Below are 111,350 nucleotides of genomic sequence, written 5' to 3'. Positions count from 1 at the left end.
GAAGACAGATCCGATCGGAGCATTCCGTAGACCACGATGTCCCGGCGCGCCCCGTCCCGCAGCTGGGCCCCGCGCAGCACGCCCTCCCGGCGCAGCCCGGCCTTCTCCAGCGCGCGCTGCTCGGCCCGGTTCTCCACATCGGTGGAGGCTTCCACCCGGTCCAGGTCGGTGCTGGCGAACAGGTGCTCGACCAGCAGCCGCTGGGCCGCCACGCCGAGCCCCCGGCCCCGGGCCGAGGGCAGCAGCGCGATGCCGAAGTTCCACGCCGTGCAGGCGTAGGACGGGCCGTAGGAGACCGGGTGCCAGGAGACGTCGCCGAGGAGTTCGCCGGTGATCTGGTCCACCACCACGGCGTGCCCGGCCTCGAAGCTGATCAGCTGCTCGCGCTGGTCCCGGTCCACGTCGAAGGCGCCGTCGCTGCCGTTGTCCAGCAGCTCCTTGTCCCCCGGCGCGAACTCGGCCAGCGCGACCAGGTCGTTCTCGGCCAGGATGTCCCGGACGGTCACGTGCGCACCGTCAGGCCGACCTTCTGGAACTCCTTCAGGTCGGAGTAGCCGGTCTTGGCCATCGCCCTGCGCAGCGCGCCGAAGAGGTTCAGCGTGCCGAACGGGCTGGTGGCCGGGCCGAACAGGACCGACTCCAGGCTGTGCCCGCTGGTGTAGCCCGCCACGTCGCTGCGCGGCAGCGAGGGGTGCGCGGCGGCCGCGGTCCAGTAGTAGCCCTGGCCGGGCAGGTCCTGGGCTTCGGTGAGCGCCTCGCCCAGCATCACCGCGTCCGCGCCGCAGGCGATGGCCTTGGCGATGTCGCCGGAGTAGACCAGGCCGCCGTCGGCGATCACGTGCACGTACCGGCCGCCGGTCTCGTCCAGGTAGTCCCGGCGGGCGGCCGCGGCCTCGGCGATCGCGGTGGCCATCGGCACCCCGATGCCCAGCACCCGGTTGGTGGTGCTGGCGTGGGACTCGCCGTAGCCGACGATGACCCCGGCCGCGCCGGTGCGCATCAGGTGCATCGCGGTGCGGTAGTCGCCCACCCCGCCTGCGATCACCGGGATGTCCAGGTCGGCGATGAACCGCTTGAGGTTGAGCGGCTCGCCGTCCCTGGAGACGTGCTCGGCGGAGATGATGGTGCCCTGCACGATGAGGATCTCCACGCCCGCGGCCAGCAGGTCGGGGGTCAGCTCCTCGGCGTGCTGCGGGCTGACCCGCACCGCCACCGTGTTGCCGGACTCGCGCACGGTCCGGATGGCCTCGGTGAGCAGGTCCACCCGGATCGGCGCGGCGTGCAGCTCCTGCAGCATGCGCACCGCGGCGGCCGGGTCCTCTTCCTCCTCGGCCGCCTGCACCACGCGGAAGAGCGCGTCCTCGGCGTTGGCGTGCCGGGCCCACACCCCCTCCGCGTTGAGCACGCCGAGCCCGCCCAGCTCACCGAAGCGCACCGCGGTGGCCGGGGAGACCACCGCGTCGGTGGGGTGGGTGATCAGCGGGATGTCGAAGCGATAGGCGTCGATCCGCCAGTCCAGCGACACGTCCTTGGAGGAGCGGGTGCGCCGGGAGGGCACGATCTCGATGTCGTCAAGCCCGTAGGCACGCAACGCGGTGCGCCCGGCACCGATCTCCACCTGGTCCCGCACGTCGATCCTCTTTCACTCATCCGAAATGCACTGTCCACCCACGATCGTCCCGCAAGGGCGGGTCAGCGGGTGGTGTAGTTCGGCGCTTCCACGGTCATCGTGATGTCGTGCGGGTGGCTCTCCTTGAGCCCGGCCGCGGTGATCCGGACCAGCTGGGCCTGCTGGAGCTGGGTGATGGTGGCCGCGCCGGCGTAGCCCATGCCCGAGCGCAGACCGCCGACGAGCTGGTGCACCACGTTGGACAGCGGGCCACGGAAGGGGATCCGGCCCTCGATGCCCTCTGGCACCAGCTTGTCCTCGCTGAGCACGTCGTCCTGGAAGTAGCGGTCCTTGGAGTAGGACTTGGCCTGGCCGCGGGACTGCATCGCGCCCAGCGAGCCCATGCCGCGGTAGGTCTTGTACTGCTTGCCGTTGTGCAGGATCAGCTCGCCCGGCGCCTCGGCGGTGCCCGCGAGCAGGCTGCCCAGCATCACCGTGCTGGCCCCGGCCGCGATGGCCTTGGCGATGTCGCCGGAGTACTGGATGCCGCCGTCGCCGATGACCGGGACCCCGGCCGCGGCGCAGGCCAGGGAGGCCTCGTAGATCGCGGTGATCTGCGGCGCGCCCACGCCCGCGACCACCCGGGTGGTGCAGATGGAGCCGGGGCCGACCCCGACCTTCACGCCGTCCGCGCCCGCCTCGACCAGCGCCTGCGCGCCCGCCCTGGTGGCCACGTTGCCGCCGATGATGTCGGTGGACTCGCCCAGTTCCTGCTTGAGCTTGGCCACCATGTCCAGCACGTTGCGCGAGTGCGCGTGCGCGGAGTCCACCACGATCGCGTCCACGCCCGCGTCCACCAGGGCCATCGCCCGGTTGTAGGCGTCATCGCCGACGCCGACCGCGGCGCCGACCACCAGGCGGCCGTCCGGGTCCTTGGTGGCCAGCGGGTACTGGTCGGTCTTGACGAAGTCCTTGACCGTGATCAGCCCGCGCAGCTTGCCGTCGCCGTCGATGATCGGCAGCTTCTCGACCTTGTGCCTGCGCAGCAGCCCGAGCGCGGCCTCGGCCGACACGCCTACGTGCGCGGTGACCAGCGGCATCTGGGTCATGACCTCGCGCACCGGGCGGGAGTGGTCGACCTCGAAGCGCATGTCCCGGTTGGTGATGATGCCGACCAGGCGGCCCTGCTCGTCGGTGACCGGCAGGCCGGAGATGCGGAAGCGGCGGCACTTCTCGTCCACCTCGGCCAGGGTGTCCTCTGGCGAGCAGGTGACCGGATCGGTGACCATGCCTGCCTCGGAGCGCTTGACCACCTCGGCCTGGGCGGCCTGCTCCTCGACGGAGAGGTTGCGGTGCAACACGCCGACCCCGCCCTGACGGGCCATGGAGATGGCCATCCTGGCCTCGGTGACGGTGTCCATCGCGGAGGAGACCAGCGGCACCCGCAGGGTGATGTTGCGGGAGAGTTTGCTGGAGGTGTTGACCGCGCCGGGCACGACGTCGGACTCGGCGGGCAAGAGCAGGACGTCGTCGAAGGTCAGGCCGAGCATGGCGAACTTCGGCGGGATGCCGTGAGCGGTGAGCTCGCTGGTCATGACTGGTGTCGGCCTTCCTGGTGCGCCGGTCCCACAGTGGTTCCCGCGGGCCCGGTGGAGCCAGCGGAACGGGTGACCACATGCTAACCGGCCGACCGGCGGCAACACCTCCGGCCGCGAGCCAGGTACCGTGCCCACGTGCCGCACAACGCGTTGCCGCCCGATCCCTTCGCCGGGGATCCGGAGGACCCGGCCCTGGTGCTGGGTGAGGCAGAGGAGGAAACGGCCGAGCCACTCGGCGAGGACGAGCGTGCCGACCTGCTCGCCGACCTGGCTGATCTGGCCGTCTACCAGGCACTTCTGGAGCCGCGTGGACTCCGTGGCATCGTCGTGGACTGCGGCGACTGCCGGGAGCCGCACTACCACGACTGGGAGTTGCTGCGCTCCAGCCTGCAGCAGCTCCTCGACGACGGCCGGATGCGCCCGCACGAGCCAGCCTACGACCCCGACCCGGCCAGCTACGTCAGCTGGGAGTACTGCCGGGGTTATGCGGATGGCGTAACTCACACCGAGGGCGAACGGTAATTCAGCTCACGGTGAGCCGGGTGTGCATGAGGTGCACCTGGTACGGCGAGCTGGTCGACATCAGGTAGTGGATGCCCAGCTGCCTGCTCGGCTCATCCCATGTGGTGAACCTGTTCAGCACGAACGCGCCGTAGGCCCAGCCCGGCGTGTCCTGACCGGGCGGCTGCGAGGGCGGGATGTCCGGGTGGATCCGGTCCGCGCCCGGCTTGTGCATGTACCGGGTGTAGGCCCCCGCGGCGACCGGGTCGAACAGCTTCAGCTCCGGACCGAGGTCCCACGGGGTGCGGCCGAGCCTGGCCACCACCGGACCGGTGAAGTTGTCCGTGTCATTGGCCTGGGAGTACAGCAGCAGCCAGCGTTTCGACAGTCGTGTGACTTGGCCGCAAGAGACCGACCGCTTGATCAGGCGGGATCAGCGGAGCCTGCACGGCGCGTGCCTACAACGCCCTGTCATGCCGATGAGCGGTCGCGGCGTGGCGTCCGATATCCGCCAGCCCGCGCCGGTGCCGGCGGGCAGACTGTGTCGCATGACCACCTGTTTTGACGGGATCGTTGATCGGTTCGTCCTGTCCGCCGCCGAGTTCGAGCGGAAGCTGCAGGCAATCCGGCCGGAGCAGTGGATACAGCCCACTCCCTGCACCGAGTGGAACGTGCGCCAGTTGGTCAACCACGTGACTCGGGGAAACCTCAACTACCTGGCTCTGGTGGAAGGCGGCAGCCGTGCTGAATTCCTACGTCTACGCGATGTCGACGCGCTGGGCACGGACGCACTCGACGCTTACGGTCGGTCGGTGCGGTTGTGTGCGGAGGCGTTCGCCCGACCCGGTGCGCTGCACCGCGTCCTGGACTACCCCCTGGGGCAGGTGACCGGGCGACAGGCGCTTGCCGTGAAGACTACGGACATCACCATCCACACCTGGGATCTCGCCAGAGCCATCGGTGTCGATGACACGCTCGCTGCAAGCCTCGTCACCTGGATCAGCGAGCATCTTGACGAGATCTATGCCGGCTTGGCGGAAACTCCCACCGCTGCCGAGACGACCCACCGGTTCTTTGCCGCTGCCGAGGACGTGTCCCTTCGCGACGCTTCGCAGCAGGATCGGCTCCTGCACCGAATGGGCAGGAGGCTCCAATGGAACGAGTGACACCCAACGTCCTCGCATGCCGCGATGCAGGCGCCTTGACCGTCGAGCCGTCGAAGAACAGGCCGTGGCAGCGGCCGCAGAAGCGCCAGTCCAGCTGACCGGCGACTCCGGTGACCTCCCTGGGCAGGACGAACCGGTCGCCGATGCGCTGGTGCCCGCCACGGCGCAGCACCACCCGCTCGTCGGTCCAGGCGATCAGGTCGGCGTTACGCGGGATGCGAGTGGTGTCGTTGGTGGCCACATCGCCGAAGAAGAAGTACAGCCGACCGTCCGAGTGCTCGGCGCAGGCGCCCAGGTCCACGCCGGTGACCGCCCACCGGCCGGTGTCCACCAGCAGCGGCCAGCCCTCGGCGTCCAGCAGGTCCGGCCAGCTCCCCGGCCGGGTGGTCCCGGTGAGCTGGCCGATCCGGACGGTCTCCAGGACCTGGCCCGTGCTCCCGGCGGCCGCGACCGCCCCGGGTAAGCCGACCGCCAGCGAACCGGCGGTGACACCGGCCGCCTTCAGCGCGGTCCGACGGGAGAACGGAACCGAGGTGATCTGGTTCTTTCCCTTTCAGCGCGCGGGATTCAGGGACGTTCGATGCGGCTGTACACCGCGGCGTTGTCGTTGCGTGCCTGCTGCCGGTTGGCCGGGGTCACGCACACGTCGTCACCGGGCCAGGCATCCCGCCAGACGAAGCCCTGCACGCAGGTGTGCGGGCCGTACGGGCCGTTGTACCAACGGGTGCTGGCCAGGTTGTTGTCCGTGGCGTTCTGCTGCCGGACCGCGTGGCTGACGCACACGTAGTCCTGCTGGTCGCCGTCCCGCCACACCCAGCCGCTCTTGCAGGCGTTGGGGCCGTAGGTGTTGCCCTGCACGGTGTTGGTGCTCACCGTGACCGTGGCGGTGTTGCCGCTGACACCGTTGATCCGCACGGACACGCCGTTGGCGTCCAGGGACTGCACCGGGTGCCGGTCGCCGCCGCGGGTGCGCAGCAGGTACGGGGTGCCGTTGCGCACCTCGTTGAGCAGCACGATGTCCGCCGGGATGCCCGCGCTCCAGCCGGTCTTCTTGCGGAATTCCACCGTGTAGTAGCGGTACGGGTCGTTGGCGTCGAAGGGGATGCGCAGCAGCTGGGTGCCCGCGGTGCCCGGGGTCTCCAGCGCGGAGAGGGTGATGGTGCGGGTGCGCACGCCGTCCGCGCCGAGGGTGAACACCCGGTCCCGGCCCAGCCAGCCGAGCTTGTCCCGGAAATAGCCGTTGAGCCCGACCGCGCTGGTGCCGAAGCGTGCGGTCTGGAAGGTGTGGATGTTCATCGCGGACTGGATGTCCCACGGGTTGTCGTACTCGCCGATCTGCGCCCACTCCACGTTGCGGTAGGTCGGGTCGTCGGAGAAGGAGTGGCCCAGGCCGTAGCCGTGCAGCATCTCGTGCGCGGCGAAGCCGACGTTCCAGGCGCCGGGATCGAGCAGCACCCGGTCACCGGCCGCGCCGGAGTCCACCCAGTCGTTGAGGATCGCGATGATCCGGTGCCCGGCCGGCACGTGGTAACCGTTGGTGGCTGCGGTGTTCACGCAGTCCTGGATCTTGTCCCAGCGGCTCTTCGGCCGCTGCTGCTCCAGGGTGAACGGCATGGTGTACCAGCCGCGCACCGTCGAGCCGTGCAGGGTCACCCGGCCGCGGGACTGGTCGGCGAAGTAGTCGGCCAGACCGCCCTGACCCGCGCCGTCCTGGGTCAGGAAATCGCGGAAGAACTGCGGGTTCTGCGGTTCCTGGGCCTTGTCCTTGAACTTGCACAGCAGCACCGACCAGCCGGTCTGCCCGCGTACCGGCACCGCCTGCGCCGGATTGGCCAGCACCAGTCCGATGCCGCCCACCAGCAGGGCCAGCGCCATCGCCGCCCATGTCCGCCGTTGTCTCACGTCACTCCTCCAAAGAAGTTGGCGGAGCGGAAACTAGCCAGCGAAAACGAATAATTCGGGCAGCTGCCCGCGCTGCCGCACCTTGGGGCGGCAGCCCTGCCCTATCGCCCGGTCAACACGCCGATCGCGATGCCCAGCAGGGCGGTGTTGTACAGAAAGGACATCGTGCTGTGCACCAGCACCGCGTAGCGCAGCTCGCGGCGGCGCACGGTGACATCGGAGACGGCGAAGGAGGTGCCGATGGTGAAGGCGAAGTAGGCGAAATCGGCCAGGTTCGGCTCCTCCTCGTCCGGGAAGCCCAGGCCCTGCCCGCCAGCCAGCTCGTAGTGCAGGTGCGCGTACCGCTCGGCGAAGCCGAAGTGCAGCATCAGCCAGGCGAAGATGATGGTCGGCGCGCCGATCAGCTTGATCAGGAAGGTCAGCTCGCCGTCCATGCCGAACCGGTCGTAGAGCACGATCATCAGCCCCGACAGCACGCCGACCACACTGGCCAGCACGGTGGCCACGAAACCCAGCTTCCGCCCGGCGACCGTGTGCAGCCAGGCCGGTGAGCCGTCCGCCCGCTCCTCCTTGCCCAGCCGCGCGCGGCGCACCCGGCGCCAGCGCAGCAGCACGTACCCGAAGGCCACCAGGTTCCACACCGCCAGCAGCAGCACGCTGGACACGCTGACCAGCTCGCCCAGCACCGCGGCCAGGCCGAGCAGGATCAGCACCAGCTCGCCGAGGCGATAGACCAGCCTGCGCGGGCTAACCACGGATCGCCCGCCGGGCCGGGGCGAACACCAGCGCGCAGCCGAGCGCGAGCGCCACCGTGGTCAGCACACTGGCCTCCAGGCCGAAGGCCGCGCCGTTGAGGAGGCTGGGCTCACCGGCGTGCAGGCTCAGCAGCGCGGTCTGCACCGAGGTGCCGGAGACTGAGGCGCCGAAAACGTTGCCCTGCACCCAGTTCCACATCAGGTGGAAGCCGCAGACCCCCCACAGCCCGCCCTCGGCGATCGCCCAGCCCGCGGTGAACAGCCCATACAGCACCAGGTTCAGCACCGCGAGCACCTGCAGCCCGCCCACGTTCCCGGTGTGCAGCGCGGCGAACAACGCGGCCTGCGTCAACACCGCGGCCAGCACGCCCCAGCGCCGGGTGAGCGCCTGCAGCAAGAAGCCGCGGCACAGCAGTTCCTCGGTGGAGGCCTGGATCGCGTACGCGGCCAGCGCGATCAGCACCCCTGGCAGCAGCGACCACCTCGGCTGCCCGCCGAAGGCCATCTGTCCACTCAGGACAGTGACAAGCACGATCGCGGTGAAGGCGAGCAGCGCCGCCAGCATCCCGCCCAGCGCCCGGCGCGGTGGCGTGCCGAAGCCGACGGAGGCGAGCGGGCGGCCTTCCTTGAACCGGATCCACAGCCACAGCGCGAGCGCCACCGGCGCGAACCCGCCGAGCAGCATCGCCACCTGACCACGCAGGGTGCCCTCCGGCGCCGTCGAGCCGGTCAGCAGCAGGTTGGCCGTCAACCCACCCGCGCCGCCGACCAGCAGCATCAGCAGCACCACCACGACCAGGGCGAGCCAGGGACCGGTAGGACGCCGCGCGGTGTCCATACCGGAGAGGAAAGGACTCATCAGGCTCCTCGCTGCTCCAGGGCGAGACGAGCATGCCGCACGTCGTGCCGGGCCCGGTCGACGGAGGGGTCCAGCTCGTGGTCGGTGCTGTTCTCCAGCGCGATGGCCAGGGCCAGCTGCGCGTCCTGGAGCTGATGCATCCGTTGCGCACCAACGCTTCCGTACTGCCGCCGGGCGAGGCGGCGAGCCGTGCGCCTGGCCCGGCCGGTGCGCAGCGCGTACACCTCGTGCGGGGTGATGATCTCCGGATCCTCATCGTGCACAGTGGCGGCGAACCAGGCGAACTCCTTGCGCGCGGTGTACCGGTAGACCAGCGCGAACAACAGCACCAGCACCGCGTACTTGGCCAGCGCGCCGAGCACGCCGAGCTGCCCGAGCAACGGGGAGTTCCACAGCACGTGCAGCCCGTACCCGGTCAGCACCGCCCCGGCCGCGACCAGCGCCCGGTGCCGGTAGGAGCGGTCGAGGGCGGTGCGCGCGTAGCCCAGGCCGAACCCGGCGATGCCGGTGAAGATCACGTGCGCGCCGACCCCGAACAGCAGCCGGGCCACCGAACTGCCCAGCGCGGCGGAGAAGTCGTCGTTGACGTCGGTGAGCGCGGCGTTGACCGCGTAGCCGAAGTTCTCCAGCGCCTCGAAACCCAGCCCGACCATGGCGCCGTAGACCAGCCCGTCCAGCGACCGGTGCAGATGCTCGCGGGCGATCACCAGGATGGCCACCACCCCGAGACCCTTGAGCCATTCCTCGGACAGCGGACCGGCCAGCGCCGCGCCCCAGTCCGCGGCGAAACTCGCGCCGCCGGTCTTGCCCGCCAGGCTGAGCAGCGCGCCGTTGGCCGGGGCGGCCACCGCGGGCGCGATGAAGGCGCCCCACAGGAAGGCCAGCGCGAGCAGCACCGGCGGTTCCTTCTCGAACAGGTCCAGCCGCCGGATCAGCACGGTGAACAGCACCACCAGCAGGCACTGCGCCAGCACCGCGGTGAGCGCGGCGATCGGCGCCCCACCCGCGGCGTAGAGATCGCCCGCGGCGAACGAGCGCAGGCCGAAGAGCAGCAGGATCAGGTAGGCCCAGAACATCGGGCGGCGCAGCAGCACGGTCCAGCCCGAGCGCGGGGCCACCGGCGAGGTGATCGTCACGGCTCGATCACCACCCCGTCCAGCAGCCGCCGCAGCACCGGCGCGCCCAGCCCCTGCGCGGACACGGTCACCGCCGGTCCGGGCCCGCCCAGCAGCACCAGCGTGCCGCCGCCGAACTCACCGGCCAGCCCAGTCAATCCGGTCGCGGTGCGTAGTTCACCCAGCGGGGTGACCGGCCGCCCCTGCAGCTCGTACAGCCGGGCGATCCTGGCGAAGGTCACCGCCGGGTCAACCACCCCGGTCTTCAGCTCCACGGTGACGCTGGACTGGTCCTGACCGGCGGAGAAGCTGTCCGGTGGCGCACTGGCCTGCTGCCGGAACCCGGCCAGCGGACTCAGGTCCAGCCGCGCGTTCCCGGCGCCGTCGGACCGCAGTGCCGCGGTGTCCCCGGCACGCACGGTGACCGTCGGCTCGGCCAGCACGGCATCGGCCAGCAGCGGCAGGACCAGCATGCCGAACACCCCGGCGAGCAGTCCCAGCGCGCCCCACAGACCACGCCACTCGAACCCCGGACCGCGCCATCGTGTCATCCGCACGCTCCCAGCCAGCCGATTCAGACGCTCCACAGTGGACCCGGGACTGCCCGGCGGCAAGAGCGCGAACACCCCCTGTTCGAGTGAGTCGAACAGGGGGTGCGCGAAGCTTTTCTCAGTTGTCCACGGCCGCCGGGGTCTCCTGGACCGTCTGCGGCGCGGTGGCCGGTGGCGGCGGAGGCGGTGGTGGCGGCGGGTTGTTCTCGGTGCTGCGACCGCCACCGCTGCTGCTGTTGCCACCGCTGCCGGTGGGCGCCTCGGACGGCGAGGTGCTCGTCGTGCTCGACGGCGGCGTGGTGCTGGTCGGCACCGTGGTGGTCGACGGCGGGGTGGTCGTGGTCGGGCTCGGCGGCGGCGGTGGCTCCGACTTGGAGGTGGTGGTGGCCACCACCACCGGCGGCGGCTGCACCGGGGTCGGGTTGCCGGTGCCCGGGTTGGGCGGCTCGCCGACCTGCTCCTTGAGCGTGTCGTGCTGCTGGGCCAGGGTGTCCTTGCCGTCCTCGGCCGCGACCGCGGCCAGCGCGGCGGCGGCCCGGTCCAGCGCGGCCTTGGCGATGTCCGGCCTGCCCTGCCGCAATGCGTTGGTGGCGATGTCCAGGTCCGCGCGCACCGAGGCGGCGGCCTCCACCGACCGGGCGTGGTCGGCGTAGAGCACCCTGGTCAGTCCCCAGAGGGTGTCGCCGGGTTCGGCGGAGCGGGCCGCGAGGCCGACCCCGGTGAACCCGATCGCGAGCACCGCCGCGGCCGTGGCCAGCGGAATGAGAAAGCGGTGGCGGCGACGGCTCTGCGTCTTGGCCGCCTCGATGGTGGCCAGTGCGGTGTCCAGGTCAACCAGGTCGCCGATCGGCTCCGCGTCCACATCCCGTCGCCAGGACAGCAGCAGCGCGGAGAGTTCCTGGTCGCCGATGGAGCGGTTCGCGTCCAGGTGCGCGGCGGACAGGCTGTCCAGCAGCATGTCGTCCGCGCGGACCGCCATCAGGTCGACCGGGCCGTCGACCTCGCCGTGGTCGGTGGTCAACGGGTCCTCGGGCGCCAGTGCCCCGGCGCGCCGCCGTGCCAGTTCGACGTCACCTTGGTTGTGCTGCTCGGCCATGTTCAGACCACCTCCTCCGGTGCCAAGGTCTTGCGGAGCCTGGCGAGCGCCCGGTGCTGGGCCACCCGCACTGCTCCCGGGGTCGAGCCGACCGCGTCCGCGGTCTCCTCGGCGGACAGCCCGACGACCACCCGGAGAAGCAGGATCTCCCGTTGCTTCGCGGGCAGCACCCGGAGCAACTGGGCCATCCGTTCGGACAGCTCACCGTGCATGGCCCGCTGTTCCGGACCGGCCTCGGTCTCCGGGGCGTCTGGCACCTCGGGGACCGGTTCCGACCGGTTGCGGGCGGCGCTGCGATGCGCGTCAGCCACCTTGTGCGCGGCAATGCCGTACACAAACGCCAGGAACGGGCGTCCCTGGTCGCGGTAGCTGGGCAACGCCGTCAACACGGCGAGACACACCTCCTGGGCAACATCGTCCGCGGAAGCGTACGAACGTTCCTGCCTGCCTACCCGGGCACGGCAGTACCGCACCACCAAGGGACGGATCGACGCCAGCAGACGGCCGATCGACTCTCGGTCGCCGCCGATCGCGGCGCCTACGACGGCGTCCAGTCCGTCCCCCGTGTTGGTCATCGTGGTGAGTAGCCCTGGTGTTACGCGCTGGCGGACTGACATAAAACGATTCACCGACCGTGGCCCGCCCTCCCGGTCCGCTTCACCGTACCCGCCGGGGTGCGGAGAAGAGAGTGCCGGGGCGCAGACCGTGGGGAAAGCGAGACCAGCGCCCAGGGGGTCTGGCCTCGCGCGAATGGGTCACGGGGCGCGCCCGGCGGCGGACCGCCGAACACACCCCGGCATGGCAGCAGGTAGCCCGGCGAGACGCCGAGCTACCTGCTTCGTCAGCGAGTATGTGGCCGCAGCGGTCAGGAGACCAGACCGCGGCGGAAACCGTGCGCGACCGCCTGAGCGCGGTCCCGGACGCCGAGCTTGCGGAACAGCCGCCGCGCGTGCGTCTTCACCGTGTCCTCGGACAGGTACAGCTCGCGACCGATCTGTCCGTTGCTCTTGCCCTGGCTCATGCCCCGCAGCACCTGGAGTTCACGCTCGGTGAGCTGAACGCCGGGGTCGGAGGGCTGCCGGGGAGCGGGCACCGAGGTGCTCGCCAGGGTGTGCGCCAGCGCGGCGACGAGTTCAGGCCGCGAGGCGTCCCAGCGCAGGTAGCCGCGGGCGCCGCCGGCGATGGCCGCGGCGATGCTGCCCGCGTCGTCCGGAGCGCCGAACACGATCACGTTGGCCTGCGGGTGCGCCGAGACGAGACGCCGAGTGGCCTCCACCCCGGTCGGCACCGCGCGCTGGGTTCCCACCAGGACGACGTCGACCGCCTGCCGGGAGAAGCGCGCGAGCAGCTCGTCGCCGTGACCGACACAGTCGATGCGGCTGACCCCAGGGACGGCCGACATCACGCGAGTGAGACCCTCCCGGACGCTTCGCCGGTCATCACAGATCAAGACCGTCGTCACCGGGGACTCCTTCCTACAGCTGAGTGACGTTCCAACTCCCCTATCGGACGCTGACGGCGGAACCTTGACACGATCTGGTGCTTAATCCGTCAAGAAATTCATCCGGCTGGCCGCATCCCCCGGTTCACTAGAACGGAGCAACCACGAGGGTAACCACGCTGATCGGGCGGCCAACCGCCGTCCGGACGCGTCAGTCCGGCCTAACACCGTGGTCAGAGCCTCGCGAGCGCCATTCCGGTGATATCCGACCCGATCGGGTTCTGCCTCCGAGAGCAGTAACGCAGAGGGCCAGACGAGCGGCAGCAGGCCGTGCCGACCCCCGTTTTTGATCACCCTGCGTAGAAAATCCACTCCGGTGGGTAACCCGAGGACCTGCTGCGTCACGCCCTGGACCAGCTCTGACTTGGTTTGATGCCGCACCGAAGACGCGGTGTGAGCTAGCTCACATGCGCGTTTACTCGCTGGTAGGGCCTGGTGCGGCGCCCCTTGGGCGAGGGCGATCTCGGCCGCCACCCACCCGATCCGGACCCGTGGCCGCCAGCCGGGGTCACTTCCGAGAGTCGAAACCGCTTCGCCGTGCAGCCGGGCCGCCGCGCTCAGCCTGCCGCGGCCGATCGCGTCGGCCGCCAGACCGAGCAGGACGTCCACGACCACCGAGCGCAGCGGCTCGGGTGCGGACGGCGCGATCGTGTCCGGGGTGAGCGGGTAGAGCCCCGCGTGGGCCAGCCTGCGCAGCGCCTCCCCGTCGTGGCCCGCGGCCGCGGTGTGCGCGCCGAGCTGGCGGCGGTGCGAGGCCAGCGCGGTCCAGGCGGCCGCGGCCAGCACCGGGTCCCGGCCCTGTCCCAGCCGGGTGAGGGTGGTCAGCGCGGCGGCGTAGTGGCCCTGACCGCCGAGGGCGACCGCGGCGTACCAGGCGGCCCAGCCCCCGGCCGCGGCCTCGGCGAAGACGTTGTCGGCCGGGCGGTCGCCGAAGGCGGCCGCCCGCACCCGGTCCAGGTTCACCCCAGCGATGCTGCCAGTCGTTGCACCGCGTCACCCGGGCCGCCCACCCGGCGCACCTGCGGCGGCAGCTCGATCTCGGCCCAGCCCGGCCCGGCCGCGAACAGCGGGACCCGGCCCCTGGTCCGGTGGAAGAAACGGGGTTCGGCCTGCTCAGGGCAGCCTGCCCAGAGCAGGATCGCGGCCGGGGACAGCCTGCGCACCAGCGCGGCCAGCGCCTCGGCCGGGAAGGCGGCCAGCAGCACCGTGTGCGGGATGCCGCGCTGGGCCAGCGCGGCGGCCAGCACCCGCGGCGGCAGCGCGCCGGGGTCGGCGCAGAACAGCAGCACCGGGTTGTCGGTGGCCGGCAGCGGGGCGCCCACCTCGGCGGCGGCCAGCGCGGCCCGCACGCACTGCCCGGCCAGGTGGCTCACCGGCGGCAGCCCGCGCTCGGCCAGCGCCGCCAGCACCGGCCCGGCCAGCAGCTCCCAGGTGCGAGTCACCCCGTCCTCGGCGATCGCCTCGGCCAGCACCTCCTGCGCGGCGGCGGCGTCCATGGCCAGCAGCGCCCGGCCCAGCCCCCTGGCCCGGCGACTCGCTCCCGGCAGCCGCAGGCCGCGGCCGATCCGGTGCGCCGAACTCCGCGGCGGCTCGGCGGGTGGCTCGGTGTCCTCGGCGGTGCTGCGGGCGTAGCGGGCGGCCTCGGCCGGGGCGGCCCCGCGCAGCAGCGCGCGGTGCATCCGCTCCAGCCGGGCGATGTCGGCCGGGCCGTAGCGGCGGTGCCGTCCGGTGGTGTGCCCGCCGGGGCCGAGGCCGTAGCGGCGGTCCCAGGTGCGCAGGGTGGCCGGGGCCACGCCGAGCCGGGCGGCCATCGCGGCCACGGTCAGCCGGAGGGAGGACTCCTCGTCGCCAGTTCTCGGGACGAGGTCGGGCGACGTGGCATTTTGCCGCGTCGGCCGGGGTATACCCGGACCTGTCGATCTCGTCACGTGTTCAGTTTCAGGTCGGGGTCACCCGGTCGGCAACCTGAGTCAGGTGGCGCAGGCCGTTGACATGCCGTTTTGATCACCCGGCGTTGAACTAGGTCTGACGAGCCGAGCGATTGAACAAGTATTGGCGCGGTTCTACGGTTGATCAAGGTTAGATCCGGGCACCCCACGGCACGACGACACATCAACTCCGGCAAGAAGGTGGTCGCGATGGCTGACACCCGGCGACTCCCCGGCCCGAACGCGGACCTGTGGGACTGGCAGTTGCGCGGCTCCTGCCGCGGTATGGACAGTGCGTTCTTCTTCCACCCCGACGGTGAGCGGGGACCAGCAAGGGCACGGCGCGAGGCCAAGGCAAAAGCGGTGTGCGAGGCGTGCCCAGTGCTCGCCCAGTGTCGTCGGCACGCCCTCGCCGTCCAGGAGCCGTACGGCATCTGGGGCGGCATGTCGGAGGCCGAACGAGAGTCGATCATCAGCAACCGCCGGCGCAAGCTGGCCCTGACCCCAGCTTCGGCCTGATACCGCCGAAGTCCGCCGCCACAACCAGCGCAGCCACCGCTCAACCCCTCTTGACGACTTAGGGCGACACCCCCGGATCCGGGAGGTGCCGCCCTTGTCGTTTGTCAGCCGTGCTTCGTTACCCCGTGAAGGTCAGTGGCCGTGCCCGTGACCGTGGCCGTGGCCACCGGCGGGCTCGTCGTCCCTCTTCTCCACCACGGACGCCTCGGTGGTGAGCACCATCCGGGCGATGGAGGCGGCGTTGGCCACCGCGGAGCGGGTGACCTTGACCGGGTCGACCACACCGGCGGCGAGCAGGTCGCCGTAGGTGAGGGTGGCCGCGTTGAAGCCCTGGCCCCACTCGCCTTCCTGGACCTTGTTCACCACGACGGAGCCTTCCATCCCGCCGTTGGCCGCGATCCAGTACAGCGGCGCGTTCAGCGCCTCACGCACGATGGCCACACCGGTGGCCTCGTCGCCGGTCAGGCCGAGGTTGCCTGCCAGCTCCTTGGCCGCGTGCACCAGGGCGGAACCGCCGCCGGGCACGATGCCCTCCTCGACCGCGGCCTTGGTGGCGGCGACCGCGTCCTCGATGCGGTGCTTGCGCTCCTTCAGCTCGGTCTCGGTGGCCGCGCCGACCTTGATCACCGCGACGCCACCGGCCAGCTTGGCCAGCCGCTCTTCGAGCTTCTCGCGGTCCCAGTCGGAGTCGGAGGCCTCGATCTCGCGGCGGATCTGCTCGACCCGCGCCTCGAGGTCAGCCTTCTCGCCACCACCGTCGACGATGGTGGTGGTGTCCTTGGTGACCACGACCCGGCGCACCTTGCCGAGCACCTCGAGACCGACCTCGGACAGCTTCAGGCCGACCTCGGGGGCCACGACCTGACCACCGGTGACGGCGGCGAGGTCGTCCAGGAACGCCTTGCGGCGGTCGCCGAAGTACGGCGCCTTGACCGCGGTGACCCGCAGCGTCTTGCGCAGGGAGTTGACCACCAGGGTGGACAGCGCCTCGCCCTCGACGTCCTCGGCCACGATCAGCAGCGGCTTGCCGGCCTCGACGGTCTTCTCCAGCACCGGCAGCAGATCGGCCAGCGCGGAGATCTTGTCGCGGTGCAGCAGGACGAAGGCGTCCTCCAGCACAGCCTCCTGCGCCTCCGCGTCGGTGGCGAAGTAGGCGGAGATGTAGCCCTTGTCGAACTGCACCCCCTCGGTGACCTCAAGCTCGGTGAGCAGGCTGGAGGACTCCTCGACGGTGATCACACCGTCCTCGCCGACCCGCTCGATGGCCTCACCGAGCAGCGCGCCGATGGACTCGTCGCGGGAGGCGACGGTGCCGACCTGGGCGATGTTGTCGCGACCCTTGACCGGGGTGGCGCGCGCCTTGAGCGCCTCCACCACGGCGTCGGAGGCTGCCTGGATGCCGCGGCCCAGCGAGGCCGGGTTCGCGCCGGCGGCCACGTTGCGCAGACCCACCCGGACCATGGCCTGGGCGAGCACGGTGGCGGTGGTGGTGCCGTCGCCTGCCACGTCGTTGGTCTTGGTGGCGACGGTCTTGGCCAGCTGCGCGCCCAGGTTCTCGAACGCGTCCGGCAGGTCGATCTCACGCGCGATGGTCACGCCGTCGTTGGTGACGGTGGGCCCACCGAACTTCTTGTCCAGCACGACGTGCCGGCCACGCGGGCCAAGGGTGACCTTGACCGCGTCGGCCAGCTGGTTCACCCCGCGCTCGAGCGCCCGGCGAGCCTGCTCGTCGAAGCTGATGTGCTTAGCCATCTTCTTCCCATCTCCTTCTCGTGCCCTGCACGTAGAACCGCCCCGTGACCCCGGAAGGGGCCGCCGGGGCGGATCACATGCTCAGCAGCAGGTCGTCACTTCTGGATGACGGCCAGCACGTCGCGGGCGGAGAGGATCAGGTACTCCTCGCCGTTGTACTTGACCTCGGTGCCACCGTACTTGGAGTAGATGACGACATCACCGACCTCCACGTCCACCGGGACGCGGTTGCCCTTGTCGTCCACGCGACCCGGCCCAACGGCCAGGACGGAGCCCTCCTGGGGCTTCTCCTTGGCGGTGTCCGGGATGACGATGCCGGACGCGGTCGTCGTCTCGGCCTCGCTCGCCTGGACGAGGATCTTGTCCTCGAGCGGCTTGATGTTCACGCTCACCGGTTTGACCTCCGTAGGTCTTCGAAAGCGTTGGCAGGTAGTTGAGTTACGGCTCCTACCATCCCGTCGTCGCGGGTGCCGGGGCGGTGAAGCGCCGTTCGATTGGCACTCTACCCCTGAGAGTGCCAACGCTCAACGACGACCCCTGGGAATGAGTGAGCGGTATCTCTCCGCCTCGGCTGCCAGCCCCCTGGCCGTGGCGAGTTCCGCGAGGTCACGATACGCACCCGGCTCACCCGCCGTGACCAGACCCAGCAGTTCGGTCTCGGCCTCGGCCAGCCTGCCGTCGGCCCAGAGCAGGTGCGCCAGGTTGTACCGGGCCAGGTCGTCCCCGCAGGCGATGGCCGTGCGGTAGATCTCCTCGGCCGCGGCGGAGTCGCCGAGGTGCTCGCTGTAGTAGTTGCCGAGGGAGTTGACCGCCTCGCTCTCCCCTGCGGCGATGCCCGCGCGCAGCAGTTCCACCCCGGCTGGCTCGCGGCCGGTGTCGATGAGCTGGTCGGCCAGCTGCACCCGGGCCATGGCCAGGTCGCCGGGGTGGGTCAGCTCGGCCATCGCCCGCCACAGGATCTGCTCGGCCTCGGTGCGCCGGTCGTCCAGCTCGGCGATCTCGGCCGCCTCGAAGAAGGTCTCCGCGTCGCCCAGGCCCATGCCCAGGTCGAGGGCGGCGAACATCTCCCGGCGTTCGCCCAGGTCGCGGTGGGCGCGGGCGAGCTGGGCGTAGGCCTCGGACAGCCCGGCCGTGGCGGCCTCGGTGAAGATCGCGACCGCGTCCCTGGCCCGGTGGTTGCGGCGGAGCAGGCGGCCGAGCTTGAGCAGGGCCTGGCGTTCACCCAGGTCGATGGCCCGGCGGAAGGCGGGCTCGGCCCGGTCCGCGGCGTGCCAGTCCTCGTCCAGCAGCAGCGCGTACTGGTAGGCGGAGTGCCGCTGGCCACGGGCGGCGCCCTCGGCGAGCAGGGTCTCGGCCTCGGCGGCGCGGGTGTCGAAGCGCAGCACGATGCCCAGTTCGGCGCGGGCGCAGTCGGCCAGCACCGGGTCCTCGTCGGTGAGCAGCTCGCGCAGCAGCCGTTCCTGCTCGCCGGGTTCGCCGTCGGCCTCGGCGAGCTGGGCCTGGCCCATCACCGCCCACTTGTCGCCGAGCCGGGCGGCCACGGCGAGCTGCTCGCGGGCCTCCTCGGTGTACTGACCCAGTTCGATCAGCGCCATGCCCAGCGCCTGGTGCGCCTCCAGGCAGCCGGCCACCACGGCCTTGCGGTAGCTGTGCACGGCCGCGCGCAGCAGGTCCCGGTCGCGGCCGGGCAGGTAGCGCTGGCGCAGCACGTTGCCGAGGTTGTAGTGGGCGTGCTCGCCACCGGCGGCGATGGCCCGGCGGAAGCAGTCCTCCGCGGCGGGCCAGCGCTTCTGGTCGGCCAGCGCCATGCCCAGCTCGTTCCACTGCATGGCGGTGGCCCCGTCGCGCTCTGCCCGGCGCAGCCGGTCATCCAGCCAGCTCATGGCTCAACCGTAGGCCCGGAGTTGCCGGAAATTAACCTCGCCGTGCCGATGTGGCTACCGATCGTGGCTGGCGGATGTCATCGGCGCGGGCATGGGATCAGAGGGTTCCCCCTGCTTCACGGGTCGACCCTGACAAGCAGGTCTCCGAAGGAGGTTCCCACCATGCGAGTGAATCGACGCACGGCCCTGCTCGGCGGTGCCGCAACCCTGGCTTTGACCACCGCGCTGCCCGCCGTCGCCGCCCCTGCCCGCAAGCTGATCGACCCGTTCACCCTGGGCATCGCCTCGGGCGACCCGACCCCCGACGGCGTGGTGCTGTGGACCCGGCTGGCGGTGTCCCCGCTCAACGAGGACGGGCTGGGCGGTATGCCGGACCGGGTGGTCCCGGTGCACTGGGAGGTGGCCGAGGACGAGCGGTTCCGCCGGATCGCCCGGCGCGGGGTGGCGCACGCCCGGCCGGAGTCCGGGCACACCGTGCACGTGGAGGTCGGCGGCCTGCGCGCGGGCCGGGAGTACTGGTACCGCTTCCGCACCGGCGGCGAGATCTCCCCGGCCGGCCGGACCCGCACCGCGCCCGGTCCGGAGGTGCTGCGCTCGGAGCTGACCATGTGCTTCGCCTCCTGCTCGCACTACGGCCAGGGCTACTTCACCGCCTACCGCCGCCTGGCCGAGGACCACCCCGACCTGATCCTGCACCTGGGCGACTACCAGTACGAGTACGCCGCCGGGGCCAACGAGGTGCGCAAGGTGCTCGGCCCGGAAACCCGCACCCTGGCCGACTACCGGCTGCGGCACGCCCAGTACAAGACCGACCCGGACCTCCAGCTCGCGCACGCCACCGCACCCTGGGCGGTCGTCTGGGACGACCATGAGACCGAGAACAACTGGGCCGACGAGGTCCCCGAGCAGCCCGACCCGGACTTCCTGGCCCGCCGCGCGGCCGCGTTCCAGGCCTACTACGAGAACATGCCGCTGCGCCGGACCTCGAAGCCCAACGGCATCGACCTCCAGCTCTACCGGCGGATCCGCTGGGGCGGGCTGGTCGACTTCCACCTGCTCGACACCCGCCAGTACCGCAGCGATCAGGCTTGCGGCGACGGGGTGAAGGCGGGCTGCGAGGCCAGGCTGGACCCGACCCGCTCGATCACCGGCGCGGACCAGGAGCGCTGGCTGCTGGACGGCCTGCGCCGGTCCAGGGCCCGCTGGAACGTGCTGGGCCAGCAGGTCTTCTTCGCCCAGATCGACCTCACCCCCGGCACCCCAGAGGGCTTCAACATGGACGCCTGGGACGGGTACAAGGTCAACCGGGACAGGATCGCCGCCGGGCTCGGCCAGACCCGCAACGCGGTGGTGCTCACCGGCGACGTGCACCGGCACTGGGCGGCCGACATCAAGGCCGCCTACGGGGATCCGGCCTCGAAGACGGTGGGCGTGGAGCTGGTCACCACCTCGATCACCAGCGGCCGGGACGGCAACGACGATCCGAACGCGGCGGTGCTCGCGGAGAACCCGCACGTGAAGTTCCACAAGAACCGGCGCGGCTATGTGCGGACCAAGTTCACCGCGGGTGAGCTGCGCGCGGACTACCGGACCCTGCCGTATGTGACCAGGCCGGACGCCCCGGCGGAGACCGCGGCCAGCTTCGTGGTCCAGGACCGGCAGCCGGGACTGCACCGCGCATGACCCGTCACCACCGCCAGCCATCAAGACACTTCGCAGGGCTCAGCGCCCAAATGCCTGCCGAAGGGTGCTGATCTTGACAACCAGTCGCCTTGGGTTGTCCCTGACGGGCTGGAAGTCGTATTTCCGGTAGAACTTGGCTGCTTGATCGTCAATCGCGTCCACCACGACGAGACGACCCGAGGCAAGGTCGGCGGCCGCGAGAATCCGGTCAAGGGCGTCGTGCAGGAGTTCGCCACCTAGCCCCTGACCATGCAGCTCCTGATCAAGAGCCAGCTTGGCCAGCAGGTACGCCGGAATGACACCCACGCCCCCCGACATCCCCCTGGACACCTCGTCCCGGCTCACCTGGTGGGGAGTGATCGCGTAGTACGCGACTACCCGATCACTCCCCGACGGTACCCACACATACGTTCTGGCAGTGCCTGAGCCAGTCGCGCGCAGCGCCTGCCCCGTCAGCCAGTCGTTCAACTCGGGAACACCACAGTCAAACCGCGAAAGCGAATGGTGTTCGGCGAGCGATTCCGAGATCCAGTCGGTCACTTGCGCACATACCTCCGGCCACGCTTCCCCAAGTGGGCCAGCGCAGGCGCTTCGTCAGCTGTTTCGAGAGACGCGAAAAGCTCATCGAACTGCTCGGCGGGCATCATGGTCACGTCTGCCCTTGCCAAGACTCGATCAGCCGCGGCAGTGGCCGCATCCACGACGAACGCGCTCACGGATTCCCTGTTCAGCATGGCCGCACGCTCAATACGAGCCTTGCTCTCGGCATCAAGCCGGAACTCGACCCGCGCTTCCTTGATCGTCATCTCAGTCACCTCCCGCCATCAGTGTACGGCGATTGTACGGAACTGGCGAGCCTGTCCGACGCTGGCCCCACCTGCTGTCTGGTAGCAGTGGGGGCGTGGACTTCTGGGAACGGCTGATCAGCGTGCAACCGGCGCCGCCGCAGTGGGTCGTACTGGTGACGGCGCTGGTGGCGCTGATCGTGGTGCTGGCCAACGGGCCGTGGCTGCTGGCGCGCAACGTGGTGACGATCGTGCACGAGGCCGGGCACGGGCTGATCGCGGTGCTGGTCGGACGGCGGTTGAGTGGCATCCGGCTGCACTCGGACACCTCGGGGGTGACCACCTCCCGGGGCAGGCCGACCGGCCTCGGCATGATCCTCACCGTCCTTGCCGGGTACATCGCGCCGTCCCTGCTCGGGCTTGGCCTGGCCGCGCTGCTCGGCGCGGGCATGATCACGCTGCTGCTGTGGGTGTGCACCGCGTTGCTGCTGCTGGTGCTGATCATGATCCGCAATGTCTACGGCGCACTGTTGCTGCTGGTCACCGGCGGTGCGCTGGTGGCGGTCTCGGTGCTGGCGGACAGTGCGGTGCAGGCCGGGTTCGCCTACCTGGTGACCTGGTTCCTGCTCATCGGCGGGGTGCGGCCGGTGCCGGAACTGCAACGCAAGCGGCGGCGCGGCCGGGCCAGGGACTCCGACGCGGACCAGCTCGCCCGGCTCACCGGCCTGCCCGGGATCCTCTGGGTCACCGTGTTCGGGCTGGTGGCGCTGGGTGCGCTGGCGCTGGGCGGGAACTGGCTGCTGGCCGAGGTGCTCGACGGCTGGTCGCTGCGGCCGTGACCGCCGCGGCGAGCAGGCCGAGTGCCAGCACCGCCAGCGCGGTCAGGGTCAGCGTGTCCGGGCGCAGCAGTGGCTGGCCGCGCAGGGCCTGCCAGGTCACCAGGGCGAGCAGGCCGAGGTAACCGGCCCCGGCGATGATCACCAGCCGGGCCCGCAGCAGCGCGGGCAGGCGCAGTGCGGTGAGCAGCAACAGGAACAGCGGCAGCGCCTGCAGCGCGTGCATGCCGAGGAAGTGCGGGACGCGCAGGTCGCCGCCGGTGCTGCTCCAGCCGGTCAGCGCCAGTCCTGGATCGCTGTCGGGGGCGCCGACGCTGTGCGCGCCGATCACCGGGCCCGGCACCCGCTGGCCCGCCGTGGGCAGCACCATCAGGCCGCCCATGGCCAGGCCGAGCAGGGAGATGCCGGTGCCCAGCCGCAGGGCCCAGCGCCGCGCGGCGTCGGCGATCGGCGTGCGCAGCACCCGCAGGGTCAGCGCGGCCGTGCCCAGCCAGAGCACCACCACCGCGATCCCCATGGCCAGGTAGAGCGCGGTGTCCAGCGGGGTGGCCAGGTTGAAGTGGCTGGGCCGCCCGCGCAGCGCCTGGCCGAGGATGATCGCGAAGTCGAAGATCATGATCACCGCGGCCAGCAGGCACCAGCGCTGCGCACCCCTGCCCAGCAGCGAGGCCAGCCAGGCCCAGGTCACCCCGTAGAGCGCGTTGGACACCGCGAACTTGAACGGTTTGAGCCACAGCGGCGCGCCGAGCACGGTCCGCTCGTCCAGGGCCAGTCCGGCCAGGCAGACCAGCGCCAGCACCGCCATCGCGGCCGAGCAGATCAGTAACGGGCGATGCCAGTCGGTCATATCCCCTCCAAATGGAAAGTCCTACTTTCCGTTTTGGAAAGCTACGCTATCCATATGGCGGTGACAAGTAGGTTGACCGGCATGCGGATGGCGGAGCTGAGCGCCGAATCGGGCGTCCCGGTCGGGACGATCAAGTTCTACCTGCGCGAACAGCTGCTGCCGCCGGGTGAGCGGACCAGCCCGAACCAGGCCCGCTACTCCGCCGACCATGTGCGGCGGCTCAAGCTGGTCCGGGCGCTGATGGAGACCGGTGGTTTCTCGGTGGCCGAGGTGCGCCGGGTGGTCGACTCGCTGGACAACCGCGCCGGGCTGTTCGACACCCTGGCGGTGACCCAGTACGGCCTGACCCACCCGGCCACCGAGGACGCGGACTGGGCTTACGAGCGGCTGCGGGTGGCCGCCGCCGACCGGGGCTGGGTGATCGATCCGGCCGATCCGGCCGGGCGCACCGCGGCCGGGTTGCTGAACACCTTCCGCGAACTCGGCCACGAGCGGTTGCTGGACAAGCTGGAGCGCTACGTCGAGCTGGCCGAGGACGTGGCCAAGGCCGATCTGGACCAGCTGGACGGGCTGGCCAGCCCGGAGGCGGTGGTGGAGACCGCGGTGGTGGGCACCGTGCTCGGCGACGCGCTCTTCGCCGCGCTGCGCCGCCTCGCCCAGCAGCAGGAGGCGGCCAGGCGGTACGGCTCAGGCAAGTCGGCTCAGGAGCCGTAGACCAGCGGCAGCGACGGATCGGCGGACAGCGTCAGCGGCGACGGGTCCGCGCCCGCGGCCACCACGTGCGCGCCGAGCGCGGCGATCATCGCGCCGTTGTCGGTGCACAGCCGGGGCCGGGGCACCCGCAGTTCGATGCCCGCGGCGGCACAGCGTTCGCGGGCCAGTTCGCCAAGGCGGGAGTTGGCCGCGACGCCGCCGGAGATCACCAGCGTGCCCACGCCCAGTTCCTTGGCCGCGCGCACCGCCTTCATGGTGAGCACGTCGGCGACCGCCTCCTGGAAGCTGGCCGCGACATCGGCCACCGGCACCGGCTCGCCCGCGCGCTCGCGCTTCTCCACCCAGCGGGCGACCGAGGTCTTGAGGCCGGAGAAGGAGAACCCGTGCCTGGCATCCCTGGGGCCGGTGAGCCCGCGCGGGAAGTCGATGGCCTTGGGGTTGCCGGTCCTGGCCAGCTTGTCGATGGGCGGACCGCCCGGGTAGGGCAGGTCGAGCAGCCGGGCCACCTTGTCGTAGGCCTCGCCCGCGGCGTCGTCGATGGTGGAGCCGATCTCGGTGATCTTGCGGACCAGGTCGTCCACCAGCAGCAGCTGGCTGTGCCCGCCGGAGACCAGCAGGGCCAGGCAGGAGCTGGGCAGCGGACCGTGGTCCAGGGTGTCCGCGGCCACGTGCCCGGCCAGGTGGTTGACGCCGTAGAGCGGTTTGCCCGCCGCGCTGGCGTAGGCCTTGGCCGCGGACACGCCCACCATCAGCGCCCCGGCCAGGCCCGGCCCTGCGGTGACCGCGATGGCGTCCACATCGGACAGTGACAGCTTCGCGGTGTCCAGGGCCCTGCGCATGGTCGGCACCATGGCCTGCAGGTGCGCGCGGCTGGCGATCTCGGGCACCACGCCGCCGAAACGGGCGTGCTCCTCGACACTGGAGGCGACCTCGTCGGCCAGCAGTTCGAGGTGACCGTCCGGACTCCGGCGGACGATGCCGACGCCGGTCTCGTCGCAGGAGGTCTCGATGCCGAGCACGATCATGCGGTCCTCCCCGCGGTCTCGGCGGGGGCCAGCCGCCGCATGGTGAAGGCGTCCGCGCCGGAGGGCTGGTAGTAGCGCCTGCGCACGCCGAGCTTCTCGAAGCCCTGCCGCTCATACAGTGCGATGGCCGGCTCGTTGTCGGTGCGCACCTCCAGGAACACGGTGGCGCCGACCTGCGCCACGTGCGCCAGCAGATCCAGTAACAACGCCTTGCCGATGCCGTTGCCCTGCCAGTCCGGGTGCACCGCGATGGTGTGCACCTCCGCCTCGGCCTGCGGCGGGCCGACCAGCAGCGCGATGCCCGCGTAGCCGATCAGCTCATCCCCGGCGTAGGCGCCGACGTAGTGGTGCCCGCCGTCGAGTTCGGCGGCGAAGGCGGCTGCCGACCAGGGGTCGTCCCCGGCGAACAGCTCCGCCTCCATTTCCGCGCAGCGCTTGAGGTCCCGCTTGCGCAACGGTCCAATGTGGACTGTCATGCCGGGCTCACCCGCTTGCGCGCGGCGGGTTCCACCGCGTCGGGGCGGCGCAGGTAGAGCGGGATCAGCGGGGCTGGTGCACCGCCGAGCGCGGACTCGGCGGCGCGGAGCAGTCCGAGCGGGGTGGGGTAGTCCGCGTCCAGTGGCTTGAGCCCGAACAGGTCCGCGTGCTGGGCGGCGACATGCCCGGCGACCTGGGTGATGCCCAGTCCGGCCAGTTCCCCGGCGAGCAGTTCGGCGATCACGTCGGGCCGTTCCACCCGGGGGCCGGTGACGTTGCGGCCGTCGGCGTCGTAGGCGGAGAAGTACAGCTCGCGGCGGCGGGCGTCGGTGACCACGAGCAGTCCGGCCTCGGCCCGCGCCCCGGCGGCGATCGCGTCCAGGGTGCTCACCGGGTGCACCGGCTTGTCCAGGGCGTGCCCGAACGCGGCCGCGGTGACCATGCCGGCCCGCAGGCTGGTGAACGGGCCGGGCCCGACCCCGGTGACGATCGCGGACAGCTCGCTCAGCGCGATCCCGGCGGCCTCGGCGGCCTGGTGGATCTGCGGGGTGAGCAGCTCACCGGCGGCCCTCGGGTCGACGGTCACCTGCTCGGCGAGCAGCCGCGGACCGGAGCCGGTCAGCGCGAGCACCCCCGCGGTGATGGCGGGGGTGGCGGTGTCCAGGGCGAGCACGAGCACGCGGCCAAGCCTACGAGACCTGGGATGCCGAGGGTCGTCCGAGGTCTTGACCAGCCGATCGGCCAGCGGCTAAGCACGACCCGACATCCGGACTCTGGGGAGGCACACTCGTGCTGACAAGCCGTAGAAGACACCGTGTGACGGTGTTTGCCGCCGCGGTGCTCACCGCGGGCACCGCCCTTTTGGGCACACCTGCCGTCAACGCCGCCCCCGCCCAGCCGGAGCGGGTGACCAAGGGCGAGGACCCGGCCAACGGGCCGGAGCGCAATGAGATCGCGGCCACCGACACCGCGACCGGGCGCAGCGGGCTGCTGCGGGCCTTCGGCGAGAACAAGGTCACCAAGAAGGACGGGTACCCGCGGCAGACCCAGCTCCGGGTCTATCCAGAGGACCCCAGCGACTCCTCGATCAAGCTGGGCCTGGCCCCGTACCACTCGATCGCGCCCAAGCTGAACGAGATCCAGCAGCGCAGCGACCGGGTGTCGGTGGAGGTGATCGGCCAGTCCGGTCTGGGCCGGGACCTGTACCTGGTCACGCTGACCGCGCCGGAGCGCGCGCACGAGACCCGGCAGCAGGACGCCTGGCGCGAGGAGATCGAGAACAACCCGCGCTCGGCGGCTCGGGACAACCGGCTGCGCCGGGAGTACAAGGCGCCGGTGTGGATCAACGGAAATATTCACGGCGACGAGTACGAGGGCACCGACGGCGCCCTGCGGATGATCGACTACCTGGCCACCACCGGTGATCGCAAGGCCCTGGACCTGCTCAAGCAGCACCGGGTCTACTTCAACGTGACCGCGAACCCGGACGGCAGGGTGACCGGGGTGCGGCCGAACGCGAACAACTTCGACCTCAACCGCGACTTCGTCACCTCCGCCCAGCCCGAGGGCAGGGCGATGCGGGACATCGCGATCCGCACCCAGCCGGTGGCCATGCTGGACGAGCACGGCTACGTCGGCGGCACCCTGATCGAGCCGACCGGCCCGCCGCACGGCCAGAACTACGACTTCGACCTCTACATCAAGCACGGCTACGCCAACGGCCTGAAGATGGAGCAGGGCGTCAAGGCGCTCGGCCACGCCGAGGCGCAGAACGTGCAGATCCCGTTCCGGGACTACCCGGTCGGCGAGTGGGACGGCTGGGCGCCGGTGTTCACCGCGCAGTACGCCATGTTCCACGGCGCGGTCTCCTACACCATCGAGATCCCGTTGCAGGTCAACCGCGGCGCGTACCAGAGCCTGCCGGTGAGCGAGCTGCGCCGCCGGTCCTCGATCAACACCGACGTGGTCGAGTCCACCATCCGCAGCACCCTGGACTACGTCTCGGCCAACCGCGCCGACCTGGTGGCCAACCAGATCGAGATCTTCCGCCGCGGCGCGGCCGGTGAGGCACTGCGGCCGATCCCGGACGGGTTCGTGCCCGGCTTCGGCCCGGAGGACCGCTACAGCACCAAATTCCCGCGCGCCTACGTCATCCCGGCAGGCGGCACCCAGCGCTCCGGCTCGGCCGCGGCCCGGCTGGTGGACCACCTGGTCGCGCACGACGTCAAGGTGACCAGGGCCGAGCGGGCCTTCCAGCTCAACGGCCGCGGCTACCCGGCTGGCTCCTACGTGGTGGACATGCACCAGCCGAAGCGGGCGCTGGCCAACGTGATGCTGGAGCAGGGCGGGGACGTCTCCGAACGCGCGCCGCTGATGTATGACATCTCCGGCTGGAGCCACCGCCTGCTCTGGGGCGCCTCGGTGGACGTGGCGGTCTCCGGCGACCTGCGGGTGCAGGGCAAGCCGGTGGTCGTGGCCGCGCCGACCGGCGGGGTGGACGCCGCGCCGGGCAAGGACCTCACGCTGACCGTGCGGGACGGCAAGGACGCCAGTGCGATCAACGATCTGCTCGGCCGGGGCATCGAACTGCGCCGCCGCGCGGACGGTTCGATCATCGTGCCCGCCGCCGCGCGAGTGGACGCGATCCAGGTGGCCGACCGCCACGGCGTGCGCTTCGGCCTGGCCGCCGCCGGTGAGCCTGGCAGCCCGCTGCGCAGGCTGACCATTGCCGCCGCGGTGGGTCCGGATGAGCTGTTCGCGTTGCGGGACATGGGCTTCGACGTGCGACCGGTGTCCACCACGGTGCTCAACAACGGGTTCGACCTGAGCCGGGTGGACGTGCTGTTCGCCTCCTCCGGCCTGTCCTTCACCGGCCTCAACCCGGCCGCGAAGACCGCGCTGCAGGCGTTCCTGGCCAAGGGCGGCGTGGTCACCCGCGGCGCCACCGGCAGCGCGTTCAACAGCCAGGCCGGCCTGCTGCCGGTCAAGGCGGTGCAGGGCAAGGGCGATGCCAACGGCGTGGTCACGGTGGCCAACAACGCGGCCGGGGTCATCGGCGCCGAGGCGCTGCCCAACTCCTTCATCTACTCGCCGCAGTGGTTCACCGAGATCGGCGCCGGGGTGACCGTGGAACAGCGCTACGGCACCGGGAACCCGCTCGCCTCCGGGCACTGGACGTCCAATGAGGACGGTTCCGGCGGTCCGGCGGCGGCCGGTGGCCAGGCCGCGGTGGTCTCGGGCGCCGACGAGTCCGGCGCACGGGTGGTGCTCTTCGGCACCGAGCCGATGTTCCGGGCGCACCCGAAGGGCCTGTACAGCCAGGTCGCCAACGCCATCTACTGGTCGGCGACCCGCTGAGCGATCCGGGGTCCGGTGGGGTCACGCCCCGCCGGATCCCGGCCGCGGGCCTCAGCCCTGCCGGAGCCCGGCCAGCAGCCGGGGTGTGCCGGAGACGGTGGCCACCCTGGTCTCGTCCTCGCGGCGGTCCAGCCGGATGAGCAGGTGTTGCTCGGCCAGGCCCTCGGCCACGCCCTCGCCCCACTCGACCACGACCGCCGAGGTGCTCAGGTCGGTCTCCAGGTCGAGGTCCTCCAGCTCGTCGAAACCGCTGAGCCGGTAGGCGTCCACGTGCACCAGCGGGATGCCGCGCTCGCCCGGCTTGTGTGCCCTGGCGATCACGAAGGTCGGCGAGCTGACCTGCCCGCGCACCCCGAGTCCGGCACCGATTCCCCTGGTCAGCGCTGTTTTCCCGGCGCCGAGCGGCCCGGCCAGCAACACCAGGTCACCCGCGGTCAGCAGCGCGCCCAGCCGGGCGCCGAACGCCTCGGTGTGTGCCACCTCCGGCAGCTCGATAGTCCACAGTGCACTGTCCACAGTGGTCATGCCCTTCGCCACCAGCGCTTTCCGCCGCCGCTGCTGGCGCAGCGGTGGATGAGTTCGGTCAGTTTCCCGGTCACCAGGTCGGCCTGTTCCAGCATCACCATGTGCCCGGCCCCGGAAGCCCGCACCAGTTCGGCGTCGGGCAGTTCGGCCGCGATGGCCTCGGAGTGCGAGAACGGGGTCAGCCGGTCCGCGTCGCCGCCCAGCACCAGCACCGTGCAGTGCCGCAGCCCGGCCAGTGCCGCGTACCGGTTGTGCGTTTCCAGGGTGGGCAGGAAGTCGGTCATCACCTCGACCGGGGTGTCGTCGATCATCCGGTCCATGAAGTCGACCAGCGAGGGGCTCACCTCGCGGTCGCCGAAGGCCAGTCGCCGCACCACGCTCCAGGTGATCTCGCCGCCCACCCGGCGCACCCACTCGACCACGCCGGGCAGCGTGCCGGCGATCTTGCCGACACCCAGGGTCACCGGGTTGTACCGGGACAGCACCGGGCGGGGCAGGCCGGAGCTGCCCACCTTGCCCGCGGCGGTGCCGATCAGCGCGACCCCGCGCACCCGCTGCACGAACAGCTCGGGCTGCTGCTCGGCCAGCGCCATGATGGTCATGCCGCCCATGGAGTGGCCGACGAGCACCAGCGGGCCGTTCGGCGCGATCGCGCGCAGCACCGCGTCCAGGTCCTTGCCGAGCTGCTCGATGGTGGCCAGGTCCCGGCCGGACCGGCCAGAGTGGCCGTGCGAGCGCTGGTCGTAGAGCACCAGCCGGACCCGCGGATCGACGAGTCCGGGCAGGTCGCGGCGCTGGAAGTGCCAGCAGCGGCGGTCCAGGGTGTAGCCGTGCACCAGCACCACGGTCAGCTCGGCCTTGCCGCCGTCGGCTGGGTCGATCTCCTCGACCACGATCGGCGTGCCGTCGTCGGCGGCCACCGTGGACTGCCGGTCCGGCCGCAGCTCGCCCAGCGGCTCGTCGGCGAACGGGTCGGCCTCGGCGCCGTCCTCGCGCTGGGCCTTGATCCGGCGGGTCTGGGTGGCCGCGCCGACCGCGCCCGCGCCCACGGCCGCGCCGAGCACGCCGCCCGCGATGCCGACGGCGCGCCAGATCCGGTTCATCCGCGACCCCGGTAGCTGCGTTTCACCCGCGGCCGGTACATGCCGGTGACGATCTCGTAGTGGATGGTGCCGATCTTGTCCGCCCACTCCTGCGCGGTGGGTTCGCCCTGGTCGCCGGGACCGAACAGGATGACCTCGTCGCCCTCGGCCACCTCGGCCTCCCCGCAGTCCACCACGATCTGGTCCATGCAGACCCGGCCGACCACCGGCAGCCGCCTGCCGTTGATCTGCACGTCCATCCGCCCGGACAGCGCCCTGGGCACGCCGTCGGCGTAGCCCACCGGCACCAGGGCCAGGCTGGTCTCCACCGGCGCGGTCCAGGTCAGGCCGTAGGACACGCCGGTGCCCGCGGGCACCCGCTTCACCCTGGCCACGCTGGAGCGGAAGGTCATCGCCGGGCGCAGATGCTCGCCGCCGTGGCCGGGCACCGGGTTGAGGCCGTAGCCCGCGATACCCACCCGGACCAGGTCGAAGTGCAGGTCGTCGCGCAGCAGGGTGGCCGCGGAGTTGGCCAGGTGGCACAGCGGGGTCAGGCCCAGCTCGACCGCGAGCCGGTAGGCGTGCAGGAAGATCTGGTACTGCTGGCCGGTGGCCGTGCTGGCCGGTTCGTCCGCGCTGGCCAGGTGCGACCACAGGCCGATCACCTTGAGCACGCCGTCGGCCTGGGCCTTGGCCGCGGCCTCGAACAGGCCCCGCCAGCGGCCGGGCTCGGCCCCGTTGCGGGACAGGCCGGTGTCGACCTTGAGGTGGATCCGGGCGACCCGCCCGGTCGCCCCGGCGCCCGCGAGCACCCTGGTCAGCTCGGCCATCGAGGACACCGACAGGTCGATATCGGCGGCGATGGCCTCGGTGAAGTCCTGCTCGGCCGGGTACAGCCAGCACAGCAGCGGTGCGGTGATCCCGGCGGCCCGCAGTTCCAGGGCCTCCTCGATGGCGGCCGTGCCCAGCCAGGTGACCCCGGCGGTGAGCGCGACCCTGGCCACCTCGACCGCACCGTGCCCGTAGCCGTCGGCCTTGACCACGGCCATGGTGGCCGCCTCGGACTCGGCGGCGAGCGCGGACAGGTAGGCGTAGTTGTGCCGCAGCGCGTCCGTGTCGATCACGGTCTCGGCGCGGGCGGCGCGCGTCTGGTCAGCCATAACACCCTCAATGGTGTCACAAGGAGCGCTCGGGCTTCCCGGCGAAGGCGGCCCGCGCGGCCTGGGTGTCGAGTCCGTCCTCCCATTTGGCGACGACGAAGGTGGCCACGCAGTTGCCGAGCAGGTTGGTCACCACCCGCATGGTGTCCATGATCCGGTCCGCACCGAGTAGCAGCGCGACCGCGCCTGCCGGGATCACCCCGACCGAGGCGGCGGTGGCCGAGAGCGCCAGGAAGGCCGAGCCGGGGATGCCCGCCATGCCCTTGGAGGTCAGCATCAGCACCAGCAGCACGGTGAGCTGCTGCCCGATGGTCAGCTCGATGCCCACCGCCTGGGCCATGAACAGGGTGGCCAGCGAGAGGTAGATGGAGGCGCCGTCGAGGTTGAAGGAGTAGCCGGTGGGCAGCACCAGCCCGACCGCCTCCGGTTTGCAGCCCGCCGCGCGCAGCTTGTCCATCATCCGCGGCATCACCGACTCGCTGGAGGCGGTGCCGATGGCCAGCACGAACTCGGCCCGGGTGTAGCGCACGAAGGCCCACAGGCTCAGCCCGGTGAGCACTCGCAGCAGCAGCGCGAGCAGCACGATGAACAACGCGGCCGCGCCGTAGCTGACCCCGATCAGCTTGCCGTAGGTGACCAGCGAGGACAGCCCGTACTGGCCGATCAGGTAGGCCAGCGAGCCGAACACCGCGATCGGGGCCAGCCGCATCACGTAGCCGACGATCTTGAAGATCACCTCGCCGGCCTGCTCGACGAAGGCGAGCACCAGCGGCGCCCTGGCCGGCCCGAGGTGCACCAGCGCCGCGCCGAAGAGCACCGCGAACAGCAGCACCTGGAGCAGCTGGTTGTCCGCGAAGGCGCCGATCACGCTCTCCGGCACCACGTGCAGCAGGAACCCGCCGACGCCGGGCAGCGCCGCGCCGCCGGTCTTCTTCTCCACCGCCGAGGAGTCCAGGGTGGCCGGGTCCACGTTGAGGCCGTCGCCGGGCCGCACCAGGTTGCCCAGCACCAGGCCGAGCAGCAGGGCCAGGGTGCTGACCACCTCGAAGTAGATCAGCGCCTTGAGCCCGATCCGGCCGACTGAGCGCAGGTCGCCCGCCTTGGCGATGCCGGTGACCACCACGCAGAACACCAGCGGCGCGATGATCATCTTGATCGCCCGGATGAAGGCGTCGCCGAGCAGTTTCAGCGCCGCGCCGAACTCCGGCCACAGCACCCCGACCAGGATGCCCAGCACCGCGGCCAGCAGCACCTGGAGGAATAACGAGGACAGGATCCGACGGGTCCGGGAAACCGCTTCCACGGGGGTGTCTGTGGCCATGGGCGGACCCTGCCTTTCCCACGTTGCGCTCAGGTTTCGACCGCGAGAACCAGCCGGTCGGCCGGAGTGGCTCAGCCCACCCGGCGCCGGGCCAGCGCGTCCAGCTCGGCCCGGTCCGCACCCACCGCCGCGGTCACCTCGGCCGACTCCAGCGCCCCGCAATCCAGGCCGCGGACCAGCGCGATCGCCAGCGCCTGCGCGGTGGCCGGTTCGTCCAGCACGGTCCCGGCGATCCGCTCCCGGTAGCCGCGCAGCCGCGCGGCCGCGGCCGGGAAGGCCTCCCGGTAGAAGGCGTAGGTGGCCAGGAACCGGGTCGGCAGCTGGTGCGGGTGCAGGTCCCAGCCCTGGTAGTAGGCGCTGTCCAGGGAGCGGCGGATCAGCAGGGCGTGCAGCCGCCAGCCCGCGTGCACCTCGGCCGCCCCGCCCACCGGCAGGATGTTGGTGGAACCGTCGGAGAGCCGGACCCCGGTGCCCGCGGCGGCCAGCAGCATCACCATCTTGGCGTGGTCGGCCACCGGGTGCGCCATGCTCTGCAGCGCCGCGGTGACCCCGCAGGCCGCGCTGTAGTCGTAGGTGCCGTAGTGCAGGCCGACGCAGCGGCGTTCGCTGGCGTGCACCATCTCCGCGACGGTGGCCCGCCCGTCCGGCCCGAGGATGGCCTGGGTGGTCTCGATCTGCAGCTCGAACTTCAGCTCGCCCTCGGCCAGCCCGAACTCGCGTTCCAGTCGCTCGCACAGCCACACCGCGGCCGAGACCTGGCTGACCGAGGTGACCTTGGGGAAGGTGATCACGAACCCGGGCAGTCCGGACCCGTCCAGCAGTTCGGTCAGGAACAACGCCAGGCTGCGCAGCCCGCGCCGGCGCAACGCCGGTTCCAGGCCCTTGGGCCGCACGCCGAAGAACGGCGGCGCGGTGCCCGCCGCCAGGTCCGCGCGCAACGCCCGCCCGGCCGAGCGGGCCGCCGCGTCCTCCTCGGCCTCGCCGGGCGCGCCGAAGCCGTCCTCCAGGTCCACCCGCAGGTCCTCGACCGGCTCCGCGCTCAGCTTGGCCAGCACCCGGCCGCGCAGCTCCGCCGCGCCCTGCACGCCGGTCGCCGCCGCCAGCGCGGCCCCGTCCGGCGCGTGCTCGGCCAGCACCGCCCTGGCCTGGGCGCCCCAGGCGGCGGCCAGGCCGGGCCGGACCCGGTCGGCTGGCACGTAGACGGTGTGCACCGGCTGCCGCCCGCCGGGATCGCCCGGGTAGGCCCGTTCCCGCTCGTAGTCCACAGTGGACAGTTGCTGGTCCAGCTCGCTCGCGATCCCGTCCAGATCCACTGTGGACTCTCCCTAGCTGGTCACGATGCGCTGGTAGGCAGGCAGGGTGAGGAAGTCCGGGTAGTCCTTGGCCAGGGTGACCTGCTCGAACAGATCGGCCGCCGCGTCCAGGTTGGGCAGGCGCTCCCCGCGCAGGTGCGCGGTGATCTCGGCGAGCACCCGGCGCACCAGGTCGGCGGTGACCGGCTCGCCGGTGTCAAGGCCGACGTCGTTGTAGATCCACTGCCAGAGCTGGGACCGGGAGATCTCCGCGGTGGCCGCGTCCTCCATCAGGTTGTGGATGGCCGCCGCACCGTTGCCTGCCAGCCAGGAGGCGATGTAGCGCACCCCGACGTCCACCGCGCTGCGCAGCCCGGCCAGCGTGGCCGAGCCGTCCGCCGAGGCCACGTCCAGCAGCTGCTCCGCCTTGACCTGCACGTCGTCCCTGGTCCGGGCGAGCTGGTTGGGCGCCTCGCCCAGCTTGGCGTCGAAGACCTCGCGGCAGACCGGCACCAGGTCCGGATGCGCCACCCAGGACCCGTCGAAGCCGTCCTCGGCCTCGCGCTGCTTGTCCTCGCGCACCTTGGCCAGCGCGGTCGCGGTGACCTCGGGATCGCGCCGGTTCGGGATGAACGCGGCCATCCCGCCCATGGCGAAGGCGCCGCGACGGTGGCAGGTGCGCACCAGCAGTTCGGTGTAGGCACGCATGAACGGCGCGGTCATGGTGACGCTGTTGCGGTCGGGCAGCACGAACTCGGGCCCGGCGTCCCGGAAGGTCTTGATGATGCTGAACAGGTAGTCCCAGCGGCCCGCGTTCAGCCCGGAGGCGTGCTCGCGCAGCTCGTAGAGGATCTCGTCCATCTCGAAGGCGGCCGGGATGGTCTCGATCAGCACGGTGGCCCGCACGGTGCCCAGCGGGATGTCCAGCTCGGCCTGGGCCTGGGTGAACACGTCGTTCCACAGCCGGGCCTCAAGGTGGCTCTCCAGCTTGGGCAGGTAGAAGTAGGGGCCACTGCCGCGGGCGATCAGCTCGGCGGCGTTGTGGAAGAAGTACAGCCCGAAGTCCACCAGCGCGCCGGCCACCGGCTCGTCGTCGACCAGCAGGTGCGCCTCGTCCAGATGCCAGCCGCGCGGCCGCACCACGATCACCGCGTGCCCGCCCTCCGGGCTCAGCGCGTACCGCTTGCCCTCCGGCGTGCTCAGCTCGATCGTCTTACGCACCGCGTCGGCCAGGTTGACCTGCCCGGAGACCACATTGCACCAGTGCGGGGTGTTCGCGTCCTCCAGATCGGCCAGCCACACCTTGGCCCCGGAGTTGAGCGCGTTGATCGCCATCTTCCGCTCGGTCGGCCCGGTGATCTCCACCCGCCGGTCCCGCAGATCAGCGGGCGCCTCGGCGACCCGCCACTCCGACTCGCGGATCTCCCGTGTCTCCGGCAGGAAGTCCAGCCGCCGGTCCCCGGATGCCTGGGCCCGCCGTTCGGCCCGCCGGGCGAGCAACTCGGCCCGCCGCGCCCCGAACGCCCGGTGCAACCCGGCCACGAACTCCAAGGCGGCCGGGGTGAGCACCTCCTCGCCCCGCTCCACCGACTCGCCCAAGACGCGGACCTGACTCATCCACTCACCCCGCTGTGTCCGAAGCCGCACACCTGGGCTCACCCTATGGACATCGGGGGGCTGTCGGCACCCTCAAATGGTCATCGAACTGCCGGTTTTCTACCTGAATCCAGCCGCTACCCGCAGGGTTCCGGGTGGCAATTGCCAATCGCCATCTCCCGGTTGTGGATAAGTGGGCCAAACCCCGAAGAGGGCCTGGCCAGGTCGCTACGGTCGCCTGATGAGGGTGGGGATCTATGTCGACGGGTACAACCTCTACTACGGCGGCCGGAAGCGCTGTGGCCGGGGAACCCCGGGCTGGCGCTGGCTGGACGTGCGTGGGCTGGCCCGCACCACGGTCGCCGAACAAGGGCAGCGGTGGCCAGCGGCGACTGTCACCCGGGTGGTCTACTGCACAGCGCGGATCGACGGCGCCACCAACCCCAGTGGCTCCGCCGACCAGGACGTGTACCTCAAAGCACTGCGTGGGTCCGGCAGCGTCGACCACATCGAGTACGGCAACTACATCAGCAAGGTCATCAAGCGCCCACTGGCAGTCGCGGGCAACCGCAGGCGCCCGATCCTGGTCGAGCCCGACTGGCCGGTGAAGATCCAGCGGCACGGTGTGCCGGTGCCCGACGCGACCTTCATCGCCTCGGTGGCCACCTGGGAGGAGAAGGGTTCCGACGTCAACGTCGCCTCCCACCTGCTGGTCGACGTCCTCTCCCAGGCTGTCGACGCCGCAGTCGTGATCAGCAATGACAGCGATCTACGCCTACCTGTCCGAGAGGCGTGGCATCGAGTGCCGGTCGGCGTCGTCAACCCCGGCAGCGGCTACACCGCGGGCGATCTGTCCGCTGACGCGAACATAGGCGTCGGCCGTCACTGGTGGCGCGCTCTCACCGCGGCCGACTACACCTCGCACCAGCTCCCGGACCCCGTACGCACCTACCACCGGCCACCCGGCTGGTAGTCCAGTTGTCTCTTTCTCCGCCAAGAGGTAAAGTGGCCCCATACCCGCCCGGCCCCTTGTGGGCCGGGTTTTTCTTTGGGCCAGGTCACCTGAATCCAGCCGCTACCCGCAGGGCTCGAATAGCTTGCGGCAGCACCTCGACCAGCACCGAGGCCGAGGTGGGCGCGTCGCGTGCGGCCAGCTGACCGGCCAGCTCGTGCGCGCGCACCGCGCAGCCCGCGGCCAGCCAGGGGTCCAGCCCGCTCGCCAGCAGCGCGCCGATCAGGCCGGAGAGCACGTCACCCGATCCGGCGGTGGCCAGCCAGGCCGAGCGGGCCGGGTTGACCAGCACCCGGCCGTCCGGGGCGGCGACGATGGTGGCGTGGCCCTTGAGCAGTACCACCGCGCCGGTCCGCTCGGCGGCGCGGCGGGCCGCGGCGATCCGGTCCTCGCCGACCGCGCCGGCGAAGCGAGCGAACTCGCGGTCGTGCGGGGTGAGCACCATGGGGGTGTCCGGGTCGCGCTCATCCCACCGGGACTCCTCGGCCGCCAGCAGGGTGATCGCGTCCGCGTCCGCGCACACCGGGACCCCGGCGGCCAGCACCCTGCGCAGCACCTCGGCGCCCGCCTTGCCGGTGCCCAGGCCGGGGCCGACCACCCAGGACTGCACCCGGCCGGCGTCGGTGACCGAGCCGGTGGCCACCACCTCGGGCCAGCGGTCGCGCACCGGGTCGGCCGCCTCGCCCGCGTAGCGGACCATGCCGGAGGTGGCCCGGATGGCCGCGCCCACGGCCAGCACCGCCGCACCCGGGTAGACCGCCGAGCCAGCCGCGATGCCGGTGACGCCCTGGGTGTACTTGTCGTCGGTGGGTCCTGGCACCGGCCAGCGGGCGCCGACCTCCGCGTCGGAGAGCACCACCAGCTCGGGTTCGCCCAGGTCAGAGCCAATGCCGATATCGACAAGGTGGACCTCGCCGCAGTGCCCGGCGGCGAGCACGTGCACCGGCTTGAGACAGCCGAAGGTGACCGTGGCGGCCGCGTGCACCGCCGCGCCGGCCACCACGCCGGTGTCCGGGTCCACGCCGCTGGGCAGGTCCACGGCCAGGATCGGGGCCTCGACCTGCGCGACCAGCTCGGCCGCGGCCGGGCGCAGTGGGCCGCGGGCGGACAGGCCGACGATGCCGTCGAGCACCAGGTCCGCCGAGCGCACCGCGGTCAGGTGATCATCCGCGATCCGGCCGCCGGAGCGGCGCAGCGCGGCCAGGCCGGCCGGGTGCGCGCGGTCCGGGCTGAGCAGCACGGCTTCCACCGCGACCCCGCGCCGCCGCAGGAAGTGCCCGGCCCACAACGCGTCCCCGCCGTTGTTGCCCGCACCGACCAGCAGCGTCACCCGCCGCCCTGCCACCCCGCCGGTCAGCTCGGCCAGCATGGTCATGGCGTAGCCGGCCAGGCCGAAGGCGGCCCGGCGCATCAGCGCGCCCTCGGGGACCCGCTTGAACACCTCGTGCTCGGCCGCCCGGACCCGGTCGGCGCCCCAAACCCCGCTCACTCGACGGTGACCGACTTGGCCAGGTTGCGCGGCTTGTCCACGTCGTAGCCGCGGGCGCGGGCGATCTCGGCCGCCAGCACCTGCAACGGGATGGTGGAGACCAGCGGCTGCAACAGGGTGGGCACCGCGGGCAGTTCGATCAGGTCATTGGCGAAGGGCCGCACCGTCTCATCGCCCTCCTCGGCGATCACGATGGTGCGCGCGCCACGGGCCCTGATCTCCTGGATGTTGGACAGCAGCTTGCTGTGCAGCACCGCCCGGCCCTTCGGCGAGGGCATGACCACCACGACCGGCAGCCCCTCCTCGATCAGCGCGATCGGCCCGTGCTTCAGCTCACCGGCGGCGAAGCCCTCGGCGTGCATGTAAGCCAGCTCCTTGAGCTTGAGCGCGCCCTCCAGCGCCACCGGGTACCCCACGTGGCGACCGAGGAAGAGGACCGCCTTGGAGTCGGCCAGCTCCCTGGCCAGCTCCCGCGTCTTGTGCACAGTGGACAGCACCTGGGCGACCGCGGCCGGCATGGCCTCCAGCTCGTGGAACTCGCGCGCGACCTCATCCGGGTACTTGGTGCCGCGGGCCTGCGCCAGGGCCAGGCCGACCAGGTAGTTGGCCGCGATCTGGGCCAGGAACGCCTTGGTGGAGGCGACCCCGATCTCCGGTCCGGCGTGGGTATAGAGCACCGCGTCGGACTCACGCGGGATCTGCGCGCCGTTGGTGTTGCAGACCGCCAGCACCCTGGCCTTCTGCTCGCGGGCGTGCCGCACCGCCTCCAGGGTGTCCGCGGTCTCGCCGGACTGGGAGACCGCCACCACCAGGGTGGAGCGATCCAGCACCGCGTCCCGGTAGCGGAACTCGCTGGCCAGCTCGACCTCCACCGGCAGCCGGGTCCAGTGCTCGATGGCGTACTTGGCGACCAGCCCGGAGTGGTAGGCCGAACCGCAGGCCACCACGAACACCTTGTCCACGTCCCGCAGGTCCTGATCGGACAGCCGCTGCTCGTCGAGCACGATCCGGCCGTCCTGGAAGTGCCCGCGCAGCGTGTTGGCCAGCGCGTCGGGCTGCTCCTCGATCTCCTTGAGCATGAAGTACTCGTGGCCGCCCTTCTCCGCGGCCGCGAGGTCCCAATCCACGTGGAACGGCGTGCTCGGCGCGTCCTCGCCGTGGAAGTCGGTGACCCAGTACCCGGCCCGGGTCAGCTCGACCACCTGGTCCTGGCCCAGCTCGACCGCGTCCCTGGTGTGCTCGATGAAGGCGGCCACATCGGAGGCGACGAAGTTCTCCCCCTCGCCGACCCCGACCACCAGCGGCGAGGACCGGCGGGCGGCGATGATCAGGTCCGGGTGGTCGGCATGCGTGACGACCAGGGTGAAGGCGCCCTCCAGCCGGCGGCAGACCAGGCGCACCGAGGCGGCCAGGTCACCGGCGGTCGCGCCGTCGAGGTAGGCGGCGGCGATCAGGTGCGCCGCGGTCTCGCTGTCGGTGTCGCTGGCCGGTTCGATCCCGGCGGCCTCCAGCTCGGCACGCAGCGCGATGAAGTTCTCGATGATGCCGTTGTGCACCACGGCGAGCCTGCCGCTGGTGTCCCGGTGCGGGTGCGCGTTGCGGTCGGTCGGCGCGCCGTGCGTGGCCCACCGGGTGTGGCCCATGCCACTGGTTCCGGCGAACCCGTCCCGGCCGACCTCGTCCAGCCTGGTCTCCAGGTTGACCAGCGGCCCGGCCTTGCGCTCCATGGCCAGTCCGCCGTCGCCGTCAAGCACGGCCACGCCCGCCGAGTCATAACCCCGGTACTCCAGCCGCCGCAACCCGTCCAGCACGACGGTCAGGGCCGGCCGATGACCTACGTATCCCACGATCCCACACACTCGGGACAGGGTAGGCGCTGCCGTCGGAGGAGTCGGATTGGTCCAAACCTCGGGCCGACGCCAGCCCGGCTGGCCGGTATCCACTACCGTCCGGGGCATGGCACGCGCGGTCAAGGCCCTGACGGCCAAGCAGGCGCTGGTGACGTTGTCCCGCCCCGGTCCGCACCAGGTGCTACGCGGGGACCTGGGCCTGATCGGCCTGCCCGGCGTGATCGTCACCCCGGCGCGGGGTCTCGGCCTGCCTGCCGTCGCCTTCGGCCACGGCTGGCTGCAACCCACCCGCCGCTACCTCGGCCTGCTCAAACACCTGGCGAGCTGGGGCATCGTGGTCGCCGCCCCCGGCACGCACACCGGCGCGCTGCCCAGTCACCGCCTCTTCGCCGCCGACCTGCGCACCGCGCTGGACGTCTGCACCGGCGTCCGCCTTGGCGAGGGCCAGATCAGCGTGCACCCGGAACGGCTGGCCCTGGCCGGTCACTCGATGGGCGCGGGCGCCGCGGTGCTGGCCGCGGCCGAGGACGAGCGGATCCGCGCCGTGGTCACCCTGGCGCTGGCCGAGACCCGGCCCTCCGCGCTGGACGCCGCGCACCAGTGCGCCATGCCCGGCCTGCACCTGTCCGCGGTGCAGGACCTGGTCGCCCCCACCGTCGGCCACGTGGAGCCGGTCGCCCAGGCCTGGGCCGGACCGGTGCAGCTGCGCGGCATCACCAAGGCCACCCACCTGGCCTTCACCGAGGGCAGGCACTGGAGCGACCTGCTGCTGGACGGTCGCTCCCACCACACCACCCAGCGCCTGACCAAGGCCCTGGCCACCGCGTTCCTGCTGCGCATCCTCACCGGCACCCGCGCCTACAGCGCACTGCTGGAGGAGGAGGTCCGCGGCTGCACCATCGACTACACCCGCGGCCCGCTGCCCACGCCCGCGCGCCGCTGACTCAGCCGGGCGGCGGGTGGCCGCCCGGCGTGAGCCCCTACCGCGGGGCCGGTCCGGTCACCGGTCGCGGAACCCGTCATCCCCGAGCACGGGGTTGACCCACTTCCGCTCGCCTTCCTCGTCAATGGAGAAGTACTGGCCCTGCGTGCGCCAGTTGCTGGCCTGCCGCTCCTGGTCGCCGCCCTGGCCGCCACCGGCGCCCGCGCCACCGCCCATCGGCATGCCGCCACCCATCGGCGCGCCCGCCGGGGGCTGACCGCCCATCTGCTGCTGGTTCCACGCGCCGCCGTCGGGCACCGAGGCCAGCCCGGCGCCACCGGAACCGGTGGCCTGCGGGCTGTTGGTGTCCGACAGACCGGCGCCACCGGACTGCGGATGGTCCGGTCCGCCACCAAAGGCACTGCCCGCGGACGGGCTGCCCGGGTTGCCGCCCGCCGAGGTCGTGGTGTGCCCAAGGTCGTAGCTGCCCGAGGCGGCCGAGGCCGTCCCGGTGCCGTCGATGAAGCCCTGCGGCGGGAACGGCCCGCCGGCGAAGCCGGGCTGCGGCCCGCCCCAGTTCGGCGGCGGCGGGGGCTGCGGCTGCCACCCCGGCGGGGGCGGCGGCGGGCTGCCCTGCGGCGGCCCGCCCTGCCAGCCCTGCTCGTGGCCGAACTGCGGCGGCGGCATGTGCTGCGGTGGGGGCGGCGGCTGCCAGCCGGGCGGCGGAGGCGGCGGACCGCCGTGCTGCATCGGCTCCGGCTGCCAGTGCGGCATCCCTGGCGGCGGCCCCATCGGCGGACCCTGCGGCGGGAACCCGGGCGGCGGACCGCCCTGCCAGCCCTGCGGGGGCCCACCCTGCCAACCGGGCGGCGGACCCTGCGGCGGGCCGCCCTGCCAGCCGGGCGGCGGACCGCCCTGGGCGCCCTGCGGCATCATCGGTTCGCCACCACGCCCGAAGGCGGGCTCCGGCTGCATGTGCTGTCCCGGTGGCAGGTGCTGACCGGGCTCCATCCGCCCGAAGGCGGGTTCGGTCTGGTACGGCCCCTGCTGCTGGAACGGCATCGGCTCGGCCCGCATCGGACCGCCCTGGCGGATGTCGCCGGGCTCGCCGCCGATCAACGGCATCGGCCGCGGCATCCCGCCCTGGCCACCCTGACCGCCAGGACCGCCCTGGCTGCCCGGTCCCTGGCCAGGCCCGCCCTTGGGGCCCTCGTCCTCGAAGTTCACCGTGTACGTGGTCGGCGGCTTGCCGTCCATGTTGTCGATGGTGACCTTCATCTGGTCACTCGACCCCGGCACCAGCTGGGTGGTGATCAGCGAGTTGCCGTCCCGGAAGGAGGCGGTGCCGTCCGGTCCGGGCTTGATCTGGGTCGGCTGCTCGCCGCCGGGCCCACCGGGCTTGCCGGAGACGTCCAGCCGCTCGTGCGGCGCGCCGGGCATACCGCCCTGCTGACCAGGCCCGCCGGGCTGGCCGGGCATTCCCGGCTGGCCGGTCTTCTCACCCGGCAGCTGGAAGTCGATCTCGTACGGCTTGGGCTTGCCGTCCGGCCCGGTGACCATCAGCTTGACCTTGCCGTCATCGGTCGGCTCGGTCACCTGGATCTTGCGCCCGCTGCCGTCGTCGATGGTGACGGTCTGCTGGTCGTTGGGCACCGGCACCTTGGACGGGTCGGTCTGGTCCAGCAGCTTGGACGGGTCCTGCGCGCCAGGGATCTCCGGCTTGGGCAGCTCCGGCATGGACGGCGGCTTGGGCATACCGCCCCCGCCACCACCGCCGGAACCCGTGCCGCCCCCGCCGCCACCACCGGTGCCGGTGCCGCCACCGCCGTTGCCGCCGGTGTCACCGCCACCGCCGGTGCCGTCCTTGGGGAACTTCGGCTCGTAGCCCTTGAGGAAGTTGTTGATCGAGTCCCACTGGGCGTTGACCGTGGTCAGCGCGGCGTTGCAGGAGTTCTCGAACTGGGTGATCTTGCCGCCGAACTCCTTGTCGAAAGGACCGTCGGCCCACTTCTTGCAGGTGTCGCGCACCATCGTCTTGGTGGATTCCTCAAGGTCTCCACAGTCGTCGTCGTCCAGCGCGCGCGAGGTGGCGCTGCCGGTCGTGCGGTCCAGCCAGCTCGCCACCTCCTTGATCTGGTTGCGCTGCGCGTCGTCGTCGCCGGTGAGGCCCTGCATCGCGATGGTGACGATCTTCTTGGCCATCTCCGGCGGCGCGCCGGCGATGGTCAGGGTGAAGGCGTTGGTCAGTTCCTCGCACTTGAGCTTGCAGGCCCGGTAGATCTCGCCGACCGCCTTGGACAGCGTCTCGCCCGCGCCGCCGAGCTGCTTGACCAGCTGGTCCAGCTGCGGGCGCACCGCGCCGCTGTAGTGCTGGCTGGAAGCGCTGGCCGCCTTGCCGTCCCAGGCACCGTAGAGGCTGATCAGCTGGCCGTCGACATCGTCCATGTACTGGTCGACCGCGGCCTTGGCCTTGGTGAACTCATCGGCCTCGGTGAGGAACTTCTGGAAGTCGATGCCCTTCTGCTCTTCCCACCGGAGCTGGATCCCGCTCTGGAAGTCGACGTGCTTGACGCCGCGCATGTTCCAGGCGGGCAGGAAGCGCTTGAACATCTCCAGGTTGCTGACCGCGCCGTCGAACAGCTCGTTGGAGTTCTTGGTGCCGCCACCGCCGAGCGCGGGCGGCTGGGCCTTGCCGATCTTGTCCTTCGCCTGGTTGTTGGCGTCGGTGGCCTTCTTGTCGCTGCCGTCTTTGTTGTCGGCGTCGGAGGCTTCCTGCTTGCCCTTGGCGACGGCCTCGTCGAGTTCCTGTTCCTCGTCCTCGTCGTCATCGTCGCCGTCGAACTCGCCCTCGTCCTCGTCGTCGAGGTCGTGGCCTGGCGAGTAATCCTTGATGTACTTCTTGTGCTCGTCGTCAATCCGGTCGTCCTCGCGCGTGTCGAGGTATTCGTCGAGAATCTCGCGCTTGGTGTCCGGATTGACGTTGGGGTTGTCAAGGATCGCCTTGACTTCGTTCCAGTCAGCCTTGGCCATCACTTGCCCCCGGAGCTACGCACATTGCCCGCGTTGGTCGACTCGGAACCGCGGTAGGTGCCCGCCGACTGCTTGACCTTGTTGGAGAAGGCGGTCATCGACTCGACCATGCCCTTGACCCCGTCGGCCAGCTTCTGCACGCCGTCGCGGTACGGGCCGCCCTTTTCCTGGTGCTTCGTGCCGAAGTCAGCCGGATTGGCCTGGCTGGCCACGAAGTCCTTGACCCCGTCACTGGTCTTGGTCGCGCCGTCTGCGATGGAGCCGGCGACCCTGTTCATCGTCGCCGGATCAGATCCGTAACCTGCCACGGTCCCTTCCTCCCCATTGGAGTGTTCACAACGCAGACGTCGCCGTTCCGCCCGCCGTTCCCGGCCGCGGTCAACGGTTTGCGCGCGCACACCGCACGCGGCGCCTGGCCCGCCTGGGGCCAACGCTCACTGTGGCACACCGGCCTGCCCGGCACACACGGTTCAACGGTTCCGCCGACCGGGCGAGTACTCCGGGTAGGGAGCCGGGGTTCGACTCAGCCCTGCGGCTGACCCCATCCGGGTGGGGGCTGCTGGCCGGGGTGGGCCTGCGGCTGCGGTGGGAAGGGCTGTCCCACCGGTCCGGGCGGCCCAGGCGGCGGCCCGAAGGACATGGGCGGCTGACCTACTCGCCCGGACTTGCCGAGCTTGGCCAGCACCAGGATCGAGATAACCAGCGCGCCCAGCGCGGCGGCCGTGGTCACCATCAGCAGCACGTCCGACACGTCGGTGGGCAGCACCCTGGCCAGCACCTGCGTTGTCCTCGGCATCTCATCCCCACCCCTGTTGACGTCAGCGCGGGCACCCTACCGCGGGAACGCGCGGGTCGTAGTTGAATGGGCCCGGACGTCAGCGCATCGGAGGAAGGCGGCACACCCCGTGGAGGACCAGGTCGAACGCATCCGCGCGGTGATCAGCAGGGTGCTCGGGGTCGAACCGGAGCGAGTCGGGCCGGACACCTCGTTCCTGGCCGAGCTGGGCGCGGACTCGATGATGCTGATCGAACTGCTGACCAACCTGGAGATCGAGTACGACATCGAGGTGGACGAGTCCGAGCTGGCGCACCTGGTCGATCTCCAGTCGGTGCTGGACGTGCTGGCCAGGGCGCGCCAGGCGTGACCGGGCGGCGGGTCGCGATCACCGGGATCGGCGTGGTCTCCAGCATCGGGATCGGCGCCGGGGCCTTCCGGGACGGCTTGCGGGCCGGCCGCAGCGGGGCCAGGCCGATCACCGCCTTCGACACCACCGGCTTCGACCGCACGATGGGCTGCGAGGTCACCGGCTTCGAGGCGGCGGACTGGCTGCGGGTGGTGGATCCGGCCGCGCTGGGCCGGGCCGGGCAGTTCGCCGCGGCCGCCGCCACCATGGCCGTGCGCGAGGCCGGCGCGGACCTCGACCGGCTGCGTGCCGGGCACGGGCTGATCTCGATGGGCACCACCGACGGCGGCGCGCCCACCCTGGAACGGCTGGTGGCCGCGGACCTGGCGGCCGAGCACGGGCACCGGGACCCGCTGCTGGCGGCCCAGGTGCCCGCCGCCCGGCTGGGGCTGGACATCGCCACCGAACTCGGCCTGCGCGAGGTCGAACTGTGCACCCTGGGCACGGCCTGCTCGGCTGGCAACTACGCGATCGGCAACGGCTTCGACGCGATCCGCTCCGGCGAGGCGGACTTCGCGCTGTGCGGCGGCGCGGACGCGATGTGCCGGCTGACCTTCACCAGCTTCTACCGCCTTGGCACCATCTCCCCCGACGTGTGCCGCCCCTTCGACGCCGGCCGCCAGGGCATCCTGACCGGCGAGGGCGCCGCGGTGCTGCTGCTGGAACCGTGGGAGTCCGCGGTGGCCAGGGGCGCCCGGATCCACGCCGAACTGCTCGGCTACGGCCTGAGCTGCGACGCCTACCACCAGGTCGCGCCGGAACGCGCGGGCATCGCCCTCGGCATGACCCGCGCGCTGGCCAACGCGGGCATCACGCCTGCCCAGGTCGACCTGATCTCCGCGCACGGCACCGGCACCAAGGCCAACGACGTCACCGAGACCGCCGCCATCCGCGAGGTCTTCGGCGAGCACCCGCCACGCACCGTCTCGCTCAAGTCGATGCTCGGGCACACCATGGGCGCGGCCACCGCGCTGTCGGTGGCCGCCTGCGCGCTGGCCATCACCGAGGGCTTCATCCCGCCGACGATCAACCACCGGGTCACCGATCCGGAGTGCCCGATCGACTGCGTGCCCAACACCGCGGTGCCCGCCCGGCTGCGGGTGGTGCAGAGCAACGGACTGGCCTTCGGCGGCAACAACGCGATCGTGCTGCTCGGGGCCGCCGGGTGAGCGGCCTCGCGCTCACCGCGCACTCCGCCGCCTCGGCCTACGGCCTGGCCACCGAGTCCCTGCTGGCCGGGCTGCGCAGCGGCCGGGCGCCCGACGGCCGCGCCGTGCCGGAGCTGGACATCCAGGCGTTGCTCGGGCTCAAGGGCACCGCTTCGATGGACCGGGCCGCCGCACTGGCCGTGCTCACCGTCGGCGAACTGCTCGCCGCGCACCCGGACCTGGCCGATCCGGACACCGCGCTGGTGCTGGGCACCACCAGCGGCAGCGCGGGCACCCAGGCCAACGTGGTGCGCGGTTCGCTGACCCGGCGCAGGCCCTACTTCATCGAACCCTCGCTGGTGCCGTTCGCGCTGATGAACGGCCCGGCCTCGATCTGCGCCATCCGGCACGGGCTGCGCGGCCCGAACGCGACCGTGGCCGGTGGCCGGGCCGCGGTGCTCGGCGCGCTGCGCTACGCGAGCAGGCTGATCGGCGGCGGTCAGTGCGCGCGGGCCCTGGTTGGCGGCACCGAGGAGCTGACCCCGGAACGCGAGTGGCTGGAAGGCCAGTACCCGGTGCGGGCCGGGCCGCTGGGCGAGGGCGCCGGGGTGCTGCTGCTGGAGCCGCCAGGCCAGCGGCCGGTCCTGGCCGAGGTGCTCGGCTTCGGCTCCCGGCTGGTGGCCGGGGACCAGGTCCAGGACGCGGTGACCGACTGCGTGCGCGGGCTGCTGACCCGGCACCGGATCAAGCCCGGCGAGGTCGGCATGGTCAGCGCGCCGGTCGAGCTGTCCGGCCTGCTCAGCGCGGCCGACGCGGTCAACCCGGCTGGGCTGCTCGGCGACACCGGCGCGGCGGCCGGACTGTTCCAGCTGATCGGCGTGCTCACCGCCGGGATCGGCGGCGCGGCCGTGGTGGTCTCGGTTGATCAGGGCCACACGGTGGTCGCGGCCCTGCTCCGCCTGCCCTGACCCAGCCCGCCGTGGGTCAGCTCAGCCAGGACTGCTGTTCGTAGTCGTCATCGTCGTCCGCCGGCCGCCGGGCGGGCGCCCGCCTGGTCACCGGCGGCGGCGCCACCGGCGGCGGGGGCGGAGGCGGCGGCGGTACGGGCGCGGAGTAGGCGGGCGCGGGCCGGTAGCCCTCTTCCTCTTCCTCCCCGCCGAAGCGGAACTGACCGTCCCCGCGATCCATCACCGAACTGGTGGCCCAGCCGCCGCCCTTGCGCTGGCGCTTGGCCAGCTCGGTGATGTGCGCGGTGACCCGGTCGGTGACCTTGCCCTGCTGGTCCAGCTCCTCCTTGGCCGAGGCGGTGGCCTTGGCCACCTGCGACTCGCGCATGTCCCGGAGCAGCTCGTTCTCCCGGGTGGCCTCGTACTGCTGTCGCAGCGCGGCGGCCAGCCTGTCCTCAACACTCATCTCACGGCCCCCAGGGTCTTTCCACGTCTGGGAGAGAAATGTACCTGGCCACCGGTTGAGCAGGGGCCGCTACCGAGGTCCGGGGCCGTTGGGCGGGTACTGACCAGGCTGCTGGTAGTAGCCAGGCGGCGGGTACCCGGTCGCCTGGCGCTTCTTCCGGCGCGCGGCCAGCACAGCCACCAGCACCACCGCGCCCATCACCAGCACGAACAGCAGCACCATCAGCTGCGGGACACCGATCATCACACCCGCACCCTAGCGCGGCGGCCGATCAGCGCACCGCGGAAACCACCCCGGCCAGCCGCTGGGCCGCGTCCTGGGCGGCGTCCTGGCTGGGCGCCTCCACCATCACCCGGACCAGCTGCTCGGTACCGGAGGGGCGCAGCAGCACCCGGCCGTTGCCCGCCAGCTCGGCCTCGACCGCGGCCACCGCCTCGGCCACCGAGACAGCGTTGGCGACCGCGGCCTTGTCGGTGACCTTGACGTTGATCAGCACCTGCGGCAGCCGGCGCATCACGCCGGCCAGGTCGGCGAGGGACTTGCCGGTCAGGGCCATCCGGGCCATCAGGCGCAGCGCGGTGAGCAGGCCGTCGCCGGTGGTGGCGTGTCCGGGCAGCACCACGTGGCCGGACTGCTCGCCGCCCAGGGTGTAGCCGTTGGCGCGCAGCTCCTCCAGCACGTACCGGTCGCCGACCGCGGTGGTGCGCAGGTGCACGCCGTGCTCGCGCATGGCCAGGTGCAGGCCCAGGTTGCTCATCACGGTGGCGACCAGGGTGTCCTCGGCCAGCTCACCAGCGTCCTTCATGGCCAGTGCCAGCACGGCCAGGATCTGGTCGCCGTCGACGACGTTGCCGTCGGCGTCCACGGCCAGGCAGCGGTCGGCGTCGCCGTCGTGCGCGATGCCCAGGTCGGCGCCGTGCTCCAGCACGATCTTGCCGAGGCCGTCGATGTGGGTGGAGCCGCAGTTCTCGTTGATGTTGAGGCCGTCCGGGTCCGCGTGCACCGCGATGACCTCGGCGCCCGCCCGGCGGTAGGCGTCCGGGGCGACCGCGGCCGCGGCGCCGTTGGCGCAGTCCACCACGACCTTGATGCCCTCCAGGGGCTGACCGGTGGCCAGCAGCAGGTGGTCCACGTACCGCTGACCGGCGTCGGCGATGTCCCGCACCCGGCCGACCCCGGCGCCGGTGGGCCTGCCGGCCGTGGTGTCGGCGAGCTTGGCCTCGATCTCGTCCTCGACGGTGTCCGGCAGCTTCAGCCCGCCCGCGGCGAACAGCTTGATCCCGTTGTCCGGCATCGCGTTGTGCGAGGCGGAGATCATCACGCCCAGGTCAGCGCCCAGCTCGGCGATCAGGAAGGCCACCGCTGGGGTGGGCAGCACGCCGACCCGCAGCACGTCCGCGCCCGCCGCGGCCAGGCCCGCGGTGACCGCGGCCTCCAGCATCTCGCCGCTGGCCCTCGGATCCCGGCCGACCACCGCGATCGGGCGGTGCGAGCGGTCGTGTTCGGCCAGGACCTGCGCCGCCGCGGCGGCGATGGAGAGCGCTAGCTCCGGGGTCAGGTCAGCGTTGGCGAGTCCGCGAACGCCGTCGGTGCCGAACAGTCGAGCCATGACGGGGGGTCCTCCGGGAACTGGGGGCGGCGGATGACAAAAAAGCGGGAGCAGCTCTCCGTATACGGATAGCTGCTCCCGCTGGTTGCCTTGCGGCGGTAAATCAGCGCTTGCTGTACTGAGGCGCCTTACGGGCCTTCTTCAGACCGTACTTCTTGCGCTCCTTGACCCGAGGGTCACGAGTGAGGAAGCCGGCCTTCTTCAGCGGGGGACGGTCCTCGCTGTCGACCTCGATCAGGGCGCGGGCGATCGCCAGGCGCAGCGCGCCTGCCTGGCCGGAGGGGCCACCGCCACGCAGGTTCCCGAAGATGTCGAAGGCCTCGACCTTCTCCAGGGTCACCAGCGGCTCCTTGATGAGCTGCTGGTGCACCTTGTTCGGGAAGTAGTCCTCAAGGGTCTTGCCGTTGAGGAGGAACTTGCCGCTGCCCGGCACCAGGCGGACCCGGACCACGGCTTCCTTGCGACGGCCGACGGTCTGGACCGGCTTGGACAGCACGGGGATCGTGCGGACCGGAGCGGCGTCCTCGTCGGTGTCGCTCTCCTCGGCGGCAGCCTCGTCGGACTCGGTCACCTCGGCGGCGACCTCCTCCGCGGACTCCTCGACCTCGGGCGCGACGGCGTCCTCGACGACCTCGGCGGCAGCGTCGAATTCCTCGACGGCTGCGGTCTCTTCAGTGCTCACGCTGGCTTCCTCGAAGTTCTCGTCGGCCGCGGTCACTGGGCGACCTTCTTGATCTCAAACGGCTGCGGCTGCTGGGCCGCGTGCGGGTGCTCCGGGCCGGCGTAGACCTTGAGCTTCTTGCCCATCGCGTTGCCGAGCTTGTTCTTCGGCAGCATGCCCTTGATGGTCTTCTCGACCAGCTTGGTGGGGTGCTTGTCGATCATCTCGCCGAACGAGCGCTTGCGCAGACCGCCCGGGTAACCGCTGTGGCGGTACACGAACTCCTGGTCGCGCTTCTGGCCGGTGAGGGCCACCTTGTCCGCGTTGATCACGATGACGAAGTCGCCGGTGTCGATGTGCGGAGCGAAAATGGGCTTGTGCTTGCCGCGCAGCAGAGTCGCGGCGTGGGTGGCGAGCCGGCCGAGCACCAGGTCCTGGGCGTCAATGACGTGCCAGGTGCGCTTCACCTCGCCGGGCTTCGGGCTGTACGTGCGCACGGGTCTACCTCGTCGTCCTCACATCACGGGATGTCACTGCGGTGATGCGTTTGAGCTGGAGGACCAACTCGAAAACGCGCGGCGGACCCTAGTCGCACCGTATACCGCACAACAGCGGATCAGGTTACCCGCTGGCCCTGCGTAGGGTCAAAACGGCCGCTAACGGGCGTCGTGATCCGGACTGCACAGGTGTGACCGGGCCCGACCAGTGTAGATGACGCCGGAGATGATCCTGACGGGTGGGGGCGCTCCGGCCGGTGAGCAGCGTCACCGGCCGTTCACCGCTGGTTCAGACGGTGGCGGGGGCCCGGCGCAGCTCGGTGGCGAGCGCGAGCAGCTCGCGCACGTCGTCGTCCAGCCCGTCCCCGGCGGGCAACGCCAGCGACATCGCCTGCGTGGCCACCTCGGTGCCCTCGGCGTGCGCGCGCAGCCCGGCCCGCAGCGCCTCGGCCAGCGAGAGCGCCTCGGACTCGGCGCGCACGTGCGCGAGGTAGGGGCTGATCCGCACCAGCCCGTCCCGGCATTCGATGACCCGCCGGTAGTAGCGGCGGTGCACCCCGCGCAGGCTCAGCGCGTCCCACACCGGCCGCACCGGGCCGCGGGTCAGCGAGTCCTGCGGGAAGGCCCGGTGCAGGGTGGTCCACAGCGGCCGGAGCTGGTGGTAGACGCGCAGATGCTGCCACCACACCCGGAGCGCGGCCAGCCGCATCAGCACACCCGGGTAGCTCACGCCGATGATGAACATCAGGATGCCGGGGAAGAGGATGAAGGTGGACAGCGTGCGGGTCCAGTCCGGCATCGGCACGCCCGCCCACATCAGCGCGACGGTCAGGCAGGTGCCGCCCGCCGCGGCGATCAGCAGCACCTCGCCGATCGAGGTGATCAGCAACCCGGTGCGCAGCCTGCCGGTGGCGCCGCGGGCGTAGCGGCGGGTCCAGCGCAGCGCCACGGCCACGCCGTAGGCCAGGTAGGCGTCGGCGAAGAGGTAGAACCCGGCCACGGTGGCGATCGAGTAGCCGCCAGGCCCCGGATCGGCCGGCGCGGAGAAGGTGACCGCGGCCAGCCCGGCCAGGCAGACCAGCAGCGGCAACGCCTGCCACCAGGCCCGCACCCTGGCCCGCGCCGGATCCAGCGCGGTGAACATGAAGAACAGCACCAGGGTGTAGATCACCGTCATCAGCAGGCTGTACTGCGCCCAGCTGTAGAAGATGACCGCGATGGTCGGTTCCGCGGTGCTGCCGGCCAGCAGGCCCAGTGGGTAGGCGAACCCGGCGGCGATCAGGCAGACCGTCACGATCCGCAGCGAGCGGTCGTGCGGGGCCCGGCTGAACTGGTAGAGCTTCCAGAACAGGGCGCCGTAGAGCAGCACGCCCTGGAGCACGGTCATGACGATGGTGGTTGGGTTCACAACCAGCCCAGCCGGTCGCCGAGCGCGTTCTCGATCCGCTTGGTGGGCACATCGGCGGAGTCGCCGGGCGCGACCCGGTCCAGCACCGAGGCCCATTCCAGGATGATCGTCGCGACGGTTTCCGCCTCGAGTTCCTGCGAGTCGTCATAGCTGGTGCGGCGCAGCGCCCTGCGCACCGCGTCCGGCTCGATGTCCGGGTAGAGCGCGGTCAGCATCGGGTCGTCATGCCCCTCACCGCTGCGGTGGCCGGCCAGGAGATGGCCGAGTTCGTGCAGGATGATGTGGTTCTGGTGCGATTTGGTGGTGCGTTCCTGGTACAGGATGTAGTCGGCCGTCTCGGTGGCGATCCACACCCCGAAGGGCCCCGGCACCGGGATCGGGTGCGCCACCAGCCGGATCGGTTTGCCGCGCCGCTCACCCACACGACGGCACAGTTCGGTGACGTCCAGCGGTGGGCGGATGTCCAGTTCGTTGAGCAACCGCCGGCACCGACGTCGTAGATCGCGTTCCCGCACGGGACCGCCCCTTTCACCCGCCCGCGTTCTCGCCCCGCTCGGCCTGTTCGAGCCGGTAGACGACGTCGAGCAGGTCCATGACCTGTCGGCGTCCCTGTGGAGAAAGTTCTCCAGCGCGCATGGCCATGAGCTGCGCCTCACTGCTGCCCGCGAGCTGGCGAAGCCTGGTCCGCTCTTCCTTCAGATCGGCCAACTGGCGATCGACCCTATCCGTAACCTCGTCATCAAAGAAGTAGCTGACAGGAACTCCGAAGAAACCTGCCAGCGCTTGCAGATGCTTGAAGGTCGGATTGTCCTTGTTTCCCTTGCGTAGCTGCCAGATGTAACTCTGCGAGATCGTCACACCACTGGCCGTGATGGCAGCAGCTACATGCTCGTTGCTGTACTCCTGCCCCGCCCTCGGCGCCGACACGGCGAAGAGGTGGTTCAGCTTGCCGGCCAGGCTCTGACCTGCCCGCTCAGCCATGGGGCCTCCCCTGGACCACTTCGAATATTTTACTGATAGAAAGGGCCATACGGGTGACGGCTTTTTCCTCAGTTGAAACCCTGGTACACCAACCATAGACTTCGGAAGTGACCAAGCTCAACCGTCATCCAGCAGGTTGACGACCGCAACAGGTGCCCGGCATGCGAGATGAACTCGGTGGGGGTCGATCCGGCGATGTACTCAGGAACCACTGCTGACACAGCCCACGGCCTCAGCTGTCACGCCTGCGGCCAGCCGTACGGTTACTGGGCGACGGATCCGCTCACCGGATTGCTCGACCGCAGGGGCTGGGCCGAGCAGGCGCCCGCCGCGCTGCACCACGCGGGACAACGGGAAAGCGTCCTGCTGGTGGTCGACCTGGACCGGTTCAAACTGGTCAACGACGAACACGGGCACCTGGCCGGGGACTCGGTGCTCCAGGCGGTTGGGCAGGTCTTACGGTCTGTCGCCCACGACAGCGGTATCGCGGCGCGATACGGCGGTCACGGCGGCGATGAGTTCCTGGTCTTGTTCCCGGCGAGCGACCGGCAACGGGCGATAAGGGCAGCGCGCCGGATCCGGGCCAAGATCAGGGAAATGGCCGTCCCGGTGATCTCTACCGACGGGAGGCCGGTAGTGATCACTGGGATGGCCGCCTCAATAGGCGTCGCGGTACACACCCCCGACGCAGGCCACGACCTGATGTCCCTGGTCCGCCGCGCCGACGCCGCGGTCCTACAGGCCAAACGCAGCGGCCGCGACCAGATCGCGCTGGCCGGCGACTGACCCAGGTCACCCGGCACCAACTCTGGTTAGCATCACAGCATCTCGACAGGGGGGCTGTTGATGAGACCTGTATTCGGCGTGCTCGGCCCACTGCTGACACCGGCCGGCACGATCAGCGCGACCAAGCACCGGATCCTGCTGGCCAGCCTGCTGGTCCGCACCGGCGAGGTCGTGTCGGTCGAGGAACTGACCGGTCATCTCTGGGAGTTCAACCCGCCGGACCGGCCGAAGGCGGCGATCCAGACATATGTGAAACGGCTGCGGCAGGCACTCGGCGCGCCGACGATCCGGACCTCGGGGCGAGGGTATCTGGCGGATGTGTCACCTGAGTCGGTGGACGTGTTCCGGTTCCGGGAGTTGGTGCGGGCCGCCGACGGCGCCGGGGTGGCGCGGCGGGCGCGGCTGCTCGAGGAGGCGCTCGGGTTGTGGCGCGGTCAGGCGTTCGCGGACGCGCCGTCGCCCGCCCTGCGGGAGGCCTACGGCGTCCAACTCGCCCAGGAGCGCCTGCACGCGCTGGAATCCCAGTTCACCACGGGCCTGGAACTGGGCAGGGACGGGGATCTGGTCGCCGCGCTGCGCGCCAGCACTGCGGAGCACCCCCTGCACGAGGAGTTCTGGGCCCAGCTGATGCTGGCCCTCTACCGCGCCGGCCGCCAGGCCGAGGCCCTGGATGTCTTCGCTGAGGCAGGCCGGGTCCTGGCCGCCGAACTCGGCGCCACACCAGGTTCCCGGCTGCGGGAATTGCACCAGCGGATCCTGACCGGGGACGGCGCACTCGCACCACCCGCACGATCCCGCTCCGTCGTGGTGCCATCCCAGCTACCCCTGGACGTCCCCGACTTCGTCGGCCGCACCGAGGTGATCAACGAGATCACCGGTCTGCTGGCGGCCCCGGCCCCGGTGGTCATCTCCGGCCCGCCCGGCGTTGGCAAGACTGCCCTGGCGATCCGGCTCGGCCACACCTTGCGCGTGGACTTCCCGGACGGGCAGCTCTACGCCAACCTGCGCGGCTTCGCGGCCGGCCCACCGGCCACCGCGGACCAGGTGATGTCCCAGTTCCTGCGCGGCCTCGGCGTGCCCCAGGACGGCATCCCGGCCGAGCCGTCCGCGCTCGCCGCGCTGTACCGGGAAACACTGGCCGGCCGCCGGATGCTGCTGGTCCTGGACAACGCGGCCACCGCCGCCCAGGTCAGTCCGCTGTTGCCGGGCGGTGACACCGCGGCGACCCTCATCACCAGCCGCAACGAGCTGCCGGAGGTGCCCGCCGCCCAGCACTTCACCCTCGACGTGCTCACCGGCGCGGCAGCCCGCGAACTGCTGGTGCGTTTGCTCGGCCGTCCCGCGTTCGACAGCGCCGCGAACGCCGCGGCGGAACTCGCCGAACTCTGCGGGCACCTGCCACTGGCGATGCGCATCGCCGCGGCCAACATCGCTGATCACAACACCGGAATCGCCCAGTACGTCGACGTGCTGCGCGCAGAGAACCGCGTCGGCGCGCTGTCGGTGACCGGCGATGAGCTGGCCGCGGTGGGAGCGACCTTCGACCTTTCCCACCAGGCCCTGGGCCCGGCCGTTCAGCGGTTGTTCCAGGTGCTGAGCGTGGTGCCCGGTCCCGATTTCACCGTGCACACCGCCGCCGCGCTGATCGGCTCCACCGAACCGGAGGCGGGGGAACTTCTCACCGAACTCACCACCGCGAACCTCATCCAGCAGCACCGCGACCGCTACCAGTTCCACGACCTGATCCGTCTGTACGCGAACACCAAGCTCCAGTCAGCGGACGCGAATTCCGCCCTGGACCGCCTTTACGAGTTCTTCCTGCACACCACCAGCTCGGCCGCGGAAATCCTGTTTCCTGGCACCGTACGACTACCGGTACCTCCAGCGCGATTCGAATCAAAGCTGCCGCCCATCACCACCAAGGAATCGGCCCACGACTGGATGTCGAATGAACGGGTCAACCTGGTCGACGCCGTGCGAACCGTGGCAGAGTCTCCGCGCGCGCACTACACCTGGCTCCTCGCGGACGCGCTGCACGTCTACCTGGATTCCTACCGACACAGCCTCGACCACGCCGCCTGCTTCCAGATCGGCCTGAGCGAGGCGCGCCGACGAGCGGAGATCGAGGCTGAGGCCGCCATGCTCTACGGAATCGGCGAGGAGGCGCTGAACAGCGGAAACTACACCCCTGACAGCACCTACCTGGAACAGGCCCGCGAGATCTACCGCGCGACCGGAAATCTAGAAGGCCAAGCTTCGGCAACCAACAGTCTGGCCACCTACCACCTTCACCACGGAAGTATCCGAAAAGTAGAAGAATGTTTCCGCGAGGCATTGGGAATCTGCATCGAAATTGGCCACAAAGTCGGTCAAGCATTCACCACCGCCAACCTCGCGGTCGCCTGTCACAAAAGCGGACGACTCGCGGAGGCACTGGAGCTGGCCCGCGCCGGAAAAAAGCTCTGCGAGGAACTCGGGCTGGACAACCAACGAATCCTATGCCAGATCAACGCGGCCACCTACTTAATTGAACTCGGCTCCTTCGCTACAGCAAGAGAGCTGCTAGAATCACTCAGAAATTCGAGCGAGGACCGGCAATTTCCAGAATCGAACATTCTCATCCTGGAAAGACTGGCTCAGGTTGAACTTGCCCTGGGCGAGCTGAAATCCGCAAGCGCACACGCAACAGACGCAGCAGCCCTGGCCAGAGAACACAACATCCCTTGGCTGGAGTGCCGCAGTCAACTCGCCATCGCCGCCACCCTGCTCGCCCGGAACAACTTCTCGGAGGCATCGATAGCCTGCCACGAAGCAGCCCGGATCGCCCGGTCACATCACTATCGCGAAGGCACCTTGCTGACCGAGCTGAACCTGGCCCTGGTCGCACACACCCAGAAGCAGGAGGCCGTGGCGCTCGCCCACGCCGACCGCGGCAGACAACAGGCGGCGGAGTGCGGATTCGACCTACTGCTCAGCCAGTTCCAGACGATCACCGCTTCGATCGAGCTGGCCCGGGGAGACCTGGAACGCTCTCGGGCACTCGCCACTGAGGCGCGGGAAAGCCATCAGCGAACCGGGCATCGGCCCGGCGAGGCACAGACTGTGCTGCTGTTGGCCCGGAATGCGGAAACCAGTGCAGGGTGGGCAACCGCGGAGCCGCTCTATCGGGACGCGCTGACTCTGTTCGAGGAGATGGGCACACCTGCGGCAGCCGAGGTCCGTGAACTGCTCGCCGAGCGCGATCTTCGGCGGACATGACTTGGCCCCGAGGCGAGATTCCCTCGGGGCCAGAAGTCAGATCAGAACCAGGGTCACCAGGAGCCGGCGGCCGACTGCTCGTTCTGCTGGTAGGAGTCGCGGGCGGTGCCCAGCGCGATGCCCATGCGGTTCAGGATGGCCTGCAGCTTCTCAGCCGACTGGTCCCATTCCTTCTGGCGGGCCTGGTACGCCTCGGCCGCGGCGCCTTCCCAGGTGGCGACCAGCGGGGCCAGGTTGGCCTTCAGGTCGTCGAGCTTGCTCTGCATGTTGGTGGCGGCCCGCTGGCAGCCGGTCTGACCCTCGCCAATCTGCGCGAAATCGACGGCAATTTCCACTGTAATCCCCTTATGACAAGTCTGGCTGGCGTGCTAAATGCGAAGAGTTCAGCGACGGAAAATCAGAAGTCGAGCCCGGCCGAGATACCCGACATGGACTGGGCGTGCTCTTCTTCCTGCGCGACGTAGTCACCGGCGGACTTCTTGAGCTGCTCGCCGATCGCCTGGAGGGCCGCGTTCAGCTTCTCCGTCTCAGTGCCCCAGTCGGTCAGCAGCTTGTTGAAGGCAACCGCCGCGCCGCCCTTCCACGCGCTCTGCAGCGGCTCGAGGCCGGAGCGCAGCGTGCGCAGCTCGCCCACGACCTCCGCCTGGATCTTCTCGACGTCGACGGCTGCCTTGCCCATCGCTTCGGCATCAAGACCGTACTTGCTAGCCATTGGGGAACCCCCTGGGTTGGGTCGTTCTTGTCGGACATCGTTGTGACGCTGACACTGCCATGGTCGGTTCCATCGCGTTGTCAGGTTTCCGGAAGCCGTTGCGACAGTAAACGTCGCGGGGCGGACCGGGGGTCAGTAGAGGATTTGCTCCTGGGAAAAGTCCTCGTCATCGCCGGTGCGGCGGGGATTTTGCATTCGGGATGGCCAGGCGTTGGCACCCTTTGTTTGCTTTTGCGTTCCCCGTTCGGGGGATGGTTCTGGGGGTGGGGCCAGTAATTGTTCGCCATCGGGAAGGTCTTCGACCGGGAGGCGCTGGGCGGTGCGGAAGTCGGTGGCCTGGGTGCGGGCTCCCGGCTTGGTGAGATCCTCGCGGGCCGGGGTGAGCTGACCCTTGCGGATCTGCTCGGTCAGGTCGCGGGTCTGGCCGCGGAAGGTGTCGCTGTGTTCCCTGGCCTCGGTCGCGGCGCGGCCGCCCCGGTCGACGGCGGCGTTCACCTCGGCCCGGAAACGGGCGATGACCTCGTGCACCGGTACCTGATCCCCCATGACGCTGTTGCCCTTCCGCACCGCTCTCAACCTGTGACCGACAGGGTGGCGACCACCTGTTCGCAGCTCGCGCGCACCCGTTCCCGTCCTCCGGCCGAGGACTGGCAACCGACCGTGACCTGGGCCCTGCCCTGGAAGACCACGTAGAAGTCCACTGTCGCATCACCGGCGGTGCGCCGGTAGTAAACGACGTCCTTTCCCGCGAAGCGGTGACTCTGGTTGAACCCGGAGTAACCGTCGGCCTCGACCTTCTGGTACTCCGACCGGAGTTCGCTCAGGGCGCGGTTACGGTCCGTGGTGCTGTCGTAGGTCAGCGCGCGTTCCTCCACCGCCACCACGTCCGGGCCGGTGGTCTCGCCGTCCGGGCGGAGCTGGACCTTGCGGGTCGGGCCGTCGCCACCTGCCTGGTACCAGCCCTCGGGCAGGCTGAACCGGTAGCTGTACTGGGCGATCTGCTGGCCGGACGGGGTCTGGCTGGTCGGGGTGGGGGTGCCGCTGGTGCTCGCCTGGGGGTTGCCGGTGGTCGTCAGGGCGACGGTGATGGCCACCGCGGCGACCGCCGCGACCACCGCGCCGCCGATCAGCCAGGGGGTCTTGGAGGTCTTGGCCGGGGCGGGGGGCGGCGGTGGGGGTGGGGTGTAGTGCGGTTGTGGGGGCAGGCGTGGGGGTGGGGGTGGCTGGGGTGGGAGGTTGGCGGTGCGGTGGGGGTCGGCGGCCACGGCACGCAGGGCGCCGCGGGCGACCACGGTTTCCGGCTGGTCCAGGGTCGTGGGGACTATTCCGGTGGCTTCGTGCACCAGGCGGGCCACCAGTGGGATCCGGCTGGAGCCGCCGACCAGGAAGACCGCGCTGAGCTGGGCCGCGGTCAGGCCGGCGGTGTGCACTGTGGCCTGGACCAGTTCGGCGGCCCTGGCCAGCGGGGTGTGGATCAGGCGTTCCAGATCCGCCCTGGTGACGTGCGCGTCCGGGAACGGGGGCGGCAGCGGCACGTCGGTGTAGGCGTGCCGGGAGAGGGTTTCCTTGGCGCCGCGGACGTCCTGGCGCAGCACCCGCCTGCGCCGCCGGTCGGCCAGCTCCCTGCCCTCGACCAGCGAGCGCCAGCCGTCCGGGTCGACCGCGCTGACCAGCACGCCGACGTGTTCGAGCAGCAACTGGTCGATGTCCGCGCCGCCAAAACCGGGATCGCCCCTGGTGGCCAGCACCTGGAAGGACTCGCCCTGCCTGCGCACCACGCTGGCGTCCACCGTGCCGCCGCCCAGGTCGAGCACGGCCAGCGCCGCCCCGTCGGAGAGCACGTGGCCCGCCGAGTGGAACACCGCCGCGGCCACCGGTTCCGGCACCAGCACCAGCTCGTTGGCCAGCCGGTTGCCCGCCTGGCGCAGCACCCTGGTGCGGATGGCGCCCCAGTCCGCGGGATGGGTGAGCACCAGCAGGTCCACCGGGGCCCCGCCGGCCAGCCGCCTGGCCTCGGTGACCGCCCTGGCCAGCACCGCGCGCACCACGTCCAGCACCGGCAGCACCGCGCTGCCCAGCAGCAGCTCGCCCTCGTCGATCCGGCGCTTCGGGTTCGGCTCGTAGCGCGAAGGGTCGACCGCGGCCTGCCGTTCGGCCTCGTGACCGACGAACAGGGTGCCGTCCGCGGCGGCGTACACCGCGGACGGCATCACCGAGTCGGCGCCGTCCACCACCACGAGCTGCGGTTCCCGTCCGTCGACGGACACCGCGACACAGGTGCTGGACGTCCCGAAGTCGATCGCGACGCGCAGGCTCAACGAGCCCTCACTCTCAGTCTCCTGGCAGGTAGGCGACCTGAACGAGCGCCTGACCGGCCTTGCGGCTGACCAGGGTGCCGCGTCCCGGCGGCATCTGGGACGGTTTCACGTTGCCCAGCAGCGCGCCCTCGTCCCGGTTGCCGCTCATCACGATGCCCGGACTGGCCTGCTCGCGCATCTTGCCGATGATCGGGTCGAACATCGCCCGGCTGGCGCCGCCGGAGTTGCGCGCCAGGATCACGTGCAGGCCGACGTCCTTGGCCTGCGGCAGGAACTCCGAGAGCGGGGCCAGCGGGTTGTTGCCCTGCGGGGCGACCAGGTCGTAGTCGTCGACGATCAGGAACAGCTCAGGGCCGGTCCACCAGGACCGGTTCTTCAGCTGCTCCTGGGTGACATCCGGTCCGGGCAGTCGCTTGGTCATCGACGCCTTGATGTCGTTGACCATGCCGCCGAGCTGGTTGGACGAGGCCGCGTAGGCCAGCAGCAGCTCGTCGGGGACGAACCCGAGCATGGTGCGCCGGTAGTCGACCATGATGATCCGGGCCTGCTTGGGCGTATACCGGTCGCAGATGCCCTTGGTGATCGCGCGCAGCAGCGCGGTCTTGCCGGTCTCCCGCTCGGCGAAGGCCAGGAAGTGCGGCTCCGCGTCGAAGTCCAGGTACATCGTGGCCAGCTCGTCCTCGTTGATGCCGATCGGCACCATGTGCCGCGGCAGCTCCGGGTTGACCTGGAGTTCCTCGTAGTGGAGCACGTCGGGCAGCATGCGCACCCGCGGTGCGACCGGACCCCGCCAGGCGGCGGTGACCTTCTGCGCCGCGTCCGCGATGCCCGCGCCGACATCCTCGGTGGAGGGCATCGCGTCGATCCGCGGCAGCGCCACCAGGAAGTGCAGCTTCTCCACGGACAGACCGCGGCCGGGCCGGTTCTGCGGGATGTTCACCGCGACCCGGCGGTCCACCTCGGACTCACTCGGGTCACCCAGGCGCAGCTCGAACCGGGTGCCGAGCAGGTCCTTGAGCGCGGGCCGGATCTCCGCCCAGCGGGTCGCGCCGATCACCACGTGCACGCCGAAGGACAGACCCTGGGAGGCGATGCTGACGACCTGCATCTCCAGGTTCTCGAACTCCTGCTTGAAGTTCAGCCAGCCGTCGATGACCAGGAAGACGTCACCGTAGAGGTCGCCGGGGATCTCCCCGCGCCGCTTGCGGTTGCGGAACTCCACCATCGAGTCGATGCCGAGGTCGCGGAAGCGCTGCTCGCGCTCGTTCATCAGCGAGGTGACCTCGGCGATGGTCCGGCGCACCTTGTCCGGGTCCAGTCGCCCGGCCACCCCACCGACGTGCGGCAAGCCCTGCAGCGAACCCATGGTGCCGCCACCGAAGTCGAGGCAGTAGAACTGCACCTCCTGCGGGGTGTGCGTGAGCGCCATGGACATCACCAGGGTGCGCAGCACCATCGACTTGCCCGACTGCGGGCCACCGGCCACCGCCATGTGCCCCGCACCGCCGGACAGGTCGGCCCACAGCAGGTCCCGGCGCTGCTCGTACGGCTTGTCCACCACGCCGATCGGCACCGTCAGCCGCCCGTTGCCGAAGAAGCCGGGCGAGGTGAGCCCTCGGTCCTCGGTCGGGGCCAGCATCGGCAGCAACTGGTCCAGGGTGGGCGGTTCCACCAACGGCGGCAGCCACACCTGGTGCGGTTTGGGGCCCTGGTTCTTGGTGCGCTGCACCACGATGTCCAGCTCGGAGGGCTCCACCGGGGCGTCCGGCTTCTTCTCCTCCTTGGGCTTGTCCATCGTGACCGGCCGCACCGGCTCCTTCGGGATCTCCACGAAGTCCGGCACGAACAGCTTCGGCCTGCGGTCGCCGCCGACCGGCGCGGAGGTCTGCACGGCCTGCATGCCCGGCGGGCGGTACGGGCCGGAGACGTAACAGGCCTTGAACCGGATCATCGGTTCGGTCGCGCCGTACTTGAGGTAGCCCGAGCCCGGGATGGACGGCAGCTCGTAGGCGTCCGGGACGCCGAGCACCGCGCGGGATTCGGAGGCGGAGAAGGTCTTGAGGCCGACCCGGTAGGACAGGTGGGTGTCCAGACCGCGCAGCTTGCCCTCCTCCAGCCGCTGCGAGGCGAGCAGCAGGTGGATCTGCAGCGAGCGGCCCAGCCTGCCGATCGCGACGAACAGGTCGATGAAGTCCGGCTTGGCCGAGAGCAGCTCGGAGAACTCGTCGATGACGATGAACAGCGCGGGCAGCGGGTCGAGGTCGGCGCCCTTCTCGCGCGCGGCCTCGTAGTCCCAGACGTTCTTGAAGTTGCCGCCGTTCTTCAGCGACTCCTGCCGCCGGTTCATCTCACCGGCGATGGCATCGCGCATCCGGTCGACCATGGTGAGGTCGTCCGCCAGGTTGGTGATGACCGCCGCGACGTGCGCCGCGCCGTCCAGCCCGGCGAAGGTCGCGCCACCCTTGAAGTCGATCAGGATCAGGTTGAGCTGCGCCGAGGAGTGCGTGGCCATCAGGCCCAGTACCAGCGTGCGCAGGAACTCCGACTTACCCGAACCGGTCGCGCCGATGCACAGGCCGTGCGGGCCCATGCCGCCGACCGCGGCCTCCTTGATGTCCAGCTCGACCGGCTGACCGAACTCGCCGACGCCGAAGGGCACCTTGAACCGGTCGCTGATCGGCTTGGGCCGCCAGGCCTGGGCGATGTCGAAGGTCATCGGGTCACGCAGGCCGAGCAGCTCGAACAGGCCCACGTTGGAGCTGAGCAACGGCTCGTCCTCGTTGGCCTCGCCACCGCCGGTTGCGGTGCGGTACGGGGACAACCGCCTGGCCAGCGCCTCGGCCTCGGCCACGCTCAGCGCGTCCGGCGCGCCGAACCACTCCACCCCGCTGGCACTGCGCGCGCCGAGCCGGGTGGGCTCGACGACCAGGCGCAGGCCGCGCCGGGAGGCCAGCGAGCCGAGGCTGTCGGAGAGGTCGAGCAGCGTGACGCCGGTGAACCCCTCCGTCATCAGGATGTTCTCTTCCCTGGTGACGTCGCCGTCGTCGATGACGATCACAATGTGCGGCTCGTCGGTGCTCGGCGGCGCGTTGCGGGTGAACCGCTGGCGGTCCCGCAGCGGCTGCTCGAGCTGGTCCAGCCACTCCTCGATCTGGGCCAGCGAGCCCGCCATCATGCGCAGCTGGCCGATGCCGTCGACCAGCTTGGGGTGCTGGGCGTGCGGCAGCCACTTCGCCCATTCCCACTCGGCCTTGGTCTTGCCGGCGGTGACCACCGCGATGAGCAGGTCCTCCGGGGTGTGGAAGGTGGCCAGCTGGGCCAGCATGGCCCTGGCCAGCGGCCGGGTCAGCTCCCGCTCCCCGTGCAGGCTGATCGCGGCGAACCCGCGCATGGTGATCGAGATCGGCAGGTCAGGCACCAGCGAGTGCGCGCGCACGAAGCGGCGCAGGGCCAGCGTGGAGATCGGCTCCAGCTCGTCGACCGGGCCGGTCTGCGGCGGGACCAGGCGGGTGGCCAGCCGCTGAGTGCCGACGCAGATGCGCACGTGCACGAAGTCCGGGTCGTTGGCCCGGCGCTCCCACATCCGGCGGCTCTTCTTGGCCGTGAGCGACCACAGCATCTTCGGGTCCGGGTGCACCCACTCGCGCTCGGCGCGCTGTTCGGCGATGGCCTCCCTGGCCCGCTGCCGCATCTGACCGAGGTAACGCAGGTAGTCCTTGCGGTCCTCGTTCATCTCGGCCTTCTTCTGGCCCTTGCCGCCCCCGCCCATCCCGCCACCGGCCATCATGCCGATGGTCGAGATCAGGAACATGCCGCCGAAGAGCAGCGACTGGGGGTTCTTGCCCCCGGTCTGGAACATGAAGATCATCATGCCGACCGAGGCGACGATCATCACGAACGGCAGCACCTTCATGAAGATGTTGCCGGGGATGACCCTGGGCACCTCGGGCGGCGGCTCCAGGTGAACCTCGCCGCCGGGGGGTCGCGGCGGGCTGAGCCGCGGCGAACGCTTGAACTGAAGCGTGCTCACCGAACGGATACCTCTTAGTCGCTCGTCATCGGCCAAACCGGTGCACCCGCCACCCGGACGGGGGCCCAGGGAGACTTTCCTACCCCATTCCGCCCGAACCCGGGGTGCCGGGAACATCGGTGCGGCCATACTAGGGGCGCTCACCGACCGCTAGGGCCAGTTCGGGCAATGCGCCCCGAACCGGGTACGAATGACGCGGCACGAGCCGAGACCGACCCAAGTACACGAGCAAGGGGGCGCCTGGTGGCGACCGGGACGACGGTGTTCAGCCGAGTGACCGTGGTGGCACCGCGAACGCGCATCGACGTCGCGCTTCCCGCGGATGTCGCGGTGGCCGACCTGCTGCCGATGCTGCTGGAGATGGCCCAGGAGAACAGCCCGGACGGTGGCGTGCGCCACGGCGGCTGGTGCCTGGCCAAGATCGGCCAGGACCCGCTGGAGCCGGGCCGCACGCTGGCCTCGCTGGCCGTGGTCGACGGCGACATCCTGCAGCTGCGCCGGCGGGTGGAGAACCCGCCCAAGGCGCTCTACGACGACGTGGTCGACGCCATCGCCGACGCCGACCCGGACAGCTTCCGGGCCTGGGACGCCGACACCGCGCGCCGCCTCGGCCACTGGGCCGGCGGCCTGGCCTTCATCGCCGCCGCGGCCACCGTGTGGCTGGCCGGCGCCGCCTTCCCGCTGGCCGCCGCGATCACCGCGGGCGTGGCCGCGGTGGTGTCGGTGATCGTCGGCGCGGTGGTCGTGCGCTCCTACTCCGCGCCCACCACCGGCATCATCATCGCCGTCACCGGCGGACTGCCGATGGCCTTCGTGGCCGGGCTCTACGCGGTGCCGGGGGTGCCTGGCGCTGCCAACCTGCTACTGGCCTTCGCGCTGGTCGCGGTGGTCGGCGGCGCGGCGCTGATGGTGATCGGCGCGGGCGTGTCGGTGTTCATCGCCGCGGTCACCGTCGGCGTGATCGGCCTGCTGACCTCCACCGTGGCCATGTTCGTGGACTACCCGCCGCACGGCTTCGGCGCGGGCGCGGCGGCGGCCGCGCTGGTGGTGCTGTCCACGCTGCCGCAGATGACCATCAAGATGGCCAAGATCCCGCTGCCGCACGTGCCGAGCAACGCCGAGGACCTCAAGGAGGACCAGGGGTTCCCGGACTACGAGGTGATCGAGCGGCGCGCGGGCCTCGCCCACGAGTACATGACCGGCATGATCATCGGCTGCGGACTGATCGCGGCCGGTGGCGCGACGCTGGCCAGCACGATGCCGAAGTTCTGGGGCCCGATCTTCGGCGCGGTGGTCACCGCGGTGCTGCTGCTGCGTGCCCGCACCTACGCCAACGGCAGCCAGGCGGTGGCGCTGCTGTCCACCGGCATCCTGTCCGCTGGCGGGCTGCTGGTCGGCTGGATGCTCACCGCCAGCCCGTTCGGCCAGCTGCTGTGGGTCTTCGGCACCCTGGTCGTGCTCGCGGCACTGGGCCTGGTGCTCGGCGTGGTGTTCCCGACGCAGCGATTCTCCCCGCCGATGCGCCGCTCGGTCGACGTCGCCGAGGCGATCTTCATCGCCGCGGTGCTGCCGCTGGCGCTGGCCGTCATGGAGCTGTACTCCGCGATCCGGCACATGTGATGGCGCGGCGGATGCGCTGTGCCGCGGCGCTGACCGGCGTCACGGCCACCTTGCTCGCGCTCAGCCCGTTCTCGGTGGCGCAGGCCCAGCAGCCGACGACCTCGGCCGCGGCCCAGCCGGATGACGTGTTCCCGAAGCCCCCGGCTCCGGGCGCGCCCGCCGGGTTCGCGCCCGCGGTGCGGGACATGCCGTACGAGCAGAAGCAGAACTGCATCGTGCCCGGCAACAACGGGCTGACCGTGGAACCCCGGCCGTGGGGCCAGATGGTGCTGCAGTTCGAGAAGGCCTGGCGTTTCGCCACCGGCAAGAAGCAGAAGGTCGCGGTCATCGACACCGGCGTCAACCCGCACCCGCGGCTCAAGGGGCGGCTGGAGGGCGGCGGCGACTACGTCCAGGAGGGCAAGAACGGCACCGAGGACTGCAACGGCCACGGCACCCTGGTGGCCGGGATCATCGCCGCGGACAACGACGACAGCACCGAGGGCTTCAAGGGCGTCGCGCCGGACGCGAAGATCCTGGCCTTCCGCCAGACCGACCCGTTCTGGAAGGCCAAGGACACCAGGACCGGGCAAGAACGCTCCGCCGGCAGGCTGGACACGCTGGCCCAGGCCATCCGCCGGGCGGCCGACGACCCCGAGGTCACGGTGATCAACATCTCCGAGACCATCTGCGGTCCGGTCGGCTCACTGGCCGACCAGGCCACGCTGCGCGGCACGGTGCGGTACGCGGTGAAGACCAAGAACAAGGTCATCGTGGTCGCGGCCGGGAACACCTCCGAGGGCGACGAGTCCAGCAGCTGCAAGCAGAACAACTCGCCGGGCCGGGCGAACGTGGTGGCCAGCCCCGCCTTCTTCGACGACGACGTGCTCACCGTCGGCGCGGTCACCTTCGAGGGCGAGCGGGCCACCTTCTCCATCGGCGGCCCGTGGGTGGACATCGCCGGGCCGGGCACCAAGATCACCTCGCTGGACCCTGGCAAGGGCGCGACCAAGCTGGCCAACCGGATGCTGGACAACGGCGGCAAGCCCACCGAGATCCAGGGCACCAGCTTCGCCGCGCCGTACGTGGCCGGGGTGGCCGCGCTGGTGCGGGAGCGGTACCCGGACCTCAGCGCCTACCAGGTGATGTCCCGGTTGCAGCAGACCGCGCAGCACCCGGCAGGCAAGGGCGGCCGGGACTTCTACCTCGGCTATGGCATGGTCGACCCGATCGCGGCGCTGACCGCGGTGCTGCCGGAGGAGGCGGGCGTCACGCCCATGCCGCCGGTGCGGGACAGCATGCCGCTGAGCCCGCCGGTGGAGAAGAACTGGACGCCCATCGTGGTCGCGCTCGCGGGCGCGGGCGGCGGGCTCGGGTTGCTGTTGCTGACGCTGTTCATCGTGCGCACGGTGCAGCGGGACAAGAGGGCCGAGGAGGAGTCCGCGCTGCGGCCTCTGCACTAGCCCCGGAAACGACAACGGTGGCCGTCCCCAGGTTCGCGGGGGACGGCCACCGTCGTGTGTGGACTGTGGTGTGTGGACTCAGTCCTCGCCGATGACCGGCGGCGCGGCCTTCTTCGGTTTGCCGAACAGCTCGCTGGAGCTGGCCGTGACCCTGGTCTTGGACTTGTGCTCCTGGTCGCCGCCCTGACCGCCGGCACCGCCGCCCATCATGCCGCCCATCGGCATCATCCCGCCCATGCCACCGGCGGCAGGCGCGCCCGCGCCAGGACCGATCGGACCGGCCGCTGCCGCCGCGGCCATCGGACTGGCCGCCGGGCCCTGCACCGCCGCCGCGGCGCCACCGGGGGCCAGCGGCGCGGCAGGCGCGGCGCCGACTCCACCGCCGACCGAGCCCGCACCACCCAGGCCGCCGCCACCACCACCGAAGCCGCCACCACCTCCGCCGGCACCGCCGCCGCCCTTGGCAGCCTTAGTGCCGTCCTCGGTGCCGGTAGGCGGTTTCGGGGCATCGAAGGACCAGTTGGCGGCAGGCATGGTGTGGGTGAGCTTGAGCGTGGCGAAGGCGTCCGCCTGCTCGAAGCCGTCGCACAGGCCGACCAGGGCGGAGAGCACCTGGCGGGCCGCCTCGAAGAGTTCCTTGGTCGGGCGCTGCTGGTCGTCCAGGTACTTCTTGGCCCTGGCCTCGCCCTGCATCGGCACGATCATCGCGGCCGAGATGTTCTCCGCGCTGTCGGCGAGCACCTCGACCAGGTCGCGCACGATCTGGCGCAGGCCGTCCGCGGTGGCGTCCAGCGCGTCGGCCAGCGCGACCATCGCGTCGGAGACGCCTGCGCCTGCCAGGCCGACCTTGCGCATGTGGTCCAGGAAGGCGTCGGAGTCCGCGCCGTCCCACACCGAGTCCAGCCCGCCCAGCGGCCCGGTCACCCTGGCCGAGACGTCCTCCAGGCCGCGGGCCGCGGTTCGCCAGCGGGCGGCCTCGGCGTGCATGTCGTTCCACTGGCCGACCACCGGGCCGAAATATTCCTCGACCGGGTCGGGCACGCCGAGCTGACGGGCCGTGCTGGACAGGTAGTTCAGGTGGTCGTCCAGGCCACGGGCCACCGCCCGGCCGTCCGGCCCGCTGTTGGGCGCGGAGACGGTGAGCGGCTCGGGGTGCGCGCGCAGCGAGTTGAAGTCCATGGTCACCGCCCGCCCTCGGTGCGGCGCAGGCCCGCGGTGCTGTCGAACTCGCCGCCCTTGTAGTGCGTGACCACCTCGCCCAGTTCCACTCCCGCCGAGCGCAGCACCTCGCCAGCCCGGTTGAGCTGACCGCGCAACAACTCCGCGGCCCTGGCGTAGGACTCCGCGCTGCCCACCTCCCGGCCCAGCTCGCCGAAGGCGGCCGGGCCGAGCGGGCTGGTGTTGAGCGAGCCCGCGGCCCGGCCCAGTTCGTCACCGGCCGCCGCGACCTGCTTGGCGTACCCGTTCAGCCAGTCGGTGTCGACCCTGACCTTGCCGGCCATTCCAGCCCCCATTCCCGGTGCTCGTCCGCACCGGTTCGGACGGCGCGCCCGCGTGCCCGGTTCCCGTCCGGACGAAAGCGGCTCAGCCGCCCGCGACCGGATTGGGCGTGGGAATCACCCGGCGCTTGCCGCCGGTCTCGTCCAGCTCCACCGCGTCGAACATCCGGGCGGCGTCCTTCGGGTCCAGGATGGGCCCGGTCGGCAGCGTGCGCAGGATGACCTCGGGCGCCGGCGCGTAGTTGGCGCCAAGGCCCAGACCCTCCGCGGTCTTCTTGTCCGGGATGCCGAAGCGCACCCCGCGGTCGGAGACCAGGAAGATCGGGCCGGAGTTGAAGTTGTTCTCCGAGGTCGCGCTGCGCACCACCGCGGCCTTGCCCGGCGGCATGAAGAACTTGTCGACCTTGTCCCCGCTGCCGTCGGCCTGGGCCAGTTCGACCGGCTTCAGGTTGGGATCCGAGGTGGGCGTGGCGTTGGCCAGGCCGACCCAGGTGGCCGGCTTGTTGTTCTGCACGCCCCAGTTCAGGCAGGTGGTGGTCTGCTCGGAGATCGGCACGATGGTCGGGACGAGCTTCGGGAAGTCCTTCATCTCGACCGGGTTCTGGGTGTTCGGCGCGAGGTTCACATCGGCCAGCGACACCGTCGGCCAGCCGCCGCTGGCGCTGGAGGCGGTCTGCATGAGGTCGGCCACGGCCTGCTGGATCTGCTGCACGCCGTCCTTGAGCAGCAGGTAGTAGGCGTAGCTGGAGTCCGCGCGCTGGGTGCGCACCACATCGCCGACCTTGCGGCCACCGGTCATGGTGTACGCGCTGATGCTGCTGCCCTTGTCCGGGACCTCCAGCGCCTTCAGCTCGTTCACCTCGGGGATCGAGTTGATCAGCGCGGTGGAGGCCAGTCGCGGCGTCGGGTTGCTGATCCGCAGCGCGCTGGTGATCACCTTGTTGGTCAGGTCGATCTTGGCGCGCACCGCGCCCGCGCCGGGCAGGCCCTTCTCCGGGTCGCTGGCGAAGACCAGGTAGGTGGTCCCGGTGGGGGACTTCAGCAGCAGCCCCTCGCTCTCCTTGAGCTTGCGGCCCAGGTTGGTCACACCGCCGAAGACGGTGGTGTCCACCGCGGGCTTCTCGTCCCCGCGCACCGCGCTCTGGTCCACGGTCAGCTGATCGCAGACTCCCCAATCGGGTGAAACAATCTGCTCGCCGGTGGGCAGCAACTCGGGCGCGCCGGGGATGCCGGTGAAAGCGCCCCTGGAGATTCCGGTCAGCGCGGACTCATCCACCGTGCTGGGCGCGGCGCCCGCTCCGGCGCTGCCGCCCTTGGCCACCAGCAAGAGCTTGGCCGAGGCCAGGTTCGGCGTCGCGACCAGCATCCTCGTCGGGCTGTTCATCACCACATACACGGCGCCCGACTGCTTGCTGATCACGATGCCGTCCTCGCTCGGCAACGTGCCCTTGGGGCTGAGGAGGCTGAATACGTAGAAACCCAGCATGCAGACCACGGCGAGGATCGCCCCGACCACGGTCGCGCGTGTCTGGGTACGGGTGGGTTCGTGCAACATCACCGCGTCCTTGCGGACCAGCGCGGATTCCATCCTGCGAATCACGAACTGGTACGCGTGAACCTGGGACTTGGTGGTAGGTGTTGAGGGCATTCTCGGCCTGCTGCTCTCCCGGTCGCGGTACGGTTCGGCACGATAGCCGGTTCGGCGGGTCGCGTGGGTGCGGTTGGGGGAACCCGACACTCCTTCGGCGGAGCCCGGCGCACGTATATCGTCCACCGGCTGCCACATGCCAGGTCCATCAGGGGAGCGTTTTCGTGCCCACGAGGGGAACTACAGAGGGCGGATGTCCGTGACCACACCTCAGTCAGCCCAGCAGCGTCCGCCCGCGCCGCCGAACCCGGCGGCCATGGCCGGCGCCGTGCGCACCGTGATGCGGGCCCGGCGGCGCGAGGTCGGCGCCACCCTCGGGGCGCTGCCGGTGGCCAACCTCATCGTGCTCGAGGTCGGCGTCGCGCTCGGGCTGGTCGTGCTGGCCGTCAACACCAGCCTGCTGCCGGTGGGCGCGGGCGTGGCCGGGCTGGCGCTCATCCTCGCGCTGACCCGCTGGCGCGGGCGCTGGCTCACCCAGTGGATCAGACTCACCACCAGCTTCCGGTTCCGCTCGCACACCAGGGTCGCGCACCCGGTGCCGCCGGAGCTGGCCGTCTCGGCCGCCGACACCGACGCCAAGGTCACCGGCACCGAGGACGTCCGGGTCGGGCTGCTGCGGCTGGCCTTTCCGGACCTGGTGGTCGCGCACAGCAAGGACCACGAGGACCGGCCGATCGGGCTGGCCTGGCACGAGGGCACCTGGACCGCGCTGCTGCTGGTCGACCCGGCGCCGCAGATGGTCTCGCACGTGGGCGCCACCCCGCCGCTGCCGCTGAGCGCGCTCGCGCCCTGCCTGGAGGACCGGGGCGTGGTGCTGGACTCGATCCAGGTCATCACGCACTGCTACCCGGGCAGCGCGGCGCTGCCGCCGTCCTCGCCCGCGCTGGCCTCCTACCTTGAGGTGCTGGGCCCGCTGCCCGCGGCCGCCCGGCGCACCACCTGGATCGCGGTCCGGCTGGATCCCAAGCGCTGCCCAGCCGCGGTGCGGGAACGCGGTGGCGGCGTGGTCGGCGCGCACCGCGCGCTGATCGGCGCGGTCTCCCGGGTGCGCAACGCGCTGGAGTCGCGGGGCGTGCCGATCCGGCCGCTGGACGCCGACGAGCTGCTGCGCTCGGCGACCTCGGCGGCCGAGCTGAGCAGTGCCACCGGCACCGGCAAGCCGGTCAGCCTGGTCGAGGGCTGGACCGGGGTCACCGCGGCGGGCATCGGGCACGCCAGCTACGCGATCACCAGCTGGTCCAACAAGGGTGTGGCGCAGAGCCTGAACGTGCTCACCGGCATCCGCGCGCTGTCCTCCACGGTGTCCGTGGCGATCGCGCCGAGCGGGGAGAGCGGTCAGGTCGGCCTGCGCGGACTGGTGCGGGTCAGTGCCCGCAACCCCACTGAGCTGGAGACGGCCGACGCGCGGTTGCAGCAGGTCAGCAACCACATCGGCATCACCCTCACCCCGCTGCGGGGCCAGCAGCTGGACGCCTTCGCCGCCTCGTTGCCGCTGGGAGGGAACACATGAGCAGCCGCATGATGGAGAACAAGGCGGCCGACCTCGGGGTCGCGCCGGAGTTTCTGGTCGCCCCCGAGATGCTGGACGCGATCAGCCCTTCCGGCGACCGCGGCGGCATGGTGCTCGGCTCGGGCGTCAAGGGCGAGCCGCTGACCGTCTCGGTGCTGCGCAACCAGCCCACCCGGATCGTCTCGGTTGGCGGGCTCTACCTGGCCCGCCAGGTGGCGCTGCGCGCGATGGCGATCGGCGCCTGGGTGGTCATCGCCACCGGCCGGCCGCAGGCCTGGCAGATGCTCACCAGGGCCGCCGGACAGGGCCCGGAGGCACAGCAGATGCCGCTGGTGCAGATCCGCAGACTGTCCCCGATCGAACTGCCAAGGGCCTCGGAGGACGGGCCGCTGCTGGTGGTGCACGACGGTGGCGCGGTGCCGCAGGAGATGTTCCCGCCCCGCTCGGCCTGGCAGACCACGCTCTACGTGCTGCCGTACCTGCACCCGCAGGCCTCGGCCACCGCGAACAACGCCGACCTGGTGCTCATGCAGCGCCTGCCGGTGGGTCAGGCCCAGCTGGCCGGGCGGATCTGGCGGCTGCCGCCGCCGATGGTGAACCAGCTGACCCAGCTCAAGGACGACGGCGTGGTGGCACTGGGCGCGAACCTGTGGCGTCCGCTGCGACTGGTGACCACCCCGAAGGAACAGCAGATCCTCGGCCCGGTCCGCCGCGGCGACTGACGTGGACCCGGCTGCCGCGGGAACTCAGCGGCAGCCGGGCAGCACGCGCACGTTGCGGGTGATCCCGGCCCTGGCGGCCAGCTCGGCGTCGGCCGGGTAGTCGACCCGGACCAGCACCAGTCCGTGCGCGGGGGCCACCGTGACGCCGTTGGCGCGTTCGGTGGACCGGAGCAGTTCGGCAGGCCAGCCCACCGGCTTGCGGCCCTCGCCGACCGCGAGCAGCGCGCCGACCAGGCTGCGCACCATGGAGTGGCAGAAGGCGTCCGCGGAGACGGCCGCGACCAGCACGTGCTCGCTCTCCACCCGCCATTCCAGCCGTTGCAGCTCCCGGACGGTGGTGGCGCCCTCGCGGCGCTTGCAGAAGGCGGCGAAATCGCGTTCGCCGAGCAGCAGCGCGGCGGCCTCGTTCATCGCGGCCAGGTCCAGCTGCCGCGGCACCGAGACGATCCGGCGGGCATCCAGCGGCGGCACGCCGTAGGGCGCGGTGCCCACTCGGTACTCGTAATGCCGCCGCAGCGCGGAGAACCGCGCGTCGAAGTCCGGGGTGAGCACCCTGGCGGCGAAGACCCGCACATCGGCCGGTAGCAGCCGGGCCAGCCTGCGCGGCAGGCCGGGCACGTCGTACTCGGCGGGCAGGTCGAGGTGGGCCACCTGGCCGGTGGCGTGCACCCCGGCGTCGGTGCGCCCGGCCACGGTCAGCGTGATCTCCCGGCGCAGCACCCGGGAGATGGCCTCCTCCAGCACCCCGCACACGGTGCGGCGGGCGGGCTGCTTGGCCCAGCCGGAGAAGTCGGTGCCGTCGTAGCCCAGGTCGAGGCGGACGCGCACGAGCCCGCCATCCCCAGTGGGAATGGCGGGCTCGGCGGACTGAAGTTCAGTCGTCACTTCTCGGACTTGGCGTCCTTGGCCTCGGTGTCCTCAGCCTTGACCTCTTCGGTCACCTCGGCCTCGGCCTTGGTGTCCTCGGTGGTCTCGGCCTTGGTCTCCGCGGCTTCCTCGGCCGTGGTGTCCACGACCTCGGCGCCGGTGGTGGCGTCGACCTTGGCGGCGTCCTTGGCGAACTTGGTGCCGCGGGCCTTCTCCGCCTCAGCGGTGACGGTCTTCTCCCCGACCAGTTCGATGATCGCCATCTGGGCGTTGTCGCCCTTGCGCGGCATCGACTTGATGATCCGGGTGTAACCACCGGGACGCTCCGCGAAGTGCGGACCGATCTCGGCGAACAGCTTGTGCACAACGTCCTTGTCCCGGACGGTGCGCATGACCTCGCGGCGGTTGTGCAGGTCGCCGCGCTTGGCCTTGGTGATCAGCTTCTCGGCGAGCGGACGCAGCCGCCGCGCCTTGGCCTCGGTGGTGGTGATCCGACCGTGCTGGAACAGCTGGGTGGCCAGGTTGGCCAGCAGCAGCCGCTCGTGGGCCGGGGACCCACCGAGCCGGGCTCCCTTGGTGGGCGTGGGCATCGGTTACTCCTCTAGATCAAGCTCAACGCTGTGACGTGTCAGCGTCCACAGTGGACGGACAGCTCAGAGCTGTTCCGTCTCCGCGTAGTCCTGGCCATCGTCGTGGCCCGTGTCAACGTGCCCACTCGCCCAGCCCTCACCGGTGTACTCCGAGGCCGCCGCGGACGGGTCGAACCCAGGCGGGCTGTCCTTGAGCGCGAGCCCAAGGCCTGCCAGCTTCAGCTTGACCTCGTCGATCGACTTGGCACCGAAGTTGCGGATGTCGAGCAGGTCCGCCTCGCTGCGCGAGACCAGCTCGCCAACGGTGTGGATGCCCTCGCGCTTGAGGCAGTTGTAGGACCGGACGGTGAGGTCCAGGTCCTCGATCGGCATCGCGAAAGCCGCGATGGTGTCCGCCTCGGCTGGCGAGGGGCCGATCTCGATGCCTTCGGCGTCGATGTTGAGCTCACGGGCCAAGCCGAACAGCTCGACGAGGGTCTTACCGGCCGATGCCACCGCGTCGCGGGGGGTGATCGACGGCTTGGTCTCCACGTCCAGGATCAGCTTGTCGAAGTCCGTGCGCTGCTCGACACGGGTGGCCTCGACCTTGTACGTCACCTTCAGCACCGGCGAGTAGATCGAGTCGACCGGAATCCGGCCGATCTCGGCGCCGGCCTGCTTGTTCTGCATGGCCGGGACGTAGCCGCGACCGCGCTCGACAACGAGCTCGATCTCCAGCTTGCCCTTGCCATTCAGGGTGGCGATGTGCAGGTCGGGGTTGTGCACGGTGACACCGGCCGGCGGCACGATGTCGCCAGCGGTGACCTCACCGGGGCCCTGCTTGCGCAGGTACATGGTGACCGGCTCGTCCTCTTCGGAGCTGACGACCAGCTCCTTGAGGTTCAGGATGATGTCGGTGACATCCTCCTTCACGCCGGGCACCGTGGTGAACTCGTGGAGCACGCCGTCGATGCGGATGCTGGTCACGGCCGCCCCCGGAATGGAGGACAGCAGCGTGCGCCGCAGCGAGTTGCCGAGGGTGTAGCCGAAGCCCGGCTCCAGTGGTTCGATGACGAACCGGGAGCGGGTCTCGTTGACCGTGTCCTCGGCCAGCGTGGGCCGCTGGGAGATAAGCACTGTGGAACTCCTTTACCTGTCGGCGCCCGCTATTTGACGCCGTACTGGGCTTGCACCGCGGGCACACCATTCGTGCCAGCGGTCAGACGCAGTACCGGGGCGACCGTCGAAACGGTCGCCCCGGGTCACGTCACTTCGAGTAGAGCTCGACGATGAGCTGCTCCTGGACCGGCGTGTCGATCTGCGCGCGGACCGGGAGCGAGTGCACGAGCACACGCAGCGTCGACGGAACAACCTGGAGCCAGGCCGGCACCCCGCGGTCGCCGAGGGCTTCCTTCGCGGCCAGGAACGGCAGCGTCGGCAGCGACTTCGGCTTCACGTCGATGATGTCGTACTGGGACACCCGGAAGCTCGGGATGTTGACCTTCTTGCCGTTGACCAGGAAGTGGCCGTGGTTCACCAGCTGGCGCGCCTGGCGCCGGGTGCGAGCCAGGCCGGCCCGGTAAACGACGTTGTCCAGCCGCGACTCGAGGATGATCAGCAGGGCCTCACCGGTCTTGCCGGTGACGCGCCGAGCTTCCTCGAAGTAACGACGGAACTGCTTCTCCAGCACGCCGTAGGTGAAGCGAGCCTTCTGCTTCTCCTGCGACTGCAGCAGGTACTCGGACTCCTTGATGCGAGTCCGTCCGTGCTGACCCGGGGGGTACGGACGGCGCTCGAAGGAGCGGTCGCCGCCGATGAGGTCAACCTTGAGTCGACGAGACTTACGAGTCGCGGGACCGGTGTAACGAGCCATCGTGAATTACTCCTTCCCGCGCTTAGACCCGGCGCCGCTTGGGCGGGCGGCAGCCGTTGTGCGGCTGCGGGGTCACGTCCTGGATAGTGCCGACCTCAAGGCCTGCGGCCTGCAGCGAACGGATCGCGGTCTCCCGGCCGGAGCCAGGACCCTTCACGAAGACGTCCACCTTGCGCATGCCGTGCTCGGCGGCCTTGCGGGCGCAGTTCTCCGCGGCCATCTGGGCGGCGAACGGCGTCGACTTGCGGGAGCCCTTGAAGCCGACGTGGCCTGCGGACGCCCAGCTGATCACGTTCCCGGCCGGGTCCGTGATCGACACGATCGTGTTGTTGAACGTGCTCTTGATGTGGGCGAACCCATGAGAGACGTTCTTCTTTTCCTTGCGCCGGATTTTCTTGACCCCGGCGCCCGTACGGGACTTCGGTGGCATATTGCGGTGATCTCCTAGCTAGCGCGAGGTCTTACTTCTTTCCGGCCTTCTTCTTGCCGGCGACCGTCTTCTTCGGGCCCTTGCGGGTGCGCGCGTTGGTCTTGGTGCGCTGGCCTCGCACGGGCAGGTTGCGGCGATGCCGCAGCCCCTCGTAGCAGCCGATCTCGATCTTCCGGCGAATGTCGGCCTGAACCTCGCGGCGGAGGTCACCCTCAACCTTGAAGTGGTTCTCGATGTACTCGCGCAGCTTGACGACGTCGTCGTCAGTCAGTTCGCGAACACGCAGGTCGGCGCTCAGGCCGGTGGCGCCCAGGATCTCCCGGGAGCGGGTCCGGCCAATGCCGAAAATGTAGGTCAGCGCGATCTCCAACCGCTTCTCGCGGGGAAGATCGACGCCAGAGAGTCGTGCCATTCGGCGACTTTCTCCTTCGTCGTATCTCCAGGTCTTCTCCCCGACCGCCCCGCGAGTCGACTCAACTGCTCGCGGGCCCCGGCCTGAAGTCCGGGGGTCAGTCGCGGTACCGCGGTACCGGACAGGTTCGGGAAGGCTTGTGGTTGCTTGTCGTCCGGGATCAGCGAACGAAAGTGCGGGTGATCAGCCCTGACGCTGCTTGTGACGCAGGTTCTCGCAAATCACCATGACCCGCCCGTGACGGCGGATCACCTTGCACTTGTCGCAGATCTTCTTGACGCTCGGCTGGACCTTCACGGTCGTGCACTCCTGCTTGGCCGCGTGTCCTGGGGGCACCAGGACACCGTGGAGGTCACTTGTAGCGGTAGACGATGCGGCCACGGGACAGGTCGTAGGGCGAAAGCTCCACGACTACCCGGTCCTCGGGCAGGATGCGGATGTAGTGCTGCCGCATCTTGCCGCTGATGTGTGCAAGGACCCTGTGGCCGTTCTCCAGCTCGACGCGAAACATCGCGTTGGGGAGCGGCTCGACTACGCGGCCCTCGACTTCAATGGCCCCGTCCTTCTTGCCCATGTCCTCCGCGTTTCGTGACGGTGATGATCTGGCAAACCCGACCAGGGCGGAAAAACCCCTGATCAGGCGGTTCACGGGCACCGGAGGAACCCGCTACCTTCGAGACCCTGGATGACCGCCGGATGCGCACTGAAGTGCGGAAAACCGGTCGCCAGGCGGCTGAAGAACAGCCACGGGCACGTCGGAACGGGCACAACCAGATGCGCCGTCGCTCCAGTGTAGGCGCAGTATGCGCTGGTCTCCAAACCGGGGCCGGTTCAGCCCGGCCGGCGGCCGTCCCGCTTGCTCATCCAGCTGAACAACTCGATGGCCCCCCAGATGCCGATGGGCCAGAGGAACCAGGGGTAGACCGCGGCGGCGGAGAGCAGCGAGGTGCCTGCCCACACCGCGATCATGACCGCGCTGGCGATGAGCCAGACCCGCACTGATTCACTCACGCCGGCCAGCGTGCCAGCGCGATCGGTCCCCGGTCGTCATCCGCGATGCGGATTCGAGGGGGTCCCGTGGGCGTAGCCCGTCCGCGCGTCAACGCCCGTCCGGACGAGGCCGCCCGAGCAGGTGCAGGGTGAGCACCACCACCCCTGGCGGTCCGGCCACCCAGAGGAACCAGGGGTAGGCCAGCTCCAGCTCGGTCACGCTGACCAGGCCCCAGATCACCAGGTTGATCAGCACCGCGAACAGGTAGACCCCGAGCACCGCCCGGAAGAACCGCCGCGGCCGGTGCGCGGGCACGGGCACCGCGGGCACCGGGGACTGGGTGGCCAGGTCCGGCAGGTCGCCGGTGACCGCGGCCAGCTCGCCGTAGGTGCGACTGGCCCAGACCAGCCGGACCCGCTCGTCGAACTCGCCGAGGGTGAGCCTGCCCTCGCCCTGGGCCTGGCGTAGCCGCCCGGCCACCGCCTCCCGGTCGGCGTCGGAGATCCGCATCCGCTCGTACGGCACCGGCTCACTCACACCGGTGATGGTCGCAGATCCGGTGGATCGGGTGTTATGGCCGGGGCCGGTCCGGACACAGACCACGGTGAAAGGGGGTGCGATGAACGAGCCCGAACAACGCTTCACCGCGCTGTACCAGCTGCACTACGAGGACATCGCCCGGTACGTGCGCCGCCGGGCGCCGGAACTGGACTGCCGGGACACGGTGGCCGAGGTCTTCCTGACCGCCTGGCGCCGCTTCACCGAGCTGGAACGCAGTCCGCTGCCGCTGCCCTGGTTGTACGGGGTGGCCCGGCGGGTGCTGGCCAACACCTTCCGCGGCGCCCAGCGGGCGAACGCGCTGGTGGAGCGGGTGGCCGCGCACGCCGGTCCGGGCCAGGAGCCCGACCACGCCGAGCAGACCGAGACCCGGCTGGCCGTGGCCCGGCTGTTCGACCAGCTGCCCGAACCCGACCGCGAAGCGGTGCGGCTGATCGCCTGGGAGGGCCTGACCAGCCGCGAGGCCGCGGCGGTGCTGGGCTGCAACCCAGCCGCGCTGGCCATGCGCCTGGTCCGGCTGCGGCGGCGGCTGCGCGCCCGGCACATCGAACTGATCCCGGCCCTGCCGGGGACTGGAGGAATCCGATGAGGGGCGTCGAGGACGAGCTGCGCCTGCACTACCGGGCGCTGGACCCGGCGGCGGGGGACGGACTCCCCACGCTGGAACAGCGATCGGCGGACCTGCGCCGCATCCTGGCCGAGCCGGCCGGCGTCACCCAGCTGCCCGTGCGGCCCGCGGCTCGCCCCAGGTCGGTGCCCCGGCGGCGGCTGCTGGCGGTGGGGCTGGTGGCGGCGACCGTGGTCGCCGGGACGGCGATCGGGGTGACCCTGCTGGACTCCGGCGTCCAGTCCGCGGGGGGCCAGCAGTTCAGCCCGCTGGTGGTCGAGCCAGTCGGGCCCGGTCAACCACCCGCCGCGGAACTGCTGCGGCGACTCGCCGCGAAGGTCGAGGCCCTGCCGGACCCGGTGGGGCCGGGGTACACCGAGCGGGCGCATTCGGTGACCTGGGTCCTGGACCGCCCTGGCGATCGCACCGCTCCGACCCAGCGGCGCACCATCAACACCGAAGTGGTGACCTTCGCCGACGGCTCCCGCGTGTTCGGCGTCCCCCACGGCAATGGTCCACCCACGTTCGACCACTACCAGCCGGGTGGCAAGGACGACGCCTACCTGGGGGCCATTCCCCAGGACGAGGCTGCCTTCGGCCGGTGGCTGTGGCGGAGCCCGGTACTGCGCGGCCACTCCTTCTACCGGGTGGCCGAACTGGCCGGTACCCGGGCGCTCAACCCTCGGCAACGGGCCTGGGTGCTGCGGCAGCTGGCGACCGTGACCGACCTGAACAAGCCTGGCCGGGTCACCGACCACGCCGGGCGGCGGGGACTGGCGATCAGCATCGACGACGTGGACGCCCCCGGCGGCTACGGCAAACCCGTCCGCATCACCCTGGTGATCGGCGAGCAGGACGGCAGCCTGCTGGCCAGGGAGACGGTGCTGACCAAGGACCCCGGCCACTTCGACGACATGCCGATCCCGGCGGTCTGGGTCTACCAGGAGTTCCAGCCGGGGGAACGCAAGATCAACAAGTGAACGACGAAGGGCGCCCCGGAGCCGAGACTCCGGGGCGCCCTTCGTGCGTGTGTGCTCAGTCCTCCAGGGCGGTGAGCACCCAGGGGCCGTTCTCGGTGACCGCGACGCTGTGCTCCCAGTGCGCGGCCCGGGAACCGTCGTCGGTGATGACGGTCCAGCCGTCCTCGAGTTCGACGGTGTCGTCGCTGCCAAGGGTGACCATCGGTTCGACCGCGATGGCCATGCCCACCTTGAGCTTGGGACCCTTGCCCGGCTTGCCGCGGTTGGGCAGGAAGGGCTCCATGTGCATCTGGCTGCCGATGCCGTGGCCGCCGTAGTCGGCGACGATGGCGTACTCCAGGCCGTCGCGCTTGGCCGCGGCCAGCACGGCGGTCTCGATGGCGTGGCTGATGTCGCTGAGCCGGTTGTCCGGGCGCACCGCGGCGATGCCGGCCAGCATCGACTCGCGGCAGGCGTTGGACAGCTTCACTTCCTGCTCGGTCACCGTGCCGATGGCCAGGGTCACCGCGGAGTCGCCGTGCCAGCCGTCCAGGATGGCGCCGCAGTCCACCGACAGCAGATCGCCGTCGGCCAGCACCTGCTCCCGGTTCGGGATGCCGTGCACGACCTGCTCGTTCACCGAGGCGCAGATCGAGGCCGGGAAGCCGTGGTAGCCCTTGAAGGAGGGCACCGCCCCGGCGTCCCGGATGGTCTGCTCGGCCAGCTCGTCCAGCTCACCGGTGCTCACCCCGGCCTTGGCCGCCGTGGCGACCGCGGCCAGGGTGCGGGCCACCACCAGGCCCGCGGCCCGCATGGCTTCCAGCTCGGTGTGCGTCTTGATCTCGATTCCGCGTCCGCGCCTGAGCACGGGCCCCGCCCTTCTACCTACGGTTGTTGAGCGCGTCCAGCGCGCGGCCGGTGATCTCCTCGACCGTGCCCACCGCGTCCACCTTCAGCAGGATGTCGCCGTAGTAGTCGAGCAGCGGGGCGGTCTCCGAGCGGTACACCTGCTGGCGCCGCCGGATCACATCCTCGTTGTCGTCGGACCGGCCGCGGGCGAGCAGGCGCTCGACCACGACGTCCTCCGGCACCGCGAACTCCAGCACCGCGTCCAGGCCCTCGTCGTTCTCCTTGAGGATCTGGCCCAGCACGTCGGCCTGCGCGGTGTTGCGCGGGAAGCCGTCGAGCAGGAAGCCGTTCACCGCGTCCGCCTCGGCCAGCCGCTCCCGGACCATGGAGTTGGTGACCGAGTCCGGCACCAGCTCACCGGCGTCCAGGTAGCGCTTGGCTTCCTTGCCCAGAGCGGTCTCCTGGCCGACGTTGTACCGGAACAGCTCGCCGGTGGAGATGTGCGGCACGCCGAGCTTCTGGCTGAGCACGGTGGCCTGGGTACCCTTGCCCGCTCCGGGCGGGCCGACAAGAACGAGTCGCACTAGCGGAGGAACCCTTCGTAGTTACGCTGCATGAGCTGGCTCTCGATCTGCTTCACCGTGTCAAGGCCGACACCGACCATGATCAGCACCGCGGTGCCGCCGAACGGGAAGTTCTGGTTCTGCCCATCGCCGGTGACACCGAGGAAGAAGTTCGGCAACACGGCGATGATGCCCAGATAGAGCGAGCCCGGCAGGGTGATCCGGCTCAGTACGAACTGCAGGTACTCCGCCGTCGGACGGCCGGGGCGGATACCGGGGATGAAGCCGCCGAACTTCTTCATCTCGTCCGCGCGCTCGTCCGGGTTGAACGTGATCGCGACGTAGAAGTACGTGAAGAAGATGATCAGCATGAAGTACAGCGCGATGTGCACCCAGCTGCGCTGGTTGACCACCTGGTCGCGCAGGAAGATCTGCCACCAGCTCGGGTCACCGGTGGAGGCGGTGAGGCGGGTGATCAGGTCCGGCAGGTACAGCAGCGAGGAGGCGAAGATGACCGGGATGACACCGGCCTGGTTCACCTTCAGCGGCAGGTAGGTCGAGGTGCCGCCGTACATCCGGCGACCGATCATGCGCTTGGCGTACTGCACCGGGATCCGGCGCTGCGCCTGCTCCACGAAGATGACGCTGGCGATGATCACCAGGCCGAACACGCAGATGATGGTGAAGGTGACACCACCCTGGCGCAGGATGTTGGCGCCCTCGGCCGGGATCCGGGCCGCGATCATGGTGAAGATCAGCAGGGACATGCCGTTGCCGATGCCGCGCTCGGTGATCAGCTCACCCAGCCACATGATCACGGCGGTGCCCGCGGTCATCGTGATCACGATGACGATCAGGCCGAAGATGCCCTTGTCCGGGATGATGTCCAGGGTGCAGTTCTGGAAGAGCTGACCCCGCACGGCGAGCGCGGTGAACGCGGTGGCCTGCAGGATGGCCAGCGCGATGGTGAGGTACCGGGTGTACTGGGTCAGCTTGCCCTGACCGGCCTGACCCTCCTTGCGCAGCTGTTCGAACCGCGGGATGACCACGGTGAGCAGCTGGATGATGATGCTCGCGGTGATGTACGGCATGATGCCCAGCGCGAAGATCGACAACTGCAACAGCGCACCACCGCTGAACAGGTTCAGCAGGGTGTAGATGTTGTTGGCGTTGTCACCCTCTGCCTCGCGGATGCACTGCTGGATGTTCGGGTACGAAACCCCGGGCGAAGGCAGGGTCGCGCCAAGGCGGTATACCGCGATGAGCGCGAGGGTGAAGAGGATCTTGCGGCGTAGGTCAGGCGTCGCAAGAGCCGAGCGGAAGGCGCTGAGCACGCAAGACCTCCTCGGCGTGGCCGGCCCGGTTGGCCGACTACTGACGGACCCGGCCTCGCGGGCCGGCTGTGCACCACCTGGCGAGCGAACTCGCGCAGTCCAGGGACGCATCGCACCACCACAGTACGAAGCGTGCTGACGACTCTAACAGCCGGGATCTCCGTGCCCACCCCTACCGTCGGATTGACCTTGGGAATGGGTGAAACGGAGTATCAACCGTCTATCCGCGAATCCACTTGCCTTGTAAAGCAGGAACGGGCCGGCAGGTCGCCCTGCCGGCCCGTCCACAAGCTAACAGCTCACAGCTCGGTGACCGAGCCGCCAGCAGCGTTGATCTTGTCCATCGCGCTCTGCGAGAACTTGTGCGCGGTGATGTCGAGCTTCACCCCGCCGAGGTCCCCGTTGCCGAGCACCTTGACCAGCTTGCCCTTGCGGACCAGACCGGCGTTGACGATGTCCTCGACCCCGATGCTGCCCCCCTCGGGGAACAGGCGGGCCAGGTCGGTCACGTTGACCGGCTGGTACTCGGTGCGGAAGGGGTTCTTGAAGCCCTTGAGCTTCGGCAGCCGCATGTGGATGGGCATCTGCCCACCCTCCAGGCGCGCGGGGACGTTCTTGCGCGCCTTGGTGCCCTTGGTACCACGACCCGCGGTCTTGCCCTTGGAACCCTCACCACGACCCACGCGGGTCTTCGGGGTGTTGGAGCCAGGAGCCGGACGCAGGTGGTGCAGCTTGATAGTCATCAGTCAGCGACCTCCTCGACCGCCACCAGGTGCCGCACGGTGTGGATGAGTCCACGAACCTGCGGAGAGTCCTCGCGGACCACCGACTGGCGGATCTTGCGCAGACCCAGGGTGCGAATGGTGTCGCGCTGGTTCTGCTTGCAGCCAATGGTGCTGCGCAGCTGGGTGACCTTGAGCTTGGCCATGGGGATCAGGCCCCCTGTCCAGCACGGGCCCGCAGCATGCCGGCCGGAGCAACATCCTCCAGCGGCAGGCCACGACGCGCGGCGACCTCTTCAGGCCGCTGCAGCATCTTCAGCGCGGCGACGGTGGCACGCACGACGTTGATGGCGTTGTCGCTACCCAGCGACTTGCTCAGCACGTCGTGGATACCCACGCACTCCAGCACGGCGCGCACCGGGCCACCGGCGATAACACCGGTACCGGGGCTGGCCGGACGCAGGAGGACGACGCCAGCGGCGTCCTCGCCCTGCACGGGGTGCGGGATGGTGCCGGCGATACGAGGGACGCGGAAGAAGCTCTTCTTCGCCTCCTCGACACCCTTGGCGATGGCGGCCGGAACTTCCTTGGCCTTGCCGTAGCCGACGCCGACCATTCCGTCGCCGTCACCCACGATCACCAGCGCGGTGAAGCTGAAGCGACGACCACCCTTGACCACCTTCGCGACGCGGTTGATCGCAACCACGCGCTCGATGTGCAGGCTCTTCTCCTGGGGAGCTCCGCCACGACCGGAGTCGCGACGGTCGCGGCGGTCACGCCGCTCGCCACGCTCGTTGCCCTGGCCACCCGGACCGCCCTGGCCGCCGCCGAATTGCCGTGTACGTCCCGGCATCAGGCGTTCCTTCCTTCAGTGCTCTGCATGACTCTCAGAACTCCAGCCCGTGCTCGCGCGCGGCGTCGGCCAGCGCGGCGATGCGGCCGTGGTAGTCGTAGCCACCCCGGTCGAAAACGACCTTGGCGACGCCGGCTTCCTTGGCCCTGGCCGCGACCAGCTCGCCCACCTTGGCGGCGCGAGCCTTCTTGTCACCGTCCAGCGCACGGATGTCCGCTTCCAGCGTGGAGGCGGAGGCCAGGGTGTGACCGGCGAGGTCGTCGATGACCTGCGCGACAACGTGCCGCGAGGACCGGGTGACCACCAGACGCGGGCGATCCGGGGTTCCGCTGATCTTCTTGCGGAGCCGGAAATGCCGGCGCGTACGGGCCACGCGACGCAGGGTGGAGACGTCCTTGCCTGCGCGCTTGCGCTTGACGGTTGCTGTCTCGCTCATGCTCACTTACCCGTCTTTCCGACCTTGCGGCGGATGATCTCGCCCGCGTAGCGCACGCCCTTACCCTTGTACGGGTCCGGCTTGCGCAGCTTGCGGATGTTCGCCGCAACCTCGCCGACCTGCTGCTTGTCGATGCCCACGACCGAGAACCGGGTCGGCGACTCGACGACGAAGGTGATGCCCTCGGGCGGAGTCACCTTCACCGAGTGGCTGTAGCCGAGCGCGAACTCCAGCTCGGAGCCCTTGAGCGCCACGCGGTAACCGACGCCGTGGATCTCGAGCTTCTTCTCGTAGCCCGCGGTCACGCCGACGACCATGTTGTGCACCAGGGTGCGCGACAGACCGTGCAGCGCGCGGCTGCGACGCTCGTCGTTCGGGCGCTTCACCTGGAGCACACCGTCCTCGTCCCGCTCGATCAGGATCGGCTCGACGAGGGTGTGCGCGAGAGTGCCCTTGGGGCCCTTCACGGTGACGCTGGGGCCGTCGATCTTGACGTCCACACCGGCGGGCACGGGGATCGGGAGCTTACCGATACGCGACATGTGTACTCCCCTCCCTTACCAGACGTAGGCGAGGACTTCCCCGCCCACACCCTGCTTGTTGGCCTGCCGGTCGGTCAGCAGACCGGTCGACGTGGAGATGATGGCAACGCCCAGTCCGCCGAGCACCTTCGGCAGGTTGGTGGACTTGGCGTAAACCCGCAGACCGGGCTTGGAGACCCGCCGGAGGCCGGCGATGCTCCGCTCACGGTTGGGGCCGTACTTGAGCTCGACGACGAGATGCTGGCTCTTCTCGCCCTGCTCGGTCCGGTGGCCGGAGATGTAGCCCTCGCGCTGCAGGATGTCGGCGATCGACGCCTTCAGCTTCGAGTGCGGCATCACGGCCTGGTCGTGGTACGCCGAGTTGGCGTTGCGCAGACGGGTGAGCATGTCTGCGATCGGATCGGTCATCGTCATGGTGACCTTGTCAACCTTTCTCGCCGGGGTTCCCGCACGGGCCTACGGCGAAGTGGAAATCAGCGGGGCGTGGGCCAGGCAGCCTGGATCACCAGGAGGACTTGCTCACGCCGGGAAGCTCGCCCCGGTGGGCCATCTCGCGGAGGCACACCCGGCACAAGCCGAACTTACGGAAGACCGAGTGCGGACGGCCGCAGCGCTGGCAGCGGGTGTAACCCCGCACCTTGAACTTCGGCTTGCGCGCGGCCTTCTGGACAAGCGCCTTCTTCGCCATGGATCAGTTCTCCTTGAACGGGAAGCCCAGGAGCTTCAGCAGCGCCCGGCCCTCCTCGTCGGTGCCGGCGGTGGTGACGACGGTGATGTCCATACCACGCGGGCGGTCGATCGAGTCGGGGTCGATCTCGTGGAACATCGACTGCTCGTTCAGACCGAACGTGTAGTTCCCGTTGCCGTCGAACTGCTTCGGGGACAGACCGCGGAAGTCACGGATACGCGGCAGCGCGATGGTCAGCAGCCGGTCCAGGAACTCCCACATGCGGTCGCCGCGCAGGGTGACCTTGGCGCCGATCGGCATGCCCTCGCGGAGCTTGAACTGCGCGATGGACTTGCGTGCCTTGCGCACCTCCGGCTTCTGGCCGGTGATGGTGGCCAGATCGCGGATGGCGCCCTCGATCAGCTTTCCGTCGCGGGCGGCGTCGCCGACACCCATGTTCACGACGATCTTCACCAGACCGGGGATCTGCATCCGGTTGGCGTAGACGAACTGCTCCTGCAGCGCGCCCGTGATCTCCTCGCGGTAGCGGCCCTTGAGCCGCGGAGCGATCTTCTCTGCGGTCGTCATGATCAGATGTCCTTACCGTTCCGCCGCGAGATACGGACGCGACGACCCTCGTCGTTGGTGCGGTAACCAACGCGGGTGGGCTTGCCGTCGGAGTCCACGACCATCACGTTGCTCACGTGGATCGAGGCCTCCTGCGTCACGATGCCGCCGGTCTGGGCGCCACGCTGGGTCTGCGAGACCCGCGTGTGCTTCTTGATCCGGTTGACACCCTCGACCAGGATTCGGTCATTGTCCGGGTAGGACTGAATGACCTTGCCCTTGGCGCCCTTGTCCTTGCCAGCGATGACGACGACCGTGTCGCCCTTCTTGATCTTCATGTCAGAGCACCTCCGGCGCCAGCGAGATGATCTTCATGAACTTCTTGTCCCGCAGCTCTCGGCCGACGGGCCCGAAAATACGGGTCCCGCGGGGCTCGGTCTCGTTCTTGATCAGAACGGCCGCGTTCTCGTCGAACCGGATGTAGGAACCGTCCGGACGGCGGCGCTCCTTGACCGTGCGAACGATGACCGCCTTGACGACGTCACCCTTCTTCACGTTGGCGCCGGGGATCGCGTCCTTGACGGTGGCGACGATGACGTCACCGATACCCGCGTAGCGACGCGCCGAACCACCGAGAACGCGGATGCAGAGGATTTCCTTCGCACCCGTGTTGTCGGCGACGCGCAGTCGCGACTCCTGCTGAATCACTTACCTTCTCCTTGACCCATACTGGCGTGCCAGATTTCCGACCTGACACGCGCGGTCCCGCCCCGCTCGCGCCGGGCGGTGGTGTTACTTGGCCTTCTCGAGGATCTCGACGAGCCGCCAGCGCTTGGTGGCGGACAGCGGCCGGGTCTCCATGAGGAGAACACGGTCGCCCACACCAGCGGTGTTGGCCTCGTCGTGCGCCTTCACCTTGGTGGTGGTGCGCAGGACCTTGCCGTACAGCGGGTGCTTCTTGCGGTCCTCGAGCGCGACCACGATCGTCTTGTCCATCTTGTCCGCGACAACGTAGCCCTCGCGGGTCTTACGGTTGTTGCGGTCTTCCGTGCTCTCGACATTCTCGCTCATGCTGCACCTTCACCTTCAGCGGATGCCGCGACCTCGTCCGGCGAGACGGACAGGCCCAACTCACGTTCCCGCATCACGGTGTAGATACGGGCGATCTCGTGCCGGATGGCACGCAGACGCCGGTTGTTGTCGAGCTGCCCGGTCGCCATCTGGAAGCGGAGGTTGAACAGCTCCTCCTTGGCCTCCCGAAGACGCAGCACGAGCTCCTCGTTGGTGAGCTCACGCAGCTCGGAAGCGGTGTTCGTCGCTGCCATCAGAACTCACCACCCTCACGCGTGACGATGCGGCACTTCATCGGAAGCTTGTGGATCGCGCGGCGGAGCGCCTCGCGGGCCACGGTCTCGTTCGGGAAGCTCATCTCGAAGACGACGCGACCCGGCTTGACGTTGGCCACCCAGTACTCCGGCGAACCCTTACCGGAACCCATGCGGGTCTCGGCAGGCTTCTTGGTGAGCGGGCGGTCCGGGAAGATGTTGATCCAGACCTTGCCGCCACGGCGGATGTGCCGGGTGATGGCGATACGAGCGGACTCGATCTGCCGGTTGGTCACGTAGGCCGGCTCCAGAGCCTGGATGCCGAACTCGCCGAACGTGACCCTGGTGCCACCCTTGGCGGCGCCGGAGCGACCGGGGTGGTGCTGCTTGCGGTGCTTGACCCTGCGCGGGATGAGCACGACTCAGCCCTCCGTCTTCTCAGCCGCGCTGTTGCCAGCCTCGGCCGCGGCGGGGGTGGTGTCGACCGGCTCGGTCGCGGCCTCAGCCGCGGCACGCCCGGCCTCGGTGCTGGTCGGCGTGGTGCCCGACGCGCCGGAGCGACGACGGCTCGGACGCTCGCGCCGCGGGGCGCGGTTGTCCGGTGCCGCGGCGGCGACTGCCTCGCGACGGCCGCCGATGATGTCACCCTTGTAGATCCACACCTTCACGCCGATCCGGCCGAAGGTGGTGCGCGCCTCGTAGAGGCCGTAGTCGATGTCCGCGCGCAGCGTGTGCAGCGGGACGCGACCCTCGCGGTAGAACTCCGAGCGCGACATCTCGGCACCGCCGAGGCGGCCACCGCACTGCACCCGGATGCCCTTGACCTGCGGCGAGCGCATGGCGGACTGGATGCCCTTGCGCATCGCGCGCCGGAAGGACACGCGGTTGGACAGCTGCTCGGCGACCATCTGGGCGACCAGCTGGGCGTCCGACTCGGGGTTCTTGACCTCGAGGATGTTCAGCTGGACCTGCTTCTTGGTGAGCTTCTCCAGCGCACCGCGAATACGGTCGGCCTCAGCGCCACGGCGTCCGATGACGATGCCGGGACGAGCGGTGTGGATGTCGACGCGAACCCGGTCACGGGTGCGCTCGATCTCCACCTTCGAGATACCGGCACGCTCCATGCCGCGGGCGAACATCTTGCGGATCTTGACATCCTCCGCGACGTACTCCGCGTACTGCTTGTCTGCGTACCAGCGGGACTTCCAGTCGGTGGTGATCCCCAGCCGGAAGCCGTGCGGGTTGATTTTCTGGCCCACTACCGGCCACTCCCCTTCACGCTGGACTTACGAGCCTTGCTGACCACCTTCGGACGGGACTCCACCTCGACGGTGATGTGGCTGGACCGCTTGAGGATCCGGAACGTGCGCCCCTGGGCGCGCGGCTGGATCCGCTTCATGGTCGGGCCCTCGTCAACGAACGCCGCGCTCACCCAGAGGGTGTCGGGGTCGAGTTCGAGGTTGTTCTCGGCGTTGGCCATGGCACTGGCGAGCACCTTCGCCACCGGACCGCTTGCGGCCTGCGGCGCGAACTGGAGCACGGCCAGGGCGTCCTGGGCGTTACGGCCCTTGATCAGCTCGACCACGCGACGCACCTTCATGGGCGTCATGCGGACGTAGCGGGCCCGCGCCACTGCGCGCGGAAGCTGCTCCACGCCTGCGGCATCGTTACCCATTGCTGTTACCCCTTGCTCTTTGTTCGTGTCACTGGCCGCGGTCAGCGGCGACGCGACTTCCGGTCATCCTTGATGTGGCCCTTGAAGGTGCGGGTAGGGGCGAATTCGCCCAGCTTGTGCCCGACCATGGACTCGGTGACGAACACCGGGACGTGCTTGCGGCCGTCGTGCACCGCGATGGTGTGACCCAGCATGTCCGGGATGATCGTGCTACGACGGGACCACGTCTTGATCACCGTCTTCTTGTTGCCCTCGTTCTGCGCGTCCACCTTCTTGAGCAGGTGGTCGTCAACGAAGGGGCCCTTCTTCAGGCTGCGAGGCATCCTTCACTCCCTTCCTGCTCAGCGCTTCTTACCGGTGCGACGACGCCGGACGATGAGCTGGTCGCTTGCCTTGCGGCGGCGGGTCCGGCCTTCGGGCTTACCAGCGGGGTTCACCGGGTGGCGACCACCGGAGGTCTTGCCTTCACCACCACCGTGCGGGTGGTCGACCGGGTTCATGGCCACACCACGGACGGTCGGGCGCTTGCCCTTCCAGCGCATGCGGCCTGCCTTGCCCCAGTTGATGTTCTGGTGCTCGGCGTTGCCCACCTCGCCGACGGTGGCGCGGCAGCGCACGTCGACATTGCGGATTTCACCCGAGGGCATCCGCAGCTGGGCGTACGGACCGTCCTTGGCCACCAGCTGAACGCTGGCGCCCGCGGAACGGGCGATCTTGGCGCCGCCACCCGGTCGCAGCTCGATCGCGTGGATCACGGTGCCGACCGGGATGTTGCGCAGCGGCAGGTTGTTGCCCGGCTTGATGTCGGCCTTCGGGCCGTTCTCAATCGGGTCGCCCTGGCGCAGGTTGTTCGGCGCGATGATGTAGCGCTTCTCGCCGTCCAGGTAGTGCAGCAGCGCGATGCGTGCGGTGCGGTTGGGGTCGTACTCGATGTGCGCGACCTTGGCCGGCACGCCGTCCTTGTCCGCCCGGCGGAAGTCGATCAGCCGGTAAGCACGCTTGTGACCGCCGCCCTTGTGCCGCGTGGTGATCTTGCCGTGCGCGTTACGGCCGCCATGGCCGTGCAGCGGGCGGATCAGCGACTTTTCCGGGGTGGAACGAGTGATCTCGGCGAAGTCCGAGACGCTCGAGCCACGACGACCCGGGGTCGTAGGCTTGTATTTGCGGATGCCCATCTCTAACGCGTCCTCAATCCCTTATGCGGCCGGGCCGCCGAAGATCTCGATGGCCTTGCTCTCGGCGGACAGCGTCACAATCGCGCGCTTGGTGTCCTTGCGCTTGCCATACCCGGTGCGGGTCCGCTTGCGCTTGCCCTGGCGGTTGATCGTGTTCACCGACACGACCTTCACACCGAAGACCTTCTCGACAGCAATCTTGATCTCGGTCTTGTTGGCATCGGGCGAGACGATGAAGGTGTACTTACCCTCTTCGAGCAGCCCGTAGCTCTTCTCCGAGATCACCGGAGCGAGCAGGATGTCGCGGTAATCGGGGATCACTTGTCACCCTCCTCTGCGACAACCTCGCTGGCGCGAGCGCTGGCCTTGACCGAGTGGCCCGAGGTCGGACCGGCGATGTAGAGCGCCAGTGCGTCCCTGGTGAACACCACGTCGTCGTTGACGAGCACGTCGTAGGTGTTCAGCTGGTCCTGCACGAGCACGTGCACGTTGTCCAGGTTGCGCAGGCTGATCCAGGTCAGCTCGTCCGCGCGAGTCACCACGACAAGCGTGCGCTTGCCGGTGCTGATGGACTCGATGATGCGGCGAGCGCCCTTGGTCGAGGGGGTGTCACCCTCGACCAGGGAGGTCAGCACGTGCAGCCTGCCGTTGCGCACCCGGTCGGAGAGGGCGCCACGAAGAGCGGCGACCTTCATCTTCTTGGGCGTCCGCTGCGAGTAGTCCCGCGGCTTCGGGCCGTGCGAGACGCCACCACCGGAGAACTGCGGCGACCGGGTCGAACCCTGACGGGCGCGGCCGGTGCCCTTCTGCCGGTACGGCTTCTTGCCACCGCCGGAGACCTCGGCACGCGTCTTGGTGCTGTGCGTGCCCTGCCGCTTGGCGGCCAGCTGCGCGATCACGACCTGGTGCATCAGCGGGATGTTCGCCTGAACGTCGAACAGCTCCGCGGGCAGCTCGATGGTGCCGTCGGTCTTGCCGTCCGGAGTACGGACGTCAACGCTCGTGGTCATCACGCACCACCCTTCGCGGCCGTCTTGACCAGCACCAGTCCACCCTTGGGGCCGGGAACGGCGCCCTTGATGAGCAGCAGGCCTGCCTCGGCCTCGATGCGGTGCACGGTCAGGTTCTGGGTGGTCACGCGAGCGCTGCCCATCCGGCCGGCCATGCGCACGCCCTTGAACACGCGACCCGGGGTGGCGCAGCCACCGATCGAGCCGGGCGAGCGGTGCTTGGCCTGAGTGCCGTGGGAAGCGCCGAGGCCAGCGAAGCCGTGCCGCTTCATGACACCCGCGTAGCCCTTGCCCTTGCTGGTGCCGACCACGTCGACCACGGCGCCGGCCTCGAACAGCTCAGCGGTGATCTCCTGGCCGACCTCGTACTCGGCGGCGTCCTGGGTGCGCACCTCGACCAGGTGGCGGCGCGGAGTCACGCCGGCCTTGCTGAAGTGGCCGCTCTCCGGCTTGTTGACCTTGCGAGGGTCAATCGCGCCGAATGCCAGCTGGACGGCCGAGTAGCCGTCATTCTCCTGAGTACGGACCTGAGTCACCACGCACGGCCCGGCCTTCACGACGGTAACCGGAACGATCCGGTTGTTCTCGTCGAAGACCTGGGTCATACCGAGCTTGGTGCCCAGAATCCCCTTGATCTGCCTGTCAGACATGGGTCTCGTTACTTCCTCGCCCCAAAAATCGAACGGTGCGTCCGGCTATTACTGGATGTTGACGTCGACGCTCGCCGGCAGGTCGATGCGCATGAGCGCGTCCACCGTCTTCGGCGTGGGGTCGAGGATGTCGATCAGACGCTTGTGGGTGCGCATCTCGAAGTGCTCCCGCGAGTCCTTGTACTTGTGCGGGGAGCGGATGACGCAGTAGACGTTTTTCTCCGTGGGCAGCGGCACCGGCCCGACCACGCGAGCGCCGGTGCGCGTCACGGTTTCCACGATCTTGCGTGCGGACGCGTCGATCGCCTCGTGGTCGTAGGCCTTGAGCCGGATGCGGATCTTTTGTCCCGCCATGGTGGCTTGCCGTTCCTCTTCTCGTACCGCTGCGGTGCTGGCCAGCTGTGCCTTGGCCCGCTCTGGGGTCTCGGCCGCGCCAGGCGCCGCCTCTGTTGAGATGTCACGGTTCCCGGTCCACGCGGTCGGGCGTGTCGCGCCGCGAGGCACAGACCGGTCCCACTGACTTGAACCTGTGGGATGGGCCCTGGAGGGCCCGGGTCCTACTGTCCTGGCTACGTACGCAAAGCAGCTAAGCCTCACGAACGCGGGACTACTCGTGGTGGGGCGGCCAGACGATTTACCCTTGCCTGGCCGCCCCAACGAGCAACCCGTACAGAATGCCACACCGAGGTATGGCGATCCAAATCGGGGCCGTGACGGGGAGAGGCAGCTCACGCCACCTCTCCCCCGGACATCACTTGATGATCTTGGTAACCTGGCCGGCGCCGACGGTCCGGCCACCCTCGCGGATGGCGAAGCGCAGGCCCTCCTCCATGGCGATCGGCTGGATCAGCGCGACCGTCATGGAGGTGTTGTCGCCCGGCATGACCATCTCGGTGCCCTCGGGGAGGGTCACCACGCCGGTCACGTCCGTGGTCCGGAAGTAGAACTGCGGACGGTAGTTGTTGAAGAACGGCGTGTGCCGGCCACCCTCGTCCTTGGACAGGATGTAGGAGGTCGCCTCGAACTCGGTGTGCGGGGTGACCGAACCCGGCTTGCAGATGACCTGGCCGCGCTCGACGTCCTCGCGCTTGATGCCACGGACGAGCAGACCGACGTTGTCACCGGCCTGGCCCTGGTCCAGCAGCTTGCGGAACATCTCGACACCGGTGACGGTGGTCTTCGCCGACTTCTCCTTGATGCCGACGATCTCCACCTCCTCGTTGACGTTGACGACGCCACGCTCAACACGACCGGTCACCACGGTGCCGCGGCCGGTGATGGTGAAGACGTCCTCGACGGGCATGAGGAACGGCTTGTCGATCTCGCGCTCCGGCTGCGGGATGGACTCGTCCACCGCGTCCATGAGCCCGATGAGCTTCTCGCCCCACTCCTTGTCGCCCTCCAGCGCCTTCAGCGCGGAGACGCGGACCACGGGGAGGTCGTCGCCCGGGAACTCGTACTCGGAGAGCAGCTCGCGCACCTCGAGCTCAACGAGCTCCAGGATCTCCTCGTCGTCCACCATGTCGGCCTTGTTCAGGGCGACCACGATGTACGGCACACCGACCTGGCGGGCCAGCAGCACGTGCTCCTTGGTCTGCGGCATCGGGCCGTCAGTCGCGGCCACCACCAGGATCGCGCCGTCCATCTGCGCGGCACCGGTGATCATGTTCTTGATGTAGTCCGCGTGACCCGGGCAGTCCACGTGCGCGTAGTGGCGCTTCTCGGTCTGGTACTCGATGTGCGCGATCGAGATGGTGATACCGCGCTGCTTCTCCTCCGGCGCCTTGTCGATCTGGTCGAACGGCGTGAAGGGGTTCAGGTCCGGGTACTTGTCGTGCAGAACCTTCGAGATGGCCGCGGTCAGCGTGGTCTTCCCGTGGTCAATGTGACCGATGGTTCCGATGTTGACGTGCGGCTTCGTCCGCTCGAACTTCGCCTTCGCCACTGGATTGTCCTCCTGGACTTCTTGTCTTGCCGCCGTGCCAACTGATCGTGGTCGGTCCGGCGATATCAGGGCCGGAGTGCGGACCCTGGGGAAGGCTCCCCGTTTTTGGCCCGCACGGGACGTGCGGTTCCGGCTGGAGCCCGCCCGGCCTCATCTCGAGGCCGGGCCGGCTCCCGGGGTCATTCCCCCGTCGCCTTCGCGATGATCTCCTTCGCCACGTTCTGCGGAACCTCGGCGTAGGAGTCGAACTGCATCGAGTAGTTGGCGCGACCCTGCGTCTTGGAACGCAGGTCGCTCACGTACCCGAACATCTCCGACAGCGGCACCAGCGCGTTGACCACGCGGACACCACTGCGCTCGCCCATGGACTGGATCTGCCCACGGCGGGAGTTCAGGTCGCCGATGACCTCACCCATGTAGTCCTCAGGGGTGGTCACCTCGACCGCCATGACCGGCTCAAGCAGCGCGGGGCTGGCCTGACGGGCAGCCTCCTTCAGCGCGATGGAGCCCGCCACCTTGAACGCCATTTCCGAGGAGTCGACCTCGTGGTAGGCGCCGTCCGTCAGGGTCACCTTCACACCGACGAGCGGGTAGCCCGCGAGCACGCCGTACTGCATGGCGTCCTGCGCGCCCTGGTCCACCGACGGGATGTACTCCCGAGGGATGCGACCACCGGTGACCTTGTTGTCGAACTCGTACATCGCGCCCTCGGAGGTGTCCAGGGGTTCGATGTTGATGATGACCTTGGCGAACTGGCCAGAGCCACCGGTCTGCTTCTTGTGCGTGTACGAGTACTTCTCCACCTTGCGGCGGATGGTCTCGCGGTAGGCGACCTGCGGCTTGCCGACGTTCGCCTCGACCTTGAAGTCGCTCTTCATCCGGTTGACCAGCACCTCGAGGTGCAGCTCACCCATGCCGGAGATGGTCGTCTGACCGGTCTCCTCGTCGAGCTTGACCTGGAAGGTCGGGTCTTCCTCGGCGAGCTTCTGGATCGCGATGCCCAGCTTTTCCTGGTCAGCCTTGGTCTTCGGCTCGATGGCGACCTTGATGACCGGGTCCGGGAAGGTCATCGACTCAAGGACGATCGGCTTCTGCGGGTCGGCCAGCGTGTCGCCGGTGGTGGTCTCCTTGAGACCGGTCACGGCGTAGATGTGGCCAACCGCGGCGTCGTCGACCGGGTTTTCCTTGTTCGCGTGCATCTGGAAGAGCTTGCCCAGACGCTCCTTGCGGTCCTTGGTCGCGTTGATGAGCTGCGCGCCCGCTGCGACCTTGCCCGAGTACACCCGGATGTAGGTCAGCTTGCCGAAGAACGGGTGCGTCATGATCTTGAACGCGAGTGCCGCGAACGGCTCGGAGGCGTCCGCGTTGCGGACCGCCTCTGTGACGCCGTCCTGCAGCGTGCCCTTGACCGACGGCACGTCGAGCGGGGTCGGCAGGTAGTCCACCACCGCGTCCAGCATCGGCTGCACGCCCTTGTTCTTGAAGGCGGAGCCACACAGGACCGGGTAGGCCTGGCTGTTGATGGTGATGTGCCGGATGCCGGCCTTGAGCTCCTCCACGGTGAACTCGCCACCGTCGAGGTACTTCTCCATCAACGCGTCATCGGTCTCGGCGACGGCCTCGACCAGCGCGAGGCGGTACTCCGCGGCGCGCTCGACCAGGTCGGCCGGGATCTCCTCGACCGCGTAGTCCTCACCCTTCTTGGTGTCGCCACGCCAGGTGAGGGCCTTCATCTGAACGAGGTCGACGACACCCTCGAACTCGCTCTCGGAGCCGATCGGCAGCTGGATGACCAGCGGCTTGGCGCCGAGACGCTCGATGATGGTCTTGACGGTGAAGTAGAAGTCCGCACCGAGCTTGTCCATCTTGTTGACGAAGCAGACACGGGGCACGTCGTACTTGTCGGCCTGGCGCCACACAGTCTCGGACTGGGGCTCGACGCCTTCCTTGCCGTCGAAGACCGCGACGGCGCCGTCCAGGACGCGCAGCGACCGCTCCACCTCGACGGTGAAGTCGACGTGACCCGGCGTGTCGATGATGTTGATCTGGTGGTCGTTCCAGAAGCAGGTGGTCGCGGCGGAGGTGATCGTGATGCCGCGCTTCTGCTCCTCCTCCATCCAGTCCATCGTCGCCGCACCGTCGTGCACTTCACCGATCTTGTAGTTCTCACCGGTGTAGTACAGGACGCGCTCGGTCGTGGTGGTCTTGCCCGCGTCGATGTGGGCCATGATCCCGATGTTGCGGACCTTGGCCAGGTCAGTCAGCACGTCGCGTGCCACGGGTCTTCCTCGTTTCCTGATTGCGTGAGGCGCGCGTTGTCAAGCGCGGGAAGGCGGATGGCGCCGAGTAGGCCCCATCCGCCACGTCATCACCAGCGGTAGTGCGCGAAGGCCTTGTTGGACTCGGCCATCTTGTGCGTGTCCTCGCGGCGCTTGACGCTCGCCCCGAGACCGTTGCTGGCGTCGAGCAGCTCGTTCATCAGGCGCTCGACCATGGTCTTCTCGCGGCGCTGGCGGGAGAAGCTCACCAGCCAGCGGAGCGCGAGAGTGGTGCTCCGGCCGGGCTTGACCTCGATCGGAACCTGGTAGGTGGCGCCACCCACCCGACGGCTCTTGACCTCGATCGTCGGCTTCACGTTGTCGAGCGCGCGCTTGAGCGTGACAACCGGGTCGGCGCTGTTCTTCTCGCGGGCGCCCTCGAGCGCCTTGTACACGATCTTCTCCGCGACCGACCGCTTGCCGTCGACAAGCACCTTGTTGATCAGCTGGGTGACCAGGGGGGAGCTGTAGACCGGGTCGGAGATCAGCGGCCGCTTGGGGGCAGGACCCTTGCGAGGCATTAGCTCTTCTCCTTCTTCGCGCCGTACCGGCTGCGAGCCTGCTTACGGTTCTTCACGCCCTGCGTGTCGAGCGAACCGCGCACGATCTTGTAGCGAACGCCGGGGAGGTCCTTCACACGACCGCCGCGCACGAGCACCATCGAGTGCTCCTGCAGGTTGTGGCCCTCACCGGGGATGTACGCCGTGACCTCGATCTGGCTGGACAGCTTGACGCGAGCGACCTTGCGCAGCGCCGAGTTCGGCTTCTTCGGGGTAGTGGTGTAGACGCGGGTGCACACACCGCGCCGCTGCGGGCTCCCCTTGAGCGCCGCGGTCTTGGTCTTCGTGACCTTGTCCTGCCGGCCCTTGCGGACCAGTTGCTGGATCGTGGGCATGGACCGTCTTTCTCTGTTCGCCTCTGATGTGTCCGGGGTTCTGCGGGGCTCCTCCGTAACCCGAGGTCGGGCGTGTCGCCCGATACCGCGCCCCATTTCCACCTGAGACGTCCCACTGGGATTGGGAGGATTCCGCGCGTGTCACCTGGAAGTCAGCCCGGCTGCGACACACGGGCTGCGCCTCTCAGGCACGCGGAGCGGCCCGACGCAAGTCGGGCACGAGTAGCAAAGATACCTGGCGTCCACCGGGAGGGTCAAAACGGGGGCCGCCCCGGCTGTGGATACTCCCCGCGCAGGTGGTGACGGGTGTGGATGGGATGGATCAGCGCACACCGTAACCGGCTTCACGGTAGCTTCCCTGTGACCACGCGGCCCACCCGCGCCAGGCCCGACCCCGGGAGCACCCGCATGTTCGACTTCGACGCCGAGAACGCCGAGCTGGAGTCGCGTAACGCCCAGCTGCGCGATCGCGTCGACGACATGATGCGTGACCTGCGGGAGAAGACCGACAACCTGCGTGAGGCGCAGGCCAGGATGGCCGCTGTGGTGGGCGAGGCCAGCTCACCCGATGGTGTGGTGACCGCCACGGTCGGGGCCAACGGCGTGCTGAACAAACTGACCCTCTCCGCGCGGGCGTTCGAGCGGGTCACCCCGGAGAGCCTGGCCCGGACCATCACCGGCGTGGTGCGCGAGGCCGCGGCCAGGGCGCAGGAGCAGATCCAGGAGGAGCTGGCCCCGCTGGCCACCGAGGACGAGCCCATGATCGACCTGCCGGACCTGCTGCCCGGCGCCCCCTCGCTGGCCGACCTGCTCCGGATCCCGCCGGTGGGAGAAGTGACGGAGAACACGAAACCGGCGCACCGCAGGCCGGAGTCCGAGGAGGACGAGGAGGGCTACGGCTCGGTGTTCCGGAAGGACGGTTGGTGATGTCGGGCAAGACGAGGCAGAACGCCGACGGCATCCGTGCCGGGGCGGGCAGGCTCGGCCGGGTCGGCGACGACCTGGCCAAGGCGGCCACCGCGCTGCAGTCCTCGCTCACCGGTGAAGGACCGTGCTGGGGCAACGACGAGTCCGGCCAGGCCTTCAGCAAGGACTACGTGCCCGCCGCGGACGCGGTGAGCAAGGGCATCGCCGATGTCGCCCAGGGCCTGATCAACGTGGCCAAGGGGCTCACCGACCAGGCGACCACCATGGAGCAGGCCGACACCGGCAACGCGGCCGAGCTGAAGGCAAGCGGCAGTTGAGCAGGGGCGCGCGCCGCTAGCGGCGGGATGGGGAGCACAGGCTCGTGGGAATCGAACTGCCCGGCTGGTTGCAGTGGCTGGCGCCGATCGTGGTGGGGTCGGAGTGGCCGGAGGGTGACGAGACCGCGCTGATGCGGCTCAGCCAGAGCTGGGAGAAGGCGTCGGGGGACGTCGAGACCGCGCTGCGCAACGCCGAGAACGCCGTCCGTGAGGCCCGCGCGAACATGGAGGGCGAGGCCGCCCAGAAGTTCGACGAGTTCTGGAAGAAGATCGCCCAGGGCGGCGAGGGCGCCCTGCCCAAGTTGCAGGAGCTGACCAAGACGCTCAGCTCGGCCTGCAAGAACTGCGCGTTGCAAGTCGAGTACGCGAAGTTGTCGATCATCGCGGCGCTGATCCTGCTGGCCGCGCAGATCGCGGCGATGATCGCGGCCGCCTTCGTCAGCTTCGGCGCGAGCACCGCGGGCATCCCGGTCGCCCAGATGGCCACCAGGGTGGTCGTGCAGGGCATCTTCCGCAGGCTGATCCAGACCATCATGCAGCGCTTCGGCACCAACCTGCTGCGCAGGCTGGTGATCAACGTGGGTGTCGAGGTGGCCGCGGGTGTGGCCATCGACGCCGGTGTGCAGCTGATCCAGATGGCCAAGGGCAGCCGGGACTCCTGGGACACCAGCCTGACCATGGACGCGGCCAAGTCCGGCGCCATCTCCGGCCTGGTCGGCGGCGCGGTCAGCGGCGGCATGGGCAAGGCCTTCGGTGACGGCATCGGCGACGGCATCGGCAAGACCATGGGCAAGAACGCCCTGGAGGAGGGCGTCACCGGGGCGGTCTCGGCCGCCGCCGAGGGCGTCATGAGCGGCAACTTCAACCTCAAGGACGTCGCACTCGGCGGCACCTCGGGCGCGGCCTCCGGCGCGGTCGGCGGCGCCAAGGAGAACTTCGACGCCCGCAGCATGGCCAACCTGGCCTCGCTGGACACCAACCTGGGCAACGTCGGCGGCACCGGCGATGGCGGCGGCCGCTCGGCGCCGCCCGCCGCGCCACCGGTCCCGGACCTGTCGAGTGGTTCTTCTCACTCTGGCGGCTCCACCGATTCCGGCAGCGCGCACACCGGCGGCCCAGGCGGCTCGGGCAGCACCGGCGGTCCGGGTGGCTCCGGTGGCGGTTCGGGCGGCTCGCACAGCGGCGGTTCGGGCAGTGGCGGGTCGGGCAGTGGCGGGTCGGGCGGCGGTTCCGGCGACGGACCGGCGCCCCGCGGCAACCAGGACAGCACCGCGACCTCCGGCGTCGCCCCGCCAGAGGCCCCGCCGGTGCGGCCGCAGGCCGATGGCGGTCCGCAGGGCCAGCCTCAGCAGGGACCGGCACAGCAGCAACAGCAACAGCAGTTCGGCCCGTCCGGCCAGCAGCAACAGGGCGCCCCGCCGCCCGGCGGACAGCCACCGGCAGGCGGTGGCGGCGCGCCCGCACCGCGCGCGCCGATGGGTGGCGCGCCGCCGATGGGTGGCGGTGGCGGCCCGGCCGGCGGTGGGCCGAGCCACAGCCCGGCGGGCGGTTCGGCGCCGGCCGGCGCCGGGCCCGCGCACACCCCAGGCGGCAGCTCCACGCCGAACACGGGTGGGCCGACGCCCGGCAGCAGCTCGCCGACCAGCCCCACTCCCAGCAGCCCCGCGCCGGGCGGCCCCACCCCCGGCAGCCCCGCTCCGGGCGGGCCCACGCCGGGCGGCACCGGTCCGGCGCACGGCCCCGCGGGCGGTCCGCCGCCCGCCACTCCCGGCGGCCACCCCGGCACGCCGCCCGGACAGCAGCCGCACGGCGGCCAGCCCGCCGGTCAGCACCAGCAGACACCGGGACAGCAGCCGGGCGGCGGACAGCCGCGCGCCGGGTTCGGCCCTGGTTTCGGGCCCGGCTTCGGCCCCGGCGCCGGTGGCCCGCTGCCGGGCGGTGGTCCCGTGCCGCACCACGGCTCGCCGCCGCCCGCGCCGATGCCGCACCACCAGCAGGCGCCCCCGCCGCCGATGCCGATGCGCGCGGACGGCTCCCCCGCGATGACCCCGGACGTGGCGCTGGTGTCCACGCCCACGCCGGTGGACACCTCCGGCGGTCAGCAGCAGCCGGGGCACCGGCCGGCCGGTCCGCCGCAGCACGGTCCGGTCACCCAGCCCGAGGCGCCGCCCGCGCGGCCGGCCCCGGCCGCGGCCGCACCGCCGCCCGCGCCGCGTCAGCCGGCGCCACTGCCTGAGCACCTGGCCGGGCTGGAGCCCAACATCCGGCGCTCGGACGCGGGCATCGTGCTGGACACCTTCGACCACAAGTTCCCCGCGCAGTCCAGCGCGGGCATGCGGGTCGCGCCCGACCCCGGCCGGTTCACCGTGGACATGCACGGCGCGGCCGACCGGGTGCGGGTCGGCGAGGCGCGCCTCTCCGCCAAGGACCTGGCCGACATCATCCGGGCCAACCCGGACTGGGACGGCGAGCAGCCGATCCGGCTGATCTCCTGCCAGACCGGCCGCAACGACGACGGCTTCGCCGCCCAGCTCGCCCAGGAACTCGGCGTGGACGTGCTCGCGCCGACCAAGGACGCCTGGATCGACGCCGACGGCAACGTCTTCGCCAGCAGCGCCCACCTGGACGGCCGCGGCCAGGACTTCCGGCCGGGCTGGCCGCCCAACGGCGAGTGGGCCACCTTCCGCCCGGACGGCACCAGCACCGCGCACAACCAGTCCCACCCGCCCGGCCACACCCCGACCTGGGGCAGCGATCTGCCCGAGCGCGGACCGCGCGATGTGTGGCGGCGCGGCGAGCACGAGCCGCCGGACTCCTCCATGGATCCGCGGCGATTCCAGCCGCCGCAACCACATTCGGCCGCCCCGCCCGGCACACCGCCCGCGACCCCGGCCCCGCCTGTGCACAGTGGACAATCCGAGTCGCGGCCGCCGCGCACGGGCGAATCGCAGCGTCCGGTGCCGGCCGCCACGCCGCAGCAGCGGGTGCACTCGACAGTGGACCCGCCATCCGCTCGCGATCTGTCCACTTCGGACAGTTCCGCCGAGCAGACCGGCCCGCTGCCAACGGAATCCGGTCCAACTTCCCGGGACACCGAGTCCACTGTGGACTTCCCGCGGGATCCGGACTACCTCGGCAACCCGGACCAGCGGGCGACCGAGGCCGATCTCGCGCACCTGCGGAACTCGCCCTACGGCCAGTCGGGCGCCTTCGCCGAGGACCTCGCGACGCTGGAGGATGTGCTCCGCAACCGGCCCGAGGTCGCGGCGGCGCTGGCGGGTGTGCCGAGGGAGCACCTGGCCGCGCTGGTCGGCTACGCGATGTCGCAGTCCGCGGACATCAACACCGCCCTGCGCACCAGCGATCCGGCCGGGCTCGCCGAGCGGGACGGGCAGATCCGCCTGATCGCCTCGGTGCTCAACGAGTTCCCCCGGCACGAGGGCACGGTCAACCGGGCGATCTACCTGCCGGACGCCGTCGACCTCGATGCCGCGCTGGACCGCTACACCCCCGGTGAGACGGTCACCGAACGCAGCTTCACCTCCTCCGCCGCGGTAGAGGGGCGCAAGCTCAAGGGCAACCTGAAGTTCGTCATCGAGTCGGTGTCCGGCCGGGACATCTCCTCGATCGCGCCGCGCAACGAGTCCGAGGTGCTGTTCCCGCCGGGGACCAGCTTCGAGATCACCGGCAGGCACCAGGACGCCAGCGGCACCTGGGTGATCGAGATGCGCGAGGTGCCGACACCGCGCCTGCCCGACGGCAACCTCGCCGACCCGCCGCTGAGCACGACCGAGCGGCCTGCCCGCGCGCTCAGCACCGACCTGGGCGGCGGCGACCCGGTACCGGCGCCGGTGTCCCGGCTGGACGCCATGTCCAGGCTGGACAACCCGCCACCGCCGCCAGCCCCGCCAGTGCGTCAGGACCCGCCGCCACCACCGCAGGCCCCGCCCGCGCAGGGTCTGCCGGACCGCGACCGCGGGCCCGACCAGCAGCAGGTGGACCCGAACGCGGCGACCCCGCCGCGCGGCCTGCCCCGGCAGGGCGAGCCGGGCCCGGTCCACCCGCCCGAAACTCCGGCCCGGCCAGTGGACCCGAACGCGCCCACGCCACCGCAGGGCCTGCCCCGGCAGCAGCCGGGCGGGTTCGCGCCGGTGCGCGGTCCGCAGGACCTGCCGCCCGGACCTGGCGGCAGGCCACTGCCGGATCCGGCGCTGGGCCAGCACCGGCCACTGCCGGATGCGGGTCCTGGTCGGCCGCAGTTCGATCCGGCCACTGGTCAGCCGAACCGGTCGGGGCAGTTCCCGCCGCCCGGCCGAGGGCCGGATCCGGCCGCGGGCACCCAGCCCGGCAGGCCGCCGCTGGACGTGCCGCCCGGCCGGGTTCCGCCGGACCCGAACCAGTTCCCGCCGCAGGGCAGGCCCCCGTTCGATCCGGGGCAGCAGTTCGATCCGTCCCGCGGCCGCACCCAGCCGAACCTGCCCGCCGCCGACTTCCAGGGCAGGCCGCCCCGGGTGGAACCGCCGCCGGGCGGTGGCCGTCCGCCGCAGTTCGGCCAGGGCCAGCCACCGATGGGCGCGCCGGTGCGCCGCCCGACCGGGCCGATGCCGCCACCACCGCCGCGGGGCTTCCCGCCGGGTGGACCGAACCCGATGGGCGGCCGTCCCAGCGGCCCGAACCCGATGCCGCCGCCCGGTGGCCGGCCGATGCGGCCCGCCCCCGGACCGCGCTGGAACGGGCCGCCGCCCGGCGCCCCGCTGCGCCCGGCGCCCGCGCCGGAGCCCGCCACCCCGAGGGACCCGCGGACCACCTGGGGTCAGACCGACGGCGTGCGCTTCGGTCCGACCGGTTCGGCCTTCCCCGAGGCGCAGACCCGGCCCGAACAGGCCAGGCCGGTCGAGTCCACCGCGGACTTCCGCAGGCGGATGGACGACCTGGAACTGCGCTACGACAACGGCGAGGTGCTCGCCACCAGTGAGCAGGTCGAACTCAACCGGCACCGCGCGGAGATGGAACAGCTCAAGGCCGAGCGCATGCGGGCCAACGAGCAGCGCAGGCTGGGCGTCTCGCCGATGCCCGATCCCGGACGTGGCCGCCCGCTGGGCGACCGGCTCGGGCTCGACGACAACGACCCGCGGTCGGGGCTGCGGCCGGGCGACCTCAGCCGGATGTACGCCACCCCGGCGGGCATGTCGGTCTTCCCGGACGCCGAGGGCGCGCACCGGGCCAGTGCCGCGCGGGTGCGGCCGGATCCGCACAGCTTCACCGTCGACCTGCACGGCTCGCCGAACGGGGTGATGTTCGGCGGCCACAACGGCGGCCGGGTCGACCCGCACACGCTGGCCTCGGTTATCCGGGCCAACCCGGACTGGGCGGCCAACCCGCGGCCGGTCCGGCTGCTGGCCTGCCAGACCGATCCGCACTTCGCCGCGCAACTGGCCGCCGCACTCGGCCAGCCGGTGACCGCCAGCCGGTCCGACGTGTGGGTGGACAACAGCGGCAACGTCTTCGCCAGCAACACCACGGTCGACAACGGCATCCGCCGCCCAGGCTGGCCGCCCAACGGCGAGTGGGTCACGATCAACCCGGACGGCTCGCTCGGCAGGGTGCACGGGCCCTACCCGCCCGGCCCCGCGCCCACCTGGGGACCGCACCAGCCGGACTTCGCGCCGGAAGCGCACCAGCGTGGTGCGGAGGGTCCGCCGACCGAGGACAGCCCGGTGCCGCCGGACAGCCCGGCCGATCCGGGCGGGACCGCCGACGATCCGGCGGTGCCCGGTCAGCAGGTCACCTTCGACGACGGGACGCCGTACCAGACCCAGTTCGCGGACAACCAGCTCGACGCCTCGACCGGGTTCCCGGCCAACCTGGACCAGATCCTGGCCAACGCGGGGGTCTCCCGGGCGGACTTCGACCGGATGCGCGCGCAGTCCATCGAGGACTTCGTGGGCAACGACGCCGACATCCAGGCGATGACCCGGATCCGCGAGCAGGTGCAGGCCCAGCCGGGCGAGATGCTGCAGCGGGCGCTGACCGCGGAGGCGGCGGCGAACCTGCTCGGCAACTCCTGGGTGCCGGGACCGCCGTTCACCGACGACGGCGGCCGGTTCGGCAGGCCGGACCAGACCAGGGGCTTCACCGCGCGGTACGCCGACGTGGCACACCTGCAGACGCCGGGCCAGGTCATCGAGGGCCTGCGGCTGGACTACACCGACAACGGCTATATCGACCGCAACGGCAGGCCGCCGTACGACTTCGGCGACGAGTTCGTGGCCACGCTGCGCTTCCCGTTCGATCCTGGCTCGGTCAACCTCGGCCCGAACCACACCGGCGCGGTGACCCCGGACCAGGCGATGCCGATCGCCTACGGCAACCACGACGCGAGTGACCCCTTCCCGATGGGCGGCAACGGTCGCAGCAACCCGGCCCCGTTCGCCGGGCACGGGTTCACCGCGAGCCGGGACAACCCGGTCCCGGAGTTCGAGCTGAACCCGCACCGGTTCGACCAGGCCGAGATCTGGCTGACCGACCGCGCGGGCAACTCGGTGCTGCTGGGGGCCTACGACCCGAACCTGGACAACGGGCCGGGCAATCCGCCGGGCGGCTGGCGGCTGACCGACGACGGCCAGACCTACACGGGCGACCAGCAGCAGCGCGCCGCCGATCACGCGGCGGCCAAAGCCGCGGCCGCGGCGGCCGCCAAGCCGGACAGCGCCGACGGCGACGGGCCGGACACCGACCCGCCTGCGGCCGCGCCGCCGGCCGGACCGCCGCCGAGCGATCCGCCGCCACCGGCGCCCGCGACCACCAGCGGTGAGTGGACCGAGCCTGGTGAGACGGTCCCGGTCGACGTCGTCCCGGACCAGGGCGAGGACGCGGCCGGGCCCAAGGACGAATCCCGCACCCTCGACCTCACCCCACCGGCCGAGGACTCCCCCGAGGACGCGGCCACGCCGCCGGCCGAGGGCCTGCCCGGCGCGGGCGCGGAGTTCCGGATGGACCCGGCCGAGGAGGGGCTCAGCGAGGCCGAGCGGGAACTCCGGTCCCGGCAGGCCATCGGGTACGAGGAGTTCGGCGACACGAACCACGTGAACCCGGCCTTCGAGGTCTACTTCGACAACGACACCTCGGCGATGTACAAGCCGTCCGACGGTGTCCCCGAGGGGCTCCGGGAGGGCATCCCGCACACCGAGCTGGCCGAACGGGAGGTGGCCGCCTCCCGGGTGGACGAGCTGCTCGGGTTCGGGCTGGTGCCGACCACCACGATGGTGACCGGTCCGCTCGGCGACGGCTCGCTCCAGGACTTCGTGGACGCCTTGCCCGGCCGGGCGGCCGGGGACTACCCCCTGGTCCAGCGGGAGCGGCTGGCGCTGCTCGACTACATCGCGGGCAACACCGACCGGCACCGCGGCAACTACCTGACCGACCGCGACGGCAACCTGGTCGCGATCGACAACAGATACTCCTTCCCGGAGTCCCCCGATCCCGACTACGGCATCCGCTCCGACTTCACCGCGGCCCTGTTCCAGCAGCCGCTGAGCCCGGAGGTGCTGACCCAGGTGCGGGCGATCGAACCGGACGCGTTGCGGGCGGTGCTGCGCCGGATGGGCCTGAGCGAGGACAGCGTCGAGGGCGCGGCGGGCAGGCTGGTCGAGGTCCAGGCGCACGGCATGATCAACGGCGAGGCGTGGCCGGGGCGGTTGCAGAACGCCGGGCTGCTGACTGTGCGGGGGTCGAGGCAGTGAGCGGGAACAGGACGCCGAGCCGGATTGCACTGCACATGCGGGTGCCCCGCGGCTGGGCGCGGGTCGCCGAGTACCGACTGCTGACCGACGGCTCGGTCGCGCTGCTGAACCAGCCGAGCCTGAGCTACTACCGCTTCACCGACGAGAGCGACACGCCGGAAGCCTCCGCGCCCTGACCGGGGGAACACGCTGAGGTGGTCCAAGCACGGAGGAGGTGACATGGGCCAGCACACCGCGACACCAGTCCTGCCCGTGGTCATCGACACCGACGCGGGCGGCGACCCGGACGACGCGCTGGCGCTGGTGGCCGCGGCAGGCCTGCCCGAGCTGGCGCTGGTGCTCACCGGCGACGAGCTGCCCGGCGGCTACCGGGCCCGGTTCGTCCGGCTGCTGCTGGACCTGCTCGGCCGTCCCGAGGTGCCGGTGGTGGCCGGTCGCGATCTCGGCAACACCCGGCTGAACTGCGTGCGCGAGCTGGTGCCCGGCACCGTCCCCGCGCAGTCCGGCGAGCTGCTCGCCGCGGTCGAGGCGGTCTGCGCGGGCCCGGTGCGCTGGGTGGGCCTCGGCCCGATGTCCAACCTCGCCGACGTGCTCACCGCCCGCCCTGAACTCGCCGAACGGATCCGGCTGACCCAGATGGGCGGCGCGCTGCACTACCGCGATCCGAGCCGGGCCGAGCACAATATCCGGGTGGATCCGGCCGCCGCGCACACCGTGCTGGCCAGGGCGCACCGGCCGCGGCTGGTGCTCTCGGACACCACGTTCACCCCCGAGCTGGAGATCAGGGTCGCCTCGGCCACCCACCGGCGGCTGGCCGATCCGGCCGCGCCTGCCTGGGCCGGGCTGCTCGCCGCGCACCTGGCGCAGTGGTTCACCGACTTCCACCCCGGCACCATCCAGCACGACGCGCTCACCCTGTCCGCGGCGCTGGAACTGCCCTTCGTCGGCTTCACCGCCGAGCGGGTGGCGCTGGACGAACTCGGCCGGATGAGCCGGTCCGCACCGGGCACGCCGGTCGAGCTGAGCGGCCCCGCCGACCACCGCGCCTTCCTGGCCTGGCTGGACCGGTTGCTGGACCCGGCGAGTAGGGCGGAGGTGGCCTGAGCGTGCTGCACACCATCGAGATCGCCGCCTTCCGGGCGGACACCGTCTTCCTGGACGCCGGGACCACCCAGGCCAGGGCGGAGTACCAGCGCGGGCAGGACGAGGACGCCCTGGTCCGCGTGCACGGCCCGTGGGGAATCGGCGAGGCGCGGGCGCACGATGTGTACGAGGCGCTGCTGCGGGTGCGCCGGGAGCTGGAGGAGCTGGGCTGGTTCCTCGCGGTGAACGGGGCCCGGCGGGACGTGGTCTGCCTCGGGCAGACCCGCAACTGGTCCGGCGGCACCGAGGTGCACCGGCCGGACACCGAGACGACGACCACGCTCGCCCTGTTCGGCCCGGCCGATCCGGCGCTGGTCGGTACGGTGGCCGAGCAGGAGGAGCTGACCAGGGAACACAGCCCGGCAGCCGATGAGCCACCGGAGATCACCGAGGAGATGCGTGCGGTCGCCAGGCACCAGCCGAACAGCTGGATGTACTCGATCGACGCGGAGTTCGACCCCAGCGGTGTGGTGCCGCCGTGGGGCGTGCGCGGTGGCTACCGGGTGGACGAGCACGGGCACTTCGGCGAGTACGTGCCCAACCCCGGCTACCGGCCGGGCCCGCAGGCGCTGGGCTGGCCGCGGCCGACCAACCAGCTCGAACGCGATCTGGAGCTGGCGTTGAGCGGCTACGGGCCGAGGGAGACCGCGTTGCGCACCCTGCTCGACTGGGAACTGACCATGGCCGAGTACCCGGACCACCCCGGTGAGCTGTTCCTGTCCGAGGAGGACGGTGGGTCGGTGCTGGACGCGTGCACCTCGCCGGAGCGGCGGCCCGAGACGTGGACGAGCTGCCAGGCGGCCCAGGGCAAGGCGCTGCTCGGCTTCGGCGGAGTGCGGCTCCGCCTCAACGCGGGGGTGACCGGCGCGCTGTCGGCCACCATCCCGCTGCAGGACCTGATCGACTTCGCCGCAGGCGAGCAGCCCGTTCCAGGGGAGAACTGAGCACATGATCATCAATCAGCACCCGCACAACGGCGCCTGGGCGTACTGGCAGGACCAGCTCTTCCAGTACCGGTCCCAGCCCGGCAAGCCCGCCTACCTGGTGGCGCCGCCCGGGGTGGTCCCGACCGGTGACTTCGAGCAGTCCGGCGAGACCTTCCTCAAGCAGACCGGCCCCGGCGAGGCCGAGTCGATCTTCACCAGCCAGGCCTACGGCTTCGTCGGCGACGAGCCGTACGAGGTGAGCTACGACGTCGAGGGGCTGGCCCCCGGCCTGGTCAGGGTGGTCTGGCCGCAGCAGGGCGGGCTCACCCAGGAGCAGGTGGCCCAGCGCGGCCTGCAGACCTACGACCGGCTCACCTTCGGCGGGGAGAAGCCGCTGGCCGAGGTCAGCAAGGTGATCCAGGTCCGCGGCACCCAGGTGCGCTCCCGGCCCGGCCTGGACGGGTTCCCGGCCCCGGCCGACGCGGGCCCGGCCAGCCCGGCCGAACCGGACTTCGCCGCGGTCCTGGGCGGCCTGGCCGCCGCAGCACTGGGCGGCCTCGCCGCCGCGGTGACCGCGACCGCGCCCGAGGGCTGGCAGGGCGCCGGGATCCTCGCCCGCGCCCTCGGCGGCAGGCTTGAGCTGACCACGGTGCTCACCCTGGCCGACGGCCAGGAGTACTACTGGGCGCCGCCGCCGCAGGTCGGCCAGTGGGTGCACCGGCTGCGCCTGGCCACCTACCGGCCGGAGACCGGCGCCTGGTTCACCGCCGACTTCAGGCTGGTGCCCGGCGGCGAGCCCACCATCGAGTTCGACTTCCAGACCGCGCCGGACTGGGCACTGGACTTCGCCGCAGGCGAGGCCGCGCTGACCGAACTGGCCATCCTGCCCCGCCCGGCCGCGGCCACCCCGGCCTGGTTGTTCCAGCAGGCATGGCAGGCATACCAGGACCTGCTCCACCACGACCGGATCCGCACCCAGCAGGCCGTGCAGAAGGGCGAGAACGCCAAGCCGGCGCCGCAGCCCGAGCTGGCGCTGGCCCGGTTGTTCGACAAGGTCGCCGAGGGCGAGCCGCCGGTGGCCTACCGCACCCGGCTCAGCCACACCGAATGGCTCGCGGTGCAGACCTACCTGCAGGCCGCGCCGGTGGTGCTGTCCTCCCGCGGTTACGCGCCCGACCTGCTGCACCCCGAGCAGGAAAGCCTGGTGCCGATGGCCTACCACACCGACGGGGTGTGGGTCTGGAGCGCGGCGCTGGCCTACTACCTGCGCGAACACGATGTGGTGCCGCCGCTGGAACTGCTCGACCACCTCCGCGGCCAGGGCTACCGGCCGCCGGTCGCCCTGCCCAAGCGGGTGCTCCAGCGGGCCACCTCCCTGGTGATGGACATGCCAGAGACCCATCCCGGCGCCAAGGACGACTGGGAGCGCGCGGTGTTCTCCGTGCGGGACTTCGCCATCCGGTTCAGCATCAGCCGCCGCTACCTCAGCTTCGGCGACTACGCCGACCAGGCTTGGTGCCTGTTCCGCGAGGCGGACGAGCGGTTCACCGTGTTCTGGTGGTGGGCCGAGGAGAAGCGCCGGGAGCTGGAGGCCCACTTCGACGACGTGTCCCAGGCGGCCACCTACCTGATCGGCCAGCTCTACCTGAACTACCCGAACCTGCAGCGGGCCGACGACGAACCGCTGCTGCCGGAGGAGTCGCCGATCCAGGCGATGGGCAACGACCCGGCGATCTCGCGCTACGACGAGATCGACTCGGTGATCGTGCCCGAGGGCCACCAGGTCGAGCGGTACGGCCCGCCGGATGGCAACACCCTCTTCGACGCGGGCACCGGCTTCGAGCGGACCACGCTGCCGCCGGAGTTCGCCCAGGGCCCCTACGGCCGGTTCCGGCTGGTCGGCGACTGGAAGATCATCGGCGCCCGCACCCGGCCGAGCGAGACCCAGCCCGGCGGCGCCAGGGTGTACCTGCTGCCGCAGCCGCTGTCGGACTACCTGGCCCGCGGCCTGCTGGTGGAGATCCCGCCAGGGGAGGTGCGGCAGTGAGCACGCCCGTGCGCCCGGCCGGGACCGGCCTGCCGCTGGACCGCAAGTTCGGCCTGGCCAAGGACCGGCTGATCGGCTGCTACGTCGGCCAGGCCATCGGCGGCTCGATCGGCGCCGGGGTGCGGACCCTGGACCGGGCCGAGCTGTCCACTGCCGAGGGCGCGGCCTGGCCGGAGCAATATCCGCCGGTCTTCGGCGGCCACGGGCTGATCACCGGCGAGACCCAGGTGTCGCTGTTCGTGCTGGACGCGATCCTGCGCGCGGGCATCCGGCGCAGGCGCACCGGGGTCGCCGATCCACTCGGCGAGGTCCGGCTGGGCCTGCGCCGCTGGCTGCAGACCCAGGAGCCGGTCCTGGACGGCCCGGCCGACGGCTGGTGGCCGGGCAGGCCAGGGCTGGCGGCCAAGCGCTGGCCGGACCACACCACGCTGACCCTGGTGCGCGCGGGCACCCTCGGCACGCCCGAGCAGCCGGTCAACGACTCCCGCTCGGCCACCGTGCTGCCCAGGGCCGCCGCCGCGGCGCTGTGGAGCGCGGACCCGAAGCAGGTGTTCGACCTGGGCGCGCGGATCGCCGCGCTGACCCACGGCCACCCGATCGCCTGGCTGTCCGCGGGCGCCTACGCGGTCCTGGTGCACACCTTCCTGCGCGGGCTCAGCAACCCGTCCAGGGCCGTCTACGCGGCGCTGGACGAACTCGCCAGGCATCCCGGCCATGAGCCGGTCAGCGCGGCCCTGTCCGAGGCGCTGCGGCGCTTCGACGACGGGGACGGCGAGCAGGTCACCGCGACCCAGGTGGCCGCCCTCGGTGCGGGCTGGGACGCGCACGAGGCGCTGGCGATGGCGGTGCACGCGGCCTTCTCCAGCCCGCGCTTCGACCTGGTGCTGGGCTGCGCGGTGGGTCACCCCGGCAACACCGGCACCGTGGGCTCGCTCGCGGCGAGCCTGCTGACCTCGGTCTACACCTTCACCTCGGTGGTCCCGGTGCCGCTGATGCGGGAGCTGGAACTGGGTGCGGAGATCGCCACCCTGGCCGACGGCGCGGCCACCGAGTTCGGCCCGGAGCCGTTCACCGGCTCGGACTGGTTCACCAACTTCCCGATCAAGGACTGACCCCGGCAACGGGAAAGGCCCCGCCACCGGATTGGCGGTTTCAAGGGGTCGTTGCAACACCGCTGTGGTTTAGGCGGTGAGTAGATCACGCAGACGCTCGGCTGGGGTGGCCCAGCCGAGCGTTTTGCGTGGACGGCCGTTGAGTTCCTGAGCGACGTGC

117 protein-coding genes (1 of these 117 running past the window's edge) are annotated in these 111,350 nt (G+C 70.5%); 29 read left to right on the top strand and 88 right to left on the bottom strand.

Annotation, left to right across the window (positions count from 1 at the left end):
* The 3 genes from ACTOWY_RS27675 to guaB all read right to left on the bottom strand — a co-directional run.
* On the bottom strand, window positions 1–506 hold the 5' portion of the coding sequence (locus ACTOWY_RS27675) for a GNAT family N-acetyltransferase (RefSeq protein WP_441312543.1). 7 nt of this gene lie to the left of the window's left edge; 506 of the gene's 513 nt are visible here — the first part of the coding sequence; its start codon is at window positions 504–506; its stop codon lies beyond the left edge, outside the window.
* Window positions 503–1,630, bottom strand: a complete 1,128-nt coding sequence (locus ACTOWY_RS27670; protein WP_247755627.1) for a GuaB3 family IMP dehydrogenase-related protein — start codon at window positions 1,628–1,630, stop codon at window positions 503–505. Before ACTOWY_RS27670 ends, ACTOWY_RS27675 begins: the two co-directional genes overlap by 4 nt.
* 62 nt (window positions 1,631–1,692) lie before the next feature.
* Window positions 1,693–3,204 carry an IMP dehydrogenase gene (gene guaB, locus ACTOWY_RS27665; RefSeq protein ID WP_441312542.1) on the bottom strand — a complete coding sequence of 504 codons (1,512 nt, stop codon included), beginning with the start codon at window positions 3,202–3,204 and terminating at the stop codon, window positions 1,693–1,695.
* A 138-nt stretch (window positions 3,205–3,342) separates the two neighbouring features.
* On the opposite strand from guaB, the gene ACTOWY_RS27660 reads away from it, so the two are divergent.
* Window positions 3,343–3,729, top strand: a complete 387-nt coding sequence (locus ACTOWY_RS27660) for a DUF5319 family protein (protein ID WP_247755625.1) — start codon at window positions 3,343–3,345, stop codon at window positions 3,727–3,729.
* Between the two features lies 1 nt (window position 3,730).
* On the opposite strand, the gene ACTOWY_RS27655 is transcribed toward ACTOWY_RS27660, so the two are convergent.
* Window positions 3,731–4,030 (bottom strand): hypothetical protein, encoded by a 300-nt coding sequence (locus ACTOWY_RS27655; RefSeq protein ID WP_441312541.1) that lies wholly within the window; start codon window positions 4,028–4,030, stop codon window positions 3,731–3,733.
* 226 nt (window positions 4,031–4,256) lie between these two features.
* On the opposite strand from ACTOWY_RS27655, the gene ACTOWY_RS27650 reads away from it, so the two are divergent.
* Entirely contained in the window at window positions 4,257–4,874 is a 618-nt protein-coding gene (locus tag ACTOWY_RS27650) for a TIGR03086 family metal-binding protein (protein WP_441312540.1), read from the top strand.
* 64 nt (window positions 4,875–4,938) lie between these two features.
* Window positions 4,939–5,337, top strand: coding sequence for a hypothetical protein (locus tag ACTOWY_RS27645; RefSeq protein WP_441312539.1), 399 nt, complete (start codon window positions 4,939–4,941; stop codon window positions 5,335–5,337).
* Window positions 5,338–5,441: 104 nt separating this feature from the next.
* Here the strand turns inward: ACTOWY_RS27645 and ACTOWY_RS27640 are convergent, their stop codons facing one another.
* From ACTOWY_RS27640 to ACTOWY_RS27595, 10 genes are all read right to left on the bottom strand, one after another.
* Window positions 5,442–6,776, bottom strand: coding sequence for a hypothetical protein (locus tag ACTOWY_RS27640; RefSeq protein WP_441312538.1), 1,335 nt, complete (start codon window positions 6,774–6,776; stop codon window positions 5,442–5,444).
* Window positions 6,777–6,877: 101 nt separating this feature from the next.
* Window positions 6,878–7,531, bottom strand: a complete 654-nt coding sequence (locus ACTOWY_RS27635; RefSeq protein WP_441312537.1) for a DUF1345 domain-containing protein — start codon at window positions 7,529–7,531, stop codon at window positions 6,878–6,880.
* Window positions 7,524–8,390, bottom strand: a complete 867-nt coding sequence (locus ACTOWY_RS27630) for a CPBP family intramembrane glutamic endopeptidase (protein WP_441312536.1) — start codon at window positions 8,388–8,390, stop codon at window positions 7,524–7,526. Before ACTOWY_RS27630 ends, ACTOWY_RS27635 begins: the two co-directional genes overlap by 8 nt.
* The gene (locus ACTOWY_RS27625; RefSeq protein WP_441312535.1) at window positions 8,390–9,526 is read right to left on the bottom strand and encodes a PrsW family intramembrane metalloprotease; all 1,137 of its coding nucleotides are present in this window, start codon (window positions 9,524–9,526) and stop codon (window positions 8,390–8,392) included. The genes ACTOWY_RS27630 and ACTOWY_RS27625 overlap by 1 nt, the downstream gene beginning before the upstream one ends.
* On the bottom strand, window positions 9,523–10,056 hold the full coding sequence (locus tag ACTOWY_RS27620) for a hypothetical protein (protein ID WP_441312534.1): 534 nt from the start codon (window positions 10,054–10,056) through the stop codon (window positions 9,523–9,525). The genes ACTOWY_RS27625 and ACTOWY_RS27620 overlap by 4 nt, the downstream gene beginning before the upstream one ends.
* 118 nt (window positions 10,057–10,174) lie before the next feature.
* Window positions 10,175–11,152 (bottom strand): anti-sigma-D factor RsdA, encoded by a 978-nt coding sequence (locus ACTOWY_RS27615; RefSeq protein ID WP_441312533.1) that lies wholly within the window; start codon window positions 11,150–11,152, stop codon window positions 10,175–10,177.
* 2 nt (window positions 11,153–11,154) lie between these two features.
* Window positions 11,155–11,727, bottom strand: coding sequence for a sigma-70 family RNA polymerase sigma factor (locus ACTOWY_RS27610; RefSeq protein ID WP_185000298.1), 573 nt, complete (start codon window positions 11,725–11,727; stop codon window positions 11,155–11,157).
* A gap of 290 nt (window positions 11,728–12,017) precedes the next feature.
* Window positions 12,018–12,614 (bottom strand): response regulator transcription factor, encoded by a 597-nt coding sequence (locus tag ACTOWY_RS27605; RefSeq protein ID WP_086781717.1) that lies wholly within the window; start codon window positions 12,612–12,614, stop codon window positions 12,018–12,020.
* Between the two features lie 81 nt (window positions 12,615–12,695).
* The gene (locus tag ACTOWY_RS27600) at window positions 12,696–13,616 is read right to left on the bottom strand and encodes a hypothetical protein (protein ID WP_441312532.1); all 921 of its coding nucleotides are present in this window, start codon (window positions 13,614–13,616) and stop codon (window positions 12,696–12,698) included.
* Window positions 13,613–14,464 carry a MerR family transcriptional regulator gene (locus tag ACTOWY_RS27595; RefSeq protein ID WP_441312531.1) on the bottom strand — a complete coding sequence of 284 codons (852 nt, stop codon included), beginning with the start codon at window positions 14,462–14,464 and terminating at the stop codon, window positions 13,613–13,615. Before ACTOWY_RS27595 ends, ACTOWY_RS27600 begins: the two co-directional genes overlap by 4 nt.
* Before the next feature lie 327 nt (window positions 14,465–14,791).
* Between ACTOWY_RS27595 and ACTOWY_RS27590 the strand changes: the two genes are divergently transcribed.
* Window positions 14,792–15,100: a WhiB family transcriptional regulator gene (locus ACTOWY_RS27590; protein ID WP_185000300.1), complete on the top strand. Its 309-nt coding sequence runs from the start codon at window positions 14,792–14,794 to the stop codon at window positions 15,098–15,100.
* Between the two features lie 132 nt (window positions 15,101–15,232).
* On the opposite strand, the gene groL is transcribed toward ACTOWY_RS27590, so the two are convergent.
* The 3 genes from groL to ACTOWY_RS27575 form a co-directional block, all read right to left on the bottom strand.
* Window positions 15,233–16,852, bottom strand: coding sequence for a chaperonin GroEL (gene groL, locus ACTOWY_RS27585; RefSeq protein WP_441312530.1), 1,620 nt, complete (start codon window positions 16,850–16,852; stop codon window positions 15,233–15,235).
* 95 nt (window positions 16,853–16,947) lie between these two features.
* Window positions 16,948–17,244, bottom strand: coding sequence for a co-chaperone GroES (gene groES / locus ACTOWY_RS27580; RefSeq protein WP_247755615.1), 297 nt, complete (start codon window positions 17,242–17,244; stop codon window positions 16,948–16,950).
* A 132-nt stretch (window positions 17,245–17,376) separates the two neighbouring features.
* Window positions 17,377–18,735 carry a tetratricopeptide repeat protein gene (locus ACTOWY_RS27575; protein ID WP_441312529.1) on the bottom strand — a complete coding sequence of 453 codons (1,359 nt, stop codon included), beginning with the start codon at window positions 18,733–18,735 and terminating at the stop codon, window positions 17,377–17,379.
* A gap of 162 nt (window positions 18,736–18,897) precedes the next feature.
* On the opposite strand from ACTOWY_RS27575, the gene ACTOWY_RS27570 reads away from it, so the two are divergent.
* Complete coding sequence (locus tag ACTOWY_RS27570) at window positions 18,898–20,418, top strand: alkaline phosphatase D family protein (RefSeq protein ID WP_441312528.1); 1,521 nt, start codon at window positions 18,898–18,900, stop codon at window positions 20,416–20,418.
* A gap of 39 nt (window positions 20,419–20,457) precedes the next feature.
* Here ACTOWY_RS27570 and ACTOWY_RS27565 read toward each other — a convergent pair whose 3' ends face one another.
* Both ACTOWY_RS27565 and ACTOWY_RS27560 read right to left on the bottom strand, forming a co-directional pair.
* Window positions 20,458–20,958, bottom strand: coding sequence for a GNAT family N-acetyltransferase (locus ACTOWY_RS27565; protein WP_441312527.1), 501 nt, complete (start codon window positions 20,956–20,958; stop codon window positions 20,458–20,460).
* Complete coding sequence (locus ACTOWY_RS27560; RefSeq protein ID WP_441312526.1) at window positions 20,955–21,224, bottom strand: type II toxin -antitoxin system TacA 1-like antitoxin; 270 nt, start codon at window positions 21,222–21,224, stop codon at window positions 20,955–20,957. Before ACTOWY_RS27560 ends, ACTOWY_RS27565 begins: the two co-directional genes overlap by 4 nt.
* A gap of 95 nt (window positions 21,225–21,319) precedes the next feature.
* Between ACTOWY_RS27560 and ACTOWY_RS27555 the strand changes: the two genes are divergently transcribed.
* Window positions 21,320–22,042: a M50 family metallopeptidase gene (locus ACTOWY_RS27555; protein WP_441312525.1), complete on the top strand. Its 723-nt coding sequence runs from the start codon at window positions 21,320–21,322 to the stop codon at window positions 22,040–22,042.
* Here ACTOWY_RS27555 and ACTOWY_RS27550 read toward each other — a convergent pair.
* Entirely contained in the window at window positions 21,948–22,886 is a 939-nt protein-coding gene (locus tag ACTOWY_RS27550; RefSeq protein WP_441312524.1) for a hypothetical protein, read from the bottom strand. The two genes, ACTOWY_RS27555 and ACTOWY_RS27550, sit on opposite strands and share 95 nt — an antisense overlap.
* 60 nt (window positions 22,887–22,946) lie before the next feature.
* Here ACTOWY_RS27550 and ACTOWY_RS27545 point away from each other — a divergent pair, with 60 nt between their 5' ends.
* The gene (locus ACTOWY_RS27545; protein ID WP_441312523.1) at window positions 22,947–23,600 is read left to right on the top strand and encodes a MerR family transcriptional regulator; all 654 of its coding nucleotides are present in this window, start codon (window positions 22,947–22,949) and stop codon (window positions 23,598–23,600) included.
* Here the strand turns inward: ACTOWY_RS27545 and tsaD are convergent.
* Genes tsaD through tsaB form a run of 3 tightly spaced genes read right to left on the bottom strand, consistent with a single transcriptional unit; the run spans window position 23,588 to window position 25,781 of the window.
* Window positions 23,588–24,625, bottom strand: a complete 1,038-nt coding sequence (tsaD, locus tag ACTOWY_RS27540; RefSeq protein ID WP_441312522.1) for a tRNA (adenosine(37)-N6)-threonylcarbamoyltransferase complex transferase subunit TsaD — start codon at window positions 24,623–24,625, stop codon at window positions 23,588–23,590. The two genes, ACTOWY_RS27545 and tsaD, sit on opposite strands and share 13 nt — an antisense overlap.
* Window positions 24,622–25,101, bottom strand: coding sequence for a ribosomal protein S18-alanine N-acetyltransferase (gene rimI / locus ACTOWY_RS27535; protein WP_441312521.1), 480 nt, complete (start codon window positions 25,099–25,101; stop codon window positions 24,622–24,624). The genes tsaD and rimI overlap by 4 nt, the downstream gene beginning before the upstream one ends.
* Entirely contained in the window at window positions 25,098–25,781 is a 684-nt protein-coding gene (gene tsaB / locus ACTOWY_RS27530) for a tRNA (adenosine(37)-N6)-threonylcarbamoyltransferase complex dimerization subunit type 1 TsaB (RefSeq protein ID WP_441312520.1), read from the bottom strand. Before tsaB ends, rimI begins: the two co-directional genes overlap by 4 nt.
* 137 nt (window positions 25,782–25,918) lie before the next feature.
* Here tsaB and ACTOWY_RS27525 point away from each other — a divergent pair, with 137 nt between their 5' ends.
* Entirely contained in the window at window positions 25,919–28,459 is a 2,541-nt protein-coding gene (locus ACTOWY_RS27525; RefSeq protein ID WP_441312519.1) for a M14 family zinc carboxypeptidase, read from the top strand.
* Window positions 28,460–28,510: 51 nt separating this feature from the next.
* Here the strand turns inward: ACTOWY_RS27525 and tsaE are convergent, their stop codons facing one another.
* The 6 genes from tsaE to aceB form a co-directional block, all read right to left on the bottom strand.
* On the bottom strand, window positions 28,511–28,984 hold the full coding sequence (gene tsaE / locus ACTOWY_RS27520) for a tRNA (adenosine(37)-N6)-threonylcarbamoyltransferase complex ATPase subunit type 1 TsaE (protein ID WP_441312518.1): 474 nt from the start codon (window positions 28,982–28,984) through the stop codon (window positions 28,511–28,513).
* A complete protein-coding gene (locus ACTOWY_RS27515) occupies window positions 28,981–30,087 on the bottom strand; it encodes an alpha/beta fold hydrolase (RefSeq protein WP_441312517.1) in 1,107 nt (368 codons plus the stop codon). Before ACTOWY_RS27515 ends, tsaE begins: the two co-directional genes overlap by 4 nt.
* On the bottom strand, window positions 30,084–31,226 hold the full coding sequence (alr, locus tag ACTOWY_RS27510) for an alanine racemase (RefSeq protein ID WP_441312516.1): 1,143 nt from the start codon (window positions 31,224–31,226) through the stop codon (window positions 30,084–30,086). Before alr ends, ACTOWY_RS27515 begins: the two co-directional genes overlap by 4 nt.
* A 16-nt stretch (window positions 31,227–31,242) precedes the next feature.
* Window positions 31,243–32,547, bottom strand: a complete 1,305-nt coding sequence (gene dctA, locus ACTOWY_RS27505) for a C4-dicarboxylate transporter DctA (protein ID WP_441312515.1) — start codon at window positions 32,545–32,547, stop codon at window positions 31,243–31,245.
* 71 nt (window positions 32,548–32,618) lie between these two features.
* Window positions 32,619–33,860: a DUF6986 family protein gene (locus tag ACTOWY_RS27500; protein WP_441312514.1), complete on the bottom strand. Its 1,242-nt coding sequence runs from the start codon at window positions 33,858–33,860 to the stop codon at window positions 32,619–32,621.
* A 12-nt stretch (window positions 33,861–33,872) separates the two neighbouring features.
* The gene (aceB, locus tag ACTOWY_RS27495; RefSeq protein WP_441312513.1) at window positions 33,873–35,456 is read right to left on the bottom strand and encodes a malate synthase A; all 1,584 of its coding nucleotides are present in this window, start codon (window positions 35,454–35,456) and stop codon (window positions 33,873–33,875) included.
* A gap of 220 nt (window positions 35,457–35,676) precedes the next feature.
* Between aceB and ACTOWY_RS27490 the strand changes: the two genes are divergently transcribed.
* Window positions 35,677–36,408 (top strand): NYN domain-containing protein, encoded by a 732-nt coding sequence (locus tag ACTOWY_RS27490; RefSeq protein WP_441312512.1) that lies wholly within the window; start codon window positions 35,677–35,679, stop codon window positions 36,406–36,408.
* 85 nt (window positions 36,409–36,493) lie between these two features.
* Here ACTOWY_RS27490 and ACTOWY_RS27485 read toward each other — a convergent pair whose 3' ends face one another.
* Window positions 36,494–37,936 (bottom strand): NAD(P)H-hydrate dehydratase, encoded by a 1,443-nt coding sequence (locus ACTOWY_RS27485; protein ID WP_441312511.1) that lies wholly within the window; start codon window positions 37,934–37,936, stop codon window positions 36,494–36,496.
* Window positions 37,933–39,795, bottom strand: coding sequence for a glutamine--fructose-6-phosphate transaminase (isomerizing) (gene glmS, locus ACTOWY_RS27480; RefSeq protein ID WP_441312510.1), 1,863 nt, complete (start codon window positions 39,793–39,795; stop codon window positions 37,933–37,935). Before glmS ends, ACTOWY_RS27485 begins: the two co-directional genes overlap by 4 nt.
* Before the next feature lie 97 nt (window positions 39,796–39,892).
* On the opposite strand from glmS, the gene ACTOWY_RS27475 reads away from it, so the two are divergent.
* Window positions 39,893–40,729, top strand: a complete 837-nt coding sequence (locus tag ACTOWY_RS27475) for a dienelactone hydrolase family protein (RefSeq protein WP_441312509.1) — start codon at window positions 39,893–39,895, stop codon at window positions 40,727–40,729.
* A 57-nt stretch (window positions 40,730–40,786) separates the two neighbouring features.
* On the opposite strand, the gene ACTOWY_RS27470 is transcribed toward ACTOWY_RS27475, so the two are convergent.
* The 3 genes from ACTOWY_RS27470 to ACTOWY_RS27460 all read right to left on the bottom strand — a co-directional run bounded on the left by ACTOWY_RS27470 (window position 40,787) and on the right by ACTOWY_RS27460 (window position 44,534).
* A complete protein-coding gene (locus tag ACTOWY_RS27470) occupies window positions 40,787–43,738 on the bottom strand; it encodes a WXG100 family type VII secretion target (RefSeq protein ID WP_441312508.1) in 2,952 nt (983 codons plus the stop codon).
* Window positions 43,738–44,016 carry a hypothetical protein gene (locus ACTOWY_RS27465; protein ID WP_247755594.1) on the bottom strand — a complete coding sequence of 93 codons (279 nt, stop codon included), beginning with the start codon at window positions 44,014–44,016 and terminating at the stop codon, window positions 43,738–43,740. Before ACTOWY_RS27465 ends, ACTOWY_RS27470 begins: the two co-directional genes overlap by 1 nt.
* Before the next feature lie 245 nt (window positions 44,017–44,261).
* Window positions 44,262–44,534 carry a hypothetical protein gene (locus ACTOWY_RS27460; protein WP_441312507.1) on the bottom strand — a complete coding sequence of 91 codons (273 nt, stop codon included), beginning with the start codon at window positions 44,532–44,534 and terminating at the stop codon, window positions 44,262–44,264.
* 109 nt (window positions 44,535–44,643) lie between these two features.
* Between ACTOWY_RS27460 and ACTOWY_RS27455 the strand changes: the two genes are divergently transcribed.
* From ACTOWY_RS27455 to ACTOWY_RS27445, 3 genes are read left to right on the top strand one after another with little or no spacing between them, the layout of a single operon-like run.
* Window positions 44,644–44,883: an acyl carrier protein gene (locus tag ACTOWY_RS27455; protein WP_441312506.1), complete on the top strand. Its 240-nt coding sequence runs from the start codon at window positions 44,644–44,646 to the stop codon at window positions 44,881–44,883.
* Window positions 44,880–46,091, top strand: coding sequence for a beta-ketoacyl-[acyl-carrier-protein] synthase family protein (locus ACTOWY_RS27450; RefSeq protein ID WP_441312505.1), 1,212 nt, complete (start codon window positions 44,880–44,882; stop codon window positions 46,089–46,091). Before ACTOWY_RS27455 ends, ACTOWY_RS27450 begins: the two co-directional genes overlap by 4 nt.
* Complete coding sequence (locus ACTOWY_RS27445; RefSeq protein ID WP_441312504.1) at window positions 46,088–47,038, top strand: beta-ketoacyl synthase N-terminal-like domain-containing protein; 951 nt, start codon at window positions 46,088–46,090, stop codon at window positions 47,036–47,038. The genes ACTOWY_RS27450 and ACTOWY_RS27445 overlap by 4 nt, the downstream gene beginning before the upstream one ends.
* Window positions 47,039–47,054: 16 nt before the next feature.
* Here ACTOWY_RS27445 and ACTOWY_RS27440 read toward each other — a convergent pair whose 3' ends face one another.
* The 8 genes from ACTOWY_RS27440 to ACTOWY_RS27405 form a co-directional block, all read right to left on the bottom strand.
* A complete protein-coding gene (locus ACTOWY_RS27440) occupies window positions 47,055–47,483 on the bottom strand; it encodes a hypothetical protein (RefSeq protein WP_441312503.1) in 429 nt (142 codons plus the stop codon).
* A 69-nt stretch (window positions 47,484–47,552) separates the two neighbouring features.
* Window positions 47,553–47,729 carry a hypothetical protein gene (locus ACTOWY_RS27435; RefSeq protein ID WP_441312502.1) on the bottom strand — a complete coding sequence of 59 codons (177 nt, stop codon included), beginning with the start codon at window positions 47,727–47,729 and terminating at the stop codon, window positions 47,553–47,555.
* 25 nt (window positions 47,730–47,754) lie between these two features.
* Window positions 47,755–49,092: a phosphoglucosamine mutase gene (glmM, locus tag ACTOWY_RS27430; RefSeq protein ID WP_441312501.1), complete on the bottom strand. Its 1,338-nt coding sequence runs from the start codon at window positions 49,090–49,092 to the stop codon at window positions 47,755–47,757.
* Window positions 49,093–49,195: 103 nt separating this feature from the next.
* Window positions 49,196–49,774 (bottom strand): 30S ribosomal protein S9, encoded by a 579-nt coding sequence (gene rpsI / locus ACTOWY_RS27425; RefSeq protein ID WP_441312500.1) that lies wholly within the window; start codon window positions 49,772–49,774, stop codon window positions 49,196–49,198.
* Between the two features lie 32 nt (window positions 49,775–49,806).
* The gene (gene rplM, locus ACTOWY_RS27420) at window positions 49,807–50,250 is read right to left on the bottom strand and encodes a 50S ribosomal protein L13 (protein WP_185000358.1); all 444 of its coding nucleotides are present in this window, start codon (window positions 50,248–50,250) and stop codon (window positions 49,807–49,809) included.
* Window positions 50,251–50,539: 289 nt separating this feature from the next.
* Window positions 50,540–51,637: an MAB_1171c family putative transporter gene (locus ACTOWY_RS27415; RefSeq protein ID WP_441312499.1), complete on the bottom strand. Its 1,098-nt coding sequence runs from the start codon at window positions 51,635–51,637 to the stop codon at window positions 50,540–50,542.
* A gap of 17 nt (window positions 51,638–51,654) precedes the next feature.
* Window positions 51,655–52,173: a hypothetical protein gene (locus ACTOWY_RS27410; RefSeq protein ID WP_185000362.1), complete on the bottom strand. Its 519-nt coding sequence runs from the start codon at window positions 52,171–52,173 to the stop codon at window positions 51,655–51,657.
* A 13-nt stretch (window positions 52,174–52,186) separates the two neighbouring features.
* A complete protein-coding gene (locus tag ACTOWY_RS27405) occupies window positions 52,187–52,639 on the bottom strand; it encodes a helix-turn-helix domain-containing protein (RefSeq protein ID WP_247755584.1) in 453 nt (150 codons plus the stop codon).
* A 168-nt stretch (window positions 52,640–52,807) separates the two neighbouring features.
* On the opposite strand from ACTOWY_RS27405, the gene ACTOWY_RS27400 reads away from it, so the two are divergent.
* Both ACTOWY_RS27400 and ACTOWY_RS27395 read left to right on the top strand, forming a co-directional pair.
* Entirely contained in the window at window positions 52,808–53,425 is a 618-nt protein-coding gene (locus ACTOWY_RS27400; RefSeq protein ID WP_441312498.1) for a GGDEF domain-containing protein, read from the top strand.
* Between the two features lie 60 nt (window positions 53,426–53,485).
* Complete coding sequence (locus ACTOWY_RS27395) at window positions 53,486–56,683, top strand: BTAD domain-containing putative transcriptional regulator (protein WP_441312497.1); 3,198 nt, start codon at window positions 53,486–53,488, stop codon at window positions 56,681–56,683.
* Between the two features lie 53 nt (window positions 56,684–56,736).
* On the opposite strand, the gene ACTOWY_RS27390 is transcribed toward ACTOWY_RS27395, so the two are convergent.
* The 5 genes from ACTOWY_RS27390 to eccCa form a co-directional block, all read right to left on the bottom strand.
* Window positions 56,737–57,018, bottom strand: a complete 282-nt coding sequence (locus ACTOWY_RS27390; RefSeq protein ID WP_441312496.1) for a WXG100 family type VII secretion target — start codon at window positions 57,016–57,018, stop codon at window positions 56,737–56,739.
* Window positions 57,019–57,080: 62 nt separating this feature from the next.
* Window positions 57,081–57,395, bottom strand: a complete 315-nt coding sequence (locus ACTOWY_RS27385) for a WXG100 family type VII secretion target (RefSeq protein WP_441312495.1) — start codon at window positions 57,393–57,395, stop codon at window positions 57,081–57,083.
* A gap of 132 nt (window positions 57,396–57,527) precedes the next feature.
* A complete protein-coding gene (locus ACTOWY_RS27380; protein WP_441312494.1) occupies window positions 57,528–57,962 on the bottom strand; it encodes a hypothetical protein in 435 nt (144 codons plus the stop codon).
* Window positions 57,963–57,967: 5 nt separating this feature from the next.
* On the bottom strand, window positions 57,968–59,713 hold the full coding sequence (locus ACTOWY_RS27375; protein WP_441312493.1) for a type VII secretion-associated protein: 1,746 nt from the start codon (window positions 59,711–59,713) through the stop codon (window positions 57,968–57,970).
* Window positions 59,714–59,726: 13 nt separating this feature from the next.
* Complete coding sequence (eccCa, locus tag ACTOWY_RS27370) at window positions 59,727–63,743, bottom strand: type VII secretion protein EccCa (protein ID WP_441312492.1); 4,017 nt, start codon at window positions 63,741–63,743, stop codon at window positions 59,727–59,729.
* A 243-nt stretch (window positions 63,744–63,986) separates the two neighbouring features.
* Here eccCa and eccD point away from each other — a divergent pair, with 243 nt between their 5' ends.
* Both eccD and mycP read left to right on the top strand, forming a co-directional pair.
* The gene (eccD, locus tag ACTOWY_RS27365) at window positions 63,987–65,363 is read left to right on the top strand and encodes a type VII secretion integral membrane protein EccD (RefSeq protein WP_441312491.1); all 1,377 of its coding nucleotides are present in this window, start codon (window positions 63,987–63,989) and stop codon (window positions 65,361–65,363) included.
* Window positions 65,364–65,374: 11 nt separating this feature from the next.
* Complete coding sequence (mycP, locus tag ACTOWY_RS27360) at window positions 65,375–66,805, top strand: type VII secretion-associated serine protease mycosin (protein ID WP_441312490.1); 1,431 nt, start codon at window positions 65,375–65,377, stop codon at window positions 66,803–66,805.
* Between the two features lie 78 nt (window positions 66,806–66,883).
* On the opposite strand, the gene ACTOWY_RS27355 is transcribed toward mycP, so the two are convergent.
* The 3 genes from ACTOWY_RS27355 to eccB all read right to left on the bottom strand — a co-directional run bounded on the left by ACTOWY_RS27355 (window position 66,884) and on the right by eccB (window position 69,952).
* Window positions 66,884–67,990, bottom strand: a complete 1,107-nt coding sequence (locus ACTOWY_RS27355) for a WXG100 family type VII secretion target (protein ID WP_441312489.1) — start codon at window positions 67,988–67,990, stop codon at window positions 66,884–66,886.
* Window positions 67,987–68,307 carry a hypothetical protein gene (locus ACTOWY_RS27350; protein ID WP_247755573.1) on the bottom strand — a complete coding sequence of 107 codons (321 nt, stop codon included), beginning with the start codon at window positions 68,305–68,307 and terminating at the stop codon, window positions 67,987–67,989. The genes ACTOWY_RS27355 and ACTOWY_RS27350 overlap by 4 nt, the downstream gene beginning before the upstream one ends.
* Before the next feature lie 82 nt (window positions 68,308–68,389).
* Window positions 68,390–69,952 carry a type VII secretion protein EccB gene (gene eccB, locus ACTOWY_RS27345; RefSeq protein WP_441312488.1) on the bottom strand — a complete coding sequence of 521 codons (1,563 nt, stop codon included), beginning with the start codon at window positions 69,950–69,952 and terminating at the stop codon, window positions 68,390–68,392.
* A 328-nt stretch (window positions 69,953–70,280) separates the two neighbouring features.
* Between eccB and eccE the strand changes: the two genes are divergently transcribed.
* The gene (eccE, locus tag ACTOWY_RS27340) at window positions 70,281–71,462 is read left to right on the top strand and encodes a type VII secretion protein EccE (RefSeq protein ID WP_441312661.1); all 1,182 of its coding nucleotides are present in this window, start codon (window positions 70,281–70,283) and stop codon (window positions 71,460–71,462) included.
* A complete protein-coding gene (locus tag ACTOWY_RS27335) occupies window positions 71,459–72,184 on the top strand; it encodes a hypothetical protein (RefSeq protein ID WP_247755571.1) in 726 nt (241 codons plus the stop codon). The genes eccE and ACTOWY_RS27335 overlap by 4 nt, the downstream gene beginning before the upstream one ends.
* Before the next feature lie 24 nt (window positions 72,185–72,208).
* Here ACTOWY_RS27335 and truA read toward each other — a convergent pair whose 3' ends face one another.
* The 10 genes from truA to ACTOWY_RS27285 all read right to left on the bottom strand — a co-directional run bounded on the left by truA (window position 72,209) and on the right by ACTOWY_RS27285 (window position 77,863).
* Window positions 72,209–73,012, bottom strand: coding sequence for a tRNA pseudouridine(38-40) synthase TruA (gene truA, locus ACTOWY_RS27330; protein ID WP_441312487.1), 804 nt, complete (start codon window positions 73,010–73,012; stop codon window positions 72,209–72,211).
* A gap of 53 nt (window positions 73,013–73,065) precedes the next feature.
* Window positions 73,066–73,641: a 50S ribosomal protein L17 gene (gene rplQ, locus ACTOWY_RS27325; RefSeq protein ID WP_185000393.1), complete on the bottom strand. Its 576-nt coding sequence runs from the start codon at window positions 73,639–73,641 to the stop codon at window positions 73,066–73,068.
* A gap of 63 nt (window positions 73,642–73,704) precedes the next feature.
* The gene (locus tag ACTOWY_RS27320; RefSeq protein ID WP_441312486.1) at window positions 73,705–74,757 is read right to left on the bottom strand and encodes a DNA-directed RNA polymerase subunit alpha; all 1,053 of its coding nucleotides are present in this window, start codon (window positions 74,755–74,757) and stop codon (window positions 73,705–73,707) included.
* 130 nt (window positions 74,758–74,887) lie between these two features.
* Window positions 74,888–75,493, bottom strand: coding sequence for a 30S ribosomal protein S4 (gene rpsD, locus ACTOWY_RS27315; protein ID WP_185000396.1), 606 nt, complete (start codon window positions 75,491–75,493; stop codon window positions 74,888–74,890).
* Between the two features lie 22 nt (window positions 75,494–75,515).
* Window positions 75,516–75,923: a 30S ribosomal protein S11 gene (gene rpsK, locus ACTOWY_RS27310; protein WP_252480573.1), complete on the bottom strand. Its 408-nt coding sequence runs from the start codon at window positions 75,921–75,923 to the stop codon at window positions 75,516–75,518.
* A 31-nt stretch (window positions 75,924–75,954) separates the two neighbouring features.
* Window positions 75,955–76,335, bottom strand: coding sequence for a 30S ribosomal protein S13 (gene rpsM / locus ACTOWY_RS27305; protein WP_185000400.1), 381 nt, complete (start codon window positions 76,333–76,335; stop codon window positions 75,955–75,957).
* Window positions 76,336–76,518: 183 nt separating this feature from the next.
* Window positions 76,519–76,632 carry a 50S ribosomal protein L36 gene (gene rpmJ / locus ACTOWY_RS27300; protein ID WP_010148647.1) on the bottom strand — a complete coding sequence of 38 codons (114 nt, stop codon included), beginning with the start codon at window positions 76,630–76,632 and terminating at the stop codon, window positions 76,519–76,521.
* 55 nt (window positions 76,633–76,687) lie between these two features.
* Window positions 76,688–76,909, bottom strand: coding sequence for a translation initiation factor IF-1 (gene infA, locus ACTOWY_RS27295; RefSeq protein WP_029136093.1), 222 nt, complete (start codon window positions 76,907–76,909; stop codon window positions 76,688–76,690).
* A 257-nt stretch (window positions 76,910–77,166) separates the two neighbouring features.
* Window positions 77,167–77,346: a hypothetical protein gene (locus tag ACTOWY_RS27290; RefSeq protein WP_247755568.1), complete on the bottom strand. Its 180-nt coding sequence runs from the start codon at window positions 77,344–77,346 to the stop codon at window positions 77,167–77,169.
* An 88-nt stretch (window positions 77,347–77,434) separates the two neighbouring features.
* Window positions 77,435–77,863 (bottom strand): DUF1707 SHOCT-like domain-containing protein, encoded by a 429-nt coding sequence (locus ACTOWY_RS27285; protein ID WP_441312485.1) that lies wholly within the window; start codon window positions 77,861–77,863, stop codon window positions 77,435–77,437.
* An 82-nt stretch (window positions 77,864–77,945) separates the two neighbouring features.
* On the opposite strand from ACTOWY_RS27285, the gene ACTOWY_RS27280 reads away from it, so the two are divergent.
* Both ACTOWY_RS27280 and ACTOWY_RS27275 read left to right on the top strand, forming a co-directional pair.
* Entirely contained in the window at window positions 77,946–78,473 is a 528-nt protein-coding gene (locus tag ACTOWY_RS27280) for an RNA polymerase sigma factor (protein ID WP_441312484.1), read from the top strand.
* Window positions 78,470–79,471: a hypothetical protein gene (locus tag ACTOWY_RS27275; RefSeq protein ID WP_441312483.1), complete on the top strand. Its 1,002-nt coding sequence runs from the start codon at window positions 78,470–78,472 to the stop codon at window positions 79,469–79,471. The genes ACTOWY_RS27280 and ACTOWY_RS27275 overlap by 4 nt, the downstream gene beginning before the upstream one ends.
* Before the next feature lie 55 nt (window positions 79,472–79,526).
* Here the strand turns inward: ACTOWY_RS27275 and map are convergent, their stop codons facing one another.
* The 28 genes from map to rpsL all read right to left on the bottom strand — a co-directional run bounded on the left by map (window position 79,527) and on the right by rpsL (window position 96,976).
* Window positions 79,527–80,318 carry a type I methionyl aminopeptidase gene (map, locus tag ACTOWY_RS27270; protein WP_441312482.1) on the bottom strand — a complete coding sequence of 264 codons (792 nt, stop codon included), beginning with the start codon at window positions 80,316–80,318 and terminating at the stop codon, window positions 79,527–79,529.
* 13 nt (window positions 80,319–80,331) lie between these two features.
* Window positions 80,332–80,883: an adenylate kinase gene (locus tag ACTOWY_RS27265; protein WP_441312481.1), complete on the bottom strand. Its 552-nt coding sequence runs from the start codon at window positions 80,881–80,883 to the stop codon at window positions 80,332–80,334.
* Window positions 80,883–82,196, bottom strand: a complete 1,314-nt coding sequence (gene secY / locus ACTOWY_RS27260; RefSeq protein ID WP_247755563.1) for a preprotein translocase subunit SecY — start codon at window positions 82,194–82,196, stop codon at window positions 80,883–80,885. The genes ACTOWY_RS27265 and secY overlap by 1 nt, the downstream gene beginning before the upstream one ends.
* A 299-nt stretch (window positions 82,197–82,495) precedes the next feature.
* Window positions 82,496–82,942, bottom strand: a complete 447-nt coding sequence (gene rplO, locus ACTOWY_RS27255; protein WP_185009984.1) for a 50S ribosomal protein L15 — start codon at window positions 82,940–82,942, stop codon at window positions 82,496–82,498.
* Window positions 82,939–83,124 carry a 50S ribosomal protein L30 gene (rpmD, locus tag ACTOWY_RS27250; protein WP_441312480.1) on the bottom strand — a complete coding sequence of 62 codons (186 nt, stop codon included), beginning with the start codon at window positions 83,122–83,124 and terminating at the stop codon, window positions 82,939–82,941. The genes rplO and rpmD overlap by 4 nt, the downstream gene beginning before the upstream one ends.
* Before the next feature lie 5 nt (window positions 83,125–83,129).
* Window positions 83,130–83,771 (bottom strand): 30S ribosomal protein S5, encoded by a 642-nt coding sequence (gene rpsE / locus ACTOWY_RS27245; protein WP_185000414.1) that lies wholly within the window; start codon window positions 83,769–83,771, stop codon window positions 83,130–83,132.
* Window positions 83,772–83,805: 34 nt separating this feature from the next.
* Window positions 83,806–84,213, bottom strand: a complete 408-nt coding sequence (gene rplR / locus ACTOWY_RS27240) for a 50S ribosomal protein L18 (protein WP_312986250.1) — start codon at window positions 84,211–84,213, stop codon at window positions 83,806–83,808.
* On the bottom strand, window positions 84,210–84,749 hold the full coding sequence (rplF, locus tag ACTOWY_RS27235) for a 50S ribosomal protein L6 (protein WP_441312479.1): 540 nt from the start codon (window positions 84,747–84,749) through the stop codon (window positions 84,210–84,212). The genes rplR and rplF overlap by 4 nt, the downstream gene beginning before the upstream one ends.
* A gap of 15 nt (window positions 84,750–84,764) precedes the next feature.
* Window positions 84,765–85,163, bottom strand: coding sequence for a 30S ribosomal protein S8 (gene rpsH / locus ACTOWY_RS27230; RefSeq protein ID WP_185000418.1), 399 nt, complete (start codon window positions 85,161–85,163; stop codon window positions 84,765–84,767).
* An 88-nt stretch (window positions 85,164–85,251) separates the two neighbouring features.
* Window positions 85,252–85,437 (bottom strand): type Z 30S ribosomal protein S14, encoded by a 186-nt coding sequence (locus ACTOWY_RS27225; RefSeq protein ID WP_185000420.1) that lies wholly within the window; start codon window positions 85,435–85,437, stop codon window positions 85,252–85,254.
* Window positions 85,438–85,440: 3 nt separating this feature from the next.
* Window positions 85,441–86,004: a 50S ribosomal protein L5 gene (gene rplE, locus ACTOWY_RS27220; RefSeq protein ID WP_185000422.1), complete on the bottom strand. Its 564-nt coding sequence runs from the start codon at window positions 86,002–86,004 to the stop codon at window positions 85,441–85,443.
* Window positions 86,005–86,006: 2 nt separating this feature from the next.
* Window positions 86,007–86,321, bottom strand: a complete 315-nt coding sequence (rplX, locus tag ACTOWY_RS27215; protein ID WP_441312478.1) for a 50S ribosomal protein L24 — start codon at window positions 86,319–86,321, stop codon at window positions 86,007–86,009.
* A 1-nt stretch (window position 86,322) separates the two neighbouring features.
* Window positions 86,323–86,691, bottom strand: a complete 369-nt coding sequence (gene rplN, locus ACTOWY_RS27210; protein ID WP_185000426.1) for a 50S ribosomal protein L14 — start codon at window positions 86,689–86,691, stop codon at window positions 86,323–86,325.
* 84 nt (window positions 86,692–86,775) lie between these two features.
* Window positions 86,776–87,054 (bottom strand): 30S ribosomal protein S17, encoded by a 279-nt coding sequence (gene rpsQ, locus ACTOWY_RS27205; protein ID WP_185000427.1) that lies wholly within the window; start codon window positions 87,052–87,054, stop codon window positions 86,776–86,778.
* Window positions 87,051–87,308 (bottom strand): 50S ribosomal protein L29, encoded by a 258-nt coding sequence (rpmC, locus tag ACTOWY_RS27200; RefSeq protein ID WP_185000428.1) that lies wholly within the window; start codon window positions 87,306–87,308, stop codon window positions 87,051–87,053. Before rpmC ends, rpsQ begins: the two co-directional genes overlap by 4 nt.
* Complete coding sequence (rplP, locus tag ACTOWY_RS27195) at window positions 87,308–87,727, bottom strand: 50S ribosomal protein L16 (RefSeq protein ID WP_185000430.1); 420 nt, start codon at window positions 87,725–87,727, stop codon at window positions 87,308–87,310. Before rplP ends, rpmC begins: the two co-directional genes overlap by 1 nt.
* Window positions 87,728–87,730: 3 nt before the next feature.
* Window positions 87,731–88,567: a 30S ribosomal protein S3 gene (gene rpsC, locus ACTOWY_RS27190; RefSeq protein WP_185000432.1), complete on the bottom strand. Its 837-nt coding sequence runs from the start codon at window positions 88,565–88,567 to the stop codon at window positions 87,731–87,733.
* Complete coding sequence (rplV, locus tag ACTOWY_RS27185; protein ID WP_185000434.1) at window positions 88,567–88,983, bottom strand: 50S ribosomal protein L22; 417 nt, start codon at window positions 88,981–88,983, stop codon at window positions 88,567–88,569. The genes rpsC and rplV overlap by 1 nt, the downstream gene beginning before the upstream one ends.
* Before the next feature lie 41 nt (window positions 88,984–89,024).
* The gene (gene rpsS, locus ACTOWY_RS27180) at window positions 89,025–89,306 is read right to left on the bottom strand and encodes a 30S ribosomal protein S19 (RefSeq protein WP_086785072.1); all 282 of its coding nucleotides are present in this window, start codon (window positions 89,304–89,306) and stop codon (window positions 89,025–89,027) included.
* A gap of 18 nt (window positions 89,307–89,324) precedes the next feature.
* The gene (rplB, locus tag ACTOWY_RS27175; protein ID WP_185000436.1) at window positions 89,325–90,158 is read right to left on the bottom strand and encodes a 50S ribosomal protein L2; all 834 of its coding nucleotides are present in this window, start codon (window positions 90,156–90,158) and stop codon (window positions 89,325–89,327) included.
* A gap of 21 nt (window positions 90,159–90,179) precedes the next feature.
* Window positions 90,180–90,479, bottom strand: coding sequence for a 50S ribosomal protein L23 (gene rplW / locus ACTOWY_RS27170; RefSeq protein WP_185000438.1), 300 nt, complete (start codon window positions 90,477–90,479; stop codon window positions 90,180–90,182).
* Window positions 90,476–91,168, bottom strand: coding sequence for a 50S ribosomal protein L4 (rplD, locus tag ACTOWY_RS27165; protein ID WP_441312477.1), 693 nt, complete (start codon window positions 91,166–91,168; stop codon window positions 90,476–90,478). The genes rplW and rplD overlap by 4 nt, the downstream gene beginning before the upstream one ends.
* A complete protein-coding gene (gene rplC, locus ACTOWY_RS27160; RefSeq protein WP_185000442.1) occupies window positions 91,168–91,818 on the bottom strand; it encodes a 50S ribosomal protein L3 in 651 nt (216 codons plus the stop codon). The genes rplD and rplC overlap by 1 nt, the downstream gene beginning before the upstream one ends.
* 48 nt (window positions 91,819–91,866) lie before the next feature.
* Window positions 91,867–92,172 carry a 30S ribosomal protein S10 gene (rpsJ, locus tag ACTOWY_RS27155; RefSeq protein ID WP_003938093.1) on the bottom strand — a complete coding sequence of 102 codons (306 nt, stop codon included), beginning with the start codon at window positions 92,170–92,172 and terminating at the stop codon, window positions 91,867–91,869.
* Between the two features lie 397 nt (window positions 92,173–92,569).
* Window positions 92,570–93,763 carry an elongation factor Tu gene (tuf, locus tag ACTOWY_RS27150; protein ID WP_185000444.1) on the bottom strand — a complete coding sequence of 398 codons (1,194 nt, stop codon included), beginning with the start codon at window positions 93,761–93,763 and terminating at the stop codon, window positions 92,570–92,572.
* 179 nt (window positions 93,764–93,942) lie between these two features.
* Window positions 93,943–96,042, bottom strand: coding sequence for an elongation factor G (gene fusA / locus ACTOWY_RS27145; protein ID WP_441312476.1), 2,100 nt, complete (start codon window positions 96,040–96,042; stop codon window positions 93,943–93,945).
* A gap of 89 nt (window positions 96,043–96,131) precedes the next feature.
* Entirely contained in the window at window positions 96,132–96,602 is a 471-nt protein-coding gene (gene rpsG / locus ACTOWY_RS27140; protein ID WP_185000447.1) for a 30S ribosomal protein S7, read from the bottom strand.
* Window positions 96,602–96,976 carry a 30S ribosomal protein S12 gene (gene rpsL / locus ACTOWY_RS27135; protein WP_086785056.1) on the bottom strand — a complete coding sequence of 125 codons (375 nt, stop codon included), beginning with the start codon at window positions 96,974–96,976 and terminating at the stop codon, window positions 96,602–96,604. Before rpsL ends, rpsG begins: the two co-directional genes overlap by 1 nt.
* Window positions 96,977–97,384: 408 nt before the next feature.
* Here rpsL and ACTOWY_RS27130 point away from each other — a divergent pair, with 408 nt between their 5' ends.
* From ACTOWY_RS27130 to ACTOWY_RS27095, 8 genes are read left to right on the top strand one after another with little or no spacing between them, the layout of a single operon-like run.
* The gene (locus tag ACTOWY_RS27130) at window positions 97,385–97,903 is read left to right on the top strand and encodes a YbaB/EbfC family nucleoid-associated protein (RefSeq protein ID WP_441312475.1); all 519 of its coding nucleotides are present in this window, start codon (window positions 97,385–97,387) and stop codon (window positions 97,901–97,903) included.
* Window positions 97,903–98,220 carry a WXG100 family type VII secretion target gene (locus ACTOWY_RS27125; RefSeq protein ID WP_441312474.1) on the top strand — a complete coding sequence of 106 codons (318 nt, stop codon included), beginning with the start codon at window positions 97,903–97,905 and terminating at the stop codon, window positions 98,218–98,220. Before ACTOWY_RS27130 ends, ACTOWY_RS27125 begins: the two co-directional genes overlap by 1 nt.
* Before the next feature lie 44 nt (window positions 98,221–98,264).
* Window positions 98,265–105,962, top strand: a complete 7,698-nt coding sequence (locus ACTOWY_RS27120; protein WP_441312473.1) for a WXG100-like domain-containing protein — start codon at window positions 98,265–98,267, stop codon at window positions 105,960–105,962.
* A complete protein-coding gene (locus ACTOWY_RS27115; RefSeq protein WP_441312472.1) occupies window positions 105,959–106,138 on the top strand; it encodes a hypothetical protein in 180 nt (59 codons plus the stop codon). Before ACTOWY_RS27120 ends, ACTOWY_RS27115 begins: the two co-directional genes overlap by 4 nt.
* 43 nt (window positions 106,139–106,181) lie before the next feature.
* Entirely contained in the window at window positions 106,182–107,066 is an 885-nt protein-coding gene (locus ACTOWY_RS27110; protein WP_441312471.1) for a nucleoside hydrolase, read from the top strand.
* Window positions 107,067–107,068: 2 nt separating this feature from the next.
* The gene (locus ACTOWY_RS27105; protein ID WP_441312470.1) at window positions 107,069–108,049 is read left to right on the top strand and encodes a type VII secretion system-associated protein; all 981 of its coding nucleotides are present in this window, start codon (window positions 107,069–107,071) and stop codon (window positions 108,047–108,049) included.
* Between the two features lie 4 nt (window positions 108,050–108,053).
* Window positions 108,054–110,078, top strand: a complete 2,025-nt coding sequence (locus tag ACTOWY_RS27100; RefSeq protein WP_441312469.1) for a TNT domain-containing protein — start codon at window positions 108,054–108,056, stop codon at window positions 110,076–110,078.
* Window positions 110,075–111,190: an ADP-ribosylglycohydrolase family protein gene (locus ACTOWY_RS27095; RefSeq protein WP_441312468.1), complete on the top strand. Its 1,116-nt coding sequence runs from the start codon at window positions 110,075–110,077 to the stop codon at window positions 111,188–111,190. The genes ACTOWY_RS27100 and ACTOWY_RS27095 overlap by 4 nt, the downstream gene beginning before the upstream one ends.
* Window positions 111,191–111,350 lie beyond the last annotated feature (160 nt).

The sequence above is a fragment of the Crossiella sp. CA198 genome (assembly GCF_052078295.1).
In the GTDB taxonomy this organism is placed as follows: Bacteria; Actinomycetota; Actinomycetes; order Mycobacteriales; family Pseudonocardiaceae; genus Crossiella.
Note: the sequence above shows the minus strand (reverse complement) of the source record. Positions and strands in the feature narration are given on the sequence as shown.

What these genes read in the sequence shown, in the direction of transcription:
- guaB (WP_441312542.1), bottom strand. Translation starts at nt 3,204, where the DNA reads ATGACCAGCGAGCTCACCGCTCACGGCATCCCGCCGAAGTTCGCCATG.
- ACTOWY_RS27650 (WP_441312540.1), top strand. Translation starts at nt 4,257, where the DNA reads ATGACCACCTGTTTTGACGGGATCGTTGATCGGTTCGTCCTGTCCGCC.
- ACTOWY_RS27630 (WP_441312536.1), bottom strand. Translation starts at nt 8,390, where the DNA reads ATGAGTCCTTTCCTCTCCGGTATGGACACCGCGCGGCGTCCTACCGGT.
- ACTOWY_RS27620 (WP_441312534.1), bottom strand. Translation starts at nt 10,056, where the DNA reads ATGACACGATGGCGCGGTCCGGGGTTCGAGTGGCGTGGTCTGTGGGGC.
- ACTOWY_RS27615 (WP_441312533.1), bottom strand. Translation starts at nt 11,152, where the DNA reads ATGGCCGAGCAGCACAACCAAGGTGACGTCGAACTGGCACGGCGGCGC.
- ACTOWY_RS27610 (WP_185000298.1), bottom strand. Translation starts at nt 11,727, where the DNA reads ATGACCAACACGGGGGACGGACTGGACGCCGTCGTAGGCGCCGCGATC.
- ACTOWY_RS27595 (WP_441312531.1), bottom strand. Translation starts at nt 14,464, where the DNA reads ATGGCCGCCCGGCTCGGCGTGGCCCCGGCCACCCTGCGCACCTGGGAC.
- ACTOWY_RS27590 (WP_185000300.1), top strand. Translation starts at nt 14,792, where the DNA reads ATGGCTGACACCCGGCGACTCCCCGGCCCGAACGCGGACCTGTGGGAC.
- groL (WP_441312530.1), bottom strand. Translation starts at nt 16,852, where the DNA reads ATGGCTAAGCACATCAGCTTCGACGAGCAGGCTCGCCGGGCGCTCGAG.
- ACTOWY_RS27575 (WP_441312529.1), bottom strand. Translation starts at nt 18,735, where the DNA reads ATGAGCTGGCTGGATGACCGGCTGCGCCGGGCAGAGCGCGACGGGGCC.
- ACTOWY_RS27570 (WP_441312528.1), top strand. Translation starts at nt 18,898, where the DNA reads ATGCGAGTGAATCGACGCACGGCCCTGCTCGGCGGTGCCGCAACCCTG.
- ACTOWY_RS27560 (WP_441312526.1), bottom strand. Translation starts at nt 21,224, where the DNA reads ATGACGATCAAGGAAGCGCGGGTCGAGTTCCGGCTTGATGCCGAGAGC.
- ACTOWY_RS27550 (WP_441312524.1), bottom strand. Translation starts at nt 22,886, where the DNA reads ATGACCGACTGGCATCGCCCGTTACTGATCTGCTCGGCCGCGATGGCG.
- tsaD (WP_441312522.1), bottom strand. Translation starts at nt 24,625, where the DNA reads ATGATCGTGCTCGGCATCGAGACCTCCTGCGACGAGACCGGCGTCGGC.
- rimI (WP_441312521.1), bottom strand. Translation starts at nt 25,101, where the DNA reads ATGACAGTCCACATTGGACCGTTGCGCAAGCGGGACCTCAAGCGCTGC.
- tsaE (WP_441312518.1), bottom strand. Translation starts at nt 28,984, where the DNA reads ATGACCACTGTGGACAGTGCACTGTGGACTATCGAGCTGCCGGAGGTG.
- ACTOWY_RS27515 (WP_441312517.1), bottom strand. Translation starts at nt 30,087, where the DNA reads ATGAACCGGATCTGGCGCGCCGTCGGCATCGCGGGCGGCGTGCTCGGC.
- alr (WP_441312516.1), bottom strand. Translation starts at nt 31,226, where the DNA reads ATGGCTGACCAGACGCGCGCCGCCCGCGCCGAGACCGTGATCGACACG.
- dctA (WP_441312515.1), bottom strand. Translation starts at nt 32,547, where the DNA reads ATGGCCACAGACACCCCCGTGGAAGCGGTTTCCCGGACCCGTCGGATC.
- aceB (WP_441312513.1), bottom strand. Translation starts at nt 35,456, where the DNA reads ATGAGTCAGGTCCGCGTCTTGGGCGAGTCGGTGGAGCGGGGCGAGGAG.
- ACTOWY_RS27490 (WP_441312512.1), top strand. Translation starts at nt 35,677, where the DNA reads ATGAGGGTGGGGATCTATGTCGACGGGTACAACCTCTACTACGGCGGC.
- ACTOWY_RS27475 (WP_441312509.1), top strand. Translation starts at nt 39,893, where the DNA reads ATGGCACGCGCGGTCAAGGCCCTGACGGCCAAGCAGGCGCTGGTGACG.
- ACTOWY_RS27470 (WP_441312508.1), bottom strand. Translation starts at nt 43,738, where the DNA reads ATGGCCAAGGCTGACTGGAACGAAGTCAAGGCGATCCTTGACAACCCC.
- ACTOWY_RS27465 (WP_247755594.1), bottom strand. Translation starts at nt 44,016, where the DNA reads ATGAACAGGGTCGCCGGCTCCATCGCAGACGGCGCGACCAAGACCAGT.
- ACTOWY_RS27460 (WP_441312507.1), bottom strand. Translation starts at nt 44,534, where the DNA reads ATGCCGAGGACAACGCAGGTGCTGGCCAGGGTGCTGCCCACCGACGTG.
- ACTOWY_RS27440 (WP_441312503.1), bottom strand. Translation starts at nt 47,483, where the DNA reads ATGAGTGTTGAGGACAGGCTGGCCGCCGCGCTGCGACAGCAGTACGAG.
- glmM (WP_441312501.1), bottom strand. Translation starts at nt 49,092, where the DNA reads ATGGCTCGACTGTTCGGCACCGACGGCGTTCGCGGACTCGCCAACGCT.
- ACTOWY_RS27415 (WP_441312499.1), bottom strand. Translation starts at nt 51,637, where the DNA reads ATGACCGTGCTCCAGGGCGTGCTGCTCTACGGCGCCCTGTTCTGGAAG.
- ACTOWY_RS27405 (WP_247755584.1), bottom strand. Translation starts at nt 52,639, where the DNA reads ATGGCTGAGCGGGCAGGTCAGAGCCTGGCCGGCAAGCTGAACCACCTC.
- ACTOWY_RS27400 (WP_441312498.1), top strand. Translation starts at nt 52,808, where the DNA reads ATGAACTCGGTGGGGGTCGATCCGGCGATGTACTCAGGAACCACTGCT.
- ACTOWY_RS27395 (WP_441312497.1), top strand. Translation starts at nt 53,486, where the DNA reads ATGAGACCTGTATTCGGCGTGCTCGGCCCACTGCTGACACCGGCCGGC.
- ACTOWY_RS27385 (WP_441312495.1), bottom strand. Translation starts at nt 57,395, where the DNA reads ATGGCTAGCAAGTACGGTCTTGATGCCGAAGCGATGGGCAAGGCAGCC.
- mycP (WP_441312490.1), top strand. Translation starts at nt 65,375, where the DNA reads ATGCGCTGTGCCGCGGCGCTGACCGGCGTCACGGCCACCTTGCTCGCG.
- ACTOWY_RS27350 (WP_247755573.1), bottom strand. Translation starts at nt 68,307, where the DNA reads ATGGCCGGCAAGGTCAGGGTCGACACCGACTGGCTGAACGGGTACGCC.
- eccB (WP_441312488.1), bottom strand. Translation starts at nt 69,952, where the DNA reads ATGCCCTCAACACCTACCACCAAGTCCCAGGTTCACGCGTACCAGTTC.
- ACTOWY_RS27335 (WP_247755571.1), top strand. Translation starts at nt 71,459, where the DNA reads ATGAGCAGCCGCATGATGGAGAACAAGGCGGCCGACCTCGGGGTCGCG.
- rplQ (WP_185000393.1), bottom strand. Translation starts at nt 73,641, where the DNA reads ATGCCCACGCCCACCAAGGGAGCCCGGCTCGGTGGGTCCCCGGCCCAC.
- rpsD (WP_185000396.1), bottom strand. Translation starts at nt 75,493, where the DNA reads ATGGCTCGTTACACCGGTCCCGCGACTCGTAAGTCTCGTCGACTCAAG.
- rpsK (WP_252480573.1), bottom strand. Translation starts at nt 75,923, where the DNA reads ATGCCACCGAAGTCCCGTACGGGCGCCGGGGTCAAGAAAATCCGGCGC.
- rpsM (WP_185000400.1), bottom strand. Translation starts at nt 76,335, where the DNA reads ATGGCACGACTCTCTGGCGTCGATCTTCCCCGCGAGAAGCGGTTGGAG.
- infA (WP_029136093.1), bottom strand. Translation starts at nt 76,909, where the DNA reads ATGGGCAAGAAGGACGGGGCCATTGAAGTCGAGGGCCGCGTAGTCGAG.
- ACTOWY_RS27280 (WP_441312484.1), top strand. Translation starts at nt 77,946, where the DNA reads ATGAACGAGCCCGAACAACGCTTCACCGCGCTGTACCAGCTGCACTAC.
- ACTOWY_RS27275 (WP_441312483.1), top strand. Translation starts at nt 78,470, where the DNA reads ATGAGGGGCGTCGAGGACGAGCTGCGCCTGCACTACCGGGCGCTGGAC.
- rpmD (WP_441312480.1), bottom strand. Translation starts at nt 83,124, where the DNA reads ATGGCCAAGCTCAAGGTCACCCAGCTGCGCAGCACCATTGGCTGCAAG.
- rpsE (WP_185000414.1), bottom strand. Translation starts at nt 83,771, where the DNA reads ATGCCGGGACGTACACGGCAATTCGGCGGCGGCCAGGGCGGTCCGGGT.
- rplF (WP_441312479.1), bottom strand. Translation starts at nt 84,749, where the DNA reads ATGTCGCGTATCGGTAAGCTCCCGATCCCCGTGCCCGCCGGTGTGGAC.
- rpsH (WP_185000418.1), bottom strand. Translation starts at nt 85,163, where the DNA reads ATGACGATGACCGATCCGATCGCAGACATGCTCACCCGTCTGCGCAAC.
- ACTOWY_RS27225 (WP_185000420.1), bottom strand. Translation starts at nt 85,437, where the DNA reads ATGGCGAAGAAGGCGCTTGTCCAGAAGGCCGCGCGCAAGCCGAAGTTC.
- rplE (WP_185000422.1), bottom strand. Translation starts at nt 86,004, where the DNA reads ATGACGACCGCAGAGAAGATCGCTCCGCGGCTCAAGGGCCGCTACCGC.
- rplX (WP_441312478.1), bottom strand. Translation starts at nt 86,321, where the DNA reads ATGAAGATCAAGAAGGGCGACACGGTCGTCGTCATCGCTGGCAAGGAC.
- rpsQ (WP_185000427.1), bottom strand. Translation starts at nt 87,054, where the DNA reads ATGAGCGAGAATGTCGAGAGCACGGAAGACCGCAACAACCGTAAGACC.
- rpmC (WP_185000428.1), bottom strand. Translation starts at nt 87,308, where the DNA reads ATGGCAGCGACGAACACCGCTTCCGAGCTGCGTGAGCTCACCAACGAG.
- rplV (WP_185000434.1), bottom strand. Translation starts at nt 88,983, where the DNA reads ATGGGTAACGATGCCGCAGGCGTGGAGCAGCTTCCGCGCGCAGTGGCG.
- rpsS (WP_086785072.1), bottom strand. Translation starts at nt 89,306, where the DNA reads ATGCCTCGCAGCCTGAAGAAGGGCCCCTTCGTTGACGACCACCTGCTC.
- rplB (WP_185000436.1), bottom strand. Translation starts at nt 90,158, where the DNA reads ATGGGCATCCGCAAATACAAGCCTACGACCCCGGGTCGTCGTGGCTCG.
- rplD (WP_441312477.1), bottom strand. Translation starts at nt 91,168, where the DNA reads ATGACCACGAGCGTTGACGTCCGTACTCCGGACGGCAAGACCGACGGC.
- rplC (WP_185000442.1), bottom strand. Translation starts at nt 91,818, where the DNA reads ATGTCTGACAGGCAGATCAAGGGGATTCTGGGCACCAAGCTCGGTATG.
- rpsJ (WP_003938093.1), bottom strand. Translation starts at nt 92,172, where the DNA reads ATGGCGGGACAAAAGATCCGCATCCGGCTCAAGGCCTACGACCACGAG.
- rpsG (WP_185000447.1), bottom strand. Translation starts at nt 96,602, where the DNA reads ATGCCTCGCAAGGGTCCTGCCCCCAAGCGGCCGCTGATCTCCGACCCG.
- rpsL (WP_086785056.1), bottom strand. Translation starts at nt 96,976, where the DNA reads ATGCCCACGATCCAGCAACTGGTCCGCAAGGGCCGGCAGGACAAGGTC.
- ACTOWY_RS27130 (WP_441312475.1), top strand. Translation starts at nt 97,385, where the DNA reads ATGTTCGACTTCGACGCCGAGAACGCCGAGCTGGAGTCGCGTAACGCC.
- ACTOWY_RS27125 (WP_441312474.1), top strand. Translation starts at nt 97,903, where the DNA reads ATGTCGGGCAAGACGAGGCAGAACGCCGACGGCATCCGTGCCGGGGCG.
- ACTOWY_RS27110 (WP_441312471.1), top strand. Translation starts at nt 106,182, where the DNA reads ATGGGCCAGCACACCGCGACACCAGTCCTGCCCGTGGTCATCGACACC.
- ACTOWY_RS27100 (WP_441312469.1), top strand. Translation starts at nt 108,054, where the DNA reads ATGATCATCAATCAGCACCCGCACAACGGCGCCTGGGCGTACTGGCAG.